The 110,299-nt window shown below is 71.2% G+C and carries 115 protein-coding genes (2 of these 115 cut by a window edge); 54 read left to right on the forward strand and 61 right to left on the reverse strand.

Going from position 1 to position 110,299, the window contains the following annotated elements; genetic code table 11:
- The 3 genes from BLT23_RS13190 to BLT23_RS13200 form a co-directional block, all read left to right on the forward strand.
- On the forward strand, positions 1–298 hold the 3' portion of the coding sequence (locus BLT23_RS13190; protein WP_245743924.1) for a phosphatase PAP2 family protein. 533 nt of this gene lie to the left of the window's left edge; 298 of the gene's 831 nt are visible here — the last part of the coding sequence; its start codon lies beyond the left edge, outside the window; the stop codon is at positions 296–298.
- Positions 299–361: 63 nt separating this feature from the next.
- A complete protein-coding gene (gene bla / locus BLT23_RS13195; RefSeq protein ID WP_218133733.1) occupies positions 362–1,243 on the forward strand; it encodes a class A beta-lactamase in 882 nt (293 codons plus the stop codon).
- Positions 1,244–1,448: 205 nt separating this feature from the next.
- Positions 1,449–2,312: an NAD-dependent protein deacetylase gene (locus tag BLT23_RS13200; RefSeq protein WP_090048932.1), complete on the forward strand. Its 864-nt coding sequence runs from the start codon at positions 1,449–1,451 to the stop codon at positions 2,310–2,312.
- 7 nt (positions 2,313–2,319) lie between these two features.
- Here BLT23_RS13200 and BLT23_RS13205 read toward each other — a convergent pair whose 3' ends face one another.
- Both BLT23_RS13205 and BLT23_RS13210 read right to left on the reverse strand, forming a co-directional pair.
- Entirely contained in the window at positions 2,320–2,673 is a 354-nt protein-coding gene (locus tag BLT23_RS13205; RefSeq protein WP_090048933.1) for an RNA-binding S4 domain-containing protein, read from the reverse strand.
- 22 nt (positions 2,674–2,695) lie between these two features.
- On the reverse strand, positions 2,696–3,271 hold the full coding sequence (locus BLT23_RS13210; RefSeq protein WP_090048935.1) for a TetR/AcrR family transcriptional regulator: 576 nt from the start codon (positions 3,269–3,271) through the stop codon (positions 2,696–2,698).
- A gap of 84 nt (positions 3,272–3,355) precedes the next feature.
- On the opposite strand from BLT23_RS13210, the gene BLT23_RS13215 reads away from it, so the two are divergent.
- Entirely contained in the window at positions 3,356–4,312 is a 957-nt protein-coding gene (locus BLT23_RS13215; RefSeq protein ID WP_090049439.1) for an NADP-dependent oxidoreductase, read from the forward strand.
- Here the strand turns inward: BLT23_RS13215 and BLT23_RS13220 are convergent.
- Entirely contained in the window at positions 4,302–4,646 is a 345-nt protein-coding gene (locus BLT23_RS13220; RefSeq protein WP_090048936.1) for an STAS domain-containing protein, read from the reverse strand. The genes BLT23_RS13215 and BLT23_RS13220 overlap by 11 nt on opposite strands.
- A 270-nt stretch (positions 4,647–4,916) precedes the next feature.
- Here BLT23_RS13220 and BLT23_RS13225 point away from each other — a divergent pair, with 270 nt between their 5' ends.
- From BLT23_RS13225 to BLT23_RS13240, 4 genes are all read left to right on the forward strand, one after another.
- Entirely contained in the window at positions 4,917–6,587 is a 1,671-nt protein-coding gene (locus BLT23_RS13225) for a peroxidase family protein (protein ID WP_090048937.1), read from the forward strand.
- Between the two features lie 97 nt (positions 6,588–6,684).
- On the forward strand, positions 6,685–7,146 hold the full coding sequence (locus BLT23_RS13230; protein WP_090048938.1) for a DoxX family protein: 462 nt from the start codon (positions 6,685–6,687) through the stop codon (positions 7,144–7,146).
- 63 nt (positions 7,147–7,209) lie between these two features.
- Positions 7,210–8,436 carry an MFS transporter gene (locus BLT23_RS13235; protein ID WP_090048939.1) on the forward strand — a complete coding sequence of 409 codons (1,227 nt, stop codon included), beginning with the start codon at positions 7,210–7,212 and terminating at the stop codon, positions 8,434–8,436.
- Positions 8,437–8,500: 64 nt separating this feature from the next.
- Positions 8,501–9,937 carry a serine hydrolase gene (locus BLT23_RS13240; RefSeq protein ID WP_245743925.1) on the forward strand — a complete coding sequence of 479 codons (1,437 nt, stop codon included), beginning with the start codon at positions 8,501–8,503 and terminating at the stop codon, positions 9,935–9,937.
- A gap of 19 nt (positions 9,938–9,956) precedes the next feature.
- On the opposite strand, the gene BLT23_RS13245 is transcribed toward BLT23_RS13240, so the two are convergent.
- The 4 genes from BLT23_RS13245 to BLT23_RS13255 are packed head-to-tail and all read right to left on the reverse strand — an operon-like array spanning position 9,957 to position 11,969.
- On the reverse strand, positions 9,957–10,547 hold the full coding sequence (locus tag BLT23_RS13245) for a nitrile hydratase subunit alpha (RefSeq protein ID WP_090048940.1): 591 nt from the start codon (positions 10,545–10,547) through the stop codon (positions 9,957–9,959).
- Positions 10,540–10,803 (reverse strand): SH3-like domain-containing protein, encoded by a 264-nt coding sequence (locus BLT23_RS42175; RefSeq protein ID WP_218133734.1) that lies wholly within the window; start codon positions 10,801–10,803, stop codon positions 10,540–10,542. The genes BLT23_RS13245 and BLT23_RS42175 overlap by 8 nt, the downstream gene beginning before the upstream one ends.
- Positions 10,796–11,047, reverse strand: a complete 252-nt coding sequence (locus tag BLT23_RS42180) for an SH3-like domain-containing protein (RefSeq protein ID WP_218133735.1) — start codon at positions 11,045–11,047, stop codon at positions 10,796–10,798. Before BLT23_RS42180 ends, BLT23_RS42175 begins: the two co-directional genes overlap by 8 nt.
- A 1-nt stretch (position 11,048) precedes the next feature.
- Positions 11,049–11,969 carry an epimerase gene (locus tag BLT23_RS13255; RefSeq protein WP_090048942.1) on the reverse strand — a complete coding sequence of 307 codons (921 nt, stop codon included), beginning with the start codon at positions 11,967–11,969 and terminating at the stop codon, positions 11,049–11,051.
- 110 nt (positions 11,970–12,079) lie between these two features.
- Here BLT23_RS13255 and BLT23_RS13260 point away from each other — a divergent pair, with 110 nt between their 5' ends.
- The 5 genes from BLT23_RS13260 to BLT23_RS13275 are packed head-to-tail and all read left to right on the forward strand — an operon-like array spanning position 12,080 to position 16,464.
- Entirely contained in the window at positions 12,080–13,108 is a 1,029-nt protein-coding gene (locus BLT23_RS13260) for a substrate-binding domain-containing protein (protein ID WP_090048943.1), read from the forward strand.
- A gap of 33 nt (positions 13,109–13,141) precedes the next feature.
- On the forward strand, positions 13,142–13,318 hold the full coding sequence (locus BLT23_RS40685) for a hypothetical protein (RefSeq protein ID WP_176946727.1): 177 nt from the start codon (positions 13,142–13,144) through the stop codon (positions 13,316–13,318).
- On the forward strand, positions 13,315–14,265 hold the full coding sequence (locus BLT23_RS13265; protein WP_245743926.1) for a hydroxyacid dehydrogenase: 951 nt from the start codon (positions 13,315–13,317) through the stop codon (positions 14,263–14,265). Before BLT23_RS40685 ends, BLT23_RS13265 begins: the two co-directional genes overlap by 4 nt.
- Positions 14,262–15,947 carry a DUF2264 domain-containing protein gene (locus BLT23_RS13270; RefSeq protein ID WP_245743927.1) on the forward strand — a complete coding sequence of 562 codons (1,686 nt, stop codon included), beginning with the start codon at positions 14,262–14,264 and terminating at the stop codon, positions 15,945–15,947. The genes BLT23_RS13265 and BLT23_RS13270 overlap by 4 nt, the downstream gene beginning before the upstream one ends.
- A 31-nt stretch (positions 15,948–15,978) precedes the next feature.
- Positions 15,979–16,464 (forward strand): hypothetical protein, encoded by a 486-nt coding sequence (locus tag BLT23_RS13275; RefSeq protein ID WP_090048947.1) that lies wholly within the window; start codon positions 15,979–15,981, stop codon positions 16,462–16,464.
- Positions 16,465–16,699: 235 nt separating this feature from the next.
- On the opposite strand, the gene BLT23_RS13280 is transcribed toward BLT23_RS13275, so the two are convergent.
- From BLT23_RS13280 to BLT23_RS13290, 3 genes are all read right to left on the reverse strand, one after another.
- Positions 16,700–17,080, reverse strand: a complete 381-nt coding sequence (locus tag BLT23_RS13280; RefSeq protein WP_090048948.1) for a class I SAM-dependent methyltransferase — start codon at positions 17,078–17,080, stop codon at positions 16,700–16,702.
- Positions 17,081–17,123: 43 nt separating this feature from the next.
- Positions 17,124–17,522: a VOC family protein gene (locus BLT23_RS13285; protein ID WP_090048950.1), complete on the reverse strand. Its 399-nt coding sequence runs from the start codon at positions 17,520–17,522 to the stop codon at positions 17,124–17,126.
- Between the two features lie 66 nt (positions 17,523–17,588).
- Positions 17,589–18,734 (reverse strand): acyl-CoA dehydrogenase family protein, encoded by a 1,146-nt coding sequence (locus BLT23_RS13290; RefSeq protein WP_090048952.1) that lies wholly within the window; start codon positions 18,732–18,734, stop codon positions 17,589–17,591.
- Between the two features lie 95 nt (positions 18,735–18,829).
- Here BLT23_RS13290 and BLT23_RS13295 point away from each other — a divergent pair, with 95 nt between their 5' ends.
- Together BLT23_RS13295 and BLT23_RS13300 are read left to right on the forward strand one after the other, a co-directional pair.
- A complete protein-coding gene (locus tag BLT23_RS13295; RefSeq protein ID WP_218133736.1) occupies positions 18,830–19,495 on the forward strand; it encodes a winged helix-turn-helix transcriptional regulator in 666 nt (221 codons plus the stop codon).
- Between the two features lie 106 nt (positions 19,496–19,601).
- Positions 19,602–20,045, forward strand: coding sequence for a DoxX family membrane protein (locus tag BLT23_RS13300; protein ID WP_143035924.1), 444 nt, complete (start codon positions 19,602–19,604; stop codon positions 20,043–20,045).
- A 309-nt stretch (positions 20,046–20,354) separates the two neighbouring features.
- Here the strand turns inward: BLT23_RS13300 and BLT23_RS13305 are convergent, their stop codons facing one another.
- Together BLT23_RS13305 and BLT23_RS13310 are read right to left on the reverse strand one after the other, a co-directional pair.
- Positions 20,355–20,732, reverse strand: a complete 378-nt coding sequence (locus BLT23_RS13305; RefSeq protein WP_090048954.1) for a PH domain-containing protein — start codon at positions 20,730–20,732, stop codon at positions 20,355–20,357.
- A gap of 30 nt (positions 20,733–20,762) precedes the next feature.
- Positions 20,763–21,299 carry a DUF6886 family protein gene (locus tag BLT23_RS13310; RefSeq protein WP_090048956.1) on the reverse strand — a complete coding sequence of 179 codons (537 nt, stop codon included), beginning with the start codon at positions 21,297–21,299 and terminating at the stop codon, positions 20,763–20,765.
- Positions 21,300–21,317: 18 nt separating this feature from the next.
- Here BLT23_RS13310 and BLT23_RS13315 point away from each other — a divergent pair, with 18 nt between their 5' ends.
- The 7 genes from BLT23_RS13315 (at position 21,318) to BLT23_RS13345 (ending at position 32,194) form a co-directional block, all read left to right on the forward strand.
- Entirely contained in the window at positions 21,318–22,340 is a 1,023-nt protein-coding gene (locus BLT23_RS13315; protein WP_090048957.1) for a hypothetical protein, read from the forward strand.
- A 488-nt stretch (positions 22,341–22,828) separates the two neighbouring features.
- The gene (locus BLT23_RS13320; protein ID WP_090048959.1) at positions 22,829–23,806 is read left to right on the forward strand and encodes an ABC transporter permease; all 978 of its coding nucleotides are present in this window, start codon (positions 22,829–22,831) and stop codon (positions 23,804–23,806) included.
- Between the two features lie 13 nt (positions 23,807–23,819).
- On the forward strand, positions 23,820–24,800 hold the full coding sequence (locus BLT23_RS13325; RefSeq protein ID WP_218133737.1) for an ABC transporter permease: 981 nt from the start codon (positions 23,820–23,822) through the stop codon (positions 24,798–24,800).
- Entirely contained in the window at positions 24,800–26,929 is a 2,130-nt protein-coding gene (locus tag BLT23_RS13330) for a dipeptide ABC transporter ATP-binding protein (protein ID WP_090048960.1), read from the forward strand. Before BLT23_RS13325 ends, BLT23_RS13330 begins: the two co-directional genes overlap by 1 nt.
- 88 nt (positions 26,930–27,017) lie before the next feature.
- Entirely contained in the window at positions 27,018–28,712 is a 1,695-nt protein-coding gene (locus BLT23_RS13335; RefSeq protein ID WP_090048962.1) for an ABC transporter family substrate-binding protein, read from the forward strand.
- A gap of 71 nt (positions 28,713–28,783) precedes the next feature.
- Entirely contained in the window at positions 28,784–29,662 is an 879-nt protein-coding gene (locus BLT23_RS13340; RefSeq protein ID WP_090048964.1) for a hypothetical protein, read from the forward strand.
- 45 nt (positions 29,663–29,707) lie between these two features.
- A complete protein-coding gene (locus tag BLT23_RS13345) occupies positions 29,708–32,194 on the forward strand; it encodes a caspase family protein (RefSeq protein ID WP_090048966.1) in 2,487 nt (828 codons plus the stop codon).
- On the opposite strand, the gene BLT23_RS13350 is transcribed toward BLT23_RS13345, so the two are convergent.
- Both BLT23_RS13350 and ligD read right to left on the reverse strand, forming a co-directional pair.
- A complete protein-coding gene (locus BLT23_RS13350) occupies positions 32,173–33,087 on the reverse strand; it encodes a DNA polymerase domain-containing protein (RefSeq protein ID WP_090048967.1) in 915 nt (304 codons plus the stop codon). The two genes, BLT23_RS13345 and BLT23_RS13350, sit on opposite strands and share 22 nt — an antisense overlap.
- Positions 33,077–34,021 carry a non-homologous end-joining DNA ligase gene (gene ligD, locus BLT23_RS13355; protein ID WP_090048969.1) on the reverse strand — a complete coding sequence of 315 codons (945 nt, stop codon included), beginning with the start codon at positions 34,019–34,021 and terminating at the stop codon, positions 33,077–33,079. Before ligD ends, BLT23_RS13350 begins: the two co-directional genes overlap by 11 nt.
- A gap of 50 nt (positions 34,022–34,071) precedes the next feature.
- On the opposite strand from ligD, the gene BLT23_RS13360 reads away from it, so the two are divergent.
- Positions 34,072–34,713 (forward strand): maleylpyruvate isomerase N-terminal domain-containing protein, encoded by a 642-nt coding sequence (locus BLT23_RS13360; protein ID WP_090048971.1) that lies wholly within the window; start codon positions 34,072–34,074, stop codon positions 34,711–34,713.
- Here BLT23_RS13360 and BLT23_RS13365 read toward each other — a convergent pair.
- Positions 34,710–35,279 (reverse strand): TetR/AcrR family transcriptional regulator, encoded by a 570-nt coding sequence (locus BLT23_RS13365; RefSeq protein ID WP_090048973.1) that lies wholly within the window; start codon positions 35,277–35,279, stop codon positions 34,710–34,712. The two genes, BLT23_RS13360 and BLT23_RS13365, sit on opposite strands and share 4 nt — an antisense overlap.
- A gap of 79 nt (positions 35,280–35,358) precedes the next feature.
- On the opposite strand from BLT23_RS13365, the gene BLT23_RS13370 reads away from it, so the two are divergent.
- Positions 35,359–36,303 carry an NADP-dependent oxidoreductase gene (locus tag BLT23_RS13370; RefSeq protein ID WP_090048975.1) on the forward strand — a complete coding sequence of 315 codons (945 nt, stop codon included), beginning with the start codon at positions 35,359–35,361 and terminating at the stop codon, positions 36,301–36,303.
- A 21-nt stretch (positions 36,304–36,324) separates the two neighbouring features.
- Here BLT23_RS13370 and BLT23_RS13375 read toward each other — a convergent pair whose 3' ends face one another.
- Positions 36,325–36,702, reverse strand: a complete 378-nt coding sequence (locus BLT23_RS13375) for a DUF5997 family protein (protein WP_090048977.1) — start codon at positions 36,700–36,702, stop codon at positions 36,325–36,327.
- A 38-nt stretch (positions 36,703–36,740) separates the two neighbouring features.
- On the opposite strand from BLT23_RS13375, the gene BLT23_RS13380 reads away from it, so the two are divergent.
- Positions 36,741–37,433, forward strand: a complete 693-nt coding sequence (locus tag BLT23_RS13380) for a LysR family transcriptional regulator substrate-binding protein (RefSeq protein ID WP_090048978.1) — start codon at positions 36,741–36,743, stop codon at positions 37,431–37,433.
- 3 nt (positions 37,434–37,436) lie between these two features.
- Here the strand turns inward: BLT23_RS13380 and BLT23_RS13385 are convergent, their stop codons facing one another.
- Positions 37,437–37,862 carry a YciI family protein gene (locus tag BLT23_RS13385; RefSeq protein WP_090048980.1) on the reverse strand — a complete coding sequence of 142 codons (426 nt, stop codon included), beginning with the start codon at positions 37,860–37,862 and terminating at the stop codon, positions 37,437–37,439.
- A 131-nt stretch (positions 37,863–37,993) separates the two neighbouring features.
- Here BLT23_RS13385 and BLT23_RS13390 point away from each other — a divergent pair, with 131 nt between their 5' ends.
- Positions 37,994–38,386, forward strand: coding sequence for a CoA-binding protein (locus tag BLT23_RS13390; protein ID WP_090048982.1), 393 nt, complete (start codon positions 37,994–37,996; stop codon positions 38,384–38,386).
- Positions 38,387–38,464: 78 nt separating this feature from the next.
- Positions 38,465–39,355 (forward strand): ParB/RepB/Spo0J family partition protein, encoded by an 891-nt coding sequence (locus BLT23_RS13395; protein WP_090048984.1) that lies wholly within the window; start codon positions 38,465–38,467, stop codon positions 39,353–39,355.
- 4 nt (positions 39,356–39,359) lie between these two features.
- On the opposite strand, the gene BLT23_RS13400 is transcribed toward BLT23_RS13395, so the two are convergent.
- Positions 39,360–40,454, reverse strand: a complete 1,095-nt coding sequence (locus BLT23_RS13400; RefSeq protein ID WP_090048986.1) for a helix-turn-helix transcriptional regulator — start codon at positions 40,452–40,454, stop codon at positions 39,360–39,362.
- Positions 40,455–40,583: 129 nt separating this feature from the next.
- Here BLT23_RS13400 and BLT23_RS13405 point away from each other — a divergent pair, with 129 nt between their 5' ends.
- Positions 40,584–41,165 carry an NUDIX domain-containing protein gene (locus BLT23_RS13405; RefSeq protein WP_245743929.1) on the forward strand — a complete coding sequence of 194 codons (582 nt, stop codon included), beginning with the start codon at positions 40,584–40,586 and terminating at the stop codon, positions 41,163–41,165.
- A gap of 108 nt (positions 41,166–41,273) precedes the next feature.
- Here BLT23_RS13405 and BLT23_RS13410 read toward each other — a convergent pair whose 3' ends face one another.
- The gene (locus tag BLT23_RS13410) at positions 41,274–41,522 is read right to left on the reverse strand and encodes a hypothetical protein (RefSeq protein WP_090048987.1); all 249 of its coding nucleotides are present in this window, start codon (positions 41,520–41,522) and stop codon (positions 41,274–41,276) included.
- Positions 41,504–42,463 carry a hypothetical protein gene (locus BLT23_RS13415; protein ID WP_143035925.1) on the reverse strand — a complete coding sequence of 320 codons (960 nt, stop codon included), beginning with the start codon at positions 42,461–42,463 and terminating at the stop codon, positions 41,504–41,506. Before BLT23_RS13415 ends, BLT23_RS13410 begins: the two co-directional genes overlap by 19 nt.
- A gap of 234 nt (positions 42,464–42,697) precedes the next feature.
- Between BLT23_RS13415 and BLT23_RS13420 the strand changes: the two genes are divergently transcribed.
- Entirely contained in the window at positions 42,698–44,521 is a 1,824-nt protein-coding gene (locus BLT23_RS13420) for a S8 family serine peptidase (protein WP_245743930.1), read from the forward strand.
- 61 nt (positions 44,522–44,582) lie between these two features.
- Here the strand turns inward: BLT23_RS13420 and BLT23_RS13425 are convergent, their stop codons facing one another.
- Complete coding sequence (locus BLT23_RS13425) at positions 44,583–45,203, reverse strand: L-threonylcarbamoyladenylate synthase (protein ID WP_090048992.1); 621 nt, start codon at positions 45,201–45,203, stop codon at positions 44,583–44,585.
- A gap of 19 nt (positions 45,204–45,222) precedes the next feature.
- Positions 45,223–46,404: a zinc-dependent alcohol dehydrogenase gene (locus tag BLT23_RS13430; protein WP_090048993.1), complete on the reverse strand. Its 1,182-nt coding sequence runs from the start codon at positions 46,402–46,404 to the stop codon at positions 45,223–45,225.
- 76 nt (positions 46,405–46,480) lie between these two features.
- Here BLT23_RS13430 and BLT23_RS13435 point away from each other — a divergent pair, with 76 nt between their 5' ends.
- Positions 46,481–48,127: a glutamate--tRNA ligase gene (locus tag BLT23_RS13435; protein WP_090048995.1), complete on the forward strand. Its 1,647-nt coding sequence runs from the start codon at positions 46,481–46,483 to the stop codon at positions 48,125–48,127.
- 193 nt (positions 48,128–48,320) lie between these two features.
- Positions 48,321–50,924, forward strand: coding sequence for a glycoside hydrolase family 3 protein (locus BLT23_RS13440; protein WP_090048996.1), 2,604 nt, complete (start codon positions 48,321–48,323; stop codon positions 50,922–50,924).
- A 248-nt stretch (positions 50,925–51,172) separates the two neighbouring features.
- On the opposite strand, the gene BLT23_RS13445 is transcribed toward BLT23_RS13440, so the two are convergent.
- Genes BLT23_RS13445 through BLT23_RS13465 form a run of 5 tightly spaced genes read right to left on the reverse strand, consistent with a single transcriptional unit; the run spans position 51,173 to position 54,916 of the window.
- Positions 51,173–51,772, reverse strand: a complete 600-nt coding sequence (locus BLT23_RS13445) for a YigZ family protein (RefSeq protein ID WP_090048998.1) — start codon at positions 51,770–51,772, stop codon at positions 51,173–51,175.
- Positions 51,769–52,833 (reverse strand): ATP-dependent DNA ligase, encoded by a 1,065-nt coding sequence (locus tag BLT23_RS13450; protein ID WP_176946728.1) that lies wholly within the window; start codon positions 52,831–52,833, stop codon positions 51,769–51,771. The genes BLT23_RS13445 and BLT23_RS13450 overlap by 4 nt, the downstream gene beginning before the upstream one ends.
- A 15-nt stretch (positions 52,834–52,848) precedes the next feature.
- The gene (locus tag BLT23_RS13455) at positions 52,849–53,958 is read right to left on the reverse strand and encodes an MAB_1171c family putative transporter (RefSeq protein ID WP_090048999.1); all 1,110 of its coding nucleotides are present in this window, start codon (positions 53,956–53,958) and stop codon (positions 52,849–52,851) included.
- 1 nt (position 53,959) lies between these two features.
- Complete coding sequence (locus tag BLT23_RS13460; protein ID WP_090049001.1) at positions 53,960–54,472, reverse strand: zinc metalloprotease; 513 nt, start codon at positions 54,470–54,472, stop codon at positions 53,960–53,962.
- Positions 54,473–54,475: 3 nt separating this feature from the next.
- Positions 54,476–54,916: a helix-turn-helix domain-containing protein gene (locus BLT23_RS13465; RefSeq protein ID WP_090049003.1), complete on the reverse strand. Its 441-nt coding sequence runs from the start codon at positions 54,914–54,916 to the stop codon at positions 54,476–54,478.
- Between the two features lie 192 nt (positions 54,917–55,108).
- Here BLT23_RS13465 and BLT23_RS13470 point away from each other — a divergent pair, with 192 nt between their 5' ends.
- Positions 55,109–55,510, forward strand: a complete 402-nt coding sequence (locus tag BLT23_RS13470) for a hypothetical protein (protein ID WP_090049004.1) — start codon at positions 55,109–55,111, stop codon at positions 55,508–55,510.
- Here BLT23_RS13470 and BLT23_RS13475 read toward each other — a convergent pair.
- Both BLT23_RS13475 and BLT23_RS13480 read right to left on the reverse strand, forming a co-directional pair.
- Positions 55,489–56,718 carry a ThuA domain-containing protein gene (locus BLT23_RS13475; RefSeq protein WP_090049006.1) on the reverse strand — a complete coding sequence of 410 codons (1,230 nt, stop codon included), beginning with the start codon at positions 56,716–56,718 and terminating at the stop codon, positions 55,489–55,491. The two genes, BLT23_RS13470 and BLT23_RS13475, sit on opposite strands and share 22 nt — an antisense overlap.
- Before the next feature lie 81 nt (positions 56,719–56,799).
- Entirely contained in the window at positions 56,800–57,756 is a 957-nt protein-coding gene (locus BLT23_RS13480) for a lytic polysaccharide monooxygenase (RefSeq protein ID WP_090049007.1), read from the reverse strand.
- On the opposite strand from BLT23_RS13480, the gene ilvA reads away from it, so the two are divergent.
- On the forward strand, positions 57,702–58,937 hold the full coding sequence (gene ilvA, locus BLT23_RS13485) for a threonine ammonia-lyase IlvA (protein ID WP_090049009.1): 1,236 nt from the start codon (positions 57,702–57,704) through the stop codon (positions 58,935–58,937). The genes BLT23_RS13480 and ilvA overlap by 55 nt on opposite strands.
- 87 nt (positions 58,938–59,024) lie before the next feature.
- On the opposite strand, the gene BLT23_RS13490 is transcribed toward ilvA, so the two are convergent.
- Positions 59,025–59,666 (reverse strand): DUF4360 domain-containing protein, encoded by a 642-nt coding sequence (locus tag BLT23_RS13490; RefSeq protein WP_090049010.1) that lies wholly within the window; start codon positions 59,664–59,666, stop codon positions 59,025–59,027.
- A 57-nt stretch (positions 59,667–59,723) separates the two neighbouring features.
- Entirely contained in the window at positions 59,724–60,344 is a 621-nt protein-coding gene (locus BLT23_RS13495; RefSeq protein WP_090049012.1) for a DUF4360 domain-containing protein, read from the reverse strand.
- Positions 60,345–60,660: 316 nt separating this feature from the next.
- On the opposite strand from BLT23_RS13495, the gene BLT23_RS13500 reads away from it, so the two are divergent.
- The gene (locus tag BLT23_RS13500; protein WP_090049013.1) at positions 60,661–60,906 is read left to right on the forward strand and encodes a mycoredoxin; all 246 of its coding nucleotides are present in this window, start codon (positions 60,661–60,663) and stop codon (positions 60,904–60,906) included.
- A 253-nt stretch (positions 60,907–61,159) separates the two neighbouring features.
- Here BLT23_RS13500 and BLT23_RS13505 read toward each other — a convergent pair whose 3' ends face one another.
- The 6 genes from BLT23_RS13505 to BLT23_RS13530 all read right to left on the reverse strand — a co-directional run bounded on the left by BLT23_RS13505 (position 61,160) and on the right by BLT23_RS13530 (position 66,751).
- Complete coding sequence (locus BLT23_RS13505; protein WP_090049015.1) at positions 61,160–61,651, reverse strand: DinB family protein; 492 nt, start codon at positions 61,649–61,651, stop codon at positions 61,160–61,162.
- Positions 61,652–61,699: 48 nt separating this feature from the next.
- On the reverse strand, positions 61,700–62,731 hold the full coding sequence (locus BLT23_RS13510; protein WP_090049456.1) for a glycoside hydrolase family 19 protein: 1,032 nt from the start codon (positions 62,729–62,731) through the stop codon (positions 61,700–61,702).
- Between the two features lie 348 nt (positions 62,732–63,079).
- Positions 63,080–63,394: an NIPSNAP family protein gene (locus tag BLT23_RS13515; RefSeq protein ID WP_090049016.1), complete on the reverse strand. Its 315-nt coding sequence runs from the start codon at positions 63,392–63,394 to the stop codon at positions 63,080–63,082.
- Positions 63,394–63,888: a nuclear transport factor 2 family protein gene (locus BLT23_RS13520; protein WP_090049017.1), complete on the reverse strand. Its 495-nt coding sequence runs from the start codon at positions 63,886–63,888 to the stop codon at positions 63,394–63,396. The genes BLT23_RS13515 and BLT23_RS13520 overlap by 1 nt, the downstream gene beginning before the upstream one ends.
- Positions 63,885–65,642 carry a CocE/NonD family hydrolase gene (locus BLT23_RS13525; RefSeq protein ID WP_090049019.1) on the reverse strand — a complete coding sequence of 586 codons (1,758 nt, stop codon included), beginning with the start codon at positions 65,640–65,642 and terminating at the stop codon, positions 63,885–63,887. Before BLT23_RS13525 ends, BLT23_RS13520 begins: the two co-directional genes overlap by 4 nt.
- The gene (locus BLT23_RS13530; RefSeq protein WP_090049020.1) at positions 65,639–66,751 is read right to left on the reverse strand and encodes an FAD-dependent oxidoreductase; all 1,113 of its coding nucleotides are present in this window, start codon (positions 66,749–66,751) and stop codon (positions 65,639–65,641) included. Before BLT23_RS13530 ends, BLT23_RS13525 begins: the two co-directional genes overlap by 4 nt.
- Positions 66,752–66,881: 130 nt before the next feature.
- On the opposite strand from BLT23_RS13530, the gene BLT23_RS13535 reads away from it, so the two are divergent.
- Positions 66,882–67,817 (forward strand): LysR family transcriptional regulator, encoded by a 936-nt coding sequence (locus tag BLT23_RS13535; protein WP_090049021.1) that lies wholly within the window; start codon positions 66,882–66,884, stop codon positions 67,815–67,817.
- Here the strand turns inward: BLT23_RS13535 and BLT23_RS13540 are convergent.
- The 3 genes from BLT23_RS13540 to BLT23_RS13545 form a co-directional block, all read right to left on the reverse strand.
- The gene (locus BLT23_RS13540; RefSeq protein WP_176946730.1) at positions 67,795–68,409 is read right to left on the reverse strand and encodes a DedA family protein; all 615 of its coding nucleotides are present in this window, start codon (positions 68,407–68,409) and stop codon (positions 67,795–67,797) included. The genes BLT23_RS13535 and BLT23_RS13540 overlap by 23 nt on opposite strands.
- A complete protein-coding gene (locus tag BLT23_RS40690) occupies positions 68,406–68,648 on the reverse strand; it encodes a hypothetical protein (RefSeq protein ID WP_218133738.1) in 243 nt (80 codons plus the stop codon). Before BLT23_RS40690 ends, BLT23_RS13540 begins: the two co-directional genes overlap by 4 nt.
- A gap of 187 nt (positions 68,649–68,835) precedes the next feature.
- Entirely contained in the window at positions 68,836–69,222 is a 387-nt protein-coding gene (locus BLT23_RS13545; RefSeq protein ID WP_090049023.1) for a VOC family protein, read from the reverse strand.
- A gap of 84 nt (positions 69,223–69,306) precedes the next feature.
- Here BLT23_RS13545 and BLT23_RS13550 point away from each other — a divergent pair, with 84 nt between their 5' ends.
- On the forward strand, positions 69,307–72,510 hold the full coding sequence (locus tag BLT23_RS13550) for a GH92 family glycosyl hydrolase (protein WP_281248840.1): 3,204 nt from the start codon (positions 69,307–69,309) through the stop codon (positions 72,508–72,510).
- 10 nt (positions 72,511–72,520) lie between these two features.
- Complete coding sequence (locus BLT23_RS13555) at positions 72,521–73,414, forward strand: phosphotransferase family protein (RefSeq protein ID WP_090049027.1); 894 nt, start codon at positions 72,521–72,523, stop codon at positions 73,412–73,414.
- Here BLT23_RS13555 and BLT23_RS13560 read toward each other — a convergent pair.
- A complete protein-coding gene (locus BLT23_RS13560) occupies positions 73,409–74,317 on the reverse strand; it encodes an RluA family pseudouridine synthase (RefSeq protein ID WP_090049029.1) in 909 nt (302 codons plus the stop codon). The genes BLT23_RS13555 and BLT23_RS13560 overlap by 6 nt on opposite strands.
- Positions 74,318–74,410: 93 nt before the next feature.
- Between BLT23_RS13560 and BLT23_RS13565 the strand changes: the two genes are divergently transcribed.
- Positions 74,411–75,274: an EamA family transporter gene (locus tag BLT23_RS13565; protein ID WP_090049460.1), complete on the forward strand. Its 864-nt coding sequence runs from the start codon at positions 74,411–74,413 to the stop codon at positions 75,272–75,274.
- Here the strand turns inward: BLT23_RS13565 and BLT23_RS13570 are convergent.
- Positions 75,177–76,064 (reverse strand): LysR family transcriptional regulator, encoded by an 888-nt coding sequence (locus tag BLT23_RS13570; RefSeq protein WP_090049458.1) that lies wholly within the window; start codon positions 76,062–76,064, stop codon positions 75,177–75,179. The genes BLT23_RS13565 and BLT23_RS13570 overlap by 98 nt on opposite strands.
- 476 nt (positions 76,065–76,540) lie before the next feature.
- Positions 76,541–77,185: a hypothetical protein gene (locus BLT23_RS13580; RefSeq protein WP_090049033.1), complete on the reverse strand. Its 645-nt coding sequence runs from the start codon at positions 77,183–77,185 to the stop codon at positions 76,541–76,543.
- A 246-nt stretch (positions 77,186–77,431) separates the two neighbouring features.
- On the opposite strand from BLT23_RS13580, the gene BLT23_RS40695 reads away from it, so the two are divergent.
- From BLT23_RS40695 to BLT23_RS13600, 4 genes are all read left to right on the forward strand, one after another.
- Positions 77,432–79,609: an NHL repeat-containing protein gene (locus tag BLT23_RS40695; RefSeq protein WP_090049035.1), complete on the forward strand. Its 2,178-nt coding sequence runs from the start codon at positions 77,432–77,434 to the stop codon at positions 79,607–79,609.
- A complete protein-coding gene (locus BLT23_RS13590; RefSeq protein ID WP_090049036.1) occupies positions 79,606–80,586 on the forward strand; it encodes an AAA family ATPase in 981 nt (326 codons plus the stop codon). The genes BLT23_RS40695 and BLT23_RS13590 overlap by 4 nt, the downstream gene beginning before the upstream one ends.
- Positions 80,583–81,689, forward strand: coding sequence for a DUF58 domain-containing protein (locus BLT23_RS13595; RefSeq protein ID WP_245743931.1), 1,107 nt, complete (start codon positions 80,583–80,585; stop codon positions 81,687–81,689). Before BLT23_RS13590 ends, BLT23_RS13595 begins: the two co-directional genes overlap by 4 nt.
- A gap of 118 nt (positions 81,690–81,807) precedes the next feature.
- Complete coding sequence (locus tag BLT23_RS13600) at positions 81,808–83,805, forward strand: transglutaminase TgpA family protein (protein WP_090049038.1); 1,998 nt, start codon at positions 81,808–81,810, stop codon at positions 83,803–83,805.
- A 317-nt stretch (positions 83,806–84,122) separates the two neighbouring features.
- Here the strand turns inward: BLT23_RS13600 and BLT23_RS13605 are convergent, their stop codons facing one another.
- The 3 genes from BLT23_RS13605 to BLT23_RS13615 all read right to left on the reverse strand — a co-directional run bounded on the left by BLT23_RS13605 (position 84,123) and on the right by BLT23_RS13615 (position 86,996).
- Positions 84,123–84,641: a hypothetical protein gene (locus BLT23_RS13605; RefSeq protein WP_143035926.1), complete on the reverse strand. Its 519-nt coding sequence runs from the start codon at positions 84,639–84,641 to the stop codon at positions 84,123–84,125.
- Positions 84,642–84,693: 52 nt separating this feature from the next.
- The gene (locus BLT23_RS13610; RefSeq protein ID WP_090049043.1) at positions 84,694–86,298 is read right to left on the reverse strand and encodes a serine/threonine-protein kinase; all 1,605 of its coding nucleotides are present in this window, start codon (positions 86,296–86,298) and stop codon (positions 84,694–84,696) included.
- Positions 86,299–86,372: 74 nt separating this feature from the next.
- Positions 86,373–86,996 carry a DUF4230 domain-containing protein gene (locus tag BLT23_RS13615; RefSeq protein ID WP_090049045.1) on the reverse strand — a complete coding sequence of 208 codons (624 nt, stop codon included), beginning with the start codon at positions 86,994–86,996 and terminating at the stop codon, positions 86,373–86,375.
- A gap of 129 nt (positions 86,997–87,125) precedes the next feature.
- Between BLT23_RS13615 and BLT23_RS13620 the strand changes: the two genes are divergently transcribed.
- The 4 genes from BLT23_RS13620 (at position 87,126) to BLT23_RS13635 (ending at position 89,394) form a co-directional block, all read left to right on the forward strand.
- Complete coding sequence (locus BLT23_RS13620) at positions 87,126–88,013, forward strand: proteasome assembly chaperone family protein (protein ID WP_245743932.1); 888 nt, start codon at positions 87,126–87,128, stop codon at positions 88,011–88,013.
- Positions 88,014–88,023: 10 nt separating this feature from the next.
- The gene (locus tag BLT23_RS13625; protein WP_090049047.1) at positions 88,024–88,383 is read left to right on the forward strand and encodes an MmcQ/YjbR family DNA-binding protein; all 360 of its coding nucleotides are present in this window, start codon (positions 88,024–88,026) and stop codon (positions 88,381–88,383) included.
- On the forward strand, positions 88,356–88,907 hold the full coding sequence (locus BLT23_RS13630) for a YciI family protein (RefSeq protein WP_342713658.1): 552 nt from the start codon (positions 88,356–88,358) through the stop codon (positions 88,905–88,907). The genes BLT23_RS13625 and BLT23_RS13630 overlap by 28 nt, the downstream gene beginning before the upstream one ends.
- A 124-nt stretch (positions 88,908–89,031) precedes the next feature.
- Positions 89,032–89,394, forward strand: a complete 363-nt coding sequence (locus tag BLT23_RS13635) for a hypothetical protein (RefSeq protein ID WP_176946732.1) — start codon at positions 89,032–89,034, stop codon at positions 89,392–89,394.
- Here BLT23_RS13635 and BLT23_RS13640 read toward each other — a convergent pair.
- Genes BLT23_RS13640 through BLT23_RS13660 form a run of 5 tightly spaced genes read right to left on the reverse strand, consistent with a single transcriptional unit; the run spans position 89,354 to position 92,721 of the window.
- Positions 89,354–90,538, reverse strand: a complete 1,185-nt coding sequence (locus BLT23_RS13640; RefSeq protein WP_090049050.1) for an MFS transporter — start codon at positions 90,536–90,538, stop codon at positions 89,354–89,356. The genes BLT23_RS13635 and BLT23_RS13640 overlap by 41 nt on opposite strands.
- On the reverse strand, positions 90,535–90,963 hold the full coding sequence (locus BLT23_RS13645; protein WP_090049052.1) for a MarR family winged helix-turn-helix transcriptional regulator: 429 nt from the start codon (positions 90,961–90,963) through the stop codon (positions 90,535–90,537). The genes BLT23_RS13640 and BLT23_RS13645 overlap by 4 nt, the downstream gene beginning before the upstream one ends.
- A 38-nt stretch (positions 90,964–91,001) precedes the next feature.
- A complete protein-coding gene (locus BLT23_RS13650; RefSeq protein WP_090049054.1) occupies positions 91,002–91,457 on the reverse strand; it encodes a dihydrofolate reductase in 456 nt (151 codons plus the stop codon).
- Positions 91,454–92,251 carry a thymidylate synthase gene (locus tag BLT23_RS13655; RefSeq protein ID WP_090049056.1) on the reverse strand — a complete coding sequence of 266 codons (798 nt, stop codon included), beginning with the start codon at positions 92,249–92,251 and terminating at the stop codon, positions 91,454–91,456. The genes BLT23_RS13650 and BLT23_RS13655 overlap by 4 nt, the downstream gene beginning before the upstream one ends.
- Before the next feature lie 32 nt (positions 92,252–92,283).
- Entirely contained in the window at positions 92,284–92,721 is a 438-nt protein-coding gene (locus BLT23_RS13660; RefSeq protein ID WP_090049059.1) for a MarR family winged helix-turn-helix transcriptional regulator, read from the reverse strand.
- Positions 92,722–92,804: 83 nt separating this feature from the next.
- Between BLT23_RS13660 and BLT23_RS13665 the strand changes: the two genes are divergently transcribed.
- Positions 92,805–93,569, forward strand: a complete 765-nt coding sequence (locus tag BLT23_RS13665) for an SDR family NAD(P)-dependent oxidoreductase (RefSeq protein ID WP_090049061.1) — start codon at positions 92,805–92,807, stop codon at positions 93,567–93,569.
- Between the two features lie 52 nt (positions 93,570–93,621).
- The gene (locus tag BLT23_RS13670; protein WP_090049467.1) at positions 93,622–94,410 is read left to right on the forward strand and encodes an aldo/keto reductase; all 789 of its coding nucleotides are present in this window, start codon (positions 93,622–93,624) and stop codon (positions 94,408–94,410) included.
- A 95-nt stretch (positions 94,411–94,505) separates the two neighbouring features.
- Here BLT23_RS13670 and BLT23_RS13675 read toward each other — a convergent pair whose 3' ends face one another.
- Genes BLT23_RS13675 through BLT23_RS13685 form a run of 3 tightly spaced genes read right to left on the reverse strand, consistent with a single transcriptional unit; the run spans position 94,506 to position 97,542 of the window.
- Positions 94,506–95,831, reverse strand: a complete 1,326-nt coding sequence (locus BLT23_RS13675; RefSeq protein WP_090049063.1) for an ABC transporter permease — start codon at positions 95,829–95,831, stop codon at positions 94,506–94,508.
- The gene (locus BLT23_RS13680) at positions 95,831–96,535 is read right to left on the reverse strand and encodes an ABC transporter ATP-binding protein (protein WP_090049469.1); all 705 of its coding nucleotides are present in this window, start codon (positions 96,533–96,535) and stop codon (positions 95,831–95,833) included. The genes BLT23_RS13675 and BLT23_RS13680 overlap by 1 nt, the downstream gene beginning before the upstream one ends.
- 14 nt (positions 96,536–96,549) lie before the next feature.
- Entirely contained in the window at positions 96,550–97,542 is a 993-nt protein-coding gene (locus tag BLT23_RS13685) for an efflux RND transporter periplasmic adaptor subunit (protein ID WP_090049064.1), read from the reverse strand.
- A gap of 140 nt (positions 97,543–97,682) precedes the next feature.
- Here BLT23_RS13685 and BLT23_RS13690 point away from each other — a divergent pair, with 140 nt between their 5' ends.
- A complete protein-coding gene (locus BLT23_RS13690; protein ID WP_245743933.1) occupies positions 97,683–98,477 on the forward strand; it encodes an SDR family NAD(P)-dependent oxidoreductase in 795 nt (264 codons plus the stop codon).
- A 52-nt stretch (positions 98,478–98,529) separates the two neighbouring features.
- A complete protein-coding gene (locus tag BLT23_RS13695) occupies positions 98,530–99,006 on the forward strand; it encodes a DUF1360 domain-containing protein (RefSeq protein ID WP_245743934.1) in 477 nt (158 codons plus the stop codon).
- Here BLT23_RS13695 and BLT23_RS13700 read toward each other — a convergent pair.
- Positions 99,001–99,600, reverse strand: coding sequence for a hypothetical protein (locus BLT23_RS13700; RefSeq protein WP_090049068.1), 600 nt, complete (start codon positions 99,598–99,600; stop codon positions 99,001–99,003). The genes BLT23_RS13695 and BLT23_RS13700 overlap by 6 nt on opposite strands.
- A gap of 71 nt (positions 99,601–99,671) precedes the next feature.
- Here BLT23_RS13700 and BLT23_RS13705 point away from each other — a divergent pair, with 71 nt between their 5' ends.
- Positions 99,672–100,367, forward strand: a complete 696-nt coding sequence (locus BLT23_RS13705) for a HemK2/MTQ2 family protein methyltransferase (RefSeq protein ID WP_090049070.1) — start codon at positions 99,672–99,674, stop codon at positions 100,365–100,367.
- Complete coding sequence (locus tag BLT23_RS13710) at positions 100,309–100,512, forward strand: CDGSH iron-sulfur domain-containing protein (RefSeq protein WP_090049072.1); 204 nt, start codon at positions 100,309–100,311, stop codon at positions 100,510–100,512. The genes BLT23_RS13705 and BLT23_RS13710 overlap by 59 nt, the downstream gene beginning before the upstream one ends.
- 65 nt (positions 100,513–100,577) lie before the next feature.
- Here the strand turns inward: BLT23_RS13710 and BLT23_RS13715 are convergent, their stop codons facing one another.
- The 3 genes from BLT23_RS13715 to BLT23_RS13725 are packed head-to-tail and all read right to left on the reverse strand — an operon-like array spanning position 100,578 to position 102,946.
- On the reverse strand, positions 100,578–101,579 hold the full coding sequence (locus tag BLT23_RS13715) for an iron-containing redox enzyme family protein (protein WP_090049074.1): 1,002 nt from the start codon (positions 101,577–101,579) through the stop codon (positions 100,578–100,580).
- Positions 101,554–102,531, reverse strand: a complete 978-nt coding sequence (locus tag BLT23_RS13720) for a carboxylate-amine ligase (protein WP_281248841.1) — start codon at positions 102,529–102,531, stop codon at positions 101,554–101,556. The genes BLT23_RS13715 and BLT23_RS13720 overlap by 26 nt, the downstream gene beginning before the upstream one ends.
- Positions 102,515–102,946, reverse strand: a complete 432-nt coding sequence (locus BLT23_RS13725; protein ID WP_090049078.1) for a DUF4383 domain-containing protein — start codon at positions 102,944–102,946, stop codon at positions 102,515–102,517. The genes BLT23_RS13720 and BLT23_RS13725 overlap by 17 nt, the downstream gene beginning before the upstream one ends.
- Positions 102,947–103,040: 94 nt before the next feature.
- Here BLT23_RS13725 and BLT23_RS13730 point away from each other — a divergent pair, with 94 nt between their 5' ends.
- The gene (locus BLT23_RS13730) at positions 103,041–103,442 is read left to right on the forward strand and encodes a hypothetical protein (protein ID WP_090049080.1); all 402 of its coding nucleotides are present in this window, start codon (positions 103,041–103,043) and stop codon (positions 103,440–103,442) included.
- Here BLT23_RS13730 and BLT23_RS13735 read toward each other — a convergent pair.
- The 3 genes from BLT23_RS13735 to BLT23_RS13745 form a co-directional block, all read right to left on the reverse strand.
- The gene (locus tag BLT23_RS13735) at positions 103,391–106,267 is read right to left on the reverse strand and encodes a helix-turn-helix transcriptional regulator (RefSeq protein ID WP_090049082.1); all 2,877 of its coding nucleotides are present in this window, start codon (positions 106,265–106,267) and stop codon (positions 103,391–103,393) included. The genes BLT23_RS13730 and BLT23_RS13735 overlap by 52 nt on opposite strands.
- A gap of 176 nt (positions 106,268–106,443) precedes the next feature.
- Complete coding sequence (locus BLT23_RS13740; protein WP_090049084.1) at positions 106,444–106,629, reverse strand: hypothetical protein; 186 nt, start codon at positions 106,627–106,629, stop codon at positions 106,444–106,446.
- On the reverse strand, positions 106,626–109,235 hold the full coding sequence (locus BLT23_RS13745; RefSeq protein ID WP_245743936.1) for a type 2 lanthipeptide synthetase LanM family protein: 2,610 nt from the start codon (positions 109,233–109,235) through the stop codon (positions 106,626–106,628). Before BLT23_RS13745 ends, BLT23_RS13740 begins: the two co-directional genes overlap by 4 nt.
- A gap of 140 nt (positions 109,236–109,375) precedes the next feature.
- On the opposite strand from BLT23_RS13745, the gene BLT23_RS13750 reads away from it, so the two are divergent.
- Positions 109,376–110,299, forward strand: partial view of a helix-turn-helix domain-containing protein gene (locus BLT23_RS13750; protein ID WP_090049088.1) — the 5' portion only. It continues 135 nt past the right edge of the window; the window shows 924 of its 1,059 coding nt (coding positions 1–924); its start codon is at positions 109,376–109,378; its stop codon lies beyond the right edge, outside the window.

Consider the following 110,299-nt stretch of genomic DNA (forward strand, 5'->3'; position numbering starts at 1 on the left):
AGCCGACGGCATCGCCCTGGCTGTCGCCGCGCTGGCTTCTCTTTGGCTGCAAAGGAAAGGATCTTTGCAGGTCTATGACGGGCCGCGGCGAGTCGGCCGGGTGGTTCTGGTTGTCTTCTGGTCGTTGGTCGCCGCTGTCTCGCTCGTGCTCGGCGTGATCCTGTGGGGTGTTCCGCTGGCACGGCAAGGACTTGACGCCGACGAGTGGGTCGTCTACCTCGGCGCGGGCTCGTTCGCGTCGGCCGGGTCGCTGATCGCCGCGCTGACCTTCCTCGCGTGCTGGCGCCGGATCGGATGACAACCGGTTGATCTCTCGCGCGTCCTGGTCTGTGGAGAGGTTTCACGCGAAGGGGATAAGACGTTGCGAATTGACCGACGTGCGGCCTTGGCGCTGGGTGCGGGAGCCGTGCTCGCGGTGGCGGTGCCCGCCGCCGCGCAGGCGTCACCGGTGACGGGCAGGCTGCGCGAGCTGGAACGACGGCACGGCGCCCGTCTTGGCGTGTTCGCGCTCGACACCGGTTCCGGCCGCACGGTGCTGCACCGGGCGGACGAGCTCTTCCCGATGTGCTCGACGTTCAAGACGCTGGCGGCGGCCGCGGTGCTGCGCCGTGACGTGGACGGGTCGTTGCTGGGCAAGGTGATCACGTACACGCAGGCCGAGGCCGACAAGTCCGGGTACGCGCCGATCACCGGGCTGCCCGCGAACCTCGCGAACGGCATGACGGTCTCCGCCCTGTGCGAGGCGACCATCACCTACAGCGACAACTGCGCGGCCAACCTGCTGCTGCGCGAGCTCGGCGGGCCGACCGCCATCAGCCGGTTCGCCCGGTCGATCGGTGACCCGGTGACCCGGCTCGACCGCTACGAGCCGGAGCTGAACTCGGCCGAGCCGGGCCGCAGGACCGACACGACCTCGCCGCGCGCCATCGGGCAGAGCTACGCGCGTCTCACCCTCGGCCACGCGCTCGACCGCCCCGACGCCGAGCAGCTCACGAACTGGTTGCTGGCCAACACGACCGGCGGCAACCGCGTCCGCGCCGGCCTGCCGGCGGAGTGGGGCTGGGGCGACAAGACCGGCGGCGGCTCGTACGGCACGACCAACGACGTCGGCATCGCGTTCCCGCCCGGCCGGGCGCCGATCGTGATCGCGACCCTGTCGACGCGCGAGAGCGACCCAGACGGCGGCGCCGACGAGCCGTTGCTGGTCAAGACCGCGCAGCTGCTCGCGGAGACGTTCAGCTGACGGGTCCGGGGCAGTGCGGGCCGGGCAGCCCGGTCCGCACAGCCCCTGCCGGAGTCGCCGCTGGGTCGTGAGCCCGGCGTCGATGCAGGGCGACCAGCTTCTGCTGCGCGGTGGTCAAGGCGGTTCGCGCTGGTCACGGCGTCGTCGAGCGGCACCGTGGCCGCGACGGAGGCCGAGCCGCGGCAGCGGTACGTAAGCTGGTGAGGTGCGAACAAGGCCCACCCTGACCTGGACGAACCCGGGCCCGTCGCTGCCGCGCACCTCCACCCTCGCCGACGTCGTGCCGATCGTCGAGCGGGGCGGTGTGCTGGTGCTGAGCGGCGCGGGCCTGTCCACCGAGTCGGGCATCCCCGACTACCGCGGCGACGGCGGGTCCCTGCGCAAGCACACCCCGATGACCTACGACGAGTTCACCGGCAGCGAGGCGGGCAGGAGGCGCTACTGGGCGCGCAGCCACGTCGGCTGGCGCACCATCGCGCAGGCCCGCCCGAACGCGGGCCACCACGCCGTCGCCAGGCTGTCGCCGCGGCTGTGCGGCGTGATCACGCAGAACGTCGACGGCCTGCACCAGGCCGCGGGCACGCCGGACGTCGTCGAGCTGCACGGCGGCCTCGACCGGGTGATCTGCCTGGACTGCCGCCGGGTCACGCCGCGGCTCGACCTGGACCACCGGCTGCGCGAAGCGAACCCGGACTTCGCCGTCACGACCGACGAGGTCAACCCCGACGGTGACGTGTTCCTGCCGGAGGAGCAGGTGCGGGGGTTCCGGGTCGTGCCGTGCGCGGACTGCGGCGGCGTGCTGAAGCCGGACGTCGTGTTCTTCGGCGAGAACGTGCCGCGCCCGCGCGTCGAGCAGTGCTGCTCGCTCGTCGACGGCGCACGGTCGTTGCTGGTCCTGGGCTCTTCGCTGACCGTCATGTCCGGGCTGCGGTTCGTCCGCAGGGCCGCCTCGGCCGGAATCCCTGTCGTCATCATCAACCGCGGCGAGACGCGCGGCGACCCGGTGGCGTCGCACCGGGTCGACCTGCCGCTGGGGCCGTCGCTGACGGAGCTGGCCGATCTCGTCTGAACCGGCGTCAGCGGGCGCGGAACTGGTCGAGCACGCGGCGTTCCCGCTTCGTCGGGCGTCCGGCGCCGCGGTCGCGCCGTGCCACCGGGATGTCCGGCGGGGGCGGGGGAGTGCGGTCGATGAAGCACGTGGCCGCGTCCGCCGCGCCGACCCGCTTCTGGATCACCCGCACCACCTCGACGATGCGGGTCTTGTCGCCGACACGGGCGCGGACCTGGTCGCCGGGCACCACGGTCGTGGAGGGCTTCGCGGGCTTGTCGTTGATGCGCACGTGACCGCCCCGGCACGCCTGGGCGGCGTCCGGGCGGGTCTTGGTCAGCCTGACCGCCCACAGCCAGCGGTCGATGCGCGTCGACTCCACCCCGCCATCATGGCACCTCCGCTCAGGCGGCCGGCGGGTGCGGCAGCGGGTGGGCCCCCTCGGGGCGCAGCCCGTCGAACACGATCGCCAGGTAGCGCTCCCACAGGTCGGGCTGGGCGTCCGGCAGGTTCCTCATGATCTCGTTGGGCACGCACATCAGCCGCATCACGTCGATCCCGGTGACGTCGGGCCGCAGAGCGCCTTGCTCGCGGGCGTGGTCGACGAGCGCGGTGATCGCCCGCTCCAGCTCGCCCTGCTTGCGCGCCGCCACCTCGTCGGAGACGTGGGCCAGGAACGGGATGTCGAGCAGCTGGCGCTGACGTGCGGCGAAGCTGAGGAACTCCAGCACGGCGGCGCCCGCGTCCTCGGCGCCGACCAGGTCGTTCGCCAGGTCGACGAGCCGGGTGACGTGGTCGACCACGAGGGCGGCGACCAGGTCGTCCTTGGTCGGGAAGTGGCGGAACACCGTGCCCTTGCCCAGTCCCGCCCTGCGGGCCACCGCCGAGATCGGCGCGTCCACGCCGTTCTCCGCGAACTCCTCGGCCGCGGCGGAGAGCAGCAGCTCGCGGTTTCTGACGGCGTCGGCGCGCGAAGACACGTCCGCAGTCTAGCAAGTTGACCGCGCGGTCCGTTTCGTGCAGGATGAAAGTGACCGCACGGTCCGTTTATGGAGGAGGACGAGATGAAGGCAGTTGTCGCGACGGGGTACGGCCAGCCGGAGGAGTTCCAGGTCGCGGAGGTTCCGGTGCCGCGTCCCGGGCCGGGGCAGATCCAGGTCCGCATCGCCGCCGCGTCGATCAACCCGACCGACGTCGTCCTGCCCGGCGGCGCGTACCGCGGCAGCGTGGAGCTGGAGTTCCCGCACGTGCCGGGCAACGACTTCGCCGGCACGGTCACCGAGGTGGGGCCGGGCGTGACGGCGTTCGCGGTGGGCGACGAGATCTTCGGCGCCGCCGTGCCGCGGGCCATGAGGGCCATCGCGAGCAAGACCAGGCCGTCGCTCAGCACGGGGGCGTTCGCGGAGTACGCGGTGTTCGAGGCGGACGCGCCGGTGCTGGCCCACCGCCCGCCCGGGCTGGACGCGGCGGACGCCGCCGCGCTGGCGACGGCGGGGATGACCGCGCTGCCGCTGATCGGCAAGGCGAAGCTGAAGGAGGGGCAGACCGCGCTGGTCATCGGGGCCACCGGCGGTGTCGGCACGGCGCTCGTCCCGTTGCTGGCGGCGGCGGGCGTGCATGTCATCGCCACGGCCACCGAGGCCGACGTGGAGCTGCTGCGCGGTCTTGGCGCGGCGGAGGTCATCGGGTACGGCGACGCCTACCCCCAAGACGTCGACACGGTCTTCAACCTCGTGCTGAAAGCGGACCGGATCGCCCCGGCGGTCGAGGCGGTCCGGCCGGGCGGCAAGCTGCTGAGCATCGTCTACCCGCCCGCCGAGCCGGTCCGCGACGACATCGAGCAGGAGTTCGTGCTCGACCTGGACGGCGAGTTCGGCGACATGAGCGACGTCGCCGAACTGGCCGTCAGCGGTGCCCTGACCGCGACGATCAGCCGCCGCTACACCCTCGACGAGGGACGTGAGGCGTGCGTCGCCTTCGTGCGGGAGCACACCGCGGGCAAGGTCGTCATCACGACCTGACGCGCTCCGCTGTTGTGTCCACTGTGGACTTCAGTCCGAGCATTCTGGCGAGCCCCGACAGTTCGAGCACCTTCGTCACCTGGGGCGAGGCGGCGGACAGGCGCAGCCCGCCCGCCGCACCGGACGCGCGGGCGTGGCCGCGCACGAGCGCGCTCACCCCGCTGGAGTCGCAGAACGTGACGGCCGAGAGGTCCAGCACCACGTAGCGGTGTCCCTGGTCGAGGAGCCGGTCGAGCCGGGCCAGCAGCTTCTCCGAGCCGGAGCCTGCCAGTTCACCTGAGACGGTGATCAGGGTGGACGCAGGTGACGACTGGGTCACCGTGACTTCGAGCATTTCGTAGCGGTACCCACTCGGCGCGGGCCGCAAACCACCCTCTCGCCGTAGCCCGTCCAGGGGGTGCCGGTACCGCGCGGTCGCGGCGCCCGGCTTCGCGGACCGCCCCCTGTCCGCGAAGACACCCCGCCGTTGCCGTATCCGCTCGGTGACCACCTTTTGATTGTCGCCAAAAGCTTCGACGCGAATTTGGTCCGTACGGAGACTTGGCGGCGGGGCAGGTGCTTGTTGGGGAACAGGTCGCCTGGTAGAGGGGAAACAGGGGGAAACATGAAAAGGCACGTGCGCGACAGCTTCTTCGTCGTGGGTGAAGGTGTGCTGGAGTTCGACGACAGGGGTGAAGCCAGCACGCGCCAGCCTTCCACGCTGGAGGAGCTGCGCAGGTTCCGGTTCTCGCGACTGGGACCGAAGGGGCCGAGAACGGACGAGGAGATCCGGGTCGCCCTCGCGTCCGCGATCACCGCGGCCGTCCCGCAGGCCGACGAACCCGCCGTCCCGGCCGGGTTCACCTACCTCGGCCAGTTCGTGGACCACGACCTCACGATGGACCGCACGGACACGCAGCTCGGCCAGGACGTCAACCTCGACGAGCTGCTGCAGGGACGGTCTCCCGCGCTGGACCTCGACTCGGTCTACGGCCGCGGTCCGCGCGACAAGGACGACCAGGTCTTCTACGACCAGGACGGGGTGAAGCTCAAGACGGGCACCACCACGCCCGTGCCGTTCCCGGACGAGGGCACCAACGTCCCGTTCGAGGGCTTCGACCTGCCGCGCCGCGGCGGGACGGCGGGCACCGCGGCGGACCGGCGGCTGCCGCTGATCCCCGACGCCCGCAACGACGAGAACCTCGTGGTGGCGCAGACGCACCTCGCGTTCATCCGGTTCCACAACCGCGTCGTCGACGAGCTCGCGCTCACCGGCCTGAGCGGGGAACGGCTGTTCCGGGCCGCCAAGGAGCTGGTCGTGCGCCACTACCAGTGGATGCTCAAGACCGACTTCCTGCCGCGCGTGGTCGACCCCGCGATCGTCGACGACGTCTTCACCAACGGCCGCAGGTTCTTCGAGGTGCCCGGCAAGTACTACAACCGGGACAACTCGCCGACCATGCCGATCGAGTTCTCGGTGGCCTCCTACCGCTTCGGGCACAGCCAGGTCCGCGGCGCGTACCAGTGGAACCGGGTGTTCAACTCGACGGGACCGGGCGGCATCGCGTCGCTGTTCGCGCTCTTCACGTTCACCGGCGTGGCGGGCAACTTCGACCCGAGCTCGCAGACGCCCGCCGACCTCGACGACGTCGACCGGGGCCCGATCTTCACGTTGCCCAGCAACTGGATCGCGGACTTCCGCCGCCTCTACGACTTCACCGAGGCCGAGCGGGACGACCTGGCGGCACCGCAGGAGTTCGGCGGCGGCAACGTCACCAAGCGGATCGACACGCTGCTGGTCAACCCGCTGACGCAGCTGCCGGCCGGCACGTTCGGCGGCCGCGGCACGACGTTCCGGGAGATCGAGCGCAACCTCGCGTTCCGCAACCTGAGCAGGGCCTCGATGATGGAGCTCGCCACCGGGCAGCAGCTCGCCGAGCTCTTCGGCGTGGAGCCGCTCACCGCCGAGCAGATCCTGACCGGCAACGGCGGCGCGGTCGTCGAGGGCCTGTCGCAGGAGCAGCGGGCGAAGCTGGTCGCCGAGACGCCGCTGTGGTTCTACGTCCTGCGCGAGGCCGAGGTCGGCGTCGGCCGGCTCGGCGGCGTCGGCGGCCGGATCACCGCGGAGGTCTTCCACCGCGCGATCGAAGGCAGCCGGATCTCGATCGTGCGCTCGCCGTACTGGCGGCCGACGCTCGGACCGGACGCCAGCACGTTCCGCATGGTCGACCTGCTGCTGTTCGCGTTCGAGGGCAAGGCCGACCTGCTGAACCCGCTGGGAGACCCCCAGGGCTGATCCGGCTGAGCCGATCCGGGCCGGGACCCGGCCCGGATCTTCCCTCGCGCCTCCTGTCTGACCGTGTGGTGGCCGTCAGACAGGAGAGGGAGGAACGATGACACGTCCGGATGTCACAAGCCGTGAGACCACCGAGGAACGCCTCACCCGGTTCGCCGGTGAGGCCGGGACACCGCTGCTGCGCATCGGGCTGGGGGTCGTGTACCTCTGGTTCGGGGTGCTGAAGCTGTTCCCCGGTGGCAGCCCCGCCGAGGACCTCGTGGACCGCACCGTGTCCGCGCTGACGTTCGGGATCGTCCACGGGGACCTCGCGCGGCTGAGCGCCGCGATCACCGAGATCGGGATCGCACTGGTACTGCTGAGCTTCCGCGCACCGCGCTCGTGCGCCGTCCTGCTGATCGGGCACGTCCTGCTGGTGTCGACACCGCTGGTGTTGTTCCCGGCCGAGATGTGGTCCGCTCCGCTGCGGGCGTCCTTCGAAGCCCAGTACATCCTGAAGAACGTGGTGACCGTCGCCGCCGCGGTGGTCATCGCCGCATCGCACCGCAGGGTGCGATGACCGGGAGCCGTCCGGTCCACTGGGGGCCGGGCGGCTCCCGCGTCGCGTTGTACGGTGCTCGAAATGGGGGAGATGTTCGCGCCTTTGGCGCATCCGGCGTTCCGCTGGCTGCTGACGGCCCGCACCACGACGGTGATCGGCAACGCGATGGCGCCGATCGCGCTCGCGTTCGCCGTGCTGGACCTGACGTCGTCGGTGACGTCGCTGGGGATCGTCGTCGCGGCCCGGTCGCTGACCAACGTGGCCTTCCTGCTGTGGGGCGGGGTCGTGGCCGACCGGCTGCCGCGCCACCTCGTGCTCGTCGGGTCGTGCGCCGTGAGCGCGGCCAGCCAGGCGCTGGTCGCGGCACTCGTGCTCACCGGGTCGGTCTCGGTGCCGTGGCTCGTGGTGCTGTCCGCCGTCAACGGGATGTCCGGCGCGTTCGCGCTGCCCGCCTCGTCGGCGCTCGTACCGCAGACCGTGCCGCCGGACGTGCGGTTGCGGGCCAACGCGTTGCTGCGCCTCGGGGTGAACTCCGCGAACATCGGGGGAGCGTCGCTCGGTGGCCTGCTCGTCGCGTTCACCGGTCCCGGCTGGGGTCTCGCGGTCGACGCGCTGTCGTTCGCGCTGGCGGGCGTGTTCTTCGCGTTCGTGCGGGTGCCCGGTGTGCGTCCCGCGCACAAGCCGCCGGTGCTGGCCGAGCTGAAGGCCGGCTGGACGGAGTTCGTGTCGCGCCAGTGGGTGTGGGTGGTGGTGCTGGCCTTCACGTTCGTCAACGCGGCGCACGTGGGTGGCCTGATGATCCTCGGCCCGGTGCTGGCCGACAGCACGTTCGGGCGTGAGACGTGGGGTTTCGTGCTGGCCGCGCAGACGGCCGGGATGGTCGCCGGCGCGTTCGTCGCCATGCGGATCCGGGTGCGGCGCCTGCTGCTGCTCGGGGTGACGTGCGTGGCGGCGTTCGCCGGTCTGCCGGTCGTGATGGTGGTGCACCCGGAACCCTGGCTGCTCGTGGTCACCGCGTTCGTGTGCGGGCTGGGGCTCGAACAGTTCGGCGTGGCCTGGGAGACCTCGTTGCAGCACCACGTTCCCGCCGACAAGCTCGCGCGGGTGTACTCGTACGACATGCTCGGGTCGTTCGTCGCGATTCCGCTGGCGCAGCTCGCCGTCGGGCCGGTGTCGCACGCGGCGGGCATCCCCGCCACCCTGCTCGGCTGTGCGGCGCTCTACCTGCTCGCCACCGCCGGGATGGTCGCGTCGCGGTCCGTGCGGTCGGTCGAGAACGTGCCGGCGGACGTCCAGTCGAGACGGTGACTCGGACGGGTGAAGCAACCCGGATCGCGTCCCCTGCGTCGATCCACCGGGTACTGCAAGATCGATGTCCGTCCCGACCACGCACTCACTGGGGGAGTGGATGAACCTCAAGCGGTTCACCGCGCTGTGCACAGCGCTCACCATCACCGCCGCGGCACTGACGCCCGCCGCGGCCGCCGGACCGGGGCACCGCCCCCTGGCGGAACGCCTGCGCGAGGCGATCGCCGCGCAGAACTTCAAGGACGTCATCGACCTGACGCCACCGGAGCCCGGCGCTGCACGGGTGGCGGGCCCGCGCGAGAAGTACGACCCGAGCCCCGCCGAGCTGGCGGCCAAGGCCCGCGTGCTGGCGGTCCAGCAGGGCAAGCCGTTGCACCAGACGCCGAACATGGACGCGGCGGTCATCGAGCTCGACCACGCCGGTCGGCCCAAGGCCGTGGCGAACGTGCTGCTCAGCCCCCAGCACCCGGACGGGGTGGTGGTGCCGGTCAAGCCGCGCGAGCTCGCCACCGACCAGGTCCGCTACCGCTGGTGGGACGACACCGAGTGGGACGTCAACGGCGGCAAGGGCACGCGTGACGTGCTGCCGGGCCGCGAGAACGCGCCGATCGACTTCTCCTCGCCCTACCCGGCGTCCGTGCTGAAGCTGATGGTCGCCTTCGGCGTGCTGCGCCTCGCCGACCAGGGCAGGGTCGACCTCGACGCGGACTACGCCTACGACCCGAACCCGGTGCGCGAGGCGTGCGGCGGCCCCACGGTGAAGAAGGTCCGCCAGCACTTCGACGAGATGATCACCAAGTCGCAGAACGAGGCGACCTGCTCGCTGATCAAGCTCATCCACGACCTGAACGCGTGGGACGAGGTCAACCGGACGTTCGCCGACCTCGGCATGCCGACCCTGATGGTCACCGAGACCATCCCCGGCAACGGCGGGCGCTGGCTCGGCTCCAACATGAGCGGCCTCGACACCGCCAAGCTCCTGCTTCTGGTCAACGGCGGCGCGGGCGTGCTGTGGACGACCGAGCAGGGCAGGCAGGTCACGCGCGACGAGCTGTCACCGGCCTCGCGCGAGTTCTTCCTGCGCACGCTGGCCGACCAGGGCCACAACGAGATGCTGTCCACCTCGAACTGGTGCGGCCGCGACTACCCGGTGCAGGGCATCCGGCAGACGGTCCCGGCGCGCTGGATCGAGCAGGACGGCACCGTGACCGTCGGCGACGCCGTCTACGACCGCGACGTCCGCCCGTGCAACGACGCCGCCGAGGTGACGTTCGCGCACAAGACCGGCTGGGTCGACACGACCGGTTCCGACGCGGGCATCGTGAAGTCGTTCCGCGGCAGGGACAACCGCCAGTACGTCGTCGTCGTGTTCTGCAACCTGGGCACCGACTACGTCGACGCCGACCGCCCGGCCGACCCGCCCGGCGTGTTCCCGGTGCTGTACACGCAGAAGTACGCGAAGCTCGGCAAGGCGATCGACGACATCATGAAGACGCTGTAACCGCGGCACGGCACCGCGGTCAGACGGCCGCGGTGCCGATCAGCCCGTTGCGCGTCACCCGTGCCGCGAGCTCTTCCTCGGACAGGTGCTCCGTGCCTTCCGGACGGCGCGGCAGCACCATGTACCGCGTCTCGGCGTTCGCGTCCCACACCCGGATCTCGGTGCCGGCGGGCAGCGTGAGCCCGAACTGCTCCAGCACCTCGCGCGGGTGGCTCACGACCTTCGACCGGTACGCGGGACTCTTGTACCAGGTGGGCGACGGGCCGAGCAGCGACAGCGGATAGCAGCTGCAGAGCGTGCACACGATGACGTTGTGCACGCTCTCGGTGTTCTCGACGACGAGCAGCCGCTGCACCTGCAGCCCACCACCCATCGACAGCCCCAGCTCGGGCAACGCCTCGTTCGCGTTCTCCAGCAACCGCGCCTTGAACGCCTCGTCGGTCCACGCCCGTGCCACCACGCGGTACCCGTTGGCGGGCGACGCCCGGTTCGTGAACGCCTCCAGTGCCCGGTCGAGCTCCTGGGCGTCGAGCAGCCCCTTCTCCTCCAGGGCCGCTTCCAGCTCCCGCACCCGCGCCGCGATCGGCGAGTCGTCGTGGTCGTCACTCATCGCTGAGGTAGTCCTCCCAAAGGGACAGCGTGACGCTGTGGTCGCCGTGCCCGAACAGTTCCCGCGCCGTGAACCGCACCAGGTAGACCTGCTGTGGCCGGTGGACGCCCTGTGCGCTCAGGTCGGCGAGCGGGTGCACGCCGTCCTCGCCGACGACCACGCCCGTCTTGCCGCGGGCGTAGTGCGGCAGCCGCGTGTGGTGGTCCGGGTCCACAGTGGACGTCCGCACCAGCTCGCCGGTGCGCCGCTCAGACATGGCCGCGCTCGCGCAGCAACGTCTCGATCGCCCGGAACCAGTTCTCGTAGTACGACGACTCGTGCGTCATCGTCCGCTCGACGGCGTCCCGGAACTCGTCCAGGTTGTAGATGCCGCGCCCGATCAGCGCGCGGTTCATCGCGAAGACGTGCGCCTCCCAGTCGGCGTGGAACGGCGGCTCGTCGAGCTCCTCCAGCACCGGGCCGAACCCGTCGAGCCCGCCGACGTCGTTGGTCCTGGGCATGTCACCTCCTGCGCTCGACCAGATTCTGCGCCGCTTTCCGCCAGTTCGGGAAGTGGAACTCGAATCCTGCCCCCTGCAGCCTGCCCGGCACCACTCGACGGCTCTTGAGCAGCAGCTCCGTGTCCGTCCGCAACGCGAACGCGCCGACCTCCGCCATCCACCGCGTCGCGGGCAGCCCGGCCGGGACGCCCCACGCGCTGCGCAGGCCGCGCATGAGGTCGCGCTGCGGCAGCGGGTGGGGCGACGCGAGGTTGACGGCACCCTCGACGGGCTGCCTGACCAGGAACTCGACGGCCCGCACGAAGTCCTCGTCGTGGATCCACGAGACGTACTGCCGCCCGCCGGCGACCGGCCCGCCGAGCCCCGCTCTCGTGAGCCACGACAGGTAGTCGAAGACACCGCCGCGGTCGGGGCTCATCACCATCGCCGTCCGCAACGCGACCTTGCGGGTGTGCGGGGTGACGGCCTCGGCCAGCTCCGCCTCCCACCGCTTGGCGATCTCGACGCTGTACGCCCAGTACCCCGGCACGTCCGGCTCGCGCCCGCCGAGGACGCCGGTCTCCTCGTCGTTCGGCGCGTCGAACCGGTGTGCGTAGATCGTCGCCGTGCTCATCTGGAGCCAGACCCGCGGCGGGTCGTCGGCCTTGGCGATCGCCTCGCCCACCACCCGCGCCGAGTCGACGCGCGACCGCATCATCTGCCGGAGGTTCTCGGCGGTGTAGCGGCAGCTCACGCTGCGGCCGGCGAGGTTGACGACGACGTCGGCGCCGTCGATCTCCTTCGCCCAGCCGCCCAGCGTGACGCCGTCCCACCGGACGCCGCCCGACCGGCTGATGACGACCACCTGGTGGCCCGCCGCCGTCAGTGCCCGGCGGAGGACTGTGCCCACCTGGCCGGTACCACCCGGAATCACGATCTTCATGTCGCCCCCTCGCGCCCGAAACTAGCCGTCGTTCGCTGAGAGTCGTTTCAGCTGGGGCGCCGGAGGACCGTTATGCTCCCGCGAAACGCTCAAACGAACAAGGCGGCCCCATGCGCGAGTCCAGCGATGTCCGGCGTCAGCGCGTCCTGGCCGTCGTCGAGTCGCGGGGCACGGTCAAGGTGAGCGACCTGGCCGGTGAGCTCGACGTGTCGATCGTGACGATCCGGCGCGACGTCGAGGAGCTGGCCCGGCTAGGCAAGCTGCGCAGGGGGCACGGGGTCGCGCGGTCGCTGGCGCCGGTCACACGGCCAGCGCCCCGGCCCGCGCCGAACGGAACGGTCGCGCTGGTCGTGCCCGAGCGGCACACCTACCTGTACGAGACGATGAACGGGGCCCGCGGCGCGCTCGAAGAGGCGGGGATGCGGGTCGTGCTGCACATCGCGCCGCAGGTCGAGGGCGCGGAACGGCCGATCGTGGAACGGGCGCTGAGCGAGCCGGTGCAGGGGCTGCTGATCGCGCCGCGGTGGCGCGGGCCCGACGAGGAGGCCGCGGACGGGTGGCTGGCCGAGACCGGGGTGCCGACCGTGCTCATGGAACGGCGGCCCGGCGGGCGGCTGCGGGCGATGAGCTCGGTCTGCTCGGACCACTGGTACGGGATGCACCTCGCGGTGCGGCACCTGACGGACCTCGGACATCGCCGGATCGTGCTCGCCGCGCGCGACGACAGCCCGACGGCGCGAGCGCTCAGGAGCGCGTTCGCGGAGATCTCGGCCGGCCTCGACGACGCCATCACGGTCCGCAGCTCGCCCGAGACCGGCCTGGTGAGCGTGCTGCGGGCGCACCGGGCGACGGCGGCGGTCCTGCACGGCGACGTGGACGCGCTGATGCTGGTCCAGCAGCTGACCGAGGCGGGGATCAGCGTGCCCGGACGGTGTTCGGTCGTGGCCTACGACGACGTCGTGGCGGCGCTCGGGAGCATTCCGCTCACGGCGGTCGCGCCGCCGAAGACCGAGGTCGGACGGGTGGCCGCGGAGCTGCTGGTGCGGCAGCTCCGCACCGGGGACACGACGCCTCAGCGGGTCGAGCTGCTGCCCGAGCTGAAGATCCGGGCATCGACTGAGCGTTTGAGCGTTTCTTGACGACAAACCGATCAGGCGATCAGGATGCGGGGCATGCGCACGTTCCTCGCGGCGGGTCTCCCGGCACCTCTGGCGCCACGCCTCGGTGCCGGAGGTCCGGTGGAGATCACGTTCTGGTCCGCCCTGCGCGGTGATCAGCGGGTCATCGACGCGTTCAGCTCCCTGCGACGGTTCTGGCGGGGCGGCCTGACCGCGGGAGCCGTCCGGTGAGGGCCGCGGGGGTGATGTCGGCGGAGGCCGCGTCCGCCGTCCTCGAACCTGTGCTGGCCGAGCTGCGGGAGGTCTGCGACTTCGGCGCCGTGCACGAGGGCTTCGACGGTGTTCCGGACGTCGACCTGCTCGTCACGGGCTGGGGCTGCCCGCCGATCACCGAGGAGGTGCTCGCGGGGCTGCCGAGCCTGCGGGCGATCGTGCACACCGCCGGGTCCGTCAAGGGGTTCGTCACCGACGCCTGCTGGGAGCGCGGCATCGCGGTCTCCTCGGCCGCGCAGGCCAACGCGCTGCCCGTCGCCGAGTACACCGTCGCGATGATCCTGCTCAGCGGCAAGCGGGTCCTCGAACGCGCCCGCGAGTACCGCGAGGCGAAGGCGTTCTCGGTGTACGGGGTGCCGGACTCGGTCGGCAACTACGGCACCACGGTCGGCATCCTGTCCGCGTCGATGATCGGGCGCCGGGTGGTGGAGCTGCTCGCGCCCTACGATTTCCACGTGCTGGTGCACGACCCGTTCGTGACCGAAGTGGACGGTGCCGAGTCCGTTGGCCTCACCGAGCTGTTCCGCCGCAGCGACATCGTCAGCGTGCACACGCCGCTGCTGCCGCAGACCAGGGGACTGGTGAGCCGCGAGCTGCTGAGGTCGTTGCGCGACGACGCCGTGCTGGTCAACACCGCCCGCGGCGCGGTCGTCGACCAGGAGGCGCTCACCGAGGAAGTGGGCCGCATCCGGGCGGTGCTCGACGTGACCGACCCGGAGGTGCTGCCGCCGGACCACCCGCTGTGGCACCACGACAGCGTTCTGATCACGCCGCACCTCGCGGGCTCGCAGGGCAACGAATGGGTCCGCCTGGGCCGCCACGCCCTCGCGGAGGTCCGCAGGTGGGCGGCGGGGGAGCCGTTCCGGACGCCCGTGCCGGCCGGGCGAAGGGAGCACATCGCGTGAGCATCGGCCGTGAGCAGTGGGTGCGGACGGCGGACGCGCTGCTGGGCGCCGCCTGGCGGCACGCCTCGCCGGACCGGGCGTTCCTCGACCTGCCCGGCAGGCCGTCGCACAGCGGTGTACGGTCGGACGGCCTGGAGGGCTACGCGCGGACGTTCCTGGCCGCCGCGTTCCGCACCGCGCACGGCGACGACCCGCACAACTGGCTGGAGCGCTACGCCGCGGGCCTGGTCGCGGGCACGTCCGGCCGGTGGCCCGCGATCTTCGACGTCGGCCAGCCGATGGTCGAGTCGGCGTCGGTGGCGCTCGGCCTGCGCCTGACCAAGCCGTGGCTGTGGGACCGGCTCTCCTGCCAGGAGCAGGACCGCGCCGAGGCGTGGCTGCGCGAGGCGCTGCGGCACGTCCCGGCGGCGAACAACTGGTACTTCTTCCCGTACACCGTGGCCTCGTTCCTGGAGGCGGCGGGACGCGGCGACGACGAGACGCGCCAGGCGAAGCAGCGCGCGATGGAGCTGCTCCAAGGCTGGTACGCCGGTGACGGCTGGTACTCCGACGGCGACGGCCGCGCGTTCGACCACTACAACGGCTGGGCGCTGCACCTGTACCCGGCCCTGGACGCGCACCTCGGCGGTGAGCCGATCACCACGCGCCTCCGGGAGCACCTCGAAAGCTTCTCCCTGCTGTTCGGCGCGGACGGCGCCCCGCTCTACCTCGGCCGGTCGCTGACCTACCGGTTCGCCGCGGCGACCGCCGTCGCGCTGGGCGCCGTCACCGGGGAGACGCCGCTGAGCCCCGGCCACTCCCGCGTTCTCATCGGCAGGACGCTCGAGTACTTCCTCGACCGCGGCGCGCTCACCGGCGGCCTGCTCAGCCTCGGCTGGCACGGCCCGCACGAGGCGAGCCTCCAGCCCTACTCCGGCCCGGCCTCGCCGTACTGGGCGTCCAAGGCGTTCGTCTGCCTGCTCGCCGGACCAGACCATCCACTGTGGACGGCGCAGGAGGAGGACGACGACTCCGACCGGACGCTCGCCTTGCCCGGCCCGGGTTTCCTCATCCAGCGCCACAACGGCGTCACGAGGCTGCACAACCACGGCAGCGACCACGTCCGCCCGTTCGAGGGCGAGTACGCGACCGACGACGACCCGCTCTACAGCCGGTTCGCCTACTCGACGGCGACCGGCCCGACGGCACGGCACAACGTCGCCGACAACCACCTCGCCCTGGTGCACCGGGGCGACCGCAGCGTGCGCCGCCGCATCCACCCGCTGGGGGCGCGGGACAACTGGGCCGCCTCCTGGCACCGCCCGGTGTTCGACGCGGACCAGGTGATGGTCCCGGGACTGCGCGTCGAGAGCGTCACGGCCGTCTGGGACGACCAGGAGCTGCGCATCCACCGCGTCATCGGCGCCCCTCCCGGCACCAGGGCCGAGCTGACCGGCTGGGCCACCGACCTGCCGTCGTCGCTGGTGGCGGTGTGCGGCTGGACCGGTGAGGACCGCAGGACCGCGCCGCAGGGCACGGCGTTCTCCCCGGTCGTGCACGTCCCGGTGCTGACCGCGGACGTCGAGGGCACCGTGACGCTGGCCGCGGTGGCGGTGCTGAACGGCGAGGTCGCCGAAGCCGACTGGCAGGCCCGCGTCGACGAGATCCTGAAGATCACTCTCGACGCGTGCGACAAGGGGTAACACCGTGGCGGGGAGGGCCCGATGTACCGGTGTGCGCCTCACCCTCCTCGCCGCCGTTTTCCTGCTCGCCGCCTGCACCTCCACGCCGGAGGCGGCGCCGGAGACCACGCAGCAGGCCCCGACGACCGTGGACCAGCCCGCCGGCACCGGCCCGAACTGCGCGAACGCCAACTCGTCCGTCGTCGGCAAGGCGCTCGGGCTGCGGTTGCAGGGCCAGCGGGAGACCGTCGACAAGGCCGTGACCACGTGCACGTACGTCGGCTCCGGCATGCCCGTCGAGGTGCGGTTCACGACGAACGCCACGCCCGCGACGGTCGCCGGGGCGAAGCCGGAGGGCGCCAAGCCGATCGAGGGCTTCGAGGACGAGGCGTACGAGGCCACGGCGGGTGGCTCCGAGACGACCCAGCACACCGTCGGCGCGCGCCGGGGCAGGACGCTGGTCGAGGTGCGTTCACCCGCGGGCGTGGAGCCGTCGAAGAAGCTGATCACCGACCTGTTCAGCCGCATCCAGCAGTGAGGCCGTGACGCACCACCAAGCACCCTTCGACGAATGCTGTCCGTAACGTCCCGCCCTGCTCGCAACTCTCTTTCGTGTTTCCCCTACCGCACGCGGGGCCCTTTCGTCCTATCAGGGCGTACGCGGGGCCCCCGCGTGCGAAAGCGACGTCACGGAGAGGCGGCGGTGAACACTGGCGGATGACACACGGCGGGGGTGTGACGGGCAAAGGCGGAAAAGGCGTCCGGCGCAGCGCTCAGACCGGCACGTCGAAGAACGACAGCACGCGGGCGCCCGGTGCGAGCCACGGCCTCACCAGGGCGTGCGCGCGGCCCGGGTCGCGGTGGAAGAGCCCCACCCGCACGGCGAAGACCAGGTCGAACCGGCGGTCGCCGAGGTTCGCGTCCTCCAGCGAGGCGATGAGGAACTCGGCCTTGCCCGACGCGACGTGCGCGGCGTTGCGCCGGGTCGCGGCCTCGACCATCTTCACCGAGCGGTCGATCGCGGTGAGCGTCCCGGTGGTCAGCAGTTCGCACACCATCGTGGCGGCCACGCCCTGCCCGCAGCCGACCTCCAGCACCCGGTCGTCAGGCAGGACCCCGAGCCGGTCGACGACACCTCGCAGCCGCTCGCTCATGGTCGGCAATCATGCGCCACCACGCGGAACGGGGCCACCGCGGTCAGCCCAGGTTGACCATCCAGTGCACGCCGAACCTGTCGACGAGGTCGCCGTACTCGTCGCCCCACATCTGCTTCTCCAGCGGGGTGCCGACCTGGCCGCCCTCCGCGAGCTTGGCGAAGTACTCGCGCAGCACCTCGTCGTCGCCCGAGAGCGACACCGTGATGCTCGACCCGGTTCTGACCTCCGCGCCGGGCGGCGTGTCGGAGGCCATGATCGTGTAGCCGGCGTCTGTTTCCAGCTGGGCGTGCATGACCTGGTCCGCCTGCGGGGTGTCCTGCATGCCGAACTCGCCGAAGGTGTTCACCTTCAGCTCTCCGCCGAAGACGGACTGGTAGAACTCCATCGCCTCGCGGGCGTGGCCGTCGAAGCTGAGGTAGGGGTTGAGACGTGTGGCCACCGGGATCGCTCCTTGGGTAGACGGGCTCGCATCCTCGCAAAGCCTTGGCGCGCCTACCACTCGAAGTCACTCGGTGACACCGGGATCGCCCTGTGCGACCTTGCCCGCGTACACGAGTGTGGCCTCCGGTGTGAGCGGGTGGAACGTTCCGGCGCGAACGTCGCGGTAGGCGCGTTCGAGCGGGGAGCGCTTGAAGAACGACCGTCCACCCAGGACCTCCATCGCGAGGTTCACGACCTCGACGGCCTCGACGACGGCCTGGCGCTTGGCCAGCATGACGGTGGTGACCGCCTCGGGACCTGCCGTGTAGTCGTCGCCGAGGTCGTCGACGGCGCCCATCAGCGACCACCAGGACGTGCGCAGCTTGTAGTCCATCAGCCCGATCTGCCGGGCGGCGTTCTTCACCGTCGACCGCACGGCGACGTCCCGGGCGCCCGCCGCGATGCCGTAGTAGGTCGCGCCGCACACGGGTGCGAAGTGGACCACCGCGGCGAACAGCGGCGCGCCGAACTCCCCGTACGGGCGGCGGGCGGCGATCTTGCCCTCCGGCACGAAGACGTTCTCCATCACGACGTCGTGGCTGGCCGTGCCGCGCATCCCGAGGGTGTCCCAGGTTTCCTCGATGCGTACGCCGCCGGCGTTCAGCGGCACGCTGAAGTGCAGCACCTCGTCACCGAGGACGGCCGAGGTGGCGATGACGTCCGCCCGCGGCGACTGGCTGCAGAACGCCTTGCGGCCGTTGACCAGGAACCCGCCGTCCGCGGGGGTCGCGGTGGTCGTCGGCCACAGCCAGTCCGATCCGCCGCTGGTCGCGATGACCAGGTCCTCCGCCGCCACGCGCCGCAGCACGCCTTCCGCGTCCGGTGCGCCCTTGCGTCTGCGGTAGTCCTGCATGAGCGTGAGGTAGAGGTGCATCGTGACGGCCAGCGCGGTGGCGCCGTCGTGCCGGGCCAGCTCGGCCTGCGCGTGGCAGACCTGGCGCATCGTGGCGCCGTGCCCGCCCAGCTCCCGGGGCACGGCCAGCGCGAGGTAGCCCTCCTCGCGCATCGCCTCGTACGCCTCGCTCACGAACGTGGCGTCCCGGTCGTGGCCGGAGGCGTGTGCTGCCGCGACCGCGCCGATGCGGGCCGCCATCTCGGTGAACCTGGTGTCGTCCTCCCCGGTGGCGACCGGGAAGGTGCCGGTCAGCCGGGGTGTGTCGAGTGTTGTCATGGGACGAACGTAGGAACGCGCGACCCCCGCGGGTAGTTCTGGAAGTGAACCGCCGCGGCGGTAACGAAACCTCCGCCGCGGCGGAGTTCCCGGGTGTGAGGACCTACGCGCAGTACTGCCCGATCGTCCGCGCCGTCGAGGTGCTGGGCGACCGGTGGACGTTGCTGATCGTGCGGGACATGCTGAACGGTGCCTCGCGCTTCAACGAGATCTCCCACGGCCTGCCGGGGCTCTCGCGCGCTCTGCTGTCCCGGCGCCTGCGCCAGCTCACGGCCGCGGGCCTCGTCGGGCGCACGGGCGACGGCTACGCGCTCACCCCGGCGGGGGAGGCGCTGCGGCCGCTGGTGTTCAGCCTCGCCGAGTGGGGCGCCCGGTACGCGTTCGGCGACCCGCGGGCGGAGGAGCTCGACCCCGAGGTGCTGATGTGGTGGATGCACGGCCGCGTCGACACCGGCTCGCTGACCCGCCGCGCGACCGTCGAGGTCCGCGTCCAGGACCGCCGCCGCACGTTCTGGCTCGTCGTGGAGCCCGGCGACGCCTCCATCTGCTACACCGACCCCGGCCTGGAGGTGGACGCGGTGCTGTCGTCGGACATCGCCACGCTCTACCGGGTGTGGGAGGGGGAGTTCGAGCTCCTCGACGCCGTCCGCGCGGGCACGGTCGAGCTGACCGGGGCGCGCTGGGTGGTGCGCGGCCTGCCCCGCTGGCTGCGGCTCAGTCCGGTCGCCGAGCACGTCCGCGCGGCACGGTCAGGGGTCTGACCTGCGGGGACGAAGTTCCTCAAGATTTTTCCGGTGTCGTGTCGATCCGGGGCGGTGCCCGTTCGACGCATCAGTGGAAGGACACGACAGCCCAGGAGGAACCGACATGACCGCGTCCGTCACCACCGCCGCCGCTCCCCGCACCACCCGCAGGCCGGCCTTCGCCCGGCACGCCACCCTCGTGACCCGCGTGCTGACCGGCCTGCTGTTCACCGTGACCGGCTTGAACGGGTTCCTGAACTTCATGCCCGCACCGGATCCCGCCACGATGGCGCCGGACGGGGTGGCGTTCACGGCCGCGCTGTACGCCACCGGCTACATGCTGCAGCTCGCCTCCGGCGTCCAGGTCGTGGCGGGTGTGCTGCTGCTGGCCGGCCGGTTCGTGCCGCTGGCGCTCGCGATCCTCGCCCCGATGGTGGTCAACATCTTCCTGATCCACGTGTTCCTGGAGCCGTCGGGCCTCGGCATCGCGATCCTGGTGGTGCTGGCCGAGATCGGGCTGGCGTGGGCCTACCGCGACAAGTTCCGCCCGATGCTCCAGCCCCGCTAGCCCTGACGGAGAAAATCCCCCGCAGCCTTGGCGGCTGCGGGGGATTTCGTTGTGCGACAAGGTTTTTATTCCGTGGTGTCGAAACAGGACGGTGTCGTTCGACGTGTCTGTGAGAGCGAAAACCGTTGGGAGGGAACCGAGATGTCCACCACGCGCTGCACCGCCACCGTCCTGCGCGTGCTGCTCCGCGGCCGGGTGGCGTCCGGGCTCCTGGCCGCGGCGAACCTCCTGCTCGACACCGGCCACCTCACCACGGCCCTGCTCGTCGCGCTGGCCGAGGTCGCCGTGGCGCTGCACGCGCAGGCGGTGCTACCGGGACACGAACGTCGCGAGCAGTGCCTGCACCTCGTAGACGTCGACGCCCTTCCCGAACTGCTTGGAGATCGGCGTGTCGTGGCCGGAGACCCAGATCTTGAGCTCCGCGTCGAGGTCGAAGTGCCCGGCGGTCTCGACTGAGAACTGCGTGATCGCCTTGTACGGCACCGAGTGGTACTCGACCTTCTTGCCCGTCACGCCCTGCTTGTCGACCAGGATCAGGCGCCGGTCGGTGAACACGAACGAGTCGCGCACCAGCTGGTAGGCCGCGTGCACCGGTTCGCCCTGCGCGAGCAGCCTGCCGAACTCCTTCGCGGCGGACCGCGGGTCGAGCTTCGACGCGTTTCCCATCATCCCGCTGAGAAGTCCCATGCCTCCACGTTTACCAGGCTTCCGCCGGACTCAGCCGGGCCGCGGCAGCGCGGTGCGCAACCGGATGCCGCTCCAGCCCAGCGAGCTCCGCGTGACCTCGTCCCAGAACGGCCACAGGTTCGGCAGCACGCGCAGCCCGATCCCCGCCTCCTCGTGCAGCTCGAACAGGTCGCCGACGCGTTCGGCCGGACCGAGCGGCACCACCGGTTCCGTCGCCACCACCGAGGCGCCGTCGTCGCCGAACGGCCGGAACGCCGCCGCGTCGAACCGGTACGCGTAGAGCCGCACGGTCCGCATCCGCTCCAGCCAGCCGTACTCGACGGCGTGCACCCGCGTCCCGCAGCCCGGCCCGATGATCCGGTCGCGGTCGGCGTCCGAAGACCCCGGGCCCGTCCACGCCATCGCCCGCGGGCACTGGCGGGGGAACCAGTAGCCGGGGCTGTGCGCGGAGTCCACCGCCCACACGTACGGCTCCGCCTGCCGCGCCGTCGCCGCCACGTGCGGGACGAAGCGGGCGATCGCCGGGTCTTCCGAGAAGTGCAACACCTGTCCTGGGGCCGGCCGCATGTCGTCATACTGGCGCGCATGCGGAGGCTGACGCTCGCGGTTCTGCTCGTTCTCACCGGCTGCTCCTCCGGCGGAGCGGACGACGCCGTCCGGTTCACCGCCGTCGACCTGTCCGCGCCGCCGGAAGCCCTCGCGGCGCACGGCGACTCGCTCGTGATCGGCACGCGGCCGTCGGACCACCCCGAGCTCGTGACGCGCGACAAGGGCGGCGTGATCGGCAACTCCCGGCTGACGCCCGCCAGTCCGTACGGCAGGGAAGCCCACTGGTACGGGATCACCTCCGACGGCACGACGATCACCGGTGTCGGCGGCCAGCGCGGCGGCGCGCACGGCAACGTCCGGTGGAGCGCCTGGACCGGGGACGCGCGGCAGATCACCGAGAAGCCGCAGGCGTTCAGCACGTTCGGCGGCTACGGCGCCGGTGAGCTGATCGGGCCGGTGCGGACGAAGCGCGGCCCGTTGATCATCGGCACCTGGGAGAGCGCCAAGGCCGGGCTGGACATCGCCGTGTGGACCTACGCCGCCGACACGTGGACCCGCCAGCCCTCCGCGGGCACGGTGCTGGAGAGCTCGCAGGAGCTGCTGCGGTTCCCGCTGGGCGTGGCGCCGGACGGTGACGGCGCGATCGTCACCGGCTGGCAGATCGCCAAGGGCGTGGTGAGCGCCGCCGTCTGGCGGTTCGACGGCGAGACGTGGACCACGGCGACCCTCCCGGACGGCGACGCCGCGCTCGCCGCCCGGTGCTGGGACGGCACGTGCCACGTCGTGGGGCGCAGCAAGGGCAAGCTCGCCTGGTGGTCAGGCCCCGAGTGGACGAGGCTCGCCGTGCCGGACGTCCCGGTCGGCGACGACCAGCCCCTGGTGGCGCCCGTGCCGGTCCGCGGTGTCCCGACGCTGTTCGTCGACCACGGCGGTGTGCGGCTGGTGTCCGAAAAGGACGAACGGCCCGCGGACGGGCCCAGCGGGGAGGTCGTCGCGGCCGAGACCGTCGGCGGTGAGGTGTTCGTCATCGCGGGCGGCAGGCTCTGGCGGACGAGTTAGCCACGTCACGTCCCCTGCTCCATCCGTTGTGACGCGCTTCACGCCTTCCGGCCCAGTGGTTGCTCCGCTGGTCAGGTGAACGGCCTGGTCCGCATCGATGCAGTAACACTGCTCGCACGCGGCGCTTCGCAGCGTGATCGGCAGAATAAGATCGCATTGCGACGCTTGTCCCACACCTATCGGACATTGCATTCACCCGGATGCGTACTTGCATCGGTGTGCCGACAGGAACTTGACGGTGAATACGGCGATACGGCCGCACAATGGTCACGCTTGGACACACAATCGCCGAGAGTCAACTGTTGATGTGACTGATCGGGCTGTCTTCCAGCCACGCGTGGGTGACTATGGCCCGGTCAGCGGGCCTCCCCCGTAATGGGTGGGGGGTGGGCGGCGGTCCGCCGGAACGGCGGTTAATCTCGTGCACCTCGTCCACTGCAATCCAGTGCGCCGACGTTGCAACCAGCCGGGGAGAGGACTGAACACGGGTGGCCGGATTTCTGTTGCGGCGGTTGGTCAACTACGTGGTGCTCGCCCTCGTGGCGACGTTCCTCGCGTTCACGTTGGCCTCCGCCACCTTTGACCCGATCGGGGTGTTGCAGCAACGCAACCCACCGCCGCCCGCGGCGTCGATCGAGGCGAAGAAACGAGACCTCCACCTCGACCAGCCGATCCCGCAGCGGTTCGTCACCTGGATGGGCGGGGTGGTGCAGGGCGACTTCGGCCGCACCATCGCCGACCGGCCCATCACCGACGAGCTCGGCAGGCGCATCGGCGTGAGTCTGAGGCTGTTCCTGCTCGGCATCACGATCGGCATCGGCTTCGGCGTGCTGCTCGGCGTGGTGAGCGCCATCAGGCAGTACAAGTTCAGCGACTACTTCGCGACGCTGTTCAGCTTCATACTGCTGTCCACGCCGGTGTTCGTGCTCGGCACGCTGCTCAAGATGGGCGCGCAGGGGATCAACGACTCCATCGGCTCGAACGTGCTGATCTTCGTCGGTGAGTCCACCCCCGGCTTCCAGGGCAACTGGTTCGAGCACCTCGGGGACCGGCTGCAGCACCTGATCGTGCCGACGCTCGCCATCGCGCTCGGCCAGATCGCCTACTACAGCCGCTACCAGCGCTCGTCGATGCTCGACGTGCTCGGCAGCGACTTCCTGCGCACCGCCCAGGCCAAGGGCCTGACCCGCCGCAAGGCGTTGTTCAAGCACGGCCTGCGCACCGCGCTCATCCCGATGGCGACCCTGTTCGCGTTCGGTTTCGGCCTGCTCGTCGTCGGTGGCACCTTCACCGAGCGGATCTTCGGCTGGTTCGGCATGGGTGACTGGCTCGTCACCGGCATCTCGGCGCAGGACACGAACGTCACCGCCACGGTGACGCTCTTCGTCGCCGTGTGCGTGCTGTTCTCCGGCTGGCTCGCCGACGTGCTGTACGCCGCGCTCGACCCCCGAATCCGCGTGAACTAGGCAAGGTGACGACGTGACCGTGATCCTCAACGAGGGCGACTCGGCGGGAACCACCGGCGCCGCCTCCGGAAGCCCCGTCGACGCGGCGCCCGATCCGGGCAAGGCGATGACGCGCGGCAGGCTCGTGCTGATCCGCTTCGCGCGCAACAAACTGGCGCTCGTCGGCCTGGTGATCATCGTCGGGATGTACCTGATGGCGTTCATCGGCCCGCTGCTGTCGAAGTGGACCTACGACACCCAGGACTACACGGCGTTCCTGGAGCCGCCCTACTCCGAGCACATCTTCGGCACCGACAAGATCGGTACCGACATGTTCGCGCTGACCATGCGCGGGCTGCAGAAGTCGCTGATCATCGGCCTGCTCGTGGCGCTGATCTCGACCACCGTCGCGGCGGTCGTCGGCGCCGCCGCCGGCTACTTCCTCGGTGTCGCCGACAAGGCCCTCATGTGGCTGGTCGACCTGCTGCTCGTGCTGCCGTCGTTCCTGATCATCGCGATCCTCAGCCCGTGGTTCCGCGGCAAGTCGTGGTTCCTGCTGGTGCTGATGCTCGCGGCGTTCCAGTGGATGATCACCGCCCGCATCGTGCGCGGCATGACGCTGACGCTGAAGGAACGCGAGTTCGTGAAGGCGGCCAAGTTCATGGGCCAGCCGGCGCGCAAGATCATCGCCAAGCACATCGTGCCGAACATGGCGTCGCTGCTCATCATCGACGCGACGATCAACGTCGGCTCGGCCGTGCTCGCCGAGACCGGCCTGAGCTACTTCGGGTTCGGCGTGCAGTCGCCGGACGTCTCGCTCGGCACGCTCATCGGGGTGAACGCCGAGTCCGCGACGACCTTCCCCTGGCTGTTCCTGTTCCCGGCGGGCTTCCTCGTCGTGTTCGTGCTGGCGGTGAACTGGGTCGGCGACGGGCTCCGCGACGCGCTCGACCCCACCTCCACGCGCGTGCGCCGCAAGGAGAAGAAGAAGGACACCAAGGAGAAGGCCGCCTGATGACCACCTCGGAGCTCCAGTTCGACACGCCCGCAGACCGTGTCGTCGAGGGACCGGTGCTGCAGGTCGAGGACCTCCACGTGTCCTTCCCGAGCGAGTCGGGCCGCGTGCAGGCCGTCCGCGGCCTGAGCTACCACGTCTCGCCCGGCGAGGTCCTCGGCATCGTCGGCGAGTCCGGGTCCGGCAAGTCCGTATCCTCGCTCGCCGTCATGGGCCTGCTGCCGTCCTCGGCGCGCATCACCGGGTCCATCAAGTTCCAGGGCCGTGAGCTGATCGGCCGCGGCGACGCGGAGCTGTCGAAGATCCGCGGCCGCCGCGTCTCGATGGTCTTCCAGGACCCGCTGTCCGCGCTGACGCCGGTCTACACCGTCGGCGACCAGATCGCCGAGGCGATCCTGGTGCACAAGAAGGGCTCGGTGTCCAAGCAGGGCGCCGCGAAGCGCGCGGTCGAGCTGCTCGACCTCGTCGGCATCCCGAACGCCGCGGAACGCGCGAAGGCGTTCCCGCACGAGTTCTCCGGCGGCATGCGGCAGCGCGCGGTGATCGCGATGGCGATCGCCAACGACCCCGACCTGATCATCGCCGACGAGCCGACCACCGCGCTCGACGTGACGGTGCAGGCGCAGGTGCTGCAGCTGCTGGAGACGGCGCAGGAGGTCACCGGCGCCGGCATCGTGATCATCACCCACGACCTCGGCGTCGTCGCCGGGTTCGCGGACCGCCTGATGGTCATGTACGCGGGCCGCGCCGTGGAGAAGGGCAAGGTCGACGAGATCTACCAGCAGCCGCGCATGCCGTACACGCTCGGCCTGCTCGGCTCGATCCCGCGTCTCGACGTCAGCGAGAAGCAGGCGCTGGTGCCGATCAAGGGCCAGCCGCCGTCGCTCACGGACCTACCTCCCGGCTGCCCGTTCGCGCCGCGCTGCCCGATGGTCGTCGACGCCTGCCACACCGCGGAACCGCCGCTGCTGGACGTCGACGGCTCGGTCGAGCACGCCGCCGCGTGCATCCGCACCAACGAGATCGCGGCGACCGACGCGGAGGGCGCGGAGGCGGCCGTCGAGATCTTCGGCGCCGAGGTGGCCGACGAGCCCGAGGTCGCGAAGATCCCGCGCGAGCAGCGCGAGGTCGTGCTGGGCCTCGACGAGCTCGTCAAGGAGTACCCGGTGACCAAGGGCGTGGTGTTCAAGCGCCGCGTCGGCACCGTGCACGCCGTGTCGGGCATCTCGTTCGACGTCCGCGAGGGCGAGACCCTGGGCCTGGTCGGCGAGTCGGGCTGCGGCAAGACCACGACCCTGATGGAGATCCTCGGCCTGCACAAGCCGATGGGCGGCCAGATCTCCGTGCTGGGCACCAACGTGGCCGAGGTGGACAACAAGCGCCGCTTCGAGATCCGCCGCGACATGTCGGTGGTGTTCCAGGACCCGATGGCGTCGCTCGACCCGCGCCTGACGATCCACGACTGCATCGCAGAACCCATGCAGGTGCACGGGTTCTCGAAGGACGAGATCAACCGGCGCGTGCCGGAGCTGATGCGGCTCGTCGGCCTGCGCCCCGAGCAGCTCTCCCGCTACCCCGGCGAGTTCTCCGGCGGTCAGCGCCAGCGCATCGGCATCGCGCGGGCCCTCGCGCTCGAACCGAAGCTCGTCGTGCTCGACGAGCCGGTGTCGGCGCTGGACGTGTCCATCCAGGCGGGTGTCATCAACCTGCTGGAGGAGCTCAAGTCCAAGCTGGGCCTCGCCTACCTGTTCGTGGCCCACGACCTGTCGGTGGTGCGCCACATCGCGGACCGGGTGGCCGTCATGTACCTGGGGAAGATCATCGAGATCGGCGAGGTGGACTCGGTCTTCGAGACGCCGCGCCACCCGTACACGCAGGCCCTGCTGTCGGCGATCCCGATCCCCGACCCGGTCAAGGAACGGCAGCGGGAGAGGATCATCCTCACCGGCGACCTGCCGAGCCCGGCGAACCCGCCGTCCGGCTGCCGGTTCCGCACCCGGTGCTTCCTGCACGCGTCGCTGCCGCCCGAGAAGCAGCGCCAGTGCATCGAGGTGGAACCGCCGCGCGAGCGGCAGGCGGAAGACCACGAGGCCGCCTGCCACTTCGCCCAGATCCGTCAGGTCCTCTGAGCATCCGTCGCCTCAGAGAACAACCTGCGAGCACGAAGGAACAGTGTTCCCGGCAACTGGTGTCCGGGCACGAGGGAGGTTCACGACAGTGAGTCGACGTACCACGGTGGGAGTGTCCGCGCTGGCCGCGGTCGTCCTCACGCTTACCGCGTGTGGGGGCCCGAGCAACAACGGTGGTGACTCCGGCCTGAAGGGCGCGGAGAACACGATCGGTCAGGCGGACATCAACCCGCAGGACGCGTCCAAGGTCAAGGACGGCGGCGAGTTCCGCTGGCCGGTCGACCAGTTGCCGGACAACTGGAACTACAACCAGCTCGACGGCACCAACGCCGACGGCCGGCGCATGATCGACACGCTCATGCCGAACCTGTTCAAGCAGAACCCCGACGCGACGATCGAGATCAACAAGGACTACCTGGAGGACGCGAAGCTCGCGTCCACCGACCCGCAGGTCCTCGAGTTCAAGATCAACCCGAAGGCCAAGTGGTCCGACGGCGCCGCGCTGTCGTGGGAAGACTTCGAGGCCATGTGGAAGTCCCTCAACGGGGCCGACAAGACCTACGAGGTCGCGGGCACCACCGGCTACGAGGACATCGAGAAGGTCGAGAAGGGCGCGTCCGACCAGGACGTCAAGGTCACCTTCAAGAAGAAGTTCGCCGAGTGGAAGGGCCTGTTCTCGCCCCTCTACCCGAAGTCCCTCTCCTCCACGCCCGAGGCGTTCAACAAGGGCTGGGCGGACGAGCCCAAGATCACCGCGGGCCCGTTCAAGATCGAGACGATCGACCGCACCGGCAAGACCGTGAGCGTCGTGCGCGACGCCAACTGGTGGGGTGAGAAGCCGAAGCTCGACAAGATCACGTTCCGTCAGGTCGACCGCACCGCCCTCGCGGACGCCCTCGCCAACGGCCAGATCGACTTCTTCGACATCGGCTCCAGCATCGACAACTTCACGCGTGCCCAGTCGATGCAGGGTGTGGCGATCCGCCAGGCGGTCACGCCGGACTACTCGCACATCACCTTCAACGGCGCCGAGTCGTCGATCCTGAACGACCCGAAGCTCCGCGTCGCCCTGATGCGCGGCATCGACACCAAGACCATCAGCAAGGCGCTGCTCGGCCAGATGCTCAAGGGCGAGGCGCAGGTCACCGGTAACCACTTCTTCCTGCTGGGCTCGGCCGGCTACAAGGACAACTCGGCCGTCGCGTCGTTCGACAAGGAAGCCGCGAAGAAGCAGCTCGACGAGCTGGGCTGGAAGCTCGAGGGCGAGACCCGCAAGAAGGACGGCAAGGAGCTCGTCGTCCGGTTCGTCATCCCGACGCCGAACCCCATCTCCGACCAGATCTCGAAGCTCGTGCAGTCGCAGCTCAAGGAGGTCGGCGCCAAGGTCGACATCCAGGCCGTGCCGTCGACCGACTTCTTCAAGCAGTACGTCAACGTCGGCAACTTCGACATGACCGGCTTCCGCTGGCTGGCCTCCGCCCAGCCGATCTCGGACAGCAAGGGCATCTACTACCTCGACCCGGCCAGCACCAACCAGAACTACGGCCGCATCGGGTCCGAAGAGGTCAACAAGCTGCTCGAGCAGGCCGTCGAGGAGCTCGACGACACCAAGCGCCTCGAGCTCGCCAACGAGGCCGACAAGAAGATCTGGGAGCTGGGCCACCAGCTGCCGCTGTACCAGCAGCCGGGCGCTGTCGCGGTGAAGAGCACCGTCGCCAACTTCGGCGCCGTCGCGTACGCGAACCGTCCGTACGACTACATCCACATGGGCTTCACGGAGTGACGTGCAGCTAGGGTGTCGAACGGCCCGGCGGGCTTTCCGCCGGGCCGTTTTTCCTTGTTTGGAGCTGTGTCTTGTTGCGTTCCCGGGTCCGCGCGCTGCGCCACGGTCTGCTCGCCACGGCGATGGTGCTGGTCGTCTGCCTCGTCGTCGCGGTGTTCTCCTGGCTGTCCTATTCGGACGGACGGGCCGCGCTGTCGGCCATGACCGCTCGTGACGTCGGCACGGTCGAGTCGTTCGACGGCGGCGCTGTCGAGGTCCGCTGGCCGTCGGGGTCCGCGCGCGTCCCGTACGAGAGCGGCGACCGGATCGTGGGGCGGCAGACGCAGGTGGCGTTCGACCCGTCCGACCCGTCCCGCGCCGTGATCCCCGGCTCCGACCTGTTCCTGGAGACCGACCGCGCACTGGGCGGCGTCTCGTTCGCCACCGCGGTGGCGGTGCTGGTGCTCGTCGCCGGCGCGCTGCGGCTCGTGCTGGCCGTGCGCGCGGCGCGGTCGTCGCCGGTCACCGTGCAGGTGCGGCGCATCCGGCTGCAGTCGGGACTGATGGTGCGGTCGTGGCTGGAGATCGAGGGCCCCACCGAGCGCTGGCTGCCCGTCTACTACGACCCGGTGCTCGTGACGCTGCCGTCTCCGGTCGAGGCGGAGCTGCGCGGCGGACGCGTCGCCGTGGTCGACGGCGTGACGCTCTACCCGTCCGGCCGCGTCGTCACGAAGCACCCGCGCGGCCGTCGCCAGGACAACCCGGCGCAGCCGGACCCGCAGACCCGCGCGCCCCACGGCCTGCGCGCCCAGCTGCGGGTGGACGCCGTGTTCATGGTGCCCGCGCCGTTCGTCGGCCTGTTCTGGGCCTACCTGGACGGCAGCGGCTTCACCGGCTGGATCACGGCGACCGTCGTCGCCGCGGTGCTCGGCCTGTGGTGGGCGGCGTTGCGGGGCTCAGACCCGTCGTAATGCCCGGTGCCCGGCGGGCGACCTCCAGGTGTAAGGGAGGCCGCTATGACCGACGTCACACTGCGCGTGCACGAGGACGGCGCCGACGGCGAGCGGATCGAGCAGCTCACCGCGTTCCTGCGGACGGAGCTGCGGGAGCTGGTCGCCGTGTCGGAGGCGCCCGGTGAGCGGGTCGGCGGCGCCAAGGCCCTCGACCCGGCCGAGATCGGCACCGTGCTCACCACGATCTCCCAGTCCGCCGTCCTGGCCGCGCTCATCAACGCCGTCTCGGCGTGGCTCGGCCGCCGCCGCGACCGGTCCGTCACCGTCGAGGCCGACGGCGACCCGCTCGAACTGACCGGCGCCCCCACCGAGGAGGAGCTGGCCGCGCGCCGCGCCTGGCTCGGCCGCCACCTTCGCCGCCACGCCCTGATCATCGCGAGCTACGAGTTCGCCGACCCCGGCCTGTCCGCGCTGCGCGCCCCGGCCCACGACGCCGCCCGGCTCGCCGAGGTGCTCGGCGACCCGCGCATCGGCGGCTTCGACGTGCGCACCCTGGTCAACGCACCGGCGGCCGAGATCAACGAGGCCGTCGAGGACTTCTTCGCCGACCGCGCCCCCGACGACCTCCTGGTCCTGCACTTCTCCGGCCACGGCGTGAAGGACGAGGCGGGCGAGCTGCACTTCGCCACCACCGGCACCAAGCTGTCCCGCCTGGCGGGCACCGCCGTCTCCGCCGACTTCGTGGCCCGCCGCATGAACCGCTCCCGCTCCCGCCGCGTCGTGCTCCTGCTCGACTGCTGCTACTCGGGAGCGTTCGGCCGCGGCATGGTCGCGCGCGCGGGCGGCCCGGTCGGCCTGCAGGAACAGTTCGGCGGCAGCGGCCGTGCCGTGATCACCGCGTCCTCGGCCGTCGAGTACGCCTTCGAGGGCTCCTCCATCACCGACGCTTCGGCAGGCGAGCCGTCCGTCTTCACCGCGGCACTGGTGGAGGGCCTGGCGACCGGCGAGGCGGACCGCGACCAGGACGGCCACGTGGGCCTGGACGAGCTGTACGAGTACGTCTACGACCGCGTCCGCCGCGTGACACCACACCAGACCCCCGGCAAGTGGATGCTCGACGTCCGCGGCGACCTCCGCATCGCCCGCCGCGCCCTGCCCGTGACGGTGCCCGTGCCCCTGCCTTCGGAACTCCAGGAGGCCGTCGACCACTCGCTGCCCGGCGTGCGGGCCGGCGCGGTGCCGGAACTGCGGCGGTTGCTCACCGTGGCGCACGAGGGACGGGCGCTGGCGGCCCGGCTCGCCCTGCGGCGGCTGGTGGACGACGACAGCCGGATGGTGGCGGCCGCTGCCAGGGAGGCGCTGGAGGAGGGGCCGCCCGTGCCTCGGGAGGCACTGAGGGAGTCCGCGGCCAAGGAGACGAAACCACGCGCGGCAGTGGAAGCGAAACCGTCCGCAGCCCGCAAGGCACTCGGGGAGAAAGTACCCGCGGCCTCGTCAACGCCCACCACACCACCGGTACCGAGACGGCCGGTCGAGTCGCGAAAACTGTCGGTGCCGCCTGAGACGATGGGAGTGGGGGCTCCGGCCTCCCCGGAGGGGGACCAGGCGGAATCGATTCCGCACGGCGAGGGGCGGGCAGCGTTCCTCGCCTCGGAACCGGACACCGGCCAGCCCTCGCATGCCACCGGTCGGCCTCAGCACGCCACCGGCCTGCCCCCGCACGTCACCGGCCTGCCCTCGCACGCCACGGGCCAGCCCCCGCACACCACAGCCCTCCCCGCCTCACTCATGACCGCCCTCCCGCGCCTGGCAGCGGGCCTGGCCCTCACCCTCCTGGTCCTCGGCTACATGACCAGGCCGAGCGAAGGCTTCATCCCGTACGCCGCCCCGGTCTCGGACCTGGTGCCGTGGGCTCTGGCAGCCGCGGTCTTCGCACTCACCTGCCGCGACCACCCGTGGGTCCCAGGCGCCGCGCTCGGCTTGCTGGCCGCCACCACCGGCCTGCTCAGCGGCGGCGACACCACCTCCTGGACACCGCTCGGCCTGGCCGCGGTGGCCCTGGCCGTGGCCGTGGCCGGCACGAAACAGCGACTCGCGATGGCGGCCGGTCTGCTGGGGGCGGTGGGCGTGTACGTGGTCGCGGCCTCGGCCCACGACCTGACACCGATCGGTGACGACGGGGAGGACATCACCCTGATCGTGGTCGTGGCGGCGCTGGTCTGCCTGGCCGCCTACCGCCAGTGGCTGGACAAGACGTGGGCCAGTGCCATAGCGCCGGTTCTCCTGCTGCTGGACGCGGTCATGACGGTGTCGGCCGAGGCCCCTGCCTACGTCCACCACGCAAGCCTGGCGGGGCTGGTCGTCGTCCCGCTCATCGCCGCGGCCACCACCGGACCGGCCCGGTTCGCCGGGGTCGTCACGGTCGCGGGGGTGATCCTGGTGCAGGCCAACGCCTACGTGTCGGCGAACGAGCCGTCGTTCACCACCGTTGCCCACGTGGTGCTGCCGTTGGCGGCGGCGCTGGTCGCCTACTTCTCGCGTTCCCGCTGAAGTTTGCGGCGCTTGCCCTCGTGCATCGCGACCACGCGGGCCACCGGGATCGTGTGGCCTTCCGCGACCAGGTCGGCGGGCAGGCGCTGGGGTTCCGGCATCAGCGACGTCCACGGGTCGCCGTCGAAACGGGACCGCACGGTGAAGTCGGCGGGGGTGACGTCGGCCAGCGAGTCCCACGGGACCGGGAAGGAGATCGGCAGGCCCTCACGCAGCCGGGGGCTGTAGGCGGCGACCACCGTGGCGCCCCAGGCGCGGGTCGAGTCCAGGAACACCTTTCCGCCGCGTTCGGCCCGGATGTACGCGGTGGTGGCCAGTGCCGGGCCGAGTTTCTCGGCTCGGGCGGCCAGGGCGCGGGTGGCCGCGGCGACGTCGTCCGGGTCGTGCTTCTCCAGCGGCACGAAGATGTGCACTCCCTTGGCACCACTGGTCTTCACCGCACCTTCGAGACCCGCCGGCGCCAGCGCCTCCCGGACCAGGAACGCCGCCTGCACCACGACGGAGAAGTCCGCGCCCTCCGGAGGGTCGATGTCGAGGACCAGGTGCGTCTGGTGGTCGCCGAGGAACAGCGGCACGTGGTACTCGACGGCGCGCTGGTTCGCGAACCACATCAGCGTCTGCTCGTCGTCGCACAACGCGTAGCGGATCTGCCGGTGCGACGCCTCCGCCCACACCTCGACCGTCTTCACGTAGCCCGGCGTGTACTTCGGGACGTTCTTCTGCATGAACGGGTCCTGGCCGCGCAGCACCCGCCACACCGACAACGGCCGCCCGGCGAGCACCGGCACGAAGCGGTCGGCGACGAACTCCAGGTACTCCACCAGGTCGCCCTTCAGCAGCCCGCCGAACAGCGGCTGGTCGAGCGAGGAGAACTTGATCGGGCTAGTGTTCATCGGGCACCTCGAGCTCGTCGCGGGCCGCCCACTCGAGCAGCGGCTCGATGGACCAGACCGCGTCGTCGATGCCCGCGTGCAGATCGCCCAGCTCGGCGAAGCGCGCGGGCACGGTGGCGATCGTGAAGTCGCGCGGGTCGGCGTCGGGGATCTCGTCCCACCGCACCGGCGTCGAGACCGTCGCCTCGGGGAAGCCGCGCACCGAGTAGGCCGAGGCGATCGTGTGGTCGCGCGCGTTCTGGTTGTAGTCCACGAACACCAGCGACGGGTCGCGGTCCTTGCGCCACCACGTGGTCTCGACGTCGCCGGGCGCCCGCCGTTCGACCTCGTGCGCGAACGCCAACGCCGCCTTGCGCACGTCATGGAAACCGAACTCCGGCTTGATCCGCACGTAGACGTGCAGCCCCTTCGACCCGGACGTCTTCACGAACCCCGTCGCACCGAGCTCGTCGAGAACTTCCTGCACCACCAACGCGACCCGGCGGACGCGGTCGAACGAGCAGTCCGGGCCGGGGTCGAGGTCGATGCGCCACTCGTCCGGTTTCTCGGTGTCCGCCGCGCGCGAGTTCCAGGGGTGGAACTCCACAGTGGACATCTGCACGGCCCAGATCACGTCGGCGAGGTGCGTGACGCACAGTTCGTCCGCGTGCCGGTTGTAGCGGGGGAAGTGCACCCGCACCGTCCGCACCCACGGCGGCGCGCCGTTCGGAAGTCTCTTCTGGTGCACCTTCTCGCCCGTGACGCCCTCGGGGAACCGGTGCAGCATGCACGGCCGTTCGCGCAACGCGCGGACGATCCCGTCGCCGACGGACAGGTAGTAGTTCACGAGGTCCAGCTTCGTCTCCCCGCGTGCGGGGAAGTAGACGCGGCCGGGGTTGGAGATCCGCACGACGCGGTCTTCCACCTCGAGCTCCACAGCCGGGGACTTGCCCATGCCCACCAACCTAACCGTTCGCCGGCCCTCGGTCGTTGTAGTTTGCGGGTGTGGACCTCTTTCCGCTTGCGCTGGGAACCCTGCTGGGAGCGGTGGGGGAGCTCACCGACGACGACTTCGACCGGCCGTCCGGGTGCGAGGGCTGGCTGGTCCGCGACCTGGTGTGCCACCTGGTGACCGACGCGCAGGACGTGCTGATCACGCTGGTGACGCCCACCGCCGACCCGGTGACGCACGACGAGGTGACGTACTGGCGGGTGTCGCACGCACCGGCGGACGACCCGCTGTCCGCGCTGACCGTGCGGCTCGCCGCCGCGTATGGGGAACCGTGGCTGCTCAAGCACCACGTCGACGACGTGGGTCAGGCGGCGTTGCGCGCGGCGGAGCTGGCCGACCCGACGCTCAAGGTCAGCACGGGGGACATGGTCCTGTGCACGTCCGGGTATCTCGGCGCGTACGTCTGGGAGTGGACGTTGCACCACCTGGACCTGGTCGCGCACCTGCCGCACCTGGAGGGGCCGCCGCCGAGGGCGCTCGCGCGGTGCCGTCAGACGCTCGAACGGATCGCCGGACCGTTTCCCTCCGGCTTCTCCGACGTGGACGTGCTGCTGGTCGGCACGGGACGGCGCGCCGCGACCGAGCGCGAACGGGCCGAGCTGGGCGACCTGGAGATCCCCTTCGTCCTCGGCTAACGCGGCCGCAGGCCGTCCATCAGGAGGTCGAGCAGGCGACCGGCCTTCGCCTCGTCGCGGGGCCGGGGCGCCACGGTGAAGACGCCGATCAGGAAGTCGGCCAGGTCGTCGGCCGAGACGTCGGGGCGGAGGTCGCCCGCCACCCGTCCGGCGTCGAGGATCGTGCCGATGGCGGCCAGCAGCGCGGCCCGCGTCCCGGCGTGTGCGAAGTCCGGCGACTCGGCCATCGCGCGCAACGTGCCGAGCATGCCGTTCTTGGTCGCGATCCAGTCGCCGAACAGGTCCGTCCAGCGCCGCAGCGCGGCGGCGGGGGCGAGCCGGTCGAGCAGCTCGCCCGCGCCGGTCGTCAGCCGTTCGACCTGGTCCCGGTAGATCGCGTCGACCAGCGACTCCTTGGTGGGGAAGTGCCGGTAGAGCGTGGCGATGCCGACGCCGGCCTCGCGCGCGATCGACCGCATCGACGGCTCCTCCTCGGCTCCGGCGAACATGCGGGTCGCCACCGCGAGCAGCTGGTCGCGGTTGCGGGTCGCGTCCGCCCGCAGGCCGCGCGTCTCGTCCTCGGTCAAAACGGATCACGCTCCGGTTGTGTTAGTCTCGAATAAGCGGAGCATAGTCCGTTTCGCTGTTCCGAGAAGGGGGACGCACATGTCGCAGAACCACCGCGCGTCGGGCAGAGCGGTGCTGCTCGACACCTTCGGAGGTCTCGAGTCCTTGGACGTCCGCGAGGTTCCCGTGCCGCGGCCGGGCCCCGGCCAGCTCCGCGTGCGGGTCACCGCCGCGGGGCTCAACCCGATGGACTGGATCATGACCGCCGACGAGGACACCGCCACGCGGTTCGGGCTGAGCCTCCCGGCCGGGTTCGGCACCGACTACGCGGGCGTCGTCGACCAGGTCGGCGAGGGCGTCACCGGGTTCGCGCCGGGGGACAGGGTGTTCGGGGGCGCGCTGTCCCGCGCGGTCGCGGACTACGTGGTGGTCGACCTGGCCGCCGGGGTCGCGGCCAACGAGGTCCACCACACCCCCGACGGTGTGGACGACCGCACCGCCGCCACCCTCACGATCGCCGGACGCACGGCCGCCGCCGCTCTCGCCGCGGTCCGCCCCGGCCCTCGCGACACGGTGCTGGTCGGCGGCGCCGGGGGAGGGGTCGGCGTGTTCGCCGTCCAGGTGGCCCGGCTCGCGGGAGCCCGCGTGATCGGGACGGGCTCACCGGGCTCGGCCGGCTTCCTGCGCGAACTGGGCGCCGAACCGGTCAGCTACGGCGACGGCCTGGCGGACCGGGTCCGCGCTCTCGCGCCCGGCGGGGTCACCGCGGCCATCGACCTGCACGGGACCGAGGTGGTGCGGGCCGCGCGGGAGCTGGGTGTCCCGGACGACCGCATCTGCACCATCGCCGCGAAGGTCGACGGCGTGCGGGCCGCCAACGGTGCCGACGCCACGCCAGAGGACCTGGCGGCGATGGCGCACCTGGTCGCCTCCGGACGGCTGCGCGTCCCGCTGGCGGCGAGCTTCCCGGTCGGGGAGATCCGCCGCGCGGCCGAGCTGCAGGCGGGCAGGCACGTGCGGGGCAAGGTCGTCATCGAGCTCTGAGGACGCTCCCCGCGGGCGGGGTCAGCCCTGGTCCTCGAGGCGGGCCTTCTCCGCCAGGCGGGCCTCCTCCGCGCGGAACTCCTTGTAGGTCGCGCGCTCCCGCACCAGCCAGTCCGGGTTCTCGTCCTTGATCGCGTTGATCTGGTCGGTGGTGAGCGCCTCGGTGAGGCCCGCGCGGGCGAGACCGGACGTCGAGATGCCGAGCTTCTGGGCGATCAGCTGCTTGGGGTGCGGGCCGTTGCGGCGCAGCTCGCGCAGCCACTCCGGCGGGTTCGCCTGCAGCTCGGTCAGCTCGTCGCGCGACACGACGCCCGCCCGGAACTCCTCGGGCGTCGCCTCGAGGTACACGCCCAGCTTCTTCGCGGCGGTGGCGGGCTTCATGGTCTGCTGCGACTTCATGCGAAAAGGGTAACGGGCTCGTCCGGTAGCCTCGGCACGTGACCGGATCGTTCACGCTCGCGTACGTCCCAGGCGTGACGCCGGGCAAGTGGGCGCGGGTCTGGCAGGACCGCCTGCCGCAGACCCCGCTGACCCTGGTGCAGGTGCCCGCGGCCCAGGCCGCGGCGAAGGTGCGGTCGGGTGAGGCCGACGCCGCGCTGCTGCGGCTGCCCGGCGACCGGGAGGACCTGCACGCCATCCCGCTCTACACCGAGACGACCGTGGTCGTGCACCCGAAGGACCACGACTTCGCGGACGAGCTGTCCCTGGAGGACCTGGCGGGGCACGTGCTGTGGCAGCCGCTCGACGACACCCTGGAGTGGGAGTCGGTGCCGGGACAGCCGCCGGTCGAACGGCCGGAGACCACCGCCGACGCCGTCGAGATCGTCGCGGCCGGGGTGGGGCTGCTGGTCGTGCCGCAGTCGCTGGCCCGGCTGCACCACCGCAAGGACCTCGCCTACACGCCGCTCGCGGACGCGCCGCAGTCGCGCGTGGCGCTGTCGTTCCCGATCCGCGACGAGAACCCCGAGCTGGTCGAGCACATGATCGGCATCGTCCGCGGCCGCACGGTCAACAGCACCCGCGGCCCGCAGGCCGAACCGGCGCGCGCGAAGCAGCCGCCGCGGGCGTCCGCGCCCCGGCGGCAGCAGAAGCCGCCGCCCAAGCGCGCGAAGACCCGCCGCGGCCGCTGAGGCTCACCGGCCGCTCTTCGAGGCGAGCTGCTCGCGCATGCGGTCCTCCTGGGCCACGGTCTCCGGCGTCGCGATGTCCGCGAACGCCTCGGGGCCGTGGATCTGCCGGATCTCGACCTCTCCCGACTGGAACGGCGCCTTCCTCAGCCACTCCACGGCGTCCCGCAGCGACGGCAGCTCCCAGATCCAGAAGCCCGCGATCAGCTCCTTGGTCTCGGCGAACGGGCCGTCGGTGACCGTCGTCGCGCCCTTGCCGTCGAACGCGACCCGCGCGCCCTTCGCGCTCGGGTAGAGGCCGTCGCCCGCGAGCATCACGCCCGCCTTCACGAGCTCCTCGTTGTAGTCGCCCATCGCGGCGAGCTCCTCGGCCGTCGGCATGACGCCGTTCTCGGTGTCCTCGTTCGCCTTGACGATGACCATGAACCGCATCTCGATCTCCTCTGGCTGGGGGTTGTCCGGTGCCTTCCTACCCACGCGTCGATCGGCTGGTGGCGCTTTCGACAGACCCTGCCCCAATGTGAGCGGCGTCACAAATCAGGGGCGAGGTTAGGCTTGGAGGTATGCGCGAAGACGTCGACTGGATCCTCGAGAACACCCGGGTCTGGGCCATCGTCGGCCTCTCGGACAACCCGTCCCGCGCGGCTCACGGCGTCGCCCGGTTCCTTCAGCAGCGCGGCAAGAAGATCGTGCCGGTGCACCCGTCCGCCGAGACCGTGCACGGCGAGCAGGGCTACCGGACGCTCGCGGACATCCCGTTCCCCGTCGACGTCGTCGACGTGTTCCGCCGGTCGGAGGACGCGGGCCAGTTCGCCGACGAGGCCGTCGCGATCGGCGCCAAGGCCGTGTGGTTCCAGCTCGGCGTGGTCGACGACGACGCGTACCGGCGCGCCAAGGACGCCGGGCTGCGCATGGTCATGGACGTGTGTCCCGCGATCGAGTGGCGCTCTCGGTGACCGGTCGCTAACCTACCGGGATCGACCGCGGGCGAATGGGGGATCCGCGGACGGTCAGCCTGGGGGGCTTGGTTTCGCATGCTCGTCGACATCCACACGTTGCACCCCGCGGACTCACCGAGGTCCGGCGGCTGCGACGACGAGTTCGTCCGCGCACTGGCTTCGTCCGGCGCTCCGCTTCCACCGATCGTGGTGCACCGGCCGACGATGAAGGTCGTCGACGGCACCCACCGCGTGCGGGCCGCCCTGCTGCGCGGGTGCCGGTCCGTCGAGGCCGAGTACGTCGACGGACCCGCCGAGGACGTGTTCGCCCTGTCCGTGTCGCTCAACCTGCCGACGCTGGCCACCGCCGACCGCGAGGCCGCGGCACGCCGGTTGCTGCGCTCGCACCCGCAGTGGTCCGACCGCGCCATCGCGGCGGCGACGGGCCTCGCGGCGAAGTCCGTCGGCGTGCTGCGACGGGCGGTCGGCGGCCAGGCCGCGGTGCGGATCGGCAGGGACGGCAAGATCCGCCCGGTCAACTCCGCCGCGGGCAGGCGGGCGGCGGGGAGGCTGCTCACCGAACGGCCGGGGGCCTCGCTGCGCGACGTCGCCCGGCTGGCCGGGGTGTCGCCGGGCACCGTCCGCGACGTGCGGCGCCGGCTGAGCGCCGGGCTCGACCCCGTGCCGGAGCGGATGCGGGCGGCGGAGCGGGCCGTCGTCCCCGATCCGCGGACGGAGGTGCGGGTGCCGGGCGCGACGCTGCCGGTGCTGCGGCGCGACCCGTCGCTGCGGTTCACCGAGAACGGGCGGGCGACCCTGCGCTGGCTGGAGGCGCACGCGGTGACCTCGGGGGAGTGGCGCCCGATCGTGGCCGGGATGCCCTCGCACTGCCGGGAGCTCGTCGCGGAGATGGCACGCGGGTGCGCGGAGGCGTGGCTGGAGATGGCCGACGCGCTGGAGCGGGAGGGCCGCAGGGCCGCCGGGTGACCGGTCAGGCGAACAGGATCTCCTTGATCTCGCCCGAGACCTCGCGCCCCGCCGCGGGACGCAGCCGCGACAGCAGCTTGCTGAACGCCGTCAGGTCGATGTGCACGGTCGCGGACTGCACCTGCCGGATGTCGTCGAGCATTCCCGCGACCAGCTCGCACGCGTGGCCGACCTCGCCGGCCTCGGCGTGGGCCAGCGCGCGGCGCAGGCCGAACCGCGTGCGGGCGCGCAGGGCGGTGGGCGCGATCAGCGGCACCTGGACGTCCAGGATCTCGGCGGCCTCCGCGTGCCGGCCGAGGTCGTGGAACGCCCAGGCGCGGACCACCGCCACCTGGTCCACCAGACTGGTCGTGCCGTAGCGGGACTCGCTGACGGTGCGCTGCAGCTCGTCCGCCCGGTCGAGCGCCTCCTCGCAGCGGACCCCGGCGCCGGCCAGCGCGTAGCCCTGCGCTTCCCGTTGCGCCGCAACGGCTTGCACGGCCGTGGAACGGGACTTCCCGGCACGGCGGGCGTAGTCGACCGTCTGGCGGGCATCTCCCTTGTACAGCGCCAGTTCCGCCGCGCGCACCAGCGACCACGCCTCCAGCTCCAGGTCGCCGCCCTTCGCGGCGTACTGCACCGCGAGCCTGGTCAGCTCGGCGGCGGACGCGTCGTCCCCGCGTTCCTGCTCCATCCAGCCCGCGTACTCGGCGAACCGCGACGCCATCAGCCACAGCCCGCGGCTCAGGCCGGGGTCGCGGGCCGAGCGCGCCAGGTCGCTCAGCGCGTCCACCTGCGGGCGCAGGCTCACCAGCACCACCTCGGGGCTCAGCCGGTGACCGAGCGCGCGGTGGTGGTGGAACATCGAGTCGTAGGTGAGCAGCGCGGCGTGGTCACTGGGAATCGGCCGCGCCGGGGCGTCCGCCAGCTCGATCAGCGCGCCCTGCGCGTGCAGCGCGCTGTCGAGGACCTTGGCCATTTCGGGGTTCGGCGGAGCCTGACCGTTCTCGATCTTGCTGAGGTGCCCCTTGCTGTACGGCACCAGATCGGTCATCTGTTTGAGTGACAGCCCGCGCTCGTTGCGCAGGCGGCGAACCTCCTGTGCGAACGTGGGCGACAACGGCCTTCACCCCCTCCACGGCAGTCTGGACGGGGGGAAACGCGCAAATGCGGAATGTCCACGAATTGGCAATTCATTGACGATCAACTGGGAGTAAGTGAACCGGTTCGCGGTGGTTCCATGTGAGTCATGGTGATGACGCGGTTCGACGAGGCGGCTGGTGTGGTGATGGTCTGGCAGCGCTTGACGACCAACGTGGTGCACCGGTCCCCGTGGTTCGAGGTGCGCGCGGACGACGTCGTCAGGCCGGACGGCGGGCACGGCACCTACACCCACGTCGTGGCGCCGGCGTCGGTCACGGTTCTCGCGATCCAGGACGACGACCAGGTCGTCCTGACCCGGCAGTGGATCTACACGCACGGCGGCACCGAGTGGCGGCTGCCCGGCGGCGCCGTCGACGACACGGACGCCGACCCGCTGGCCGCGGCCCGCCGCGAGCTCGCGGAGGAGACGGGGCTGCGCGCGTCGACGTGGGAGCCGCTCGGCCGCATCCACGGCGCGGACAGCCTCAGCAACCACGTCGACCACATCTTCCTCGCCACCGGGCTCACCCAGGGCGAGGCGTCGCTGGAGCCGGGGGAAGCCGACCTGTGCGTGCGGACGATGCCGTTCCGCCGCGCGCTCGACCTCGTCCGCCAAGGCATGCTGCCGCACGCCGGCAGCTCGCACGCGCTGCTCGTGATGGCGCTGCGCCGCACCACCGGGAAATAGCGCGTCCACCGGGTTTCCTCATTCAGCATGAAACAGGAAACCCGTTCTCATTCGACCGGCGGAAAGCCACTCTTGGTGCATCGGCGAGAACTTCGGGCCGAAAGCCAGTCAGAATGAGAAGGTGAATTTCTCGATGAGAATGATCTGCTCACTCACCACGGTCGTGAAAGTTGCCGCGATCTGCCTCTTCGTGGGTTTCGTGATCGGCAGTTTCTTCATGGTCTCGGTGGTCTGACGCTTTCGGGCCGCGGTTCTCCCTGAAACATCGAGGGAGGTGTCAGCCGTGGAACCGCACTTCTGCGAGAACTTCTGATCCGAGCACCACTGACCTTGCGAGGTCAGCCGCGTGGCGTCCACTGCACGCCGTAGCCGCGGCCCTGACGAGGATGCGGGAACGAGACGTCGATCTCGCCGATCTCGTCGACGGGCAGCGACTTCGGCCAGGGCGTCAGGTCGTCGGTGTCGCGCGCCAGGGCTTCCTCCACGCGCCACACCGCCTCCGGCAGGTCGTCCCGGTCGAAGCGGACCCGCAACCGGAACGACTCGCACATCCGCTCCGGCCAGAACACGTAGGTCGGACGCATCGACTGTCCCCGCGGTACCCGCACCTCGAGTGCGAACTGGTGCGTTTGTCCTGCGTCGAGGGGTCGGGGCAACCGCAGCTTCATCAGGATGCGCCGCGGGGACGGACGTTCGTGGCCGATGAGCTCGACCCCGTGCAACACCTCCACGTCCAGATCCCCTGGAGCACCATCGGGCGTGGGGGAGGGGATCGTGATGGACCACGCGATCTCGTTGACACCGTCGGTGTCGGCCACCACGGTCCGGCGCTCCGTGCACGCGGGCGTCGGACCGTCCAGCTTCAACAGCGCGTCGAACTCCTTGACGTGCCACAGTTCCGACGGCGCCACGTGCGTCGTCGAACCCGCCGGCTGCAGCGCCACCTCGACGAGGCGCTGCAGTCCGGCGTCCATCCTCCTGCGCACCGTGCGCGCACCGCGGTCCTGCTGCCGCGCGAGCCATTCGATGCGTTCGTTGAGGAACCGGAACTGCGCTTCCTCGTGCAGCCCGAGCGGCGCGAGAACGGCGTTGCGGACCTCCACCGGGAAACCGCGCACCGCGTTCGTGACCCAGCCCTGCAGTTTCGTTCTCACCGCTTCCGCGCCGTCGGACTCCACGAGGCCGCAGACCTGGCGCAGCGCGGGACCGACGTGCAGGTCGATACCCGGCGTCTGGACACCGCGCCCGCGGCACAACGTGCGCAGTTCTTCCATCAGCTGCTCAGGAGACACAGGCATCCGTCCTCCGCGCGGAATTGATTCCCGGATCATGTCGGGCATACCTGACCGGACGTTACTCCGGATGCACCATCCGGGTGAAAGGAATGCGCGTGTCCGATCGGGCAGCCCTCGCGCCCACGTGGTGACCACCGCCGATCGAGCGGTGACCGCCTCTGGTGGTTGACGGTAACGTGCTGATCACGGGCAGTGACGCCCTCCGGTCACTCGCCACCCCTGCCGATGGAGGTTTCCTTGCTGCGCACACTCGTCTCGGCATTATCCGCGTTCGCGTTGGTCAGCGCCGTCCCCGCCGTCGCCGCCCCGGCGGAGAGCGCTTACCTGCTCCAGTTCCGCACCACCCTGTCCGACGCCCAGCGCCACCAGCTGCAGGGCCTCGGGGTGCGCCTCGGCGCGTTCGTCCAGGACGGCACCTACGTCGCCCGCATGACGAGCACGGCCCGCGTCTCCCGGCTGAGCTACGTGCGGGACGTGCGTCCCTTCCGGGCGCAGCCGAAGGTCGCCGCGCTCGGCGGCACGGCGACCTACCTGGTGACGCTGGTCGAGCAGGACGCGCGCGACCAGCAGGCCGTCGCCGCCGAGGTGCGGTCGCTCGGCGGCGAGGTCACCGTCGTCTCCGCGAGCCGCGAGCACATCCTGGCCGTCCTCGACCCCGGCCAGGCCGCGCGGCTCGCCGAGCTGCCCGCCGTGCTCGCCATCGACCCCATGTCGGAGCCGGAGACCGACATGGCGATCTCCCGCGAGTCGTCCGGCGCCAACTACGTCGAGGCCGTCGGCGGCTACCGCGGCCAGGGCGTGCGCGGCGAGGTCATGGACGGCGGTTTCCGCCTGACGCACCAGGAGTTCCAGGCCAGGCCCGCGCTCCAGCACACCGCGAACTCGACGAGCACCTCGCACGGCACCTCGACCTACGGCCAGATCTTCGCCTCCGGCGTCTCCGCCGCGCACACCGGCCTGCTGCCCGAGGGCCAGGGCATCACCGCCGTCTACCAGACCGGAGACCGCTACGCCCTCGCCAAGGAGCTCGTCGACCCGGCAGGGCGCTACCGCGCGGTCTTCCAGTCCAACAGCTGGGGCTCCGCGCTCACCACGTCCTACACCTCCGTCTCGCAGGAGATGGACCGCATCGTGTTCGACACCGACCTGCTGATCTGCCAGTCGCAGAGCAACGCGGGCACCCGCAGCTCCCGCCCGCAGGCGTGGGCGAAGAACGTGCTGTCCGTCGGCGGCCACTACCACTACAACACGGCCGACCGCACCGACGACAAGTGGAACGGCGGGGCGTCGATCGGGCCCGCCGCCGACGGCCGCATCAAGCCGGAGCTGTCGAACTTCTACGACCGCATCGACACCACGTCGTCCAGCAGCAACACGTCCTACACGACCTCGTTCGGCGGTACCTCCGGCGCCACGCCGATCACCTGCGGCAACGCGGGCCTGCTGTTCCAGATGTGGGCCGACGGCGTGTTCGACGGCGGTCCCGGCAAGAACCGCGACGTCTTCGCGTCCCGCCCGCACGCGGCCACCGCGAAGGCACTGCTGATCAACACCGCCGACCAGCACCCGTTCCTCGGCACCGGCCACGACCAGACCCGCACGCACCAGGGCTGGGGCACCGCGTCCGTGCGCAACCTGTACGACCGCGCCAAGGCGGGCGGCTGGAAGCTGCCCGTCCTGGTGAACGAGACCGACCTCGTCACCACCGGCCAGACCCGCAGGTACACCGTGACCGCCGACGGCAAGCAGCCGCTGCGCGCGACGCTCGCCTACACCGACCCGGCCGGCTCGCCGAACGCCCTCAAGGCACTCGTCAACGACCTCACGCTGAAGGTCACCGCCCCCGACGGCACCGTCTACTGGGGCAACAACGGCCTGCTCGCGGGCAACTGGTCGACCTCCGGCGGCAGCGCCAACACCGTCGACACCGTGGAGAACGTGCTGATCCAGACGGCCGCCGCGGGCACCTGGACCATCGAGGTGATCGCGACCGCCGTCAACGTCGACGGCCACGTGGAGACCTCCGCGACCGACGCCGACTACGCCTTGGTCGTGTCGTGAGGAACGCGGGGGCCCCGCGTTCCCTCCGAGGAAACGCAGGGCCCCCGCGTTCCCGTCACCGTCACTCGAACCGGGTCGGGTCGCCCGCGCCGTAGCGGACGATCTCGGCCTCCCCGCCGGAGAAGTCCACCACCGTGGTGGGCGTGGTGCCGCACTCGCCCGAGTCGATCACCGCGTCCACCACGTGGTCCAGCCGGTCCTTGATCTCCCAGCCGTCGACCAGCGGCTCCTCCTCGTCCGGCAGCAGCAGCGTCGACGTGAGCAGCGGCTCGCCCATCGCCTGCAGCAACGCCTGCGTCACCACGTGGTCTGGGATGCGCGCGCCGACCGTCTTCTTCTTCGCGTGCATCATCCGGCGCGGCACCTCCTTCGTGGCGGGCAGGATGAACGTGTACCCGCCCGGCGTGGAGGCTTTGACCGCACGGAACACCGCGTTGTCGACGACCACGAACTGGCCCAGCTGGGCGAAGTTCTCACACATCAGGGTGAAGTGGTGCTTGTCGTTGAGCTTGCGGATCTCCCGGATCCTGTCGATGCCGTCCTTGTTGCCCAGGCGGCAGCCGAGCGCGTAGCAGGAGTCGGTCGGGTACGCGATCAGGCCGTCCTCCTGCAGGATGCGCACCGCCTGGTCGATGGCGCGCTTCTGCGGGTTGACCGGATGGACGTCGAGGTACTTGGCCATGCCCGGCAGGATAGGCCGATCAAGGATTGAGCAGCACTTTGACCATGCCGTCCGCCTTCTTCTGGAACGTCTCGTACGCTCCGGGCGCGGCGTCGAGCGGCAGCCGGTGCGTGGCGAAGTCGTCGACGCCCAGCGGGTCGTCGTCGGTGAGCAGCGGCAGGATCTCCGGGACCCAGCGCCACACGTTCGCCTGACCCATCCGCAGCTGGATCTGCTTGTCGAACATGGTCAGCATCGGCAGCGGGTCCGCCATGCCGCCGTAGACGCCCACGATCGAGATCGTGCCGCCCCTGCGCACCAGGTCGATCGCGCTGTAGAGGGCCTTGAGCCGGTCGACGCCGGCCTCCTTCATGAACTTCTGCGCCACCGCGTCCGGCAGCAGCCCTGTCATCTGCTGGGCGATCTTGCCGACCGGTGCGCCGTGCGCCTCCATGCCGACCGCGTCGATCACCGCGTCCGGCCCGCGCCCGCCCGTGAGGTCCCGCACGACCTCGGTCAGTCGCTTGCCCGCGTCGCGCAGGTCGATCGTCTCGACCCCGCGCGCCTTGGCGCGGGCGAGCCGCTCCGGGACGAGGTCGATGCCGATGACCCGCGCGTTCTTCTGCTGGGCCACCCGGCACGCCATGTCGCCGATGGGCCCGAGCCCGAGCACCGCGACCGTCTGGTCCGCCTTCACGTCCGCGTACTCGACGGCCTGCCACGCGGTCGGCAGCACGTCGCTCAGGTAGACGAACCTGTCGTCAGCGGGACCCTCCGGCACCTTGATCGGCAGCGAGTTGCCGAACGGGACCCGCAGGTACTCGGCCTGCCCGCCGGGCACCTGGCCGTAGAGCTTCGTGTACCCGAACAGCGACGCGCCCGACCCGTGCTCGTGGACCTGGGTGGTCTCGCACTGGCTCTGCAGGCCCTGCTCGCACATGAAGCAGTGGTTGCAGGAGACGTTGAACGGGATCACCACCCTGTCGCCGGGCTTGAGGGCGGTGACCTGCGGCCCGACCTCCTCGACGATGCCCATGGGCTCGTGCCCGAGGACGTCGCCCTCGGTGAGGAACGGCCCGAGCACCTCGTAGAGGTGCAGGTCCGAACCGCAGATGCCGCTGGACGTGATCTTCACGATGACGTCGTCGGGGTCCTTGAGGACCGGGTCGGGGACCGTGTCGACCCGGACGTCGCGTTTGCCGTGCCAAGTGACTGCCTTCATGCCCAGGGCGTTCCCCGAGGGGGTGCGTTGATAACCTGGGAGGACTTTCTTTCCCCGGTTTTGGAGACCATCAGCGATGCTCGACCGTGCCGTCGTCGACGCCCTGTTCCCCTCGGACCTGCCCGAGCCGTCGTTCTGGGAGGAGCAGTACCCGCCGCGCGGCCTGGGCGAGGAGGCGAAGGTCACCCGTCTGGGCCCGTCGCCGACCGGCTTCCTGCACATCGGCGGCCTGTACGTCGGCCTGATCGACCGCGACCTCGCCACCCAGTCGGGTGGTTCGTACATCGTGCGCGTCGAGGACACCGACCAGGCCCGCGAGGTGCCCGGCGCCGTCGAGCAGTTCACCAGGGCGTTCAAGTACTTCGGCATCGAGCCCGACGAGGCCGATGAGGCGGGCTCCTACGGCCCGTACCACCAGTCGAAGCGCGAGCAGGTCTACCTGACCTACGTGCGCGAGCTGCTGCGCGAGGGCAAGGCGTACCTCTGCTTCGCCACGAAGGACGAGCTGGCGGACATCACCGCGCGCCAGCAGGCGACCAAGCTCCCCACCGGCTACTACGGCCGCTGGGCCATCTGGCGCGACAAGACCGCCGAGGAGGTCCAGGAGGCCCTGGACGCCGGCCGCCCGTACGTCGTCCGCTTCCGCTCGCCGGGCAAGGCGGGCGAGCGCACCAGGTTCACCGACGCGATCCGCGGCGACCTGGAGCACGAGGCCAACCGCAACGACGTCGTCATCCTCAAGGCGTCCGACCAGTCCCCGCGCCTGCCCACGTACCACTTCGCCCACGCCGTCGACGACCACCTGATGCGCGTGAACCTGGTGGTTCGCGGCGAGGAGTGGATCTCCTCCGTCCCGACCCACCTCCAGCTGTTCGACGCCCTCGGCTTCGACCGCGTCGAGTACGCCCACATCGCCCCGCTGATGAAGCAGCAGGGCGGCTCCCGCCGCAAGCTGTCGAAGCGCAAGGACCCCGAGGCGTCCGTCGAGTACTTCATCGAGGCGGGCTTCCCGGCCGAGGCCGTCCAGTACTACCTGCGCGGCCTCGTGAACGCCCGCCTGGCCGAGCTTCCCCTCACCGAGGCCCTGCAGGCCCCGATCTCCCTCGCCGAGTGCGGCGTGGCGGGCCCGCTGGTCGACCTCGTGAAGCTCGACGACATCTGCGCCGACTACGTGGCCACCCTCTCCGGCGAGGAGATCATCTCCCGCATCTCGGACTGGGCGCAGACCTACGACCAGCCCCTGGTCACCCTCCTGTCCGAGGAACGCGACATCGCCCTCGCCGCCCTCCAGGTGGAACGGGGCCCCGAGGTGGCCAACCCGCGCAAGGACCTCCGCAAGTGGTCCGACTTCCGCCCGGCCTACGGCTTCTTCTTCCCGTCCCTCTTCGAGCTGGTGACCGACCGCACCGACGAACGTCTCGGCGGCCTGGCTCCCGAACTGATCGCCGCGTTCGCCGCCGACTTCGCCGACGGCTACGCCGACCTCGAAGACGGCAAGGAGTGGTTCAACCAGATCCGCGAGCTCGCGACGAAGCACGGCTTCGCCCCGAACCCCAAGGAGCTGAAGAAGAACCCGGACGCCTACCCCGGCTCCATCCGCGAGGCGGCCCAGCTGATCCGCGTGGCCCTGACGGGCTCGAAGGCCAGCCCCGACCTGCACGCCGTGGCCCGCACGCTGGGCACCGACGAGGTCCTGCGCCGCGTCCGCGCCCTGACCGCCTGACCCCCACGCCCGACGCACGGCCCCGGTCCCGCAGGGACCGGGGCTTTCGCTTTCCCTCCAGAGGACCAACTCACCAGCCCGGTCCCACCCCCACCCCGAGCCCGGCAAGAGCCCTTCGTCCCGAACATTCCGGAACAAAGTCATGAGAGCGTTCCCATTGACGCGGACGTAACACGCCGTTGAGGATCGCGTCATGCATTGGAGAAGCTCTCTCGCCGCAGTGCTGGGGCTGACGCTCGCCGCCGGCGCAACCCCCGCCGCTGTCGCCCAGGAGGCGCAACGGCACGGACCGGAGCAGACGGTGATCGGGCAGCCGAAGACCGAGCACGGGTGTGCCCGAATAGAGAAGTCCCTGCCGACGCTGAAGGACTGGCCGAAGGTCGACAGCCAGCTGGACGGCGACCGCAAGGACGAGGCCAGGATCAAGGCGATCCTGAAGGACATGACGCTGGCCGAGAAGGTCGGCCAGATGACGCAGCCGGAGATCGGCCAGATCACCCCCGCGGACGTCACGACCTACGGGTTCGGGTCGGTGCTGAACGGGGGTGGCAGCTGGCCCGGCAACAACAAGCGCGCCACCCCGCAGGACTGGCTGGCGCTCGCCGACGCCTACTGGGAGGCGTCGAAGGCCACGCGCACCAAGATCCCCGTCATCTGGGGCATCGACGCGGTGCACGGCAACAACAACGTGTTCGGTGCGACGGTGTTCCCGCACAACATCGGGCTCGGCGCCGCGCACGACCCGTGCCTGGTCAGGGACATCCACGAGGCCACCGCCGAGCAGATCCGCGCGACCGGGCAGGACTGGGCGTTCGCGCCGACGCTCGCCGTCGTGCAGGACGACCGGTGGGGCCGGACCTACGAGGGCTACTCCGAGGACCCGCGGATCACCCGCGCCTACGGGTTCGAGGCCGTCAAGGGGTTGCAGGACAACGCGAAGAAGCGCATCGGCGAGGACGGCGTGATCGCCACCGCCAAGCACTTCATCGGTGACGGCGGCACGACCGGCGGCAAGGACCAGGGTGTCACGGCCGCCTCCGAGAAGGACATGATCAACATTCACGGTCAGGGGTACTACGGTGCCTTGGCCGCGGGTGCGCAGACCGTGATGATCTCGTTCAACAGCTGGGCGAACGACGTCATCGACGAGGGCAAGGTGCACGGCAGCAAGTACGTGCAGACCGGCATCCTCAAGGAGAAGATGGGTTTCGACGGCCTGCTCGTCTCCGACTGGAACGGCATCGGGCAGGTCACCGGCTGCACCAACGCCAGCTGCCCGCAGGCGATCAACGCGGGCATGGACGTCATCATGGTCCCGTCCGACTGGAAGGCGTTCATCGCCAACACGATCGCCCAGGTCCAGTCCGGTGAGATCCCGATGGCCCGCATCGACGACGCGGTGACCCGCATCCTGCGCGTCAAGCTGCGCGCCGGGACGTTCGACGCGCCGAAGCCGTCGAAGCGCGACCACGCTGGCAAGCAGAAGGCGTTGCAGCACAAGGAGCTCGCTCGCGAGGCCGTGCGGGAGTCCGCCGTGCTGCTGAAGAACGACCGCCGCGTGCTGCCGATCTCCAAGCGCAGCAAGGTCCTCGTCGTCGGCAAGAGCGCGGACAACATCTCGAACCAGACGGGCGGCTGGACGCTGTCGTGGCAGGGCACCGGCAACACCAACGACGACTTCCCGAACGCCACCAGCATCCTCAAGGGCATCCAGGACACCCTCGGCACCAAGAACGTCACGTTCGCCGAGACCGCGGACGGTGTCGACCCGTCGAAGTTCGACGCGGTCATCGCCGTGATCGGCGAGACGCCGTACGCGGAGGGCGTCGGTGACCTGGGCAAGCGGTCGTTCGAGGCCGCGCGCCTGCACCCGCAGGACCTCGCCGTGCTGGACAAGGTGTCCGGCAAGGGCAAGCCGGTCATCACCGTCTACGTCGGCGGCCGTGCGCTGTACATGAACAAGGAGCTCAACCGCTCCGACGCGTTCGTCGCCGCCTGGCTGCCGGGCACCGAGGGCCAGGGCATCGCCGACCTGCTGATCCAGGGCAAGCACAACGGGTTCAGCGGCACGCTGTCCTACTCGTGGCCGGGCGAGGCGTGCCCCGCGCTGCCCGGTGAGCCCGCCAAGAAGCCGCTGTTCAAGCTCGGCTACGGCCTGCGCGACTGGCAGACGGGCAACGTCGGCAGGCTCGACGAGACCAGCCCCGGCGCGCAGTGCACCGGTGGCGGCGGTGGCACCGCGACCGAGGACCTGGAGATCTTCAACCGCACGGACATCGCGCCGTACAAGAGCCTGATCGGTTCTCCCGAGAACTGGGGCGGCACCGAGATCGGCCCGGACGGCCAGGCCGCGCACGCCGAGATCAACGTCGTGCAGTCCGATGTCAACGTCCAGCAGGACGCGCTCAAGACGACGTGGACCGGCACCGGGCCCGGACAGGTGTACCTGCAGAGCCCGGAGGTCGCCGACCTGCGCGGGTACGGCAACGCCAACGGCGCCGTGCAGTTCGACGTGATCGTGCACTCGGCACCGGTGAACCGCACGGTCATCAGCTCGCACTGCGTGTACCCGTGCCTGGCCGAGTTCGACGCCACGCAGGTGTTCCGCGACCTGCCCGCCGGCCAGAAGGCGACCATCAAGATCCCGGTCTCCTGCTTCGAAGGCAAGGGGCTCGACCTGGAGAACGTCAACACGCCGTTCCTGGTCTACACCGACGGCGCGTTCCAGGCGTCGTTCGCGAACATCCGGTGGGTGCCCCAGGCGGGTGACGACCCGGACGCCTTGCCCTGCACGTAACACCCCGCGGTGAACCTGTGGCGCGCTTTCCCTCGCAGGGGAAGCGCGCCACAGCCGTTCTCAGCGCCCCTGGATCTTCAGGCCGGCCTTCATCACCGCCACCGGACAGCAGGGTGTGCGGGTAGCCGAGGTCGATCGCGCTGACCGCGTCGAGCCGGGCCAGTTCCTGGTGGTCCACCGGGCCGCCGACGACGAGAGCCAGGCCGCGCTGGACGCGCTGTTCTCCCGCTGACCCCCGCGCGGGAGGGTCAGAGGTCGAGGTCGACGGGTTCGCCGCGGATCGCCTCGACCGAGCCGCCGGTCTGCGCGGCGAGCCACACCTCGAACGCCTCCGGCTCCCTGGTGTGCACGGTGAACGTGACGTCGTGCCCGTACTCGGCGTCCGCCACGTGGTACCCGGCGGCGCGCAGCGCGTTCTCCAGCTTGCCCGCCTGGTCGTGGTCGACGGCCAGCAGCAGCGTCTCGTGGCGTTCCCGCGTGAGCGTGCCCAGCGCGTCGACCGCCTCCGACACCGCCCGCCCGTACGCGCGGACGAGGCCGCCTGCGCCGAGCTTCACCCCGCCGAAGTAGCGGGTCACGACCACGGCGGTGTCGACGAGGTCGCGGCGCGTGAGGACCTCCAGCATCGGCACCCCGGCGGTGCCCGCGGGCTCGCCGTCGTCGGAGGAGCGCTGGGTGTCGCGGGTGCGGAACGCCGTGCAGTTGTGCGTGGCCTGCCAGTGCTCCTTGCGGATCCGCGCGAAGAACTCCGCCGCCTCCTGCTCGGTGGCGACGCGCTCGACGTGGCACAGGAACCGCGACCGCTGGATCTCGATCTCGTGCGTGCCGTTCCGCCTGATCACCTTCACGGTTCGATTGTCCGGCGCCGCTCCGCCTCGCCGAACAGCGCGTCCAGCTCGGCCGGCGGCACCTCCTCCAGCTGCTCGAACGTGCAGTCGCGCGGGTCCTTGTCCGGACGGAACCGCACCAGCCGCGCGGTGTGCCGGAACCGGCCGCCCTGCACGTGCTCGTACCGCACCTCGGCCACCCGGGACGGCTCCAGCAGCACGACCTGCAGCTGCTTGCCGGGGTTCCAGCGGCTGTTCATGCCGGGACCCTCGTAGGTCGCCCACTCCGCCCACGGGTGCCCGGCAGGCCCGAGCAGCGGCGCCAGCTCGTCGAGCAGCTCCCGCCGCCTGGCCGCGGTGAAGCTGCTCGCCACGCCCACGTTGCGCAGCTCGCCGTCCTGGTAGAGCCCGAGCACGAGCGACCCGACGGTCTCGCCGTCCTTGTGCAGCCGGTAGCCCGCCACCACGCAGTCGGCCGTCCGCTCGTGCTTGACCTTGAACATCACCCGCTTGTCCGGCTCGTAGACGCCGTCCAGGGCCTTGACCACGACACCGTCGAACCCGGCGCCCTCGAACCGGGTGAACCAGTCCTGCGCGACCTCCGGGTCCGTCGTGGACGGTGTCAGGTAGCAGCCGGGGACCTCGGTGACGACCTTCTCCAGCTCCGCGCGCCGCTCGCCCAGCGGCCGTCCTGTCAGGTCGTCGTCGCCGAGGGCCAGCAGGTCGAACGCGACGAAGCTCGCGGGCGTCTCGACGGACAGCTTGCGGACCCGCGAGGCGGCGGGGTGCAGCCGCAGCTGCAACGTGTCGAAGCTCAGCCCGTCCGGTGTGACCAGCACGATCTCGCCGTCCACCACGCACCGCGGCGGCAGCGCCCGCTTCAGCAGCTCGACGACCTCGGGGAAGTAGCGGGTGAGCGGCTTGTCGTTGCGCGAGCCCAGCTCGACCTCGTCGCCGTCGCGGAACACGACGCAGCGGAAACCGTCCCACTTGGGCTCGTAGGCGAGCCCGTCCCCGCGCGGCAGCCCGGGCACGGACTTCGCGAGCATCGGCTTCACCGGCGGCATCACGGGCAGGTCCACCACCGGACCATAAGCTCAGCGCAACGAGGCCGCGAGCTTTTCGAGCTCGCGCACGTCCGCGTCCATGCCGTCGGACTCCGGCACGGCCAGCGCGATCGGCCGCCGCAGCGTCACCGCACCCGACCTGCGCGTCTCCAGCCCCGCCCGCAGCCGTTCGGCCAGCGGCAGCTCCTCCGGCGTCTCGGCAACGTACGGGCTGATCCGCACCAGCCCGTCACGGCACTCGATCACCCTCCGGTAGTAGCGCCGGTGCACGCCCCGCAACGACACCGCGTCGCGCCGGGACGGCACCCGGTGCAGGGCGTCCTCCGGGAACGACTGGTGCAGCAGCGTCCACAGCGGAGCGAGCCGGTGGTAGGCGCGCAGGTGCCGCAGCCACAGCCGGGTGGCGGCGAGCCGCATCGCGAGGACCGGGTAGACGACTCCGGCGACGCACAGCACCACGCCCGGCAGCAGGAACCACACGGCCGTCGTGAGCAGCCAGCGGGGGAGCGGCTCGCCGAAGTAGCGGGACACGTTGGACGACACGAAGATCGCGTCGGCGGGCACCAGCAGCGCGAGGCCCACCGAGGTGGTCAGCAGGCCCCTGCGCAGCCGCGGTTCGGCGCCGCGGGCATAACGCAGGGCCCACACGAACATCGTCGCGAAGCCGTAGAGCAGGTAGCCGTTGCCGAGGCTGTAGAAGACCGTGATGGCGAGGACGCCCGTCGGCCCGCCGCCCAGCGAGTTCGGCACGCGGGCGGCGGCCACCCGCAGGTCGTCCGGGATCGAGAGCACGCACCACGTCATGACGCCGATGCACAGCGCCAGCGGCACGAGCTTGAGCAGCACCTGCCGCCGTGCCGCCGCGTCGTCGAGCGCGGAGTACAGGAAGAAGCAGATCAGGCCGTACACGCCCACCTGCAGCATCGCGTGCTGGACGAGCTGGCAGACCATCGGGTCGAGGCCGAGGAACCACTGCCCGCGCGCCGCCGACCGGCCGAACGGGTAGCCGACCGCCCAGCCGGCCACCAGGGCCGTCACCGACCGCAGCCGGGGGTCGTGCGGGCGGCGGACCAGCAGGTACAGCACCACGACGAGCGCGGAGTACGCGACGATGCCCTGCGTCTCCTTCAGGTACTCCACGTCAGAGCCACCCCAGCCGGTCGGCGAGCGAGGACGCCATGCGGCGCGCGGGACCCTCCGAGGCCCGCGGCGCGACCTGGTCCAGCACCGAGGCCCACTCCAGGATGATCGTCGCCACGGTCTCGGCCTCGCGTTCGTGCTCGGTGTCGTAGGAGGTGCGCCGCAACGCCCGCCGCACCGCCTCCGGGTCGAGGTCCGGGTACAGGCCCTCGAGCACGGCGTTGTCCTGCTCGTCGCCGGTGTGCCCGGCCAGCAGGTGACCCAGCTCGTGCAGGATGATGTGGTTCTGGTGCGCTTTGGACGTCTCCCGCTGGTACACGATGTAGTCGGCGGACGCCGTGGCGATCCACACCCCGTACGGGCCCGGTACCGGGATCGGGTGCGCCACCAGCCGGACCGGCCTGCCGCGCTGCTCACCGACGCGGCGGCAGAGCTCGGCGACGTCGAGCGGCGGCTGGATGCCCAGGTCGTTCAACAGGCGGCGGCACCGCCTGCGCAGATCGCGTTCGGCCACAGGTCATCTTCCCTCGCGGCGTTCGGCCTGCTCCTGCCGGTAGACGACGTCGAGCAGCTCCATGACGAGGCGGCGGCGGTCCGGCGACAGCTCGCCCGCCCGCATGGCCATGAGCTGCGCCTCGCTGCGGGACGCGATCTCGTCGAGCCTGCTGCGCTGGTCGCGCAGCGTCTCCAGCTGCTGGTCGACGCGGTCGGTGACCTCGTCGTCGAAGAAGTAGCTGACCGGCACGCCGAAGAAGCCCGCGAGCGCCTGCAGGTGCTTGAACGTCGGGTTGTCCTTCTTGCCCTTGCGCAGCTGCCAGATGTAGCTCTGGGAGATGGTGACGCCGGTGTCCGCGATGGCGGCGGCCACGTGCTCGTTGCTGTACTCCTGCCCGGAGCGGGCGGTGTAGCGGGCGAAGAGGTGGTTGAGCCTGTCCGCCAGGGACCGTTCCCCCGCCATCGCCAGGCTCCCGTAGTCGTCGTCTCCACCCAGGGAAATATGAACCTGAGGGGAAGGATTTTCGCCAGTTGATACCCCGCTCCTCCCCAACATAGACTCCGGCGGTGGCCGTCTCAACCGGGGAGCGTGTTCGCGTCACCGGGAACAGCCGCGTCAGCCCAGCCGTTCACCAGGTCGCGGAGGTGTCGAACCATGGCGCTGGCTGAACGACAGGGTGCCTTCCACCAAGCCGTGATCGACGTGGTCTACGAGACGATGGACCAGCTGGCGCGGACGGACGCCCCGGAACACGAGCTGGGTGAGCTGCGCGACCGGCTGCGCGAGGCGCTGCCGTGGTGGCGGAGCCTGCTGCGGGTGCACGAGCCGAACGAGCGCCACCGGTGCAAGTCGTGCCGCACCTGGTACGGGCGTCACCGCGCGTGGCCCTGCCCGGTGTGGCGCGACGCGGTGCAGGCGTTGCACCAGCTCAACGACATGTACGGCTTCCTGGCCGCGTCCCGCCCGGCCGCCGCGCACGGCAGGCCGGGGGAACGCGTGACGGTGACGTGGCCGCAGTCCGGCTCCGCCGGGTCTCAGCCCAGCCGGAACGACTGAGCCGCCGACCCGTCGCAGGTCGCCTGGACGAGCTGGACTCCGTCGGCCGAGCCCGCTGGCGCGCTCAGGCACTTGCCCGAGTGGCGTGCCGTGAGGGTGGAGTGGCCGTCGGACCCGGTCGTGACGCGCCACTGCTGGTTGGCGCCGCCCACGTAGTCCCAGAGGTGGACGCCCGCACCGTCCGCCATCGACACGTCGCTCACGTCGAGCACCTTCGCCGGGGCGTTGCGGTGCTCCAGCCGCGAGTAGCCGCCGGACGTCGCCACCGCGCGGAACTGCTGCGCCGTGGTGCCGTTGCACGAGTACTGCTGCACGACCGTCCCGTTTGACACGCCCGCCGCCCTGACGTCGACGCACTTGCCGTTGCCGCGGTTGACCGCCGTCTTCCACTCGCCCTGCGGCGGGGGAGTGCCACCACCGAGCCAGAGCAGGCTGTCGACCAGGAACGTGTTCTGCGTCGGGCTCGCGAAGGTGGACGACAACGGCCTGTTGGCGGCGTAGTCCATCGCGTCGTGGCCGAAGTTCGCGTAGACCATCCTGAAGTTCTTGTTGGTCCACATGATCGGGTAGTACCCGCTGCGCCACTGCTGGTCCGGGTCGGTGCCGAGCGGGAAGCTCGACGGGTCGACGCTCGCGAGGACCTGGACGTCCGGGTTCTGCCTCAGATCGCGGTCCCAGCTGTACCACTCGCTCACCGCGGAGGTGAACTTCTCCGGCAGCCGCGCGGTCGACGGGTGGTTCCGCGTCTCGACCTTGAGCACCGCCGTCGTCGGACCCCACGTGTTGCTGACGAAGTTCCCCTTGGCCAGGAACGTGTTGTGGTACCACGGCCACTCGTTCGCGTTCTGCGTGAACGCGCTCACGTGGAACCCGAAGAAGCCGCCACCGGCCTCCATGTACCGCTGGAAGCCCGTGCGCGCGGCGGCGCCGGTCGGGGCGTCGTCGAGGAAGACGACGACCTGCGCCTGCGCCGGGGTGAGGGTGGCGAGGCGGTTCCAGTCCGTCGTCGCCTCGTAGGTGAAGCCGTTCTCCTGGCCCGCGCGGGTCAGCCAGGGGTTCGCCTCCTTGACGAACGCGATGTGGGCCGCGTCCCAGGTGCCGTTGTAGAACGCCAGGACCTTGAACGGGGCGGCTTGTGCGACCGGGACACCGGCCGGGACGAGCGTCGCGGCTACCAGCGCGAGCAACGCCAGGATCGTTCGAGCCATACGGGCACACCTTCGTGTCGCAGGGTTGCGCGCCCGCCGCTCAGCGTAGTCGTGGTCCAGACCTGCCAGGGACCGGGACGTTCACAGAATTCTTTTGCGCCACAACAGGAAACCGCCCAGCACGACCAGGCCGCCGAGTGCCGCGGCGCCGGCCGACAGTCCCAGCCGCGTCGTCGCCGAGGGTGGCTCCCCGGTGGCCGACGCGACGGGGACGGGACGCGGCGTGCTCGACTCCGGCGTGCTGTTCAGTGTGCCTTCCGGTGTGCTTTCCGGTGTGGACGGTGCCGGGGTTGCGGCCTGTGGCCGGGTGGTCGCCGGTGCCGCGGGGGCGATCTCGACGTCCGTGCACGAGTAGTAGGTGTCGGGCGTGTCCGTGTTCTGCCAGACCGTGTAGATCAGGTGCCTGCCGACCCGGTCCCGCGGCAGCCGCACCTGGAACTCGTAGGCGCCGTTGACCAGCGGTGGTGACGGCACGGACAGGAACTGCTCCAGGTCGGCCCACCGCAGCGGCCGGGCGGGCGAGTAGCCGGGGCGGGTCGCGTAGAAGCGGAACGAGCCCAGGTGCGGGATCGTCGCCCGGTAGGTGAAGGCGGTGCCCGTGAGCTTCGTCGCGGGCCACTGCTCCGACGGCAGGTCGAGACCGGCGTACCGCTCGATCCCGGCGCTGCACAGCTTGCCGTCCGGCACCCGCGCCGCGTCCCTGCCCGCCACGTCCGCCAGCCGGATGTTGTCCCACTCCTTGGACGGCAACCCCGCCGCGATGGCGCTCCGGCAAGGGGAGGATGATGCTGTGGGCCGGCCGGGTGAGCAGAGATAGGCCCTGCTCGCGGGGTCGGTGGGCGCACCGTGGGCGTGCGCCGGGACCACAGGAAGCAAGATGAGCAACAGCACTACCACGCCCACTAGGCGAAACACCGGCACCTCCCCTGTCCTTCCAGGAGTACGCGTGCCAGACCCGAGTCGTTCACGGAAGATGTTGTGACATGTCCTTCGCTGATGAGGTGTCCGCGGCCGCAGCACGGCTGGGCGGAGTCGCACGCACGACGCCGCTCGAGGTGAACCAGCGGTTGTCCGAGCGAACCGGTGCGCGGGTGTGGCTCAAGCGGGAGGACCTCCAGGTCGGCCGTTCGTACAAGCTGCGCGGCGCCTTCAACCTCCTCTGCCAGACCGAGTTCGCGTTCGGCGGCGCCGTGTGCGCGTCCGCCGGCAACCACGGCCAGGGCATGGCGTACGCGTGCCGCAGGCTCGGCATCGAGGGCCGCGTGCACGTGCCGCGCACCACGCCGCGCCAGAAGCGCGACCGCATCTCCGCCCTCGGCCAGGGCATGGTGCAGCTGATCGTCGACGGCGACACCTACGACGACGCCGCCGCGCTCGCCAAGGAGTACGCCCAGAGCACGGGCGCGACCCTCGTCCCCGCCTTCGACGACCCGCGCACCGTCGCGGGCCAGGGCACCGTGGGCCTGGAGATCGTCCAGCAGCTCGGCGGCGCCCCCGACGTCGTGATCGTGCCCGTGGGCGGCGGCGGCCTGCTGTCCGGCGTCGGCACGTGGTTCAAGGAGCGCTTCCCGCGCACCCGCATCATCGGCGTCGAGCCCGCCGGCGCGGCCAGCATGATCGCCGCCGTCCAGGCGGGCGAGCCCGTGACGCTGCCCGAGGTCGACTCGTTCGTCGACGGCGCCGCGGTCCGCCGGGCGGGCGAGGTGACGTTCCCGATGATCCGCGACAGCGGCGCGGAGCTGCTCACCGTCGCCGAGGGCGCGGTCTGCACCGAGATGCTGGAGCTGTACCAGATCGACGGCATCATCGCCGAGCCCGCGGGCGCTCTCGCGTCGGCCGCGCTGGTGGAGGAGCTGTCCGTCTCACCGGACTCGACGGTCGTGTGCCTGCTCTCCGGCGGCAACAACGACGTCTCCCGCTACGCCGAGGTCGTCGAGCGCTCGATGATCCACCGCGGCCTCAAGCACTGGTTCCTGGTGGAGTTCCCGCAGGAGCCGGGCGCGCTGCGGCGGTTCCTCGACGAGGTGCTCGGCAAGGACGACGACATCGTGCAGTTCGAGTACGTGAAGCGGGACAACCGGGAGACCGGGGCCGCGCTGGTGTGCATCGAGCTGGGGCGGCGCGAGGACTACGACCTGCTGTGGGGGCGGATGAAGGAGTCCCCGCTGCGGATCCAGCACGTGGAGCCGGGGTCCACGGCGTACCGGTTCCTGATCTGACGCCGGGGCGGCGTGACGGCGCGCCCCGCCACGCTCGCCGCGGACGTGCCGGGCGCCCCGTGAGCGGGACGCCCGGCACCTGGCCGCCTACCTCGGGGGCGGGCAGACCAGCCACGCGAAGTGGTACGTCGTCTCGATCGACCCGTCCGTCGAGTCCATCGCGATGAAGCTGGTCTTCGTCCGGTCGGACGTGCCGGCGTTGACCCTCAGTTCGGTGTTGATGTTGAAGTTCCGCTTCTCGCCGCACGGGTGGTAGACGATCGCGGCGATGTCGTTGGTGTCGGTCGCCTGCCAGTCGTCGCTGAACGGGCCCGCGTAGTTGTGCTGCCGGTACTCGGTCTGCGACATGCCCTGGAAGTAGTAGTTCGCCCTCTCCAGGGCGGTGGCGCCGGCTTCCAGGTGCGCGAAGCCGCGGTAGTCGGTCGACGAGATGCCGTAGGTGAAGCCGGACGGCACGTTGACGCGCAGGTTCAGCTGGCAGTTCTTGCGGAAGTCGGTCGGCAGGGCCTGGGGGCCGACCTGTGCCATGAACTCGCTGTAGGTGACGGTGAACGCCTTGTTGTCCGGGCTCACGGCGACCGCGGCCGTGCCCGCGGGGCAGCCGGAGCCGTTGATCGTCACGACGTCGATGGTGATGTGGTCCGGCGGGGGCGTGTCGAGAGGGGCACCTCCCGGCGGGAAGACGATGGTCGACATCGCGAGCGCGGCCGCGGCCAGGGTGGTGAGCATGGGGCACCTTTCCGTCTGGGATTGCGGTGAACGGCGGCGGCAGAGGGTGCCTCTGGCTCAGCAGCGCAACCAGGAGAACCGGTACTGCGTGCTGACACTGCTGTCGGTGGAATCCATCGTCATGAAACTCGCCGGTTTCGACGTGGTTCCGGCGTTCACCCGCAGTTCGGTGTTGATGTTCAGGTTCCGGGTTTCCCCGCACGGCGCGTAGACGACCTCCGCCACGTCGGCGTGGTCGGTCGCCTGCCAGTTGTCGCTCTTCGGCCCGGTGAACGTGTGGGTGCGGCTCGTCCCCTCGGACATGCCCTGGAAGTAGTAGCTGCCCTTTTCGCTGCCCGTCGCACCGGCCTGCAGGTGCGCGAAGCCGCGGTAGTCGGCCTGGGCGATGCCGAACGTGAAGCCCTGCGGATAGCCCACTCTGATGTTGAGCTGGCAGTTCTTCCGGAAGTCCGTGGGACTGGTGCCCTGACCGGCCTGGGCCAGGAACTGGCTGTACGTGACCGTGAACGCCGTGCGGTCGTCGGAGGCCGCGACCGCCGCGGTGCCGGCGGGACAGCCGGAACCGTTCACGGTGACGACGTCGATCGTCACGTAGTCGGGAACGTCCGCGGCCGCGTGCGCGGGTGCGGTGAGCATCGCGGAAAAGACGAGGGCGGCTGCCGCCACCGATTTCAACATGACCAGCCTTTCTCTTCTGGTGATGCGGCGCGGCGACGGAATTCAGACGATATCGGAAACCCTTCGTCGTGACGGTCTGCCGATTGGGTGACTGGAATGGGGGAGAGTATTCGAAAGAATGCACGACCAAATGCACGCCTGAAGAATTTGTGGCATGTGGAACCATGCTTGCGCACGGGTGCGGGAATGGACCTGACATTTACCTGACGATCGGCGTCCCCCAGTGGCGCGCGGCACACGGGCACCTCGGGAAGAAGTGCCCGCGGTCGCGCGTTGACACTGGTGACTTCGTCCGAACTGCCGAGGAGAGCGCCTGATGGCTCCCGACCAGCTGACCGTCTACTCGACCTCGTGGTGCGGCTACTGCCGCATCCTGAAGAGCTCGCTCGACCGCGAGGGCATCGAGTACGTCGAGATCAACATCGAGGAGACGCCGGGTGCGGCGGAGTTCGTGATGAGCGTGAACGGCGGCAACCGCACGGTGCCGACGGTCCACTTCCCGAACGGCACGGCGCTCACGAACCCGTCGCTCGCCCAGGTCAAGGAGCAGCTGGCCGCCTAGGCACTGCGCCAGAGGTTCTGTCCCGCCTGCGCCCGTCGCACACCCGCCCGCCGCACACCCGCCCGTGTGTCACCCACTCAGCGGTTCCCGCCTCCTCCGCGTGACGTGGCTTTAGTACGCGGGGACCCCGCGTACGCCGAGACAGTACGAAAGGGCCCCGCGTGCGGTAGGGGAAACGCGAAAGAGAGTCGTGAGTGGGGGTGGGGGTCACGGACAGCACGTGCGGAAGCGTGCTGAGGTCCCCCGCGCGGGCTCAGGACTCGTACAGGTGGGCCGTGGTCGACTGGCCGTCGAGCGTCTCGCGGATGATGTCCGCGTGGCCCGCGTGCTGCGCGGTCTCGCGCAGGACGTGCAGCACGATCCGCCGGACCGACATCGGTTCCGGGTCCGGGTCCCACGGCGCGGACGGCATCGCCACCAGCTTGTCGAGCGAAGCGGTGCGCACGGCCTCATCGGTCGCGCGCACCGCTTCGTCGTAGGACGCGAGCAGCTGCTCGAAGTCGCCGCCGGGCCACACGTACTGGCTGACGTCGAGCATCCCGTCCGGGGTGCCCGGCTGCTCGGTCAGGACGTGGGTCCAGCCGCGCTCACACCAGGTGAGGTGCTTGAGCAACCCACCCAGCGTGAGGTCGCTGACGGTCGTGCGCTTCACCGCGTCGGCGGAGGTCAGGCCCCGCATCGTGACGCGGAAGGTCCTGCGCTGGTCGTTCAGCTCGCGCAGCAGGTCGTCGATCTCCATGGTCATGCAGTGAAGCTATGACCGAACAAGGACAGCTCAAGTCCTAGTGGTTCATCAGCAGTACAGGTTTCCACCCTGAGCCACACCGAGCACCCCGGTGAACTCCTGGTACTTCGACACGCGGCTCTGGACCTGGGCCGGGTTGCGGCCGTCGCACTCCAGTGCGCCGTTGATGCTGCGGATCGACTGGCCGAAGCCGGCGCTGTTGACCATCGCGTCGTGCCCGGTCATGGAGCCGGGGCCGCGCTGCGTCATCCAGTACCAGATCGCCGTCCTCCACGCGGTGGTGGAGCTCTGCGCGACCTGCCACGGGTTCTGCAGCAGGTTCAGCCCGAGGTAGTCGCCCGCGGCCTTGTAGTTGAAGTTCCACGACAGCTGGAGCGGACCGCGGCCGAAGTAGGCGTAGGTGCCGGCCGGGCAGCCGTAGGGCTGGCTCTCGTCGCAGAGGTCGTTGTTCTTGTTGATCTCCTCGATGTAGACGAGGCCACCGGTCTCGTGCGAGGCGTTCGCGAGGAACGCGGCCGCCTCCTGCTTCTTCACCGTGTCGCTGCCGGTCGTGGCGAACGCGGGGATGGTGCGCGCCGCGTCGACGAAGCCCTGGTAGGTGTAGAAGCTGTTGCGGCCGGGGAACATCCGGTTGAACTGGGCTTCGCTGACGACGAAGCTGCCGCCGCCACCTCCGCCGCCACCGCCGTCGCAGTTGTACGGGTCCCAGTACCAGGTGGAGATCACCGGGTCGTAGCCGGGGTTGTCGTGCTCGGCGATGTAGTGGGAACCGTTGTACCGCACGATGTTGCCCGTGTAGTACTGCCGTCCGGCGACCCAGTCGGTGGCGCTGGCGCAGGTGCCGCCGCCACCTCCACCGCCGCCGCCGTCACAGCTCGTCGGCTCCCAGTACCAGGTGGAGATCACCGGGCTGTAGCCCGGGTTGTCGTGCTCGGCGACGTAGTAGTTGCCTTCGAACCTCACGACGGAACCGGCGGTGTACCACTGACCTTGGACCCAGTCGGTGAACGTGCACGCCTGTGCAGAGACTTCCGCCTGTGAGGAGGCGGTCGGTGAGATGACGGCCAGCGCCGCTGCCATCACACCCGCCGCCAGAGACGCCAAGATGCGTTTTCTCAGCAAGGGTCACTCCTTGGTGTCTGCGTCGGGACCACGGAGGTGATCCGTTGCCGAGGTTGGCAGTAGTGGTCCAGACCAGTCAAGGGTCTAGACCTATTCCTGTCCTGTGTCAGTGCGCGGAAACCGGGAACCGTTGACACCGCTGAAGATCAGTCCGGAGCCGGGCGCGAGCGCGGCAACGCCCGGCGGCACGGTGAGCGGGGCGGGGAGGGTTCCGCGCGCCCACTTCGTGTTACCGCTCTCACGGTGGCAGGCAACGACTCCGAGCACAAGAGTTGGTCTATACCTCTACGGGGTGAACCCGTCTGGTCAGCGCAGCCCGGAACCGGGCGTCGGCGTCAGCCGCACGGTCGTCTCCCGGCCGCTCACCAACGCGGACACGGTGTCGGCCACGGCGGCGCACCGCGGATGGCCGTGCACGGCCGCGAGGACGCGCTCGCGGTCGGCCGGGCTCTCGAAGCGCCGCACCCAGACGAACGTGTCCTCGTCGTCGGTCGCGGTGAAGGACCCGACCACGGTCATCCCCATCTCCCGGTGCAGGGGGATGACGGTCCGGTCCATGTACCGGGCCAGCTCCGGGCCCATGCCGGTGCGGGCGTGCTCGGTGCGGATCTCGTAGAACATCAGCGGTTCTCCTCAATGGCGCGCAGGCGTTGCCCGGCGAGCTCGTAGACGGCGGGAGAGCCCTCCCACGGACAGGTGCGCCGCACGGCCCAGCCGCTGACCAGCCAGCGCCCACCGGACCTGCGCAGCTCCAGGTCCCACCGGCCGCGCATCGTGCAGAAGCCGACGACGCCGGGATCCGCCGGGACGTGGTGGTAGGCGACGACGTGCACGCGACACTCGGCCCGGTCGCCCGTCAGCCGGATCAACGGAGCCGACGTGGCGTGGTGGGTGCTGTCGAAGCCGTCGAGGGTCTTGCTCGCCAGCTCGGCCAGGTCGGTGGCCGTCACGGTCGCCGGTGGCCTGCCGAAGTGGTGCGTCGACAGGTCGAGCAGGACCTCGTCGGCGAACAACCGCCGGAACGCCGCCCAGTCCCGGTCGTCCTGGGCGTGGGCGAGCGCGGCGACGACGCCGGTGATGGCCAGGTGGTCGGCGAGATCTTCCGGTGTGCTCACGCCAGTGTCTCCGATCCCGTCGTGTCGCGTTCGACCAGCGGCAGCACGAGACGGCTGGGGTGGGCCGGCCCGTGGTGGACCCGGTTGACCGCCACGACCGGGTCGGTGTCGGCGGCGATGGCGCCGCCGGTGTTGGTGTTGCGGTCGTAGCGCGGGAAGTTGCTGCTGGAGACCTCCAGCCGGATGCGGTGACCCGGCAGGAAGACGTTCGAGGTGACCGACAGGTCGAGGGTCAGCTCGACCACCGTGCCGGGCTTGACGGGCGCCGGGTGGGTGAGCGAGTCGCGGTAGCGGACGCGCTGGATCCCCTCGCACAGCAGGATCGCCCGGCCGTCCGGGTGCACGTCGACGAGCTTGCCGGTGAAGTCGGTGTCCGGCGCCGAGCTGGACACGTGCAGCACGAGCGTGACGTGCCCGGTCACCTCCACCGGGCGGCCCAGCGCGGCGGAGGTGAAGCAGAGGACGTCCTCGCGCGTCTCGACGGACGACTGGTCGGCCGGGCCGGGATACGAACCGGGCGCGCCCGCCAGCACGGTGCCGCCCAGCGTCGGAACCGGGCGGCGCGGGTCGTAGAGGAACGTGTCCGCCGCCTCCGCCGGAGGGGCCTCGCGGGTCAGGACGCCGTCACCGGAGGACGTGTTGGCCCGGCCGGTCCCGCCGAGGAAGAAGTCCCGGTACCGGGTGCCGGGCAGCGGCCAGTCCGGCTCGTCGCGCCACCGGTCGACGCCCATGACGAAGATCCGGACCCGGTGCGGACCGGCGGGGACGTCCGTGCGGCCGCGCACCCAGCGGTCGAAGAACCGCAGGTGCTCCTCGGTGACATCGGCGTTCTTGATGCTGCCCGCGAGCCCGAACGAGCGGTCGGGGAACGTGCCGAGGTCTGCGCCGTCGGAGTGCGCCCACGGGCCGATGACCAGCCGCTGGCCTTCCCTGGCCGCCGCGCTGCCGCCGTGGGTGCGCATCTTCCGGTACGACCGCACGGTCTCGCCGATGAACACGTCGTACCAGCCACCGATCTGAAGTGCCGGCACGGTGATGCTCCCGCAACGGTCGATCGCGGCGACCTCCTGCCAGAACGCGTCACGCTCGGGGTGGTCGAGCACGTCGCGGACCCACGGCAGGTGCCGGGTCATGGCGGGGCGGTCGTGGAGCGGCAGCGGTTCGTGCAACGACCGGGGATCGTCCAAACCGGACGCAAGCGTGCGCAGGTCGTCCTCGTTTCCGTTGGCACGGCGCAGGTTGCGCACGGCCGACGCGGTTCCCCACGTCAGCACGGCGTCCTGGGACAGCGCGCCGCCGGGGGAGTACCACGGCGCCCGGTACAGGTCGGCGGAGCTCATCACCGGTGCGATCGCCCGGAGCGCGGGCACGTCGCGCACGGCGGCGAGCCACTGCGTGAAGCCCATGTACGACCCGCCCCACATCCCGATTTCGCCGTCGCACCAAGGTTGTCCGGCGATCCAGCTCAGCGTGTCGGCGCCGTCGTCACCCTCGTGGACGTTCGGGACGAACACGCCCGGCGACCGCGAGGTTCCGCGCACGTCCTGCGCCACCACCGCATAACCCGCCTCGACGAACGCGAACACGTCCGGCAGCTTCGGGTTTCCGAACGTCCCGGCGTCGTCCTTGCCGTACGGGGTGCGCACCAGCAGCACGGGGAACGGCCCCGGTCCCTCCGGGCGCCACACGTTGGTCGCGAGCGCGACGCCGTCACGCATCGGCACGGCGACGTCCACCTCGACGTGGAACGTCATGCCCGCACCGATCCGCGTGCGGCCTCCGGGGTGATCATCCAGTGGCTGAACGCGGCGTAGCGCTGCGCGAACTCCTCCGGCGTCGGCGCGTGCTCGACCGCCGCGGACAGCTCGGCGACGTGCGCGTAGTGCGGCATCCGGTCGGCCTCGTAGGTCTTCAACGCGGCGGGCACGTCGTCGGTCGCGCCGAGCAGCTCACCGAGCAGGGCCGCGTCCTCGATGCCCAGCGTCGCCCCGGCGGTGATGTGCGGGGACATCGCGTGGGCGGAGTCGCCCGCGAGCACGACCCGTGCCGAGACCCAGCGCGGCAGCGGCGGCACGAGCATGACCTGGTTGTGCAGGATCACGTCCTCCGGCGTCTCCTCGATCAGCGCGGACAGCACCTTGGGCAGGCCGTCCTGCTCCAGGAACCGGGCGCGTTCCAGCGCCTGCTCCTTGCGGGTCCCGGTGAGCGGCGGTGACTGGAACTGGTTCACCAGCCAGTAGACGCTCCCGTCGTGGGTCTTGAGATACCCACCGCGGCAACCGTTGTGGCCCAGCACCAGCCGGTTCGCGAGCACCTCGGTCGCGGTGTCCCGGATGACCGCGCGCCACGCGTGGTGGCCCCGGTGCTCCTCGGCGGGGGTGCCGGGCACCAGCTGCGCCCGCACCGCCGAGTACGCGCCGTCCGCCCCGACGAGCAGGTCGGCCTCGGTCTCGCCGCCGTCGGTCAGCCGGACGGTGACGCCGCCCGCGTGCTCCTCGTACTCGCGGAACCCGGTGCTCAGCCGGATGTTCCCGCGTCCCACCTCGTCGGCCAGCAGGTCGTTGAGCTTCGCCCGGTGCACCAGCAGGTACCGGTGGTCGTCCGCGTCGAACCCCGGGGTGTCGAGCACCTCGCCCGCGGGGTTGTGGAAGCGCATCTCGCTGGGCTTGCCGATGGCGCGCACCCGGTCGCCGACACCGAGGTCGTCGTAGACCGCCAGCGCGTTGGCCCAGAGCCCCAGCCCCGCTCCCGCCGCCCGGATCTCCGGCGCGTGCTCGTAGAGCACCACGTCCACCCCTGCCCGGCGCAACGCGAGTCCGGTCGTCAGACCCACGATCCCGGCACCGATCACCACAGCCCGCATCAGTTGGTTCCTCGTTCGTTTCCTTGTGTGCCACGGGGTTCCTCCCCGCTGGCAACGACGCTAGGGTCCGGAGTGGATTAACTCCAGTGCAATGCTGGTAGCTGTAAGTTGCGCATGTGATAATCGGCGCGTGGACTACGTCGACCTGAACCTGATCGAGGCTTTGGACGCGCTACTCGCCGAGAACAGCGTCACGAAGGCGGCGGCGAGACTGCACACGTCGGCGCCCGCGATGAGCAGGGCGCTGGCCCGGTTGCGGCGCGCGTTCAACGACCCGCTGCTCGTGCGGGCGGGACGCGACCTCGTGCCGACGCCGCGTGCCCTGGAGCTGCGCGGTGAGGTGCACGCGGTCGCCGCGCGGGCACGGGCGTTGTTCGCACCGTCCACGAGCGCCGACCCGCGCACCGCCGTGCGCATGTTCGACCTCCAGGTCACCGACATGCTGTCCACGACGTTCATCCCGTCGCTGATCGACGACTTGCGCGAGCAGGCGCCCGGCATCTCGCTGCGCCTGCGGCCGGAGAATTTGGAGAACACCCCCGCGCTGCGCGAGGGCCTGGTCGACCTGGAGATCGGCAACATCCGGGCGGGCGACTCGGAGATCCACTCGGAGACGCTGCTCACCGACACCCTGCTCGGCGTGGTGCGGCCGGACCACCCGCTCGCGAGCGCGAAAACCGTGACAGCGCACCAGTTCGCCGCCGCCGACCACATCGTGGTGTCGCGGCGCGGCCGGGTCCGCGGCCCGATCGACGAGCGGCTCGCGGACCTCGGCCTGAGCCGGCGCGTGGCGGCCGTGGTCCCCACGTTCGCCGGGGCGTTGTTCCTGGCGCGGGAGACGGACGTCGTCTGCGTCGCGCCGGCCAGGCTCGGCCGGCGGATGGTCGGCGCGCTCGGCCTGCGCACGTTCCCGATCCCGTTCGAGCTGCCGCCGGTCACGGCCGGGATGGCCTGGCACCCGCGCAACCACCACGACCGCGCGCACCAGCTGCTGCGTGAACGGGCCAGGCACATCATGGCCACCGCTCCCGAGCAGGTGGGTGTCAGTCGCCGACCGCGGCGGTGACCGTGCGGCGGCGCAGGTACCGCACCAGCTCGATGAACCCGGTGACGACGAACGCGAGCCCGACGCCCACAGCGATCCCCAGGAGCGTGTTCTCCTGGAACACGACGCCACCGAGGTAGCCGGTCAGCGCGGTGTAGGCGCTCCAGCTGGCCGTGGCGAACGCGACGAACAGCACGTACTTGCCGACGGGGTACCGCACGAGCCCGGTGGACAGCGTGGCGAGGTAGCGCCCGACCGGGATGAACCGGGTGGTGACCAGGACGAAACCGCCGCGGGCGTCGAGCTCGCGGGCGAACCAGTCGTGGGCCGCGCGGCGCTTCGAGCCCGGTGGCAGCCGCTTGAGGACGCGCTCTCCGAGGAGCCGTCCGACGGAGTAGGGGAGCAGGTCGCCGAGGAACGCGCCGGCCGTGGTGGCGGCGATGACGAGCACGATGTCCGTCTGGCCGGTGGCGGCGTACACCCCGGCGACGATCACGACCGGCTCGCTCGGGATCAGCGGCAGGAACGAGTCCAGAAAGGACACCGCCGCCAGCACCGCGTACAGCCAGGGCGAGGAGATGAGCGACTCCGCGAGCCGCAGCCAGTCGATCACGGGCCGCCGCCCGTCGTCGCGGGGCGGGGGTGGTTCGTCATGGTGTTTCCCTCCGGAGACGGGTGAGCCGGCCCGACGACGATCTCGGCGGACGCGGCCCGGAGACATGCCGGTGAGCCGACCAGGCCCAGCGCCGTCAGCCAGTTCATCGGCCCGTCGCCGAGCGCGTTGGCGTCGGTGAACCGCCGCCCCGGTTCCCGTGCCAGCACGCGTTCCTGCCCCTCTGACAGGTCAAGCACACGGGCGAAGAGCCCCGCTCCCCTGACGCAGGCATGGGGGTACCCAGGGATGTGTTGCTGCACAAGGATTTCTCGCTCTTCATTCACCGAGACGCGGCGACTGCCGCACTTCCGAAACTAGGCACGTGCCGGGGGGGACGACAAGTGCGTTCTCGGCAAGGGAGCGTTCGTCCTCGCGCAATCGGGGCTACGCGCCGCCGGAGCCGTACGGGCGGGTGATGATCTCCAGGCCGTGCCCGTCCGGGTCGTCCCAGTACACGCCGCGCCCGCCATCGCGGCGGTTGATCCGGCCGGGCTGCGAGTGGTGCGGGTCGGCCCAGTAGCCGAGGCCGAGCGCCTCGATGCGGCCGAAGACCTCGTCGAACTCGTCCTCGGTCACGAGGAACGCGTAGTGCTGGGCGGTGATCGGGCCGCGCCACGTCAGGTAGTCGAGCGAGACGCCGTTGGACAGTTCGACCACTAAGAACGGTCCGTACCGGACCGGGTCCGGCAGGTCGAGGATCTCGGTCAGGAAGTGCGCGGAGCGGGCCTGGTCGGAGGCGTGGACGATGGTGTGGTTCAGCTGTGCGGGCATGGGTGATGCTTACTCCACCGGTCCCCACCATGTCCCGTTGTCATCGGGTGAAGGGGTGTCGGGACAGCGGGGTTTCGGACGATACTGCCCTCTATGCGGACACTGGTTGTAGTCGGACTGTTACTCGGGTTAACAGTTCCTGCGCAAGCGGCTCAGGCGGACGAGGACCCCTCGTCCCTGGTGAACCCCTTCGTGGGGACGCAGAACTTCGGCAACACCTTCCCCGGCGCCTCGGTGCCGTTCGGAATGGTGCAGGTCAGCCCCGACACGGGAGGTCAGGGCGGGTACGACTACAAGGCCGACTCGATCTACGGGTTCTCGCAGACGCACCTGTCGGGCGTGGGCTGCGGCGTCATGGGCGAGCTGCCGGTCATGCCGACGGTCGGGTCCGTTGACAACGTTGACATCAACGCCTACAAGTCGGCGTTCAGCCATTCGGATGAAGATGCGGAACCCGGCCGCTACCGCGTCGGGCTGTCTCGATACGGCGTGGACGCGGAGCTCACAGCCACGCGGCGGACGGGGTGGCAGCGCTACACGTTCCCGTCGTCGGCCGCCGCCAACGTCCTGTTCAACACCGGCAAGTCGAACCAGACGGTGCTCGATTCGGAGATCCACGTCGTCGGCGACCGGACCATCGAGGGCCGGGTGCGCAACGGCCGGTTCTGCGCGGGCAAGGACGAGCACACCGTCTACTTCACGGCGTCGTTCGACCGGCCGTTCTCGTCGTTCGGGTCGTGGCGCGGGACCACGCCCACGCCGGGCAGCCGGGACGCCGCGGGCGAGGGCGGGAACGGCGCGTGGGTCACGTTCGACGCCACCACCGACCGCGACGTGGTGCTCAAGGTCGGCCTGTCCTACACCGGCATCGAGGGAGCCCGGAAGAACCTCGCGGCGGAGGCGCCTTCCTACGACTTCGACGCGGTGACGGCGGCGGCCAAGGACGTGTGGAAGAAGCAGCTGGACGCCGTGAAGGTGTCCGGCGGGCCGCGGGAGCGCCAGGTCGCGTTCTACACCGCGCTCTACCACTCGGTGCTGCACCCGAACCTCGCCGGTGACGTCGACGGCAAGTACATGGGCTTCGACAACCAGGTCCGCACCGCGCAGGGCTACACGCCGTACCAGAACTTCTCGCTCTGGGACACCTACCGGCCGCAGAACCAGCTGCTGCAGCTCCTCGAACCGCAGGTCGCCAGGGACGTCGCGCTGTCGGTCGTGGCGAGCGGGCGGGACGGCGGGTGGCTGCCGCGCTGGGCGCTGGCCTCGTCGGAGACCAACATCATGACCGGTGACCCGGTCACGCCGTTCCTCGTGGAGGCGTGGTCCAAGGGCCTGCTGAAGGGGTTCGAGGAGGAGACCTACCAGCTCCTGCGCACCAACGCCACGTCGCTGCCGCCCGCCGGCTCGCCGTACAACGGCCGCTCGGGCGTCACCTACTACCAGGACCGCGGCTACATCCCGTCCGGCCTCGAACTGGGCGAGGACTGCGCGCACAAGGGCGGCGACAACGACTGTGCGCACCCCGCGTCGGCCACGCTGGAGTACGCGGCGGCGGACGCGTCGCTCGCGTTGATGGCGAAGGCGCTGGGGCACCGGTCCGACGCGCGGATGTTCGCCGACCGCGGCCAGTGGTACCGCAACCTGTGGGACTCCTCGATCGGCCAGTTCCGGCCGCGCACCACCGCCGGCACCTTCGTGTCGCCGTACAACCCCGTCGACGCGGGGCACCAGTTCCACGAGGGCGGCGCCTACCAGTACCAGTGGCTCGTGCCGCAGGACCCGGCCGGCCTCGTGTCGCTGATGGGCGGCCGCAAGGAGACCGAGAAGCGCCTCGACTCGTTCTTCGTCTACGACAAGCTGCTCGTCGACCCCGAGGGCACGGCGCGCAAGGACTGGATCACCGAGCCGTACGACTACTACGGCAAGCCGACCTACAACCCGAACAACGAACCCGACCTGCTCGCGCCCTACATGTACCTGTGGACGGGAACGCCGTCGAAGACCGCGACGGTCGTGCGGGCCGCGATGACGTTGTTCACCACGGGGCCGGACGGCATGACCGGCAACGACGACCTGGGCACCATGTCGGCCTGGTACATCTTCTCGTCGCTGGGCCTGTACCCGACGTTCAACGGCGCGGACTTCCTCGCGCTGTCGTCGCCGCAGTTCGAGTCGGCGACCGTCCGGATCGGACAGTACGGCAAGCAGGGCGGCACGCTGACCGTGACGGCGAAGGGTGTCTCGGACACCAACCGGTACATCAAGAGCGTCTCCTTCGGTGGCCGTGACGTGAAGAAGACGTGGCTGTCGTGGACCTCGTTGCAGCGCGGCGGAAAGCTCGTCCACCAGGTGTCGTCGAAGCCGTCGTCGTGGGGCACCGGCAAGTCGGACGAGCCGCCGTCGCTGAACGACGGCAACGCCGACTCGCGGCGGGCGCTGTCGGCGTCGTTGCGCAACACCGAGATCGTCGTCCCGTCCTCGGAAACCGCGCAGTCGTTGACGTTGCAGCTCGACGTGCTCGCGCAGGCTCCGGGCGCGACGACCGTCCGTCCGAAGGTCACCGCGCCCGCGGGCTGGAAGGTGAGCGGTACCAAGCCGGTCACCATCGTGTCGCGGCACCTGCCGACGCAGAAGACGGTGCCGGTGACGCTGTCCGTGCCCGCCGGAGCGGCACCCGGTGCGTACGAGGTCTCCGTGCAGGTCGAGTCGATCGCACTGAAGGCCGTGATCGAGGTCAAACCGGCCGCGTTGTGCGCTCAGTCGACGTGCTCGATCGACCTGACGCCGGAGCTCAACCACGACGGCACGGCCACGGTCGACGACACCGAGTCCGGGAACTTCGACGGTGGCGGCTGGAGCTACGACGCCGCCCTGATGCCCGCCAAGGGCCCCGTGACGTGGGGCGGCATCACCTACCAGGCACCGGATCCGACCGGCACGGCGCCGAACTTCGTGGAGGCGCGGGGCCAGGGCCTGCTGCTGCCGCCCGGCCAGTTCTCCTGGCTGCACCTGGTGGGCGCGTCGCACAACGGCCCGGTGCCGGCCGCCTTCACGGTCTGGTACACCGACGGCACCTCGGCCGAGGTGGTGACTTCTGTGCCGGACTGGGCGAACGGCGGCCCGACCCTGCTGGAGATGCCGCACCGCATCAAGGCCGGGCAGGGTGTCGACGGGCCGCCGGTGCGGTTGTTCGGGGAGTCGCTGCGCCTGGACGCCACCAAGACGGTGCGCTCGGTGACGCTGCCGGACGACCCGCGGGTGGAGCTGTACGCGCTGACACTGGCCTGATACTGGAAGGGTGAAGCGCCTCCCCAGCAGTCAGCGCTCGAAGGTCTGGGCGGACGGCGGTCGCATCGTCAAGCAGGTCATCGGCGATGCGGCCGCTTTCTCCCGTGAGGTCACCGCGTTGCGGCTGGCCGCGCACACCGGTGTGGTCCCGCGTGTCCTCGACGTGGACGAGGACACGCGGACCGTGGTGCTCGAACGGCTCCGGTCCGATCCGCCGCGGGAGGACTGGGTGGTCGACTACGCCCGCGGCCTCGCCCGCTTGCACGCCGCGACCGGCCCGGAGCACGCGGGACTCCTGCCCCGCCAGGAGATCCCGGACCCCGCGCCGTTCCTGCGGTTCGCGCGGGCGCTCGGCGTCGAGATCGGCGGTGCCGAGGCCGAGCTGACCTTCGAGGACACCGGGAGGTTCGACCTGCTGCACGGCGACCCGTGCCCCGGCAACGACCTCTACACCGAGCGGGGCGCCCGGTTCATCGACCTGGAAGGCGCCGCGCTCGGCGACGGGCTGACGGAGCTCGTCTACCTCCGCATCGGCTTCCCGACCTGCGCGATCGTCACGGAGACACCGCGCGGGCTGCGAGAGGCCGCGGAGCAGGTCTACTTCGCCGAACGCGGCTTCACGGAAGGGCTGGAGGACGCCTGCGTGCGGTGGCTGGTGCAGGGCGACGCGCTGGTGCCGAGGTCGGAGCGGGACGGCACCGACCACCTCGCGAGGGTCCTCGACGAGGACTGGCGTTGGTACAGCGCCACCGCACGGGCCCGGCTGCTGTACCGGACGCGGGTGGTGGCGACGTTCACCGACACCCACCCGAGAACGAGCGCCCTGGCGCAGCGGTTGCACGAGCGGATGAGCAGGCTCTGGAAGGTGCGGCCGATCAACACCGTCCGCACCCACGTCTCATGACCAGGCGGACAGCTCCAGCCGCGAGGTGAACGACCGCTCCACTCCGGACACCGGGTCCACAAAGGACAACGTGCGGGCCAGCAGCTGCAACGGCGACGAGAAGTCGTCGAGCGGGCGTTCCCGCACCACGGGGTAGAAGTCGTCGTTCAAGATCGGCACGCCCAGCCCCGACATGTGCAGCCGCAGCTGGTGCGTCCGGCCGGTCAACGGCTTCAGCCGGTACCGGCCCAGGCCGTCGCGGTGCTCCACGAGGGACACGTGCGTCTCGGCGTTCGGTTCGCCGTCGACCTCGAACGCCGTGATGATCCCGCGTTCCTTCATGATCCGGGAACGCACCACGCGTGGCAGCTCCAGCGACGGGTCGTACGGCGCGACCGCCTCGTACTCCTTCGTGACCACCCGGTCGCGGAACATCGTCTGGTACTTGCCGCGCAGCTCCCGCCGCACCACGAACAGCACGAGTCCGGCGGTGACGCGGTCGAGGCGGTGAGCAGGGGACAAATCGGGCAAACCGAGCTGGTCGCGCAGCTTCACGAGTGCGGTTTGCATCACGTGCTGCCCCCGCGGGATGGTCGCGAGGAAGTGCGGCTTGTCGGCCACCACGATGTCGTCGTCCCGGTGGACCACGCCCACCTCGAACGGCACCTCCACCTCGACGGGCAGGTCCCGGTGGAACCAGATGTAGCTGTCCGGCACGAACGGCGCGTCGATGCCCAACGGGCCGGAGGTGCCCCAAATGCGCTGGTCACGCAGCATTTCGGCGATGCGTTCCGAAGCCACGCGCGGCAGGCGTTCCACCAGGTGGTCGCGCAGCAGCAGCCACGGGCCCTCGGCGGGCAGCTTCAACCGGGCCGCGTCCAGGCCGTTGCGCTGGGGGAGTGGGGAGGAGGGTTTGCGTCTCATCGCACCCGCCAGTCTAAATGTTCGGAAAATCCGAACGATATCGCTCGCAAACATGCGCTGTACCGAAGAGACCTGGTCAACAAGGCTGTGCGCATGCCCGTTTTCCTCGTTCTCGGTTCCGTCATCTCCCTGCAGGTCGGTGCGGCGTTCGCCAGCCGGCTCTTCGGGGAGATCGGCGCGCCGGGAGCCACGGCGTTAAGGCTCGGCATCGCGGCGTTGATGCTCGCGGTGGTGGCGCGGCCGAAGTTCCGGCCGGAGACGCTCGTGCTCGGCATGACGATGGCCGGGATGAACGGCACGTTCTACCTCGCACTCGACCGGATTCCGCTCGGTGTGGCCGTGACGATCGAGTTCCTCGGGCCGCTGGGGCTCGCGGCGGTGCTGAGCCGCCGGGCGCGGGACTTCGTCTGGGTCGCGCTGGCGCTCGCCGGCATCGGCGTCCTCGGCGTGCGGGAGTACACCGGCGCGGCGCTCGACCTCGTCGGCGTCGCCCTCGCGCTGATCGCCGCGGTGTTCTGGGCCTGCTACATCCTCGCCGGGCGCAAGATCGCCACGGCCGGGCTCGGCACCGGTGGGCTCGCGGGTGCCAGCCTGATCTCGGCGGCGCTCACCTTGCCGTACGGGTTGTCGACGGCGGGTGCCACGTTGTTCGAGCCGAAGATCCTGCTGCTCGGGGCGCTGGTCGCGCTGCTCGCGTCCGCGTTGCCCTACACGCTGGAGATCCGGGCACTCAAGTCGTTGCGCCCCAGCACGTTCGGCGTCGTGCTCGCGCTCGAACCGGCAGCGGCGGCGCTGGCGGGAGCGGTCCTGCTCGGCCAGCACCTGAGCGCGGTGTCGCTGCTCGGCGTGGCGCTGGTGATCACGGCCGGAGTTGGAGCGGCGCTACTGCCAGCGCGAGCGCCTCGCGAAACGCCCGCACGGCGGGATGAGGACCTCGTCCTGCCCGTGCCGCAGTGAACAGCAGCCGGGACATCGGCACCGGCAGCTCGTGCAGGTCGACGGTGACCTCGCGCTCGTACCAGACCAGGTCCGGGATGAGCCCGACCGCGAGGTCCCGTTCCACGAACCGCAGCTTCACCAGCACGTCGGTCGAGGAGAAGCGGATGTCCGGCTCGAAACCGTTGTGGCGGCACCAGTGCACGTTGAACGTGCGCTGCGGGTAGCCCGGCGGTTCCATGATCCACGGGTAGCCGGCGATCTCCTCGACCGGCAGGCCACGCGGGACGGCGAGCCGGATCGGGTCCCGGTGCAGCTCCCGGTAGTCGAGCGCGGCGAACCGCGCCTCCGGCTGGTCCGGCCACTCCTCGGCGAAGACGAGGTCGAAGTCCCTGGCGTTCAAGGCGGACAACGCCTCCGAGGGGTCGAGCACCTGGAACTCGATGCGCAGCGCCGGGTGTGCGTCGCGCATGCGGGCGAGGGTCGCCGGGATCAGTGCCAGCGCGGCGGTCTGGAACGTCGCGACCCGCAGCGTGCCGGTGACGTCGTGCAGCGACGAGGCGATCTCCGACTCCGCCCGCTCCAGCCGGGTGAGGACGTCCTCGGTGTGCCGCACCAGGATCTCGGCCTGCGGCGTCAGCCTCACCCGCCGCCCGACCGGTTCCAGCAGCGGCACGCCGACCTCGCTCTCCAGCAGGGACAGCTGCTGCGACACCGAGGACGGGCTGTAGTTCAACGCCTGCGCGACCGCCGCGAGCGTTCCCCGCTGGGAGAGCTCGCGCAGCAGGCGCAGCCGGTGGAGGTCGAACACCCCGGTCATTATCCGCTACGGCGCCGATACCGCCCCTGGGAAACGTGCTGCCTCGGCACGTCCGGGAAGCTCGGGATCGGGGATGGAGCACGCGAACGGGATCTCGTCACCCGGGAGGACCGCGCGTCGGACGAGGACGGCTACCTGGTCGAGGTCAGGCCGGGCGTGCGGAACTGCTGAGTCACGTCGTTCGGGCTGGTCACGCTCCCAGACGAGAAAGCCGCGACGTTCCGGGTTCGAACGTTCCGGTCCGGGGCGCCTTCGAACGTGACGCACCAGCGGACGGGGCAGGTCTGAGGGCCTGTCTGGCACACCACGCGCTCGCGGCGGCCATCAGCGCCGTGAGCGCGTAGGGCCAGGTCGTTCTCTCCGTGATCGCCAGGCCGGCGTTCGTGGCCGCCAGCAGGCCGAAGGTGGTGCAGAGCAGCCACCAGGTGAGCTGGTCCGCGCGCGCGTGAGCCGTCATGGCGGCGGGGTTACCCGTTTTCGACGACTGTCACACCTTCTTCTTCCTCTTTTTTCTCGCCGCGGCGGCGCATGAACGCGAAGCCGGGGATGCCGAGGATCGCCTGGCGCATGTCGTTGGTGACCTCGAGCAGCTGGTGCAGCTCGGGACCGACCTTGTCGAGGGTGGCGAGGATCGGCAGGATGTCGCTGGTCAGGTGCTCGGTGAGCACCGGCAGCTCGTCGATCAGCTTGATCGCCGCCTCGACCTCCTGCGGCGACAGCTCCTCCACGAACCGCTGCGCGAGCGGGTGGGCCCGCTGGGCGAGCGGCCCGTAGACGTCCATCAGCTCACCGGCGGACTGCGCGGTGCGGTCGGCCTTCGCGACGACCCGTGCGGCGCCCTCGGTGATGTCGGCGGCGCCCGCCGTGATCGCGCGGACCTCGTCCACGGCCTTCTCGGCGTCCGCCACCACGTTGCCGGTCCTGTCGACCAGGTCCTCGGCCTTCGCGACGACGCCGTCCACCGCGTCGATCGTGCCGTTGACCCTGCGGACGAGCTGCTCGACCTCGCCGATGAGGCTCAGCACGCGGCCGGGGACCGCCGCCGCGGCGGCCGTCGTCTCGATCGCGGCGCCGAGTGCCTGCCTGGCCAGTCCCATGCCGGGGATCTCCATGTTCCCCACTTTATTCAGGTGCGGCCCACCGCGCGGAGCAAGACTTGGACGTGTCGCGAGTGGGCTGTTCGGCGGAGCGCGCTGAGCGGATCGGGGCAGCGTCATCAAGGATCTGTGGATTGTCCGGCTGCCTCATAGGTTTTCCTGATGTCGGCCACCTGGCTGACCGGGCGAACCGGGAACCGTGCGCCGTCCGAAGCTGTCCTAGGCGGGGGTTAGCATCCCGGCGGCGAGGGAGGGGCGCTCATGACTTGGTGGCACCGGATCGGGCGAGTCGTCTCCGGGGGAGGACGGGAGTCGGCGAGCTTCGTCGCCGCTCTGCTCGGCGTGCTGGTGCTCGCGGGCGCCGCGCTCGGGCAGGGCATCTCCCGCACGTCGGTGGCGGTGTCGGACGGGCTCACCTGGCTGGGCGACGACCAGCGCGGTGAGGTCGTGCAGGTCAACCCGGTGTCCGGCAAGCCCCAGACGCGCCTGCAGATCAGCGGCCCCGACTCGCAGCTGGAGATCGCGCAGGAGGACGGCAGGCTGATCGTCCTGAACCGGCGCACCGGCGAGATCACCGTCATCGACCTCGCCACGCTGCTCGCGTCCGGCCGCCGCCAGGCGCCGCCCGGTGCGACGAGCAAGGTGCTGGTGTCCAACGGGATGGTGTTCGTCGTCGACCGCGCCGCCGGCACCGTGCACACCGCGGACCCGCTGACGCTGGCCGACATCGGGTCGGTGTGGGAGGCGGGGCAGCCCCTCGCCGACGCCGTCGTGGACGAGGGCGGCGTGCTGTGGCTGGTCGACCACGGCGGCACGCTGCGCTCGCTCGACTGGCTGGACGACGAGGAGCGGTTCCGCGAGCGCTCGCACCGGCAGGTCGAGGGAGCCGGGCCGCGCACCGTTCTCGTGCCGCACGACCAGGGCGTGACGCTGATCGGTCTCGACGGCGGTGTCGTGGTGCGCGACGGCACCGGCGCGGACGTGTCCAGGTCGACCGACCGCACCGACGCCGAGGTGATCGCCGCCCAGCGCGCGCCCACGGACCTGGTGCCCGCGTCGGTGCCGGACTCGTCGGTGGTCGTGCTCGTCGTCGACGGCCAGGTGCTCCGCGTCGACGTGACCGCGTACGGCTGCCCGAAACCGGGGCGGCCCGCGGTGTTCCGCGACAAGGTCTACGTGCCGTGCAAGGGCTCCGGCAAGGTCATCATCCTCGACCGCGGCGGCAAGCGCGGCGGCGACGACATCCGCACGTCCGGCGGGTCCGACCCGGAGCTGGTGTTCGACGACGGCCGGTTGTTCGTGAACGTGCCGGGCTCGTCGACGGGCGTGCTGGTCGACCCGGACGGCGCGACGCGCTCGCTCACGATCCGCAGCCCCGAGCTGCCGGTGAAGGACCCGGACCGCTCGCCGCCCCCGTCCGTGCCGCCGCCCCCGCCGCCGCCCCCGCCGCCGAACCCGAGCGAGCCGGTGAAGCCGCCGCGCTACCCGGGCAACACGAACAACGGCAACGGCTCGACGACGGAGGTCGCGCCTCCGACGACCACGGCGCCGCCGTCGTCGGCGTCCGGCGGTGCCGGTCCGGCCGCGCCCGCGGGCGTGACGGTGCGCGAGAAGTCCCGCAGCTCCTCCGCTCTGGTCGTGACGGTGAGCTGGACCGCGGCCGCGTCGGCCGACCCGGTCGTGGGCTACACGGTGACGGGTTCCGGCTCGTTCAGCGGCGGCACGGTCTCCGCCCAGGTCGCCGGCACGTCGTCCGAGCTCTCCATCCCCTGTGCGGGTTCGACGTTCTGCACGAGCGGCAGGCTGGACGTGACGGTGCGCGCGTCGACCGCCACGCAGGCCGGTGCGGCGGGCATGGCCGCGTTCACGGTGACCGCACCGGCCACCACGACCACGAAGCCCCCGAACACCCCGCAGCCCACCACGACCACGACGACCCCGCCGCCCACGACCACCACGACGACCCCGCCCTACACGCCGCCACCGACGACCACCACGACGCCGCCCCCGCCGTCGCTGCCGACCGCGGGCGCCACGGTGATCACCGGGGCCAGCGGCGGCCGTCTCATGCAGACGCGCACCCTGACGCTCGCGCCGCCCGCGGACTGGGCGACCCACAACGGCCGCTGCGAGCTGGTGAACAAGACGTACGGGTACGGCGAGCCCATCGCCTGCAACGCGACGACGGCGACGGTCTTCCTGGAGGAGGGCAGCAACTCGATCGTCGTGCGCGCCTTCGCGGCGAGCGGTGCCGGGCAGGTCGACTCGGCCGCGCGGGTGCTGAACTTCACCTACGACGAGTGCAACGGGAAGCCGAACTGCATCCCGAAGAGGATGCCCGCGTCGGTGGAGACCGCGCCGATGGGCGCGGGCGGGCTGGGCTTGCTGGTGTGCGCGTTCCTGCTGCGCATCGGTGTTCGGAGGGATGAGGACAAGTGATCGACACCGGTGAGGTCTCGGCGTTCCGCGACCTGCACACGCGGCTCGGCGACGCGGTGGAGGCCGCGGTGCGCGGCAAGCGCGACGTGGTCGACCTGGTGCTGGTGGCGATGTTCGCGGGCGGCCACGTGCTGCTCGAGGACGTGCCCGGCACCGGCAAGACGACGCTCGCGCGGGCCGTCGCCGGCGCGCTGGGCGGCATCTCCCGGCGCGTGCAGTTCACGCCGGACCTGCTGCCGTCCGACGTCACGGGCACGTCCGTCTACGACCCGCAGACCGGCCAGATCCGGTTCCGGCCGGGCCCGGTGTTCGCGAACATCGTGCTGGCCGACGAGATCAACCGCGCCGCGGCGAAGACGCAGTCCGCGCTGCTGGAGGTCATGGAGGAGCGGACCGTCACGATCGACGGCGTCGGCCACGCGGTGCCCGACCCGTTCCTGGTGGTGGCGACGCAGAACCCGATCGACCTCGACGGCACGTACCGGCTGCCGGAGGCGCAGCTCGACCGGTTCATGATCCGCACGTCGATCGGCTACCCGTCCGCCGAGGACGAGCTCGACGTGCTGCGGCCCGGCAGCGGCGCGGGCAAGATCGCCGACGTGCGCACGGTGACGTCGCCGCGCGAGGTCAGCTCGTTCGGCGAACGGCTGGCGCAGCTGCACGTCGCCGACCCGATCCTGCACTACATCTCCGCCCTGGGCACGGGCACCCGCACCGACGACCGGCTGCGCCTGGGCACGTCGACCCGCGGCCTGCGGACGCTGGTCCGCTGCGCCCAGGTGTACGCGGCGTCGAAGGGCAGGCACTTCGTGGTGCCGCAGGACGTCCAGGACATCGCCGACCCGGTGCTGGCGCACCGCCTGGTGCTCACCAGGGAGAGCGTGCTGGCGGGGGTGACGACGTCCGAGGTGCTGGCCGACGTGCTCTCGCGCGTGCCGGTGCCCAAGCCGGCGGCACCCAGCTCCACGGCACCATGAGACTCACCCTGCGCGGCACCGGTGCGGCGGTGCTGGGCCTGCTGATGCTCGGCGTGGGCCTGTGGTGGCGCTATGCGGGAATGGCCGCGTTCGGCCTCGCGCTCACGGCGCTGGTGGTCGCCTCGGCCGTCTCGGTCCTGGTCGCCTCACCGCTGTCGGTGTCGCGCACCGTCCGCCCGCGCACCGTGCCGCGGCTCGCCCGGTGCAGCGGACGCCTGGAGCTGTCGGCCACCGGCCGCTGGCCCGTGGCGCTCGACGCGGTGGACATGGTCGCGGGCACGCCCATGTCCGTGGACGTGCCGCTGCTCAAGCCGGGCACGGTCGAGGCGGTCGACTACGCCATCCCGACCGAACGCCGCGGCGTCTTCGACGTGGGCCCGCTGACGTTGCGCCGCAAAGGAGTCGCGGGCCTGGCCCAGGCGCGGACGGTGCTCGGTGAGGTCGTGCGGGTGCGCGTCGTACCGCGCGTGCTGCCGGTGCGCGGCCTGCCTTCCGGCGCCCGCCGTGGCCAGGTCGGCGCCGACGAACGCGTGGAACGCGGCGGCACGGACCTGGTGGGCCTGCGCGAGTACGTGCCGGGCGACGACCTGAGGCGCCTGCACTGGGCGACGTCCGCGCGCACCGGCACGCTGATGATCCGCGAGGACGCCGACCCGGCCCGCCCGCACCTCGCCGTCCTGCTGGACGACACCCGTTCGTCCTATTCGGACGGACAACGCTTCGAGGAGGCCGTCGAGGTGGCCGCGTCCCTGGTCACCGCGGCGCTGGAACAGGGCCACCCGGTGCGGCTGCTGACGTCGTCCGGCGGCACCGACCTGGAGGAGAACCAGGACTCCGCCCCGATCCTCGCGGCACTGGCCGACCTGGAGCTGCGGGACACCGACGGCCGCCCCACCGTGCCGGTGCGCGACTTGGACGTGGTGGCCGTGGTGAGCGGCACGGCGGTCCCCGCTCTGCTGCTGGAGGCGGGGCGCGCCGCGTTCGGCGTTCTGCTGGTGGTGGACGAGAAGCGCCCGGCAGGCGCGGCCGGGTCGGTGCTGGTGCTCAGCGGGACCAGGGCGGAGGACCTGGTGGACTCGTGGAACGCGGTGGTGGCGCGATGAGGCTGACGCGGATGGCGCCGGGGCGCGGTGGTGCGGCGGTGGTGGCGCCGAGTCGCGGTGCCGCGGCTCTGCGGACGCGCGCCGGCTCCGAGGCGGGCTCTCACCGGGAGGCGGGCCCGTGCTGAAGTACGCGTGGGTCTGCGCCCTCCTCCTCGTCGCCTCCCTCCAGCTGGCCCAAGCCTGGGACGGCGCGACCGTCTACTTCGGACTCGCGGCCCTCACCGGGTTCCTGGCCCTGTCGCTCACCCGGCTCGTCCCGGCGGGCCTGGCCGGGCTCGCGGTCATGGTGCTCGCCATGACGGGCGGGTTCTTCGCGGCCAAGGGCGCGTCTCCCGAGCGAGATCCGGCCTGGGTCCTGCTGGACACCGTGCCGCGCCTGCTCACCGCCGCCCGCCCGGCCCCGGCGACGCCCGAGCTGCTCGTGTCCGGCCTGCTGCTGATCATCGGTGTCTCGACGGCGACGGTGCTGTCGGTGACCAAGCGCGGCACGGCGTTGTTCGTGCCGGCGCTCGGCGTGGCCGTGCTGTACGTGTCGGCGGCGTTGCTGACGACGGGCCGTGCGGACCGGTACGGGCTGGTCGCGCTGGCGCTCGTCGTCCTGCTGTCGCTGGGCTGGGTGATCATCGACCGGCGCGGGCCCGTCGTGCCGCCCGCGGTGCTCGCGACGGCGTTGGCGGCGTTGACGTTGCTGACGTTCGTCCTGCCCACCAACGGTTTCGAGCCCCGCAAGCTCGTCAAGCCGCCGGTCACCAACATCGCGATCACGAACCCGTTGCCGCAGCTCGCCTCGTGGGCGGCGCAGGGGGACGCGGAGCTGTTCCGGATGCGCGGCCCCGAGGTCCCGGTGCGCCTGGTCACGCTCAGCCGCTACACCGGCGCGTCCTGGGAGGCCGCCGCGACCTACGGGCCGCTCGGCGTCGTCGACCCGCCGGACCTGCCGATTGGAGGGAAGTTCCGGGACGCGAGCGCCGACCTGCGGATCACGGGGTTGCAGGGGGAGTGGCTGCCCGGTGTCGGCAAGCCGCAGGCGGTGTCGCTCAGCAACGCCATGGTCGACCCGGACAGCGGGTCGCTGGTGCTGGCGGAGGGACTCCGGACCGGCCTGAGCTACACGGTCCGCGGGGTCGTGGAGACGCCCGCCGACGCCGATCTCGCCGAGGCCCAGGTCCCGGCGAACGCGACCAGGTACACGGCGTTGCCGCGGTTGCCCTTCACCCTGGCCGAGTACGCGCGGCAGGCGACGGTCAACACGCGCACGGCGTACGAGAAAGCCGTTGCGCTGGAACAGGTCGTGCGTCTCAACAGGCGCCCGGACGCCGAGGCGCCGGTCGGGTCGTCGTACGCGCGGCTGGAGACGTTCCTGTTCGGCGCGGAAGGCGAGTCCGGGGCCGGAGCGGGCACCGCGGAGCAGTTCGCGTCGGCTTTCGCTGTCCTGGCACGGGCGGTCGGGTTGCCGACGCGCGTGGTCGTCGGGTTCCAGCCGGTGCCGGAGCAGGACGGCGAACGGATCGTGCGCGCCGCCGACGCCACCGCCTGGCCGGAGGTGTACTTCAGCGGCTGGGGCTGGGTGCCGTTCGACCCGGTGTCGGGCAACGACAGCGGGCCCAGCGCCGCGTCCAAACGCGAGGTGCTGAACCGGCTCGCGTCCACCACGGCGAAGCCCACGCCGACCACGCTCGCGTCGGTGCCGCCGCTGGTGCAGCCGTCGGCCGTGCGACCGGATGCGGCGGCGCCCGCAGAGCCGGGGAGCTTCCCGCTCTGGGTGTTCTCGCCCGTGCTGGTGCTGCTCGTCCTCTACGTGGCGCGGACGTCACGCCGCCTGCGGCTGCGGGCAGCCGGACCGGTGGGAGCGTGGAACGAGGTGCTCGACTCGCTGCAGCTCGCCGGTCTCAGGCCGCGGCCCAGCCGCACCGTGCCGGACGTCGGCCGCGACTGGGGCGACGCCGGGCAGCGGCTCGCCGTGCTCGTCGACGAGGCGGCCTTCGGACCCCGGCCGGTGCGGCGGGACGACAGCTGGCAGCTCGCCCGCCAGGTGGGCAAGGCGGTGCGGCACAAGGCTTCCTGGTGGCGCCGCCTGGTGTGGGCGGTCGACCCGAGGCCGTTGTTCCGCCGCTGACCGCTGCGCCAGCTGCCCTGGCCCGCCGCTGAGCGCCGCGCCACATGCCCTGGCCCGCCGCTCCCTTTCCCACCCGCCCGCGCGTCATCCACCAGTGTTCACCGCTGCCTCCGCGTGACGTGGCTATAGGACGCGGGGGCCCCGCGTTCGAGCAGAAGGTACGCGGGGCCCCCGCGTACCCGGCGGGAAACACGAAAGAGAGTCGCGAGCGGGTGGGGCGTTACGGACAGCGCTGTTTCTGGGAGCGTGCTTGGACGGAACCGCGGCTGGTGGTACGGCACGGAACGAACCGCACCGGGGTCAGCGCGCCATCGGGGTCAGCGCACCACCTGGGCGGCGATGCAGTTGCGGCCCGGCACCTTCAGCAGCGCGTCGCACAACCCCGGCGCCACCACCGACGGGAACGGCCCGACCCAGATGAACTGGGCGAACCGGGTGTCGTCGGGGACGATGGCGGTGCAGACGTCGTCCCGCCTGCTCAGGAACGCGCTCTGGTCGCGCAGCGCGGGGTTCGCGGCGGAGCGGTACCGCACCCACAGCGCCTCGTAGTCCAGCAGCACCTTGACCTCCTCCGCCGACATCGCCCCCTCCAGCGAGTGCAGGACGAGGACGGACGAGCCGGGGTCGCACGGCATGTCGCTGTACTCCAGCTGGACGGGCTCGTTGCGCGGTGTGGCCGCTGTGTCCGTGCCCCGGGGTGTCGGGGAGTCGAAGCCACCCCCGATCAGCAGCCCGATCCCGATCCCGATGACGAGCGGAACGGCTGCCAGCGCGACTGTTCGGCGGTTGTGTCCACGGGCGAACAACGGAGGGCCGGCGTAACGAGCGCTTTGCACGCCGGGGACCGTACGCCAGTCCGTGCACGCGCAACAACGGGGTCTCGAAACGTCAGTTCTTGGTGGCGCAGACTTTCGCGGAGCTGCCGCGCTCCCCGCTGTAACCGAACGCCGCGATCTGGAAGCACCTTCGCGCGCCGCCGCCGTCGTCGATCACGTACTGCGTGCCGCCACCGGTCACCCTGGTCACCGCGACCGGTTTCTCGCCGGTCACGTCGATGACGACGAACTCGGCCCCGCCGTCGCTCGGGTCGCTCCACTCCAGCTCGATCGTCTTCCCGCGGTACTCCGCGCGTTTGAGCACCGGCATGAACCTCGGGTCGCTGTTCGGCGGCGGTCCCGCGTCGGCGGTCTCCGAGGTCGGCACGGGCAGTGTCGTGGTGGTGGTGACGGGCGGCTGCGCCTGCTGACGGTCGTCCGGGCGGGCGAGGAGCAGGCTGACCACGACACCGGCGGTCACCGCGGCGACGCCCAGCAGCGCGAGCAGCCCGCCGCGCCTGGCCTTGCGCACCGGTGCCGTCATCGGCTCCGGCGGCGGCAGGCCGACGGTCGGCAGCACCGCGACCGGAGGAGGTGCGGGCGGCGCGGCCGGGAGGTCGTGCCGCCGGTAGGTCAGGTCCTCCAGCCGGCTTTGCCAGGAGTCGTCGGGCTCGGGTTCCGGGGCGGGTTCGGGCTCCGGTTCGGGAACGTACCCGCGCGGGCCGAAGCCGGGCGCCTCCGTGGGGCCCTCGGGGAAGAACTCCACGCGCTCGCCGAGCATCGCCGTCGAGTCGGGGTCCACAACGGACACCGCGGCACCGGATCGCACCGCCATCAGCGCGTCGCGCAGCTCCAGCGCCGAGCTGTAGCGGTCGGCGCGGTCCTTGCGCAGACAGCGGTTGAGGACGGCGACGAGCGACGCGGGCACGTCGAACCGGGTCAGCGGACGGGGTTCCGCGGTGCTCACCCTGCCGACGTACGACAGCAGCGTGTCCTCGTCGGGGTTGTCGGAGGCGAACGGGGGTTTGCCCTCCAGCAACATGAACAGCGTCGAGCCCAGCGACCAGATGTCGTCGGCGAACGACGGCGTGGCGCCCTCGATCATCTGCGGCGCGGCGTGCCGGTAGCTGACCATCTGCAGCGACGCGGAGTGGCCCGCGTCGGCGCCGCGCGCGATGCCGAAGTCGGCCAGCACGTAGGAAGTCGGCAGCACCAGGACGTTCTGCGGCTTCACGTCGCGGTGCAGGATGCCCTGGCCGTGCGCGAACGCCAGCGCGTCCGCCACCGCGATGCCCGCGGACACGACGTCCTGCACGGGCAACGGACCCAGGGCGCGCAGCCGGTCGTGCAGCGAGCCGCGTTCGTGGAACTCCATGACGATGCACGGACGGCCGTCGGGCAGCGTGCCGGTGTCGAGGACCGTGACGATGTGCGGGTGCTGGCGGCCGAGCTCGACGGTGATCGCCAGCTCGCGGCGGAACCTCGCCACCGTGGCCGGGTCGGTCACCTGCAACACCTTGACGGCGACGTCGCGGCCCAGACCGTCCTGGCGGGCCCGGTAGATCGTGCCCTCGCCGCCCTGGGCGATCACGCGGAAACCGCTGTAGCCGGGCAGCGCGATCTCGGGTGCCCGCCCGGCGCCCGGAGCGGGCGCCCACGCCATCAGATCGTCTTCCACCGGCGGATCCTATCCCGGAGAGGTCGTGTCACCGCCTGACGTTCGCGGCGAGGGCCCCGTCCGGTTCGCGCGAGTCAGTCGCCGGTCACCTTCACCTGGAACCCCAACGACTGCAGCATCCCCGTCAGCATCACGCGGGTGTTGTCCTCCGCGCGCTCGAGCAGCTCCGACGACTTCGCCGCCTCCGCCAGCTTCGCCTCCGCCGCGACGTAGAACCGTTGCTGGTCAGGGGCTCCGCCCAGCGCCTGCAGGTCGTTGATCAGGCCGCGTTCCTGGCTGAAGACGTAAGACCTGTCGTGGTGCAGGTTCGGCCTGTCCAGCCGCGGCTGCGGCAACCGGATCTCGACGGACTTGCCGTCCGGTGACACGATGAGACCGTCGTCCTGCAGACTCCCGAGGTCGACGTAGGCGTTGACGGATCCGGCCGCGACGAACAACGTCCGTTCGCCGGCCAGTGCCGCGGGCACCCACTTCACGTCGTTCTCGATGTCGAGCACGACCTGGAACTCGCCCGCGGCGGCGTGGAACTGGCTGAGGTCGCGCACCGACTTCAGCACCGCGGGCTGGCTGCGGTCGATCGTCTCCTCTTCGCCGGCCGAGCCGAACGGCTTGAGCTGCCCGAAGGCGAACACGGCCGCGCCGAGCACGACGAGAACGGCCGCGACCAGAGCTCCACGCGTGATCCAGCGCCTGTACACCGCGTGGGAGTACCCGTGGGGTGATGCGCGCACACGGTCCGTATGGGCTAATCGACCCGTGCGGAATCAGTTCCGTGTCCACATGGTTGGCTTGGACAAGACAGGAACGATTGCTTCAGGAGGCGTGCGGTGGACCCGGAGAACCTGTACGAGGTGGACTCGGAGGTGCCGGACCTGACGGGCACGGTGCTGCTGCACCACTTCGACGGTTTCATGGACGCGGGAGCGGCGGGACGGCTGCTCGCCGAGCACCTGCTGGAGACCCTGGAGAGCCGCGTCATCGCCCGCTTCGACGTGGACGGCCTGATCGACTACCGGTCCCGCAGGCCGCTGATGACCTACGCGACCGACCACTGGGAGGACTACGCCGCCCCGGAGCTGGTCGTGCACCTGCTGTGGGACAGCGCGGGCCACCCGTTCCTGCTGCTCAAGGGTCCCGAGCCGGACCGCTCGTGGGAGGCGTTCATCGTCGCGGTGCGCGAGCTGGTCGACCGCTGGGGCGTGCGCCTCACGCTGGGCTTCCACGGCATCCCGATGGGCGTGCCGCACACCCGGCCGCTCAACGTGATCGGCCACGCGACCCGTCCCGAGCTCGTCTCGGAGTACCAGCCGTTCTTCAACCGCGTGCAGGTGCCCGGCAACGTGGCGGGCCTGCTGGAGCTGCGCCTCGGCCAGGCGGGCCACGACGCGATGGGCTTCGCCGCCCAGGTGCCGCACTACCTCGCCCAGTCGCAGTACCCGACGGCCGCCGTGACGCTGCTCGACGCCGTCGCCCGCGCCACGGGCCTCGCCCTGCCGATCGGGTCCCTGATCGACGCCGCCCAGACCGCCGACGCGGAGATCCACCGCCAGGTCGCGGAGTCGGAGGAGGTCGCCCAGGTGGTGGAAGCGCTCGAGCGGCAGTACGACGCCTTCATCCAGACTGTGGGGACGACCGACATCCCCAGCGCGGACGAACTGGGCGCCGAGTTCGAACGGTTCCTGGCCGAGCAGCAGCGTCCGCCGGACCACCTGTAGGAGCTTCGCGATGGCCACCTGGGACGACGTGCACAGGATCGCCACCTCCATGCCCGACGTGACGGAACGGGTGCGCGAGGGCGTCGTCGACTGGCGGGTCAAGGAGAAGCTCTTCGTCTGGGAACGGCCGCTGCGAGGGACCGACCTCGCGGCACTGGGCCCCACCGCGCCGTCCGGCCCGATCCTGGCGGCGCGGGTGCCGGACCTGGGGGCCAAGGAGGCGCTGCTCGCCTCGGACGGGTCCGTCTACTTCACGACGCCGCACTTCCACGGGTACCCGGCGGTGCTCGTGCGGCTGGAGCACATCGCGGTGGGGGAGCTGGAGGAGCTGATCGTGGAGGCGTGGCACGCACGGGCGCGGCGCCGGTAGCCGTGGAGTTCCTCTGCCACCACCGGGACCGGCCGGGGTCGATGCCGCTGCGGCAGCGGTTGCTCGAAGAGCACTGGTCCTACATGGACCGCTTCGAGCTGATCGCCCGCGGCCCGACGTTCTCCGGCGGCGTGCTCACCGGCAGCGTCCACGTCGTGGACGTGCCCAGTGCGGCGGCGGCGCGGGCGTTCGCCTTCGACGAGCCGTGCTACCAGGCCGGTGCCTACCGGGACGTCCTGCTGCGCCGGTGGCGCAACGTGCTCGGGCGGACGATGTGGGACTTTCCCGGCGGTCGTGAAGGTGGTGGGCACCTCGTGCTCGGGTTCGGGGAGGGAGAGCCTGCGGATCTGGTGCCGCGCCGGGTGGACGAGTTGGTCGCGTATGGGCCGCTGCTGTCTGACGACGGTGTGGCGTGGCTTGGGACGGCGGCGTTGGTGCGGTCGGATGACCCGGGTGGCGTGCTGACAGCCGGGCGGTATGACGCTGTTGAGGTGTACGAGTGGGAGTTCGGGGGGCGTCGGTGACCTCGCCGGTTGAGTCGGTGGTCTCGTCTCGCCCACTGCCTCGCCGGGCCGGGGTGTTCATCGCCGCTGCGCGACGATCGCGATTGGTGCTTGACGGGACGTCGACAAGCACGCGATGGAGAACATGTGGATCCTCGGGACCGCGGAGGGCGAGTCGCCATCGGTGGCGGACGTCGTCGCCGCGTTCGAGGAGACCGCGCGCCTGCTGAGTGCCCGTGTGGCGGCGATGGGCAGGACCGCTGTGTTCTACGTCTGGTACGACGCGCAGGCGCTGCAGTTGCGGTGCTCGACTGCCTCGGTGACGAGGCGGACGCTGCCGTTCGGGGCGAAGGTCGATCCGGACGCGCCGCTTGCCGGGATCGTCGAGAACTACCTCTCCGGCTTCTGGCCGGAGACCGACGAGGGGTTCGTCCTCCCCGTGTGGTCGGTGGACCTCGGCTTACTGGTTACTCCCGTGGTCGGCTCAGCGACCTGTCGAACACGTTGACCAGCAGGAACACCACGCTCGCCCCGAGCAGCACCGCGGTGAGCTCCCGCAGCCCGTCGGTGTCGACCCGGTCGCCGAACACCACCCCTTGCACGGCGCCCACCGCGATCGCGCCGACGTAGAGGAACGTGCGCATCATGCCCGTCGAGCCGGCGACGCGTGCCGGGTCGGCCTGGCGGTAGACGGCGTGCTGCAACGCCAGGTTGACGAGGCCCTGCGGCACACCGCTGACCAGCGTGACCAGCAGGATCAGCCACAGCGGGCTGGCCGGGGTCAGGGTGAGCATCAGCAGGCAGACGACCACCTGCCCGGCGGAGCCCAGGACGAGGTGGGCGCGCAACGCCTCGCTGCGCCCGGACACCGCCGCGACCACGATGGCGGTGGCGAACAGGGGTAACAGGACGAGGCCCGACTCACCGGCGGAGAACCCCCTGCCCGCTTGCAGCCACTGCGTGAACCCGTAGATGAACCCGTACGCGACGACGCTCGACAGCATCGCGCGGAAGTACGTGACCAGCAGCGGGGCGTTCAGGCCGCTCAGGGTGAACGACCGGGTGCGTTGCGGGCGGCGCGGGGCGCGGTCGCGCGGGAAGTGGCGCCAGCCCAGCACGAACGCCGCGAGCGCCAGCGGGACGTTGATCGCGAGGGTGGTGCGCCAGCCGCCGAGGTCGATCAGGACGCCGCCGAGCGGCGGGCCGATCACCGCCGTGGTCTGGGTGGCGACGGCGAGGATCGTGAGGACGCCGCCGGGACTGTCCTCGCCGGTGCGGTCGGCCTCGTCGCGCAGCAGGCGCATCGCGGCGGGGTAGCCGGCGCAGGTGCCGAGGCCGAGCAGCACGCGGGCCACCACGAGGACGGCGAGGTTCGGGGCGACGGTGCCCAGTGCGCCCGCGACGCCGACCAGTGCCGTCGCGGGCAGGAACAGCCTGCGGGGGCCGTAGCGGTCGATCAGCAGGCCCGCCACCGGCTGGCCGATCGCCGTCGAGACGTAGAGCGACGTCACGAGCCACGCGACGGCGGACGGCGGCTCGCCGAGCGCGAGGCCGATCGGCACCAGCGCGACGGACAGGATCGTCGTGTTGACCGGGTTCAGGACCGCGCCCGCCACCAGCGGGGTGATCAGGCGGCGGTCGAACCCGCTCATTCGTCCACCACGCGCTCCAGCAGCGTGACGGCCTCGGCGATCACTCGCCGCTCGGAGTCGGTGAAGCGGTGGGCGAGGGTCTCGGTGAGCCAGCCGAGCCGGTGGTCCCGCGCGCCCCTGGCGGCGGCCTGGCCCGCCTCGGTGAGGCTGATCAGGGTGCGCCGCCCGTCGTCAGGGTCGGGCGAGCGCCGGATGAGGCCCTGCTCGTGCAGGGCGGCGAGCGTCTTCGCCATGGACTGCGGCTTGACGTTCTCCGCGCCCGCCAGCCTGCTCGCGGTCGACGGCTCGCCCAGCACCAGCAGCCGGGCCAGCGCCGACGCCTGCGGGGCGGTCAGGTCCCGCACCGACGACTCGTTCTGCAGCCTGCGCCGCAGCCGCTGGGTGACCACGCGCAGCCGCTGGTTCAGCTCGGCCGGATCCGTCATGAAAGCCAGCCTAAACTGAACAGCCTGGGCTGGCTATATCAGTAGCGGACGAACCGGTAGTGCAGCCCGCTGCTCGACTCCCGCCACTTGCCGACGCTGACCGGTTCACGGCCGACCGGAGGCGCGTAGGTGTCGCCCTCGAACTCCTCGCGGATCTCGGTGACCTCGACGCGGTCGGCGAACGGCAGCGCCGCCGCGTAGACGGCCGAACCGCCCATCACCCACACGTCGCCGGTGACGTCCGCGAGCGCCTTCTCCAGCGAGTCGAACGTCTCCACGCCTTCCTGCGGCGTGCGCGACAGCACTAGGTTGCGCCGGCCCGGCAACGGGCGGAAGCGCGGCGGCAGCGACTCCCACGTGCGGCGGCCCATGAGGACGGCCGCGCCCGCCGTCGTCTCACGGAAGTGCTTCATGTCCTCGGGGACGTGCCACGGGATGGCGTTGTCGCGGCCGATCACGCCGTTGGCCGCCTGGGCCCAGATCAGGCCGATCACACCGCCACCGGCGCCTTGATGCCGGGGTGCGGGTCGTAGCCGACGACCTCGAAGTCCTCGTAGCGGTAGTCGAACAGGCTGGGTGCCTGGGCGAGCTTCAGCGTGGGGAACTCGCGGGCGTCCCTGCTGAGCTGCAGCTCGACCTGCTCCAGGTGGTTGTCGTAGATGTGGCAGTCGCCGCCGGTCCAGATGAAGTCACCGACGCCGAGCCCGGTCTGCGCGGCGATCATGTGCGTGAGCAGGGCGTAGGAGGCGATGTTGAACGGCACGCCCAGGAACAGGTCGGCGCTGCGCTGGTAGAGCTGGCACGACAGCTTGCCGTCGGCCACGTAGAACTGGAAGAACGCGTGGCACGGCGGGAGCGCCATCTGCGGGATCTCGCCGACGTTCCAGGCGGAGACGATGATGCGGCGCGAGTCCGGGTTCGTCCGCAGCGTCTCCAGGACCTGCGCGATCTGGTCGACGTGCCCGCCGTCCGGGGTCGGCCACGAACGCCACTGCACGCCGTAGACGGGGCCGAGCTCACCCTCGGGGGAGGCCCACTCGTCCCAGATGGACACTCCGTGCTCCCGCAGCCACCGCACGTTCGAGTCGCCGCGCAGGAACCACAGCAGCTCGTACGCGATCGACTTGAAGTGCACCTTCTTCGTCGTGACCAGCGGGAAGCCGGCGGCGAGGGGGTAGCGCAGCTGGTGGCCGAAGATCGACCGGGTGCCGGTGCCGGTGCGGTCCTGCTTGCGCACACCTTCCTTCAGGACGTGGCGGAGCAGGTCTTCGTACTGCGTGTCGGGCATGGGACGCACCTTAGTCCGAACGAGTGGTGCGGCTACAGCCTGGCGAGCGCGTCGACGAGCGGCTTGAGCTCGGGCACTCCGGCCGCCTCCTCCAGCGACGCGGCGAGCACCTCGTCGTGCGTGGGACGGGCGGCGGCGAGCAGCGCGTGGCCCTGCTCGGTGACCTCGGTGTAGATGCCGCGCCGGTCGGTGGGGCAGAGGTAGCGCGCCAGCAGGCCGCGGTCCTCCAGCCGGGTGACGAGCCGCGTCGTGGCCGACTGGCTGAGCACGACCGCGTTGGAGAGCTGGTTCATCCGAAGGTGGAAACCGTCCTGACGGTTGAGGACGTCGAGAACGGTGTACTCGCTGACCGACAGCTGGTGGGCCTTCTGCAGCGCTCGTTCGAGGCGGTCCTCGATGCGCGCGTGCAGTGCCGCGAGCGTGCGCCAGCCCTGCGCGCGCGTCTGGACGGCGTCGTCGTCCAGTGACATGGCTCAACCCTCCTCGAATAGACAGCGTCTGCAACTATTGCGTACGCTTGTAATCGTCTTCAACAAGTCTACCGGGGAGAACAATGGATCTGTCGGGACGCACGGCACTGGTGACGGGCTCCACCGCGGGCATCGGCTTCGCCACCGCGGAAGCCCTGCTCAAGGCGGGTGCGCGCGTGGTCGTCAGCGGCCGTTCGCAGGAGCGCGTGGCCGAGGCGGTGGGCAAGCTCAGCGCCCACGGCGACGTGCGCGGCGTCGCGTCCGACATCTCGGCCGCCGAGGGCGTGGCCGAGCTGGTCGGACAGGTCCCGGACGTGGACGTGCTGGTCAACAACCTGGGCATCTACGGTGCCAAGCCGGTGTTCGAGATCGACGACGCCGAGTGGCAGCGGTTCTTCGACACCAACGTCATGTCCGGCGTCCGGCTCGCCCGCCACTACACGCCCCGCATGGTCGGCCGCGGCTGGGGCCGGGTGATCTTCGTGAGCAGCGAGTCGTCCGTCTTCACGCCCACCGAGATGGTCCACTACGGCATGACGAAGACCGCCCAGCTGGCGATCTCCCGCGGCATGGCCCAGGAGGTCAAGGGCACGGGCGTCACGGTGAACTCGGTGCTGCCCGGCCCGACCCTCACGCCGGGCGTCGAGGAGTTCATCCGCGACCGCGTGGGGGAGGGCGGCGAGGCGGAGTTCGTCCGCACGGAACGTCCGACCCTGCTGCTGGGCCGCCTGATCCGCCCCCACGAGGTGGCGAACCTCATCACCTACGTCGCGTCGGACCTGTCGTCCGCGACGACCGGTGCCGCGTTGCGCGTCGACGGCGGCACCGCACCGACGCTGATCCCGTGAACACCAGATAGGAACTGTCTTGGACAACGTCAAGCTCACCAACGGCATCACCATGCCCCAGCTCGGTTTCGGCGTCTGGCAGGTCCCCGACGCCGAGGCCACCCCCGCCGTCGCGGAGGCGCTGCGGGCGGGCTACCGCAGCATCGACACCGCGGCCGCCTACGGCAACGAGAGCGGCGTCGGCAAGGCCATCGCGCAGTCCGATGTGGACCGCGACGACATCTTCGTCACCACCAAGCTCTGGAACGCCGACCACGGCCGCGACAAGACGCTGCGCTCGTTCGACGAGTCGATGAAGAGGCTCGGCCTCGACGTGCTCGACCTCTACCTGATCCACTGGCCGACCCCGGCCCGCGACCTCTACGTCGACACCTGGAAGGCGTTCGTGCAGCTGCGGGAGGAGGGCCGCGTCCGCGCGATCGGCGTCTCCAACTTCCAGCCCGCGCACCTGCGCAGGCTGGTCGAGGAGACCGGCGTCGCCCCCGCGGTCAACCAGGTGGAGCTGCACCCGTACCTGCAGCAGGCCGACCTGCGCGCGTTCCACGCGGAGCACGGCATCCACACCGAGGCGTGGTCACCGCTCGGCCAGGGCGGCGAGCTGCTGAACGACCCGGTGGTCACCGAGATCGCCGCCAGGCACGGCAAGTCCGCCGCCCAGGTCGTGCTGCGCTGGCACCTGCAGATCGGCAACGTCGTCATCCCGAAGTCCGTCACGCCGGAGCGGATCCGGCAGAACATCGAGGTGTTCGACTTCGAGCTGGACGACGCCGAGCTGGCCGCGCTGTCCACTCTGGACCGCGGTGGCCGCATCGGGCCGAACCCGGACGAGTTCAACGGCTGAGCGCCTGCGAACGGCACGAAGCCCCGGTCCGCCTCTCCCGCGCGGTCCGGGGCTTCGCGGGCAACGAGCCGGAAGGACTCAGGCTCGCAGGTCTCTCATGCCCGCATGACCGTGGCGATCGGGATCCGCGCCGCCCGCACGGCCGGGATGAGCCCGCCCAGCACACCGGCGACCAGGCCCGCGATGACGCCCGCGACGCCCGCCTCCCACGGGAACGTGGTGCCCTCCAGCGACGGGAAGCGGCTGCCGAACAGCATGAGGCCCACCTGCAGTCCCGCCGCGCCCGCGCCGATCGCGATCGCCGCCGTCAGCAGGCCGGTGAGCAGGGTCTCGGCGAGCACGATGCCAGCGAGGAGCATCCGGGACATGCCCACCGCGCGGCGCAGGGCGAACTCCTCGACCCGTTCGCCGACGGTGGCGAGGCCGACGTTCAGGATGCCCGCGACGCCGATCAGCAGCACCAGGAACGCCATGCCCAGGAAGATCAGCCGCATGATCTTCAGCTGGGACTCCATCCGCTCCTTGTGGTCGATCGTGTTGAAGTGCAGCTGGTCCTGGGAGATGCCGGCGCCGACCAGCTTGGCCTGCAGCAGCCGGACCAGCTCGTCGCTTCCGGGCTTGAGGAAGACCTCCAGGCTCGTGCCGCCGCCCTGGAACCGCTGGGCCCTGGTGGGCTCGACCGTGGTCGGCATCCAGGTGCGCAGCTCGTCGAGCCGCATGTAGACCCGCGGGGAGGAGTCGCCGTCCGCGACCACGCCGACGATCTGTGGCGTCACGTGGTGCGACGCGCCGGTGATCATCATCTCGCCGGGGACCTTGTAGGTGTTCAGGCCGAACGCGGCCTCCTCGTTCAGCACGATCCGCGGCGCGAGGGACGGGGCGCTCGTGAAGTCGAGCCAGCTGCCGGAGACCGGGCGGAACGGCTTGAACGGGCGGATGTCGCCGGTGAGCGCGACGAGGGAGACGTCGATGGCCTGGCCGTCGGGCTTCTTCTCCTCCGCCTTCACCTCCTCGCAGCCGTTCTCGTCGCAGAACACCCGCGGGCCGTAGTCGCCGCGGCCCTGGCCCGCGTACTTGAACGGCATGCCGCCGTCGTTGATCGGGCGCACGCCCGGCTCGCCGATGACCGCCCGTGAGCTGATCATCGCGACCGCGTCGTCACGGCCCCGCAGCGTGGACTCGACGATGCCCGTCGCGCCCTTCTCACCGGGGATGTAGCCCGTCAGCGTGCCGTCCTTGCCGAACTGCAGCTCGACGTCGGTGAGCATCGCGCGTTCGGCGATCTCGGAGCCCGCCTGGACGGTCACGATCGCGAGCACGCCGAGGAACAGCGACACCATCGACAGGAACGTGCGCAGCTTCCGGGCACGGATGCCCTGTCCGCCGATGACCACGGCGGACCGGAACTTGCCGGAGAACATCAGTTGAACCGCCCGTCGCGCAGCTCCAGCACGCGGCCCATCTTGCGCGCGTGGTCGTGGTCGTGGGTGACCAGCACGAGCCCGCAGCCCTGCCTGGTCGTGTTGAGCAGCACCTCGACGACGAGGTTGCCGGTCTCGGTGTCGAGCGCGCCGGTCGGCTCGTCGGCGAGGATGATCCGCGGCTTGCGGACCAGGGCGCGGGCGATCGCCACGCGCTGCTGCTCACCGCCGGAGAGCCGGGTGGGCTTGCTCTTCGCGAGGTGCGCGATGCCGACCTGCTCCAGCGCCTCCATCACCTGCTGCCTGCGCTTGCGGCGCGCGGACCAGCCCTGGCCGTTCACCAGCGCCATCGCCACGTTCTGCGCCGCGGTGAGGTGCTTGAGCAGGAAGAAGCGCTGGAACACGAACCCGAACTCGGCGCTGCGCAGCGCCGCCGCCCTGCGTTCGGCGACACGCGTGATGTCGTTGCCGTTCAGCAGGTACTCGCCGGAGTCGGCGCGGTCGAACAGGCCGATGAGGCTCAGCAGCGTCGACTTGCCGGAGCCGGAGCGGCCGAGGATCGCCACGCTCTGGCCCGCGTGGACGGTGAGGTCCACACCGGACAGGATGGTGCGCGGCTCCTCCTGCCCCTTCAGGACCTTCGTGATGCCGGTGAGCTGGAGCAGCGGTGCCTGCGGACGGATGATCTCGGTCGCGTCGGTCATCTGGGGCGCGGTCATCACGACCCGGCCGGCTTGGCGTCGTCGCCCTGCTTCGGCTCCGGCAGGTTCGGGCCGGGCACCGCGAGCTCCTCGTCGCCGGTGAGACCGGACTTGACCTCGACGACCTTGCCGTCGGTGAGACCCAGCACCACGTCGACGGTGCGGCGCGTGCCGTCCTCCTGCAGCACGTCGACCTTGCCCCTGCCCTGCTGGCCCGCGACGGCCTCGACCGGGACGACCAGCGCCTGCGCGGACTTGCCGGTGGTGACCTCGATCGACGCGGTGGCGCCGTTGATCATCTGCACGTCCGCGGGAGCGGTGCACACGACGCGCAGGCCGGTCGGCGAGGTCGGCTGCTGCTGCGGCTCCTCGTTGCGCTGCTGCTGCGGGGGAGCCTGCTGCTCGCCGGTGCCCTGCGTCCTGGTCTCCGGCGTCTGCGTGGGCTTCTCCGGGACGGTGCCCTGCGGCAGCGCGGCGACGGTGCCGAGCACGGTGCACGGGAACGGGCCGGGCCCGTTCTTGATCTGCGCCGTCACGTCGGTGAGCGCACCGCTGATCTTGTACGCCTGCGTGCCGTCGATGTCGCCGACCAGCGCGTAGCCCACGTGCTTGGCCGACGCGACCGGCATTCCCTCGGTCACCGTCGCCTTGTCGTCGACCAGCCGGCCGCCGAACGTCGACCCCGCGGGCGCCTCCACGTAGTGCGGCGCGCCGTCCTTCCACACCGTCGCCACCCTGGTGGGCTTGGTCGGCGTGGCGGTGGGCGTCGCGACGTCGAAGTACCTGACCTGGCCCGCGACCGGGGCGACGAGCCCGAACGTCGGGTTCATCTCGACCTTGCCCGCGATGGTCAGCTTGGTCGTCAGGTCCTGCCTCGTCGGCTTGACCTTCGTCATCGTCGTGCCGCGCGGGGCCAGCTCCGGGTTGGTCTGCTCGGGACCTGACGGACTGCACGCAGCCACACCGATCGTGACCAGCGCGCACAGCGGCGCGAGAACAATTTTGCGCACGAACGTCCCCCATGTCGTTTAGACCAACTGTTGATAAGGACACCTCATGACCCGTAGGGGTTGCATCGGACTTTCGGCCGATGTCGCATCGACCGCGTGGCCACGGGTATCCGGTCGTCGAACCGGAAGGAGAAACGCCTGTGAATGCGCTTGCCGTGGTGACCGGTGCGTCCAGTGGAATCGGGTACGAGCTCGCGAAGGTGTTCGGCGACAACGGCTTCGACGTCGTGGTCGTGGCGGAGGACGAGAGGGTGTCCGACGCGGCGTCCCAGCTCGCGCTGCGCTGCGGGGGAGTGCGGATCGAGGCCGTGCGCGCCGACCTGACCACCTACGACGGGGTCGAGACGGTGGTCAGCGCCCTGCGGGCGAAGGGCCAGCCGGTGTCCGTGCTCGCGGTGAACGCGGGCGTCGGCGTCGGCGGGGACTTCGCGCGCGACACCTCGCTCGACGACAACCTGGAGATCATCGACCTCAACGTCCGCTCGGCCGTGCACCTGACGCACCGCCTGCTGGGCGACATGGTGGAGCGCAAGGAGGGCAAGGTCCTCTTCACCTCCTCCATCGCGGCCACCGGGCCGGGCCCGTTCCACTCCGTCTACGCGGCGTCGAAGGCGTTCCTCGCCTCGTTCGCCCAGAGCCTGCGGGAGGAGCTGCGCGACTCCGGCGTCACGGTGACGTCGCTGATGCCGGGGCCGACGGACACGGAGTTCTTCGACCGCGCGGGCATGCAGGACACGAAGGTCGCCAACAGCGACCTGGACGACCCGGCGGAGGTCGCGCGCCAAGGCTTCGAGGCGCTGATGAAGGGCGACGACCACGTGGTGGCGGGCTCGCTGCGCAACAAGGTGCAGGCCGTCGCGGGCAAGGTCGCCTCGGACCCCGTCAAGGCGAAGATGATGCGCACCATGACCGAGCCGGGTTCGGCCGAGTCCTGACGGGTACTCGCGATCCGTGGTGAAACGAGAAGAACGCGGGGGGTACGAGCGGGTGAAGCGCATCTGGAAGGCGTACGGGGAGGGCAGGCCGCTGCCCGGCTACCTCGTCGCGATGGGCAGCTACGCCGTCCTCGTGGGCACCGTCTCGGCGGTCGGGCGCCTCACCGGCGCCCGGCTGCCCGACGGGTTCTCCCTGGGAGACACGGCACTGGTGTCCGTCGCGACGCACAAGGCCAGCCGGTTGCTCACCAAGGAGGCGGTGACGAGCCCGTTGAGGGCCCCGTTCACCCGCTACGAGGCTCCGGCGGGCCACGCGGAGCTGAAGGAGTCGCCGCGCAAGGACCACCCGGCGCAGCACGCGATCGGGGAGCTCATCACCTGCCCGTTCTGCGCGGGCGTGTGGATCGCGAGCGGCCTGACGGCGGGCCTGGTGTTCGCGCCGCGGCTCACCAGGCTGGTGGCGACGGCGCTGACCGCCGTCGCAGCGTCGGACGCGCTCAACCTGGCGTACGACAAGCTGAGGTCATGACCCCCGGTGTCCGCGCCGGCTGCCCTCGTACGCCTTCTCGCGCGCGACGGCCAGCCAGCGCGGCGCCAGCTCCAGCTCGGCCGGCCGGGTGCGCACCGGGTCGAACGCCACGGGCACGTCGTCGTCGCGGGCGTGCGGGCCGAGGGGGTGCAGCGTCAGCTCGGCGACCCGCTGCCAGCCGGTGTCCCCGCCGGAGCGGTGGACGGCGAACCGGACGGGCACCTCGCGGTCGTCGGGCACGGCCATGAACCACACGAGCTCGCCGCGGTAGCGGTAGGGCGCCAGCGTGCCCAGGCGGGCGTCGCGCCAGCGCCGCACGAACCTCGGCACCAGCCGCGACCAGCGCCCGGTGCCGGTGCTCGACAGCAGCAGGTCCCAGTCGCCGGACTCGGTGGGCACGCGCAGCGCGAGGCCGAGCACGTCCGGCCACCCCGGACGGGTACCGGCCCCTTTGGACAGCCGCACGGTCACGGTGGCCTCCGCCGGGAACGGCGGGACGCCGCCGCGCAGCTCGCCGGTCCGCCACACCCCGCGCGGGTGCAGCGCACGAGCGCCGCGCGTCTTGGCCAGCAGGCGGAACACGGTGGTCAGCACATCCTCGTGTACCCGCGAAAAGTGGTTGAAAACGCTTGTTTCAAGGCAATTCGACGGGGGACTCCACGAGGGTGAGGCTGCTACGAGCACCTGGCGTGTACGCGCCACAAGACGACACCGACCTCCTCGTCGAGGCGATGCACGCCGCCGCGATCCCCGCGGGTGCCCGCGTGCTCGACATCGGCACGGGCACCGGCGCGCTCGCCATCGCGGCGATCCGCGCGGGCGCCGCGGAGGTGACCGGTGTGGACGTTTCCCGGCGTGCGGTGTGGACCGCACGGGTCAACGCCGTCCTGCAACGGATGCCCGTCAGGGTCAGGCTCGGCAACGCGCTGGAGGTCGTCGCGGACGAGAGCTTCGACCTCGTCCTCGCCAACCCCCCGTACGTCCCGGCGGCGAGCGCCTGCACCGCCACGGGCCCCGCCAGGGCCTGGGACGCGGGCCTGGACGGACGCCAGCTGCTCGATCCGCTGTGCGCCAGGATGTACGACATCCTCGTGCCCGGCGGCGTCCTGCTGATGGTCCACTCCGCACTGTGCGGAGTGGACACGACGCTGCGGCAGCTGCGCGACTGCGGCCTGAAGGCGTCGGTGGTGCAGCGCCGCTCGATCCCGTTCGGCCCGGTCATGCGGGGGCGGATCGACTACCTGGAGAGCAACGGTCTGATCGAGCCCGGTCAGCGGTACGAGGAACTGGTGGTGATCCGGGGTGACCGGCCAGAACGCCCGCAAGGTGACGGTGGTGCCGAACGGGCCGGTGCTCGTTGAGGGACCGGTGACGCTCACGACCGACGACGGCGTGACGCACACCAGCGACAGGTTCGTGGTCGCGGTGTGCGCCTGCCGCCGCAGCAAGCGTTTTCCGTTCTGCGACACCAGCCACCGCAAGAGAGTGCGCGACGACAAGAACTGAGAACGGCCGGGGCGCGCAGCCCCGGCCGTTTCGCGTTCAGGAGGACGTGGCCAGGCTTCGCGTCGTCACAGCAGCGGCTTGCGCAGCGACGTCTCGCCGGCCCGCCACGACGCCAGCAGGTGGTCCGCCAGCCGCTGTTCCAGCAGCTCGGTGGCCTGGATGCCGAACACCACGTCCGGGCACAGCGACGGTTCCTGCTCCAGCAGCGACCCGATGACGTCCCGCCGCATGATCTGCTCGTGCACGGCGTCGGCCTCGATGTGCTCGGTGAAGAACTCGACGCAGCGCGGGTCGGCCTCCAGCCGGTCGAGCGCCTGCGCCATCCGCTGCGCGCTGGGGGCCGTGGTGATCTCCGCGGCGGCGAAGTGCCCGACGAGCGCGCCGCGCAGCGACCGGTGCAGGCCGAACAGCGACATCATGTTGACGATCGCGATGGCGGGCGCGGGCACGTCGTCGAGGTAGGCCAGGTACTCCGCCGACATGCCGGCGCCTTCCAGCAGGTCCGCGTAGAGGCGCGAGTGCATCCGGTCGGCCTTGCCGCCGCCGAACTCGTCGAACTCGACGGCCACCAGGGCGGCCTTCGCGGTGCCGCGCAGCCGGGGGATCACCCACGCGTGCGGGTCGGCCTCCTTGTGGTGGTAGACCGACCGGTGCGCGAAGTACTCGCGCATCTCGTCCCAGGTGCCCTCGTCCCGCAGGTGGTGCGAGACGCCGCTGCCGGGCACGTGCTCGACCAGCAGGGCCTCCAGCTCGGCCGTGAGGTCGTCGCCTCCGGCCACACCGGCCCGCAGCGCCCCGAGGAACGCGTGTTCGATCTGACCGCGCAGCCGCAGCAGCTCCGGGTCCCACTCCCACGCGGGATCGACGCCCTCGAAGCCGCCGTAGTGCAGTTCGTAGAGCACGTGCAGGGCGATCGTCAGGTCTTCGCCGAACGGGTCCGCGACGGCGAACGGGAGCGTGCGGCCGGTGCGGTCCCGGCTCAGCGTGTCAACGACGGACTCGGACAACGGCCCGCGCGGCGTGGGAAGCTTCACCTCCGGGTCATACCCGCCGTTGCACCAGCTCATGCACCAGGTCGAGCTCGCCACGTCCGGCCAGCGCCGGTGTCACGTGCTCCACCAGCCGTTCCAGCAGCGCGGTCGCGGGCACCCGGCGTTCGTGCCACGGGTCGACGGCGGGGCCGTCCAGGCCGTACCGGGAGGCCGTCCAGACGGCCGCCGCGCACACGTCGTCACGCACCGGCGGCAGCTTGTCGCCCTGGCACGCCGTGTGCACCAGCGCGCGGCTCAGCGCCGCTTGCAGCACCGCGTCCTCGACCGTCTCGGCGGCGTCGGCGCAGCGGAACTCGACGGTCGGCAGCTTCGGCGAGAGCCGGGCCAGCCAGAACGTCTGGGCGGTGTCCACGATCGTGCCGCACGCGACCAGCCTGGCCACGGCGGCGTCGTACTCCGCCGCGGTCGCGAACTCGGGCGCCACCCCGGAACCGGGGAAGCGGGACTGCTGGACCATCCGCCAGCTCGCGTAGCCGCGGTCCGGCGAGTTGGCCGACAGCGCGAGCAGCGTCGGCAGCCACGGCCGGACGTGGTTGAGGACGCGGACGCCCGTCTCCCGGTCCGGCACGCCGACGTGCACGTGGCACCCGCTGGCCTCGTAGTGCTCGACGACACCCGCGTAGGTGTCCAGCACCCGGCGGAACCGGGGGTTGGACCGGCTCACGATCGGCTGCTTCGACGGCTTCGGCGGGGTGCCGCGGGAGAGCAGCCCGAGCCCGAGCTCCGCGGCCGCCTCGGAGAGCGTCTTGCGGGCCAGCCGCAGCGCGTCGCCGAGAGCGGCGACGGACGTGCACGGCCCGGTCGCGGCCTCGACCTGCGTTCCCGCCAGCTCGGCGTGGAACTTCGTCAGGTCGGTGTCCGCCACGCGCGCCAGCACGGCGTCGGCGCGCACCGTGGTGCGGCCGGACGCCGTGTCGACGAGCAAGAATTCTTCTTCGACGCCGACCGTGTCAGCGCACTGCGGCACGCTTGCCAAGCGCGACTCCCAGTCCGATCATGCCGACGCCGAGGACGAAGTGCAGCCAGTCGTCGGCGCTGTTCAGCGGCACGAAGTTCGCGTCGCTGGTCTTGTCGATGACCAGACCGTACAGCCACAGCACGAGGTACACCGCGCCGCCGCCGATCAGGTACGCCCGCGCGCCCGGCGCCGTGCGCGCCATCAGGAACCCGGCGACGCCGAACAGCAGGTGCACGATGTTGTGCAGGATCGACACCATGAAGACACCGAGCAGCATCGCCCCGGACTCGTGGCCCGCGAAACTCATCTTGTCGTAGTCCGTCGTGACGCCGGGGATGAACCCGAGCACGCCGACCAGGGCGAACACGGCCGCCACGGCTAACGCGGCCTGCTGGACCTTCGTGCGCGTTGCGACTTCGACCATCGGTCTCACCTCGGAAGTTTGGTCGTGAACGTTGGTCGGTGTGCGGCTACCCGGCGAAGGTAGACACAAACGCGCTCCGGGTACTCCATTCGGCATGGACGACGACAAGACCACCGAAGCGCTCGGCAAGCTCGGCAAGGCGCTCGAGACCGTGGAACGGGCCCGTGGCCACCTCTACTCGTTCCACCAGCTCACCGGCACCGCCGACTTCCTGCTGGACGACGCCATCGCGGCGTTGCGCGAGGCGGGCCACCACGAGCACGCCGACCGCGTGCAGCGGGAGCTGCTCGGCCGCAACGTGCTGCCGGGCAAGTGGACCTTCGAGGTCGTGGAGCAGTTCGACGACACCTACTACGACGTCTTCCGCCAGGTCACCCGTGACGCCCGCGACCAGCTCGGTGGCGGCAGGCGGCACGAGCACGAGGCGCGGCTCAAGCGGGAACGTCAGCGGCTCAGCGCGGCGGCGTACGCGGACAGGGACTCGCGGTCGGGCTGACCGGTCTTCGCGATCAGCGAGGCGACGTGCTTCTCCACCGTGCGCGGGGAGATGTGCAGGCGGGTCCCGATGGCCTTGTTGCCCATCCGGTCGGCCAGCAGCACGAACACCTCGAACTCCCGGACCGTCACACCGTGCCCGCGCAGCTGCCGCGGCACCTGCTCCGTGCCCGTGCGGCGTTGCTGCACGGGCACACCGGCCTGCCGCAGCAGCCCGCGGCAGGCCGACGCCACGGCCGGGATGCCCGCCTCGTGGAAGTACTCCTCCGCGGTGCGCAGCCAGCCCACCGGGTCGCCCCAGCCCTCGGCCTCCGGCGCAACGAGCCGCAGGCCGAGGTGCCGCGCCAGCGGGTACGGTGCCGCGGCCTCCTGCGCGCTCCTGAACGCCTCCGCCGCCTCCTGGTAGCGGCCGTCCCTGCCGAGCAGCACAGCGTGCGCGAGGTCGGTGAACTGCCGGTTCCACCGCATCTCCGAGGCGGAGATCGCCGACAGCACGCGGTGTTCCTCCCAGCCGAAGCGGCCGTCGAGCACGCCGAGCAGCAGGCGGGTGCCGTGCGTGCCGGAGAGGTGGAACGTGGTGGGGTTCTGCGACTCGAACGCCAGCGCCCGGTCGATCTCCTGCACGGCCAGCGGCTGGTTCTCCTCCAGCAGCGCGCAGAACGCGAGCGCGAGCCCGTAGCAGAGCGGGTACTCCTGCGTCCCGCTGCGCGCCACCGCCTCGAACCGCGCGAAGGCTTCCTCGGTGCCCGCCCGGTCGCCCCGGTGCGCGTGCAGCGTCGCCTTCACCATCAGCAGGTACCGGGTCAGCGCGTGGATCTTCAGCCGCTCCACGGCCTGCAGGCAGGTCTCGACCTGCTCGGCCGCCTGCTCGTAGCGGCCGGTGAGCACCAGCTGCAGCGAGAGGATGGCTTCCACGTTGTGCGCCACCGTGATCGCGCCCGCCTGGTACGCCTCGGCGTAGGTGCGGTCCAGCGCGGCGGTGGTGCCGTGCGCGAGCCATTCGTTGCCCGCCAGGCGGACCATCGCGTAGATGTGCTGGATCGGCATGTGGTGCTCGTGCGCCAGCGCGAGCGCCCTGCCGAAGCACGCGGTGGCCTCGTCGATGTCCTGCTCGCGCGCGATGATCCCGAGCAGCTGCCACGCCTCGCACGCCACGGAGGGCAGCCCGGCGCGGTCCGCGGACAGCGCGGCCTGCCTCGCGAGCCCCGCCGCCGACGCGATCCGGCCGGGGCTCGGGATGTTCAGCGTCAGGTAGGCGGAGATGACGTCCAGCTGCGCGGACAGCTCGTCCGGCACGTCCCGGCCGAGCAGCGTGCGGGCGTGCCGCACCTGCTCCACGCCCTCGGTGAACCGTCCGGCGAGATAGGCCACTTTGGACAGTCGGGTGTGGAGCATCGCGCGGCGAGGAGCGTCCAGCCCCGGCAGCAGAGCGGGGTCGAAGGCGAACGCGCGTTCGAACTCGCCGGTCTCGGCCAGCGCGGGCAGCAGCACGTCCAGCACGTCGGCCCGTTCGGCGACCTCGCCCGCCAGCAGGCTCTGCGCGCGGTCCAGCAGCGTCACGGCCGACCCGGCGGCACCACCGGCCAGCGCCCGCCTGCCCGCCTCCGCGAACAACCGGCCCGCCAGCGCCGGTGACCCGCCGTCGAGGCGCAGCTTCGCGACGAGCGGGCACCAGTCGCCGGGCAGGCCGGGGTGCAGCTCCTCGACGACGTCGGCGGTGCGCGACGACAGGTCCGCGCGTTCGGCGGGGGTGAGCTGGGCGAGCAGCGCGTCCGCGGTGAGGGGGTGCCGGAACGCGTACCAGTCCGGTGCGGGCTCGTCCGGTGTCACGAGCTGCGCGGCGACGCCGGCGTGCAGGTGGCTGAGCAGCCCTCGGTCGTCGGTGCCGGTCACCTTCTGCACCACCGAGAGCGGGAACCGGTGGCCCAGCACCGCCGCGATCGACAGCACCTCCCGCCCCTGCGGCCCCAGCCGGTCCGTGCGGTGCGCGACGCTGCGCACGAACGCCGCCGGCACGGGCAGCTTCAGCTCGCCCAGCACCTCCCAGCCGCGCGCGCCGGACACGAGCAGGCCGCCGCTCACCATGCCGTGCAGCAGTTCCTCGATGATGAACGGGTTGCCGGCGCTGTCCGTCCACAGCCGATCGGTCAGCTCCTGCGGCACCCCGGCGCTCTCCAGGCACGCGGCCGTCATCTGGTCGACCTCGTGCCGCGAGAGCCGGTGCAGCTCCAGCAGTCCGCCGGAACCCCGTTGCGCGGCCCGGTGGGCGAGCTCCAGCGCCGGTCCCGGCTCGGTGCGGATGGTGGCGAGCAGCAGGACCGGCTGGTCCTCCAGGTTGTCCACCAGGTAGTCGACGACCGCGAGCGTCTCGGCGTCGGCCTCGTGCAGGTCCTCCAGCACCAGCAGCACCGGCGTCTTGCGCCCGACGGACGCGAGCAGCCGCAGCACCGCCTCCGCGAGCACGACCATCGACTCCTTGGTGGAGCGGTGGTCCTGCCAGTCGGGGATCAGCGTGCCCAGCACGGGCTTGTAGGGCCCGAGCTCCGCGTCGTCGGGAGGGTCGCCGCGGAACAGGCCGAGGAGGGCCTCCGCGAGCGGGCGGAACGGCACCATCGGGCCGATCGTCGTGCCGCGGCCCTTGAGCACCCGCAGGCCCTCGTCGTAGGCGTGACCGGCCGCGTACCTGGCGAGCCGGCTCTTGCCGATCCCCGCCTCGCCGGTCAGGAAGAGGGCGCCACCACGCCCCTGTCCGGTGCGTCCCAGGGCCCCGGTGAGTGCCGCGGTCTCTCGATCACGGCCGACCAGGTGAGGCGCTCGGGTCTGCATGTGTGGACCCTAACTGTCTCGTTTGCTTCTCCCTATCGGCTGCCCAGGGGTATTCGACGTGAGAGTGCTGCGCTGTCACGGTTTCGGCACGGTCGTGCACGCAGAGCGACGCCGCCCCCACGACCGGCGGTGGTCGTGGGGGCGGCGCCGGGGGACGTGCTCGGCGGAGGCCGGGGTCAGTCGATGCTGACCGTCGTGTCCGACAGGGTGGGGACGATCGACGCGAACGCCGTCGCCGCCAGGGTCAGGCCCATCAGGGCGCGTGCCCTCGCTCCCGCGAAGACCGTCGGAGCGAGCTCCATCTCCCCGATCGCGTCCTCGGCCTCGGGCTGCGCGTCCGAGTGGTGCAGGGACTCGTTCATCTGATGCACTCCTTGGTTCGGTGTGGGGGTTCGAGAGCGAGGACGGACGGCACCGGGAAGCCCTGGCGCAGCAGCCCGAGGCCGATGCCGGACAACCCGGTGAGCAGGCCGGGCGACGGGACGCCGCCGGGGGTGGCGCACCGCGCGCCGTGTTCGTCCAGCGCTCCCAGCACTAGGGCGGTGCGCCGGGCGGCGGCACCGGGGTGGTGGGCGGAGAGGGCTTCGACGACGCCCAGCTCGCCGTGGCAGAGGCTCATGTCCCGCAACGGTTCGCGGGACGCGAGCAGCCCGGCCAGCCGGTCGTCGCCGCGGGCCAGTGCCACGCCGGCGAGGCCGGTGCACCAGCCGACGTCGGTCGGGTCGATCGCGTCGCTCTCCAGGAACGCCGTCGCCGCCACGTCCGCGGGCTCGTCGTGCAGGGCCTCCGCGTACCGCCGCAGCGCCCACCCGATGCCCGCGTTGCCCCGCGCGAAGCCGTGGGCGGCGGCGGCCGAGCCCCGCAGCACGGTCGCGTAGTGACGGGCCAGGTCGAGCGCCTCCGGCGTGCCGACGGACAGCATCGCGGCCAGCGAGCCGGCGACCCCGTCCACGACGCCCGTCGCCGTGTCCTCCCGCGGCATCACCGCGACGGCGTTCGCGAGCAGCGAGGGGTCGAGCTCCAGCAACGGGGTGAGCCGGGCGAGGCCGAGGCAGATGCCGCCCAGACCGTGCAGGCCGCCGCCCGCCAGCGCGGCCAGCGCGGGCTCCTCGGCGAACACCTCCAGCAGCGACGGCAACGGCCGCAAGGCGTTGCGCGCGAAGTCCACGTACCGCGCGGCACCGGTCAGCGCGCCCAGCTCCGCCAGGAACAGCGCGACGCCCGTGTAGCCGTTGGACAGACCGGCGCCGAGCGGCTGCACCGTCCAGTGCCGGTCGTCGACGAGCTCCAGGCCGATCCAGTTGACCCGGTCGCCGCCGGTGACGGCGTGCGCGAGCACCTGGTCGGCGATCCCGCACGCGGCGACGAGCAGCCGCGCGGGGTCGGGGTCGACGGCGGCGACGTGGCCCGGCAGCGCCGCGCCGGAGTGGTGCGAGACGGGCCGCGGCCGTGAGGCCAGCAGCGCGGTGACGACCCACTGCTGGTCGTGCCGGTCGACCTCGCTCATCGTCGTGATCTTGCGTTCGACGGCGTGCAGCCCGGGCTCCGGCAGCATCCCCGGCAGCCGGAGCCCGGACGCGGTCCACAGGTCTCGCGACCCCGGCCGGCACGTGAACAGCGGCACGTCGCCGCGCCACAGGTCGGCCACCTCGAACGGCACGAGCCGGTCGAGCAGCGGGTCGTCCGCGACGAGGACGCCGAACGCCAGGTCGCGGTCGAGCGCGTCGGCCAGCACGGACGGGTGCGTCGACTCGTCGAGCAGCTTCGCGTACTGCCGGGTCGCCCTCGGCACGAACCGCACCTCGTCGTCGGCCGCCTCGCGGACGAGCCGCAGCAGCTCGTCGCGGTGCGCCACGATCGCGTCGTAGCCGGTGCGGAACCCCGCCAGCAGCGAGTCCTGGTAGTCGGCGGGCTCGGCGGGGACGCCGCCCAGCACCGGCCGGTTCCCGGCGCCCGTCGACTCCTTCGGACGCCGGACCAGGCGCATCCGGTCCGTTCCCGGGTCGGCCCAGTCGACGACGTCGAGCGGTGACGGCACCCCGTGGTCCCCGCCGACGCCGGACACGTCCGCGGCGCCGTTGTCGCCCAGCAGCACGTGGGGGAGCAGGGCCGTCCGGTGCACCGACCTGACCAGCGCCGCCGCGGCCGGGTCGCTGTCCTGGATGGACGTCGGGTGGAACAGCGTCTCGACGTCCACGAGCACCGGCTGGTCGCCGCACGCGATCAGGTTCTCGTAGTGCATGTCCGTGCCGTCGAGGGCGTAGAGCAGGGCGAGCAGCGCGCCCAGCCGCCGGTAGAACTCGGCGACCCCGGCGACGTCCGCGCACGGTTCGTGCTCGACGTGCTCCAGCCAGCCGTAGCCGTCCCTGACGAGCATCCGGGGCGTGCGGAAGTCGATGCCGGTCCGCGCGGAGAACCACCGCAGCTGGCCGGTGAACCGCGCGTGCAGCTCGACCGGCCGCGGCCGGTGCACGAGCCTGGCGCCCGACTCGAAGGTCAGCACCGCGACCGTCCGGCCCTGCTGGTGCGCGTCACCCAGGCCGGTCCGCACGGACACCAGCTCGCCGGGGTCGCGGCCCTGGAAGACGGTGGCGACAACGTCCTCGCGGTCGCGTGCCAGCCGCTCGGTCAGCTCGCGGTGCGCGGCGACGGACTGCTCGCACGCCTGGGCGAGCAGCCGGGCGAGCACCGGGTAGCGCCGGAAGAGGCCGGACAGGTCGAGGGTGCGGGTGAACTCGACGAACCGCTCCTCGCTCGTCGGGCTCACCAGGGTCCCGCGCGCCCGGTGCAGCTCCAGCACCAGCGTCCGCGCCGCGATGGCGACGAGCCGCCGTCCGAGCTGCTCCGCGAACATCGCGTCGAGGGGCGGCGCGATCTCGGTGCGCGCGGCGTCGACGAGCGGCCGGAGTGCGTGCGCGAAGGCCGCTCTCCAGCTCTCACCTGTGCTCGTCTCGGGCGCTGAGGTCACGGCAAGAACCTGACACGGGTCCGCGCACCCGCACATGGGGGCGAATCCCCCAGATTTGCGCGCGGGGCGAATATGGGGGTCCGCCACCCATGTTCCGCTCGAGCCCGCGCCCCGACACTCAGTGCCGAGGAGGAACGGCGATGAGGGACTTCGGCGAACTACTGCGCACGCACCGGATCCGCGCGGGACTGACCCAGCAGCAGCTGGCGGACTTCGCGATGGTGAGCGTCCGGGCGATCCGCGACCTGGAGTGCGGGCGCACCCGCACGCCGCGGGCCGAGACGGTGCGCCTGCTCGCGGAGGGCCTGCGGCTGGACGAGACCAGCCGCGCGGACCTGGCGAAGGCCGGCGGGCGGACGGCGGCGCGAGCGGGTGCCGCACCCCCGGCACCGGCGGGGGCGATCGTGGGCAGGGAGGTCGAGACGGCGGCGCTGGTGGCGCTGCTGTCGGGCTGCGCGGCGGGTGGGCAGCGGCGGCTGGTCACCATCACCGGCCTGAGCGGCGTCGGCAAGACCCGCCTGGCCCTGGAGGCCGCGGGCGAGCTGCACTTCCGGCACGGCTGGTCGGTGCTGTGGCACCCGGCCTCGCCGCCGTCGGCCGACGACGACCAGGACACCGTCCTCGTCACCGACCGGTGCCCGGAGCCGCGCCTGCTCGCCGAGCACCCCCGGCTGCGCGTCCTGGTGACCGCGCTGGCCCCGACCGGCCTGCCCGGCGAGCACGTGTTCCCGCTGTCGCCGCTGTCCGACGAGGCGGCGGTGCGGCTGCTCCTCACGCACGTGCACCGGGTGCGGCCGGGGTTCCGCGCGGAGCCCGCGAACCAGGCGGCGCTGACCGGCCTGGTCAAGGAGCTGGACGGCCTGCCGTCGGCGCTGGAGTTCGCGGCGGGCTGGTTCATGGTGTACTCGCCGCAGCACCTGCTGGAACGCCTGCGCGCCAACCCGGTGGACCCCACCTCGGCCCACCTGCGCGACGCGCTGCGCCGTTCACTGTCCACTTTGGACGAGGACGGGCGGCGCAGGCTCGTGGACGTGATCGAGAACAGGGCGCACGGCGACCTGCGC

This window comes from Lentzea fradiae (assembly GCF_900100955.1).
GTDB classification, from domain to species: Bacteria; Actinomycetota; Actinomycetes; order Mycobacteriales; family Pseudonocardiaceae; genus Lentzea; species Lentzea fradiae.

What these genes read in the sequence shown, in the direction of transcription:
- BLT23_RS13215 (WP_090049439.1), top strand. Translation starts at nt 3,356, where the DNA reads ATGAAGGCAGTTGTCGCGACGGGGTACGGCCAGCCGGAGGAGTTCCAG.
- BLT23_RS13220 (WP_090048936.1), bottom strand. Translation starts at nt 4,646, where the DNA reads ATGCTCGAAGTCACGGTGACCCAGTCGTCACCTGCGTCCACCCTGATC.
- BLT23_RS13225 (WP_090048937.1), top strand. Translation starts at nt 4,917, where the DNA reads ATGAAAAGGCACGTGCGCGACAGCTTCTTCGTCGTGGGTGAAGGTGTG.
- BLT23_RS13230 (WP_090048938.1), top strand. Translation starts at nt 6,685, where the DNA reads ATGACACGTCCGGATGTCACAAGCCGTGAGACCACCGAGGAACGCCTC.
- BLT23_RS13235 (WP_090048939.1), top strand. Translation starts at nt 7,210, where the DNA reads ATGGGGGAGATGTTCGCGCCTTTGGCGCATCCGGCGTTCCGCTGGCTG.
- BLT23_RS13240 (WP_245743925.1), top strand. Translation starts at nt 8,501, where the DNA reads ATGTCCGTCCCGACCACGCACTCACTGGGGGAGTGGATGAACCTCAAG.
- BLT23_RS13245 (WP_090048940.1), bottom strand. Translation starts at nt 10,547, where the DNA reads ATGAGTGACGACCACGACGACTCGCCGATCGCGGCGCGGGTGCGGGAG.
- BLT23_RS42175 (WP_218133734.1), bottom strand. Translation starts at nt 10,803, where the DNA reads ATGTCTGAGCGGCGCACCGGCGAGCTGGTGCGGACGTCCACTGTGGAC.
- BLT23_RS42180 (WP_218133735.1), bottom strand. Translation starts at nt 11,047, where the DNA reads ATGCCCAGGACCAACGACGTCGGCGGGCTCGACGGGTTCGGCCCGGTG.
- BLT23_RS13255 (WP_090048942.1), bottom strand. Translation starts at nt 11,969, where the DNA reads ATGAAGATCGTGATTCCGGGTGGTACCGGCCAGGTGGGCACAGTCCTC.
- BLT23_RS13260 (WP_090048943.1), top strand. Translation starts at nt 12,080, where the DNA reads ATGCGCGAGTCCAGCGATGTCCGGCGTCAGCGCGTCCTGGCCGTCGTC.
- BLT23_RS40685 (WP_176946727.1), top strand. Translation starts at nt 13,142, where the DNA reads ATGCGCACGTTCCTCGCGGCGGGTCTCCCGGCACCTCTGGCGCCACGC.
- BLT23_RS13280 (WP_090048948.1), bottom strand. Translation starts at nt 17,080, where the DNA reads ATGAGCGAGCGGCTGCGAGGTGTCGTCGACCGGCTCGGGGTCCTGCCT.
- BLT23_RS13290 (WP_090048952.1), bottom strand. Translation starts at nt 18,734, where the DNA reads ATGACAACACTCGACACACCCCGGCTGACCGGCACCTTCCCGGTCGCC.
- BLT23_RS13300 (WP_143035924.1), top strand. Translation starts at nt 19,602, where the DNA reads ATGACCGCGTCCGTCACCACCGCCGCCGCTCCCCGCACCACCCGCAGG.
- BLT23_RS13305 (WP_090048954.1), bottom strand. Translation starts at nt 20,732, where the DNA reads ATGGGACTTCTCAGCGGGATGATGGGAAACGCGTCGAAGCTCGACCCG.
- BLT23_RS13310 (WP_090048956.1), bottom strand. Translation starts at nt 21,299, where the DNA reads ATGCGGCCGGCCCCAGGACAGGTGTTGCACTTCTCGGAAGACCCGGCG.
- BLT23_RS13315 (WP_090048957.1), top strand. Translation starts at nt 21,318, where the DNA reads ATGCGGAGGCTGACGCTCGCGGTTCTGCTCGTTCTCACCGGCTGCTCC.
- BLT23_RS13330 (WP_090048960.1), top strand. Translation starts at nt 24,800, where the DNA reads ATGACCACCTCGGAGCTCCAGTTCGACACGCCCGCAGACCGTGTCGTC.
- BLT23_RS13345 (WP_090048966.1), top strand. Translation starts at nt 29,708, where the DNA reads ATGACCGACGTCACACTGCGCGTGCACGAGGACGGCGCCGACGGCGAG.
- BLT23_RS13350 (WP_090048967.1), bottom strand. Translation starts at nt 33,087, where the DNA reads ATGAACACTAGCCCGATCAAGTTCTCCTCGCTCGACCAGCCGCTGTTC.
- ligD (WP_090048969.1), bottom strand. Translation starts at nt 34,021, where the DNA reads ATGGGCAAGTCCCCGGCTGTGGAGCTCGAGGTGGAAGACCGCGTCGTG.
- BLT23_RS13370 (WP_090048975.1), top strand. Translation starts at nt 35,359, where the DNA reads ATGTCGCAGAACCACCGCGCGTCGGGCAGAGCGGTGCTGCTCGACACC.
- BLT23_RS13375 (WP_090048977.1), bottom strand. Translation starts at nt 36,702, where the DNA reads ATGAAGTCGCAGCAGACCATGAAGCCCGCCACCGCCGCGAAGAAGCTG.
- BLT23_RS13385 (WP_090048980.1), bottom strand. Translation starts at nt 37,862, where the DNA reads ATGCGGTTCATGGTCATCGTCAAGGCGAACGAGGACACCGAGAACGGC.
- BLT23_RS13390 (WP_090048982.1), top strand. Translation starts at nt 37,994, where the DNA reads ATGCGCGAAGACGTCGACTGGATCCTCGAGAACACCCGGGTCTGGGCC.
- BLT23_RS13395 (WP_090048984.1), top strand. Translation starts at nt 38,465, where the DNA reads ATGCTCGTCGACATCCACACGTTGCACCCCGCGGACTCACCGAGGTCC.
- BLT23_RS13405 (WP_245743929.1), top strand. Translation starts at nt 40,584, where the DNA reads ATGGTGATGACGCGGTTCGACGAGGCGGCTGGTGTGGTGATGGTCTGG.
- BLT23_RS13415 (WP_143035925.1), bottom strand. Translation starts at nt 42,463, where the DNA reads ATGCCTGTGTCTCCTGAGCAGCTGATGGAAGAACTGCGCACGTTGTGC.
- BLT23_RS13425 (WP_090048992.1), bottom strand. Translation starts at nt 45,203, where the DNA reads ATGGCCAAGTACCTCGACGTCCATCCGGTCAACCCGCAGAAGCGCGCC.
- BLT23_RS13430 (WP_090048993.1), bottom strand. Translation starts at nt 46,404, where the DNA reads ATGAAGGCAGTCACTTGGCACGGCAAACGCGACGTCCGGGTCGACACG.
- BLT23_RS13435 (WP_090048995.1), top strand. Translation starts at nt 46,481, where the DNA reads ATGCTCGACCGTGCCGTCGTCGACGCCCTGTTCCCCTCGGACCTGCCC.
- BLT23_RS13440 (WP_090048996.1), top strand. Translation starts at nt 48,321, where the DNA reads ATGCATTGGAGAAGCTCTCTCGCCGCAGTGCTGGGGCTGACGCTCGCC.
- BLT23_RS13465 (WP_090049003.1), bottom strand. Translation starts at nt 54,916, where the DNA reads ATGGCGGGGGAACGGTCCCTGGCGGACAGGCTCAACCACCTCTTCGCC.
- BLT23_RS13470 (WP_090049004.1), top strand. Translation starts at nt 55,109, where the DNA reads ATGGCGCTGGCTGAACGACAGGGTGCCTTCCACCAAGCCGTGATCGAC.
- BLT23_RS13475 (WP_090049006.1), bottom strand. Translation starts at nt 56,718, where the DNA reads ATGGCTCGAACGATCCTGGCGTTGCTCGCGCTGGTAGCCGCGACGCTC.
- ilvA (WP_090049009.1), top strand. Translation starts at nt 57,702, where the DNA reads ATGTCCTTCGCTGATGAGGTGTCCGCGGCCGCAGCACGGCTGGGCGGA.
- BLT23_RS13490 (WP_090049010.1), bottom strand. Translation starts at nt 59,666, where the DNA reads ATGCTCACCACCCTGGCCGCGGCCGCGCTCGCGATGTCGACCATCGTC.
- BLT23_RS13495 (WP_090049012.1), bottom strand. Translation starts at nt 60,344, where the DNA reads ATGTTGAAATCGGTGGCGGCAGCCGCCCTCGTCTTTTCCGCGATGCTC.
- BLT23_RS13500 (WP_090049013.1), top strand. Translation starts at nt 60,661, where the DNA reads ATGGCTCCCGACCAGCTGACCGTCTACTCGACCTCGTGGTGCGGCTAC.
- BLT23_RS13505 (WP_090049015.1), bottom strand. Translation starts at nt 61,651, where the DNA reads ATGACCATGGAGATCGACGACCTGCTGCGCGAGCTGAACGACCAGCGC.
- BLT23_RS13510 (WP_090049456.1), bottom strand. Translation starts at nt 62,731, where the DNA reads ATGGCAGCGGCGCTGGCCGTCATCTCACCGACCGCCTCCTCACAGGCG.
- BLT23_RS13515 (WP_090049016.1), bottom strand. Translation starts at nt 63,394, where the DNA reads ATGTTCTACGAGATCCGCACCGAGCACGCCCGCACCGGCATGGGCCCG.
- BLT23_RS13525 (WP_090049019.1), bottom strand. Translation starts at nt 65,642, where the DNA reads ATGACGTTCCACGTCGAGGTGGACGTCGCCGTGCCGATGCGTGACGGC.
- BLT23_RS13530 (WP_090049020.1), bottom strand. Translation starts at nt 66,751, where the DNA reads ATGCGGGCTGTGGTGATCGGTGCCGGGATCGTGGGTCTGACGACCGGA.
- BLT23_RS13545 (WP_090049023.1), bottom strand. Translation starts at nt 69,222, where the DNA reads ATGCCCGCACAGCTGAACCACACCATCGTCCACGCCTCCGACCAGGCC.
- BLT23_RS13560 (WP_090049029.1), bottom strand. Translation starts at nt 74,317, where the DNA reads ATGAGACGCAAACCCTCCTCCCCACTCCCCCAGCGCAACGGCCTGGAC.
- BLT23_RS13565 (WP_090049460.1), top strand. Translation starts at nt 74,411, where the DNA reads ATGCCCGTTTTCCTCGTTCTCGGTTCCGTCATCTCCCTGCAGGTCGGT.
- BLT23_RS13580 (WP_090049033.1), bottom strand. Translation starts at nt 77,185, where the DNA reads ATGGAGATCCCCGGCATGGGACTGGCCAGGCAGGCACTCGGCGCCGCG.
- BLT23_RS40695 (WP_090049035.1), top strand. Translation starts at nt 77,432, where the DNA reads ATGACTTGGTGGCACCGGATCGGGCGAGTCGTCTCCGGGGGAGGACGG.
- BLT23_RS13595 (WP_245743931.1), top strand. Translation starts at nt 80,583, where the DNA reads ATGAGACTCACCCTGCGCGGCACCGGTGCGGCGGTGCTGGGCCTGCTG.
- BLT23_RS13625 (WP_090049047.1), top strand. Translation starts at nt 88,024, where the DNA reads ATGGCCACCTGGGACGACGTGCACAGGATCGCCACCTCCATGCCCGAC.
- BLT23_RS13635 (WP_176946732.1), top strand. Translation starts at nt 89,032, where the DNA reads ATGTGGATCCTCGGGACCGCGGAGGGCGAGTCGCCATCGGTGGCGGAC.
- BLT23_RS13640 (WP_090049050.1), bottom strand. Translation starts at nt 90,538, where the DNA reads ATGAGCGGGTTCGACCGCCGCCTGATCACCCCGCTGGTGGCGGGCGCG.
- BLT23_RS13645 (WP_090049052.1), bottom strand. Translation starts at nt 90,963, where the DNA reads ATGACGGATCCGGCCGAGCTGAACCAGCGGCTGCGCGTGGTCACCCAG.
- BLT23_RS13655 (WP_090049056.1), bottom strand. Translation starts at nt 92,251, where the DNA reads ATGCCCGACACGCAGTACGAAGACCTGCTCCGCCACGTCCTGAAGGAA.
- BLT23_RS13660 (WP_090049059.1), bottom strand. Translation starts at nt 92,721, where the DNA reads ATGTCACTGGACGACGACGCCGTCCAGACGCGCGCGCAGGGCTGGCGC.
- BLT23_RS13665 (WP_090049061.1), top strand. Translation starts at nt 92,805, where the DNA reads ATGGATCTGTCGGGACGCACGGCACTGGTGACGGGCTCCACCGCGGGC.
- BLT23_RS13670 (WP_090049467.1), top strand. Translation starts at nt 93,622, where the DNA reads ATGCCCCAGCTCGGTTTCGGCGTCTGGCAGGTCCCCGACGCCGAGGCC.
- BLT23_RS13675 (WP_090049063.1), bottom strand. Translation starts at nt 95,831, where the DNA reads ATGTTCTCCGGCAAGTTCCGGTCCGCCGTGGTCATCGGCGGACAGGGC.
- BLT23_RS13680 (WP_090049469.1), bottom strand. Translation starts at nt 96,535, where the DNA reads ATGACCGACGCGACCGAGATCATCCGTCCGCAGGCACCGCTGCTCCAG.
- BLT23_RS13715 (WP_090049074.1), bottom strand. Translation starts at nt 101,579, where the DNA reads ATGAGCTGGTGCAACGGCGGGTATGACCCGGAGGTGAAGCTTCCCACG.
- BLT23_RS13725 (WP_090049078.1), bottom strand. Translation starts at nt 102,946, where the DNA reads ATGGTCGAAGTCGCAACGCGCACGAAGGTCCAGCAGGCCGCGTTAGCC.
- BLT23_RS13730 (WP_090049080.1), top strand. Translation starts at nt 103,041, where the DNA reads ATGGACGACGACAAGACCACCGAAGCGCTCGGCAAGCTCGGCAAGGCG.
- BLT23_RS13735 (WP_090049082.1), bottom strand. Translation starts at nt 106,267, where the DNA reads ATGCAGACCCGAGCGCCTCACCTGGTCGGCCGTGATCGAGAGACCGCG.
- BLT23_RS13740 (WP_090049084.1), bottom strand. Translation starts at nt 106,629, where the DNA reads ATGAACGAGTCCCTGCACCACTCGGACGCGCAGCCCGAGGCCGAGGAC.